Annotated in this window: 110 protein-coding genes, 1 pseudogene and 2 riboswitches (2 of these 113 running past the window's edge); of the genes and pseudogenes, 57 read left to right on the top strand and 54 right to left on the bottom strand. The window is 69.5% G+C overall.

The genetic code is table 11. The features are described 5' to 3' along the window. The 4 genes from ACH34W_RS05930 to ACH34W_RS05915 all read right to left on the bottom strand — a co-directional run. Window positions 1–466, bottom strand: partial view of a ferredoxin gene (locus ACH34W_RS05930; RefSeq protein ID WP_395959676.1) — the 5' end (the start) only. It extends 1046 nt beyond the left edge of the window; 466 of the gene's 1512 nt are visible here — the first part of the coding sequence; the start codon lies at window positions 464–466; its stop codon lies off the left edge, out of view. Beyond that, window positions 463–1254, bottom strand: coding sequence for a hypothetical protein (locus ACH34W_RS05925; protein WP_395959675.1), 792 nt, complete (start codon window positions 1252–1254; stop codon window positions 463–465). The genes ACH34W_RS05930 and ACH34W_RS05925 overlap by 4 nt, the downstream gene beginning before the upstream one ends. Continuing rightward, the gene (locus tag ACH34W_RS05920; protein ID WP_395959674.1) at window positions 1235–2800 is read right to left on the bottom strand and encodes a hypothetical protein; all 1566 of its coding nucleotides are present in this window, start codon (window positions 2798–2800) and stop codon (window positions 1235–1237) included. Before ACH34W_RS05920 ends, ACH34W_RS05925 begins: the two co-directional genes overlap by 20 nt. 2040 nt (window positions 2801–4840) lie before the next feature. Continuing rightward, complete coding sequence (locus ACH34W_RS05915) at window positions 4841–5449, bottom strand: TetR/AcrR family transcriptional regulator (RefSeq protein WP_395959673.1); 609 nt, start codon at window positions 5447–5449, stop codon at window positions 4841–4843. Window positions 5450–5523: 74 nt separating this feature from the next. Between ACH34W_RS05915 and ACH34W_RS05910 the strand changes: the two genes are divergently transcribed. Continuing rightward, window positions 5524–6702, top strand: a complete 1179-nt coding sequence (locus ACH34W_RS05910) for an MFS transporter (protein ID WP_395959672.1) — start codon at window positions 5524–5526, stop codon at window positions 6700–6702. A 53-nt stretch (window positions 6703–6755) separates the two neighbouring features. Here ACH34W_RS05910 and ACH34W_RS05905 read toward each other — a convergent pair whose 3' ends face one another. Then, window positions 6756–8336 carry a penicillin-binding transpeptidase domain-containing protein gene (locus ACH34W_RS05905; protein WP_395959671.1) on the bottom strand — a complete coding sequence of 527 codons (1581 nt, stop codon included), beginning with the start codon at window positions 8334–8336 and terminating at the stop codon, window positions 6756–6758. 638 nt (window positions 8337–8974) lie between these two features. On the opposite strand from ACH34W_RS05905, the gene ACH34W_RS05900 reads away from it, so the two are divergent. Next, window positions 8975–9322 (top strand): hypothetical protein, encoded by a 348-nt coding sequence (locus ACH34W_RS05900; protein WP_395959670.1) that lies wholly within the window; start codon window positions 8975–8977, stop codon window positions 9320–9322. A gap of 182 nt (window positions 9323–9504) precedes the next feature. Next, window positions 9505–10317: an esterase/lipase family protein gene (locus ACH34W_RS05895; protein ID WP_395959669.1), complete on the top strand. Its 813-nt coding sequence runs from the start codon at window positions 9505–9507 to the stop codon at window positions 10315–10317. Window positions 10318–10323: 6 nt separating this feature from the next. Here ACH34W_RS05895 and ACH34W_RS05890 read toward each other — a convergent pair whose 3' ends face one another. From ACH34W_RS05890 to ACH34W_RS05870, 5 genes are all read right to left on the bottom strand, one after another. Continuing rightward, window positions 10324–11445: a glycosyltransferase family 4 protein gene (locus tag ACH34W_RS05890; protein WP_395959668.1), complete on the bottom strand. Its 1122-nt coding sequence runs from the start codon at window positions 11443–11445 to the stop codon at window positions 10324–10326. 232 nt (window positions 11446–11677) lie between these two features. After that, entirely contained in the window at window positions 11678–13369 is a 1692-nt protein-coding gene (locus ACH34W_RS05885; RefSeq protein ID WP_395959667.1) for a cytochrome bc complex cytochrome b subunit, read from the bottom strand. Beyond that, a complete protein-coding gene (locus tag ACH34W_RS05880) occupies window positions 13366–14469 on the bottom strand; it encodes a Rieske 2Fe-2S domain-containing protein (RefSeq protein ID WP_395959666.1) in 1104 nt (367 codons plus the stop codon). Before ACH34W_RS05880 ends, ACH34W_RS05885 begins: the two co-directional genes overlap by 4 nt. Further along, window positions 14466–15380 carry a c-type cytochrome gene (locus tag ACH34W_RS05875; RefSeq protein WP_395959665.1) on the bottom strand — a complete coding sequence of 305 codons (915 nt, stop codon included), beginning with the start codon at window positions 15378–15380 and terminating at the stop codon, window positions 14466–14468. Before ACH34W_RS05875 ends, ACH34W_RS05880 begins: the two co-directional genes overlap by 4 nt. A 44-nt stretch (window positions 15381–15424) precedes the next feature. Next, the gene (locus ACH34W_RS05870) at window positions 15425–16084 is read right to left on the bottom strand and encodes a heme-copper oxidase subunit III (protein WP_395959664.1); all 660 of its coding nucleotides are present in this window, start codon (window positions 16082–16084) and stop codon (window positions 15425–15427) included. A gap of 213 nt (window positions 16085–16297) precedes the next feature. Here ACH34W_RS05870 and ACH34W_RS05865 point away from each other — a divergent pair, with 213 nt between their 5' ends. Next, window positions 16298–16720 carry a hypothetical protein gene (locus ACH34W_RS05865; RefSeq protein WP_395959663.1) on the top strand — a complete coding sequence of 141 codons (423 nt, stop codon included), beginning with the start codon at window positions 16298–16300 and terminating at the stop codon, window positions 16718–16720. A gap of 80 nt (window positions 16721–16800) precedes the next feature. After that, a complete protein-coding gene (gene trpD, locus ACH34W_RS05860) occupies window positions 16801–17847 on the top strand; it encodes an anthranilate phosphoribosyltransferase (protein ID WP_395959662.1) in 1047 nt (348 codons plus the stop codon). Window positions 17848–18110: 263 nt separating this feature from the next. Here trpD and ACH34W_RS05855 read toward each other — a convergent pair whose 3' ends face one another. Both ACH34W_RS05855 and ACH34W_RS05850 read right to left on the bottom strand, forming a co-directional pair. After that, window positions 18111–18833 (bottom strand): protein-L-isoaspartate O-methyltransferase, encoded by a 723-nt coding sequence (locus tag ACH34W_RS05855; RefSeq protein WP_395959661.1) that lies wholly within the window; start codon window positions 18831–18833, stop codon window positions 18111–18113. 307 nt (window positions 18834–19140) lie between these two features. Then, window positions 19141–19566, bottom strand: coding sequence for an ATP-binding protein (locus ACH34W_RS05850; RefSeq protein WP_395959660.1), 426 nt, complete (start codon window positions 19564–19566; stop codon window positions 19141–19143). A gap of 146 nt (window positions 19567–19712) precedes the next feature. Between ACH34W_RS05850 and ACH34W_RS05845 the strand changes: the two genes are divergently transcribed. Continuing rightward, window positions 19713–20480, top strand: coding sequence for a helix-turn-helix domain-containing protein (locus ACH34W_RS05845; RefSeq protein WP_395959659.1), 768 nt, complete (start codon window positions 19713–19715; stop codon window positions 20478–20480). An 80-nt stretch (window positions 20481–20560) separates the two neighbouring features. Beyond that, complete coding sequence (locus ACH34W_RS05840) at window positions 20561–20749, top strand: DUF397 domain-containing protein (protein WP_395959658.1); 189 nt, start codon at window positions 20561–20563, stop codon at window positions 20747–20749. A 196-nt stretch (window positions 20750–20945) separates the two neighbouring features. Here the strand turns inward: ACH34W_RS05840 and ACH34W_RS05835 are convergent, their stop codons facing one another. From ACH34W_RS05835 to ACH34W_RS05825, 3 genes are all read right to left on the bottom strand, one after another. Then, window positions 20946–21305, bottom strand: coding sequence for a hypothetical protein (locus ACH34W_RS05835; RefSeq protein ID WP_395959657.1), 360 nt, complete (start codon window positions 21303–21305; stop codon window positions 20946–20948). An 86-nt stretch (window positions 21306–21391) separates the two neighbouring features. Next, complete coding sequence (locus ACH34W_RS05830) at window positions 21392–21604, bottom strand: DUF397 domain-containing protein (RefSeq protein WP_395959656.1); 213 nt, start codon at window positions 21602–21604, stop codon at window positions 21392–21394. Window positions 21605–21923: 319 nt separating this feature from the next. Beyond that, window positions 21924–22274, bottom strand: a complete 351-nt coding sequence (locus ACH34W_RS05825; RefSeq protein WP_395959655.1) for a hypothetical protein — start codon at window positions 22272–22274, stop codon at window positions 21924–21926. A gap of 86 nt (window positions 22275–22360) precedes the next feature. Between ACH34W_RS05825 and ACH34W_RS05820 the strand changes: the two genes are divergently transcribed. Both ACH34W_RS05820 and ACH34W_RS05815 read left to right on the top strand, forming a co-directional pair. Then, window positions 22361–23305 (top strand): helix-turn-helix domain-containing protein, encoded by a 945-nt coding sequence (locus ACH34W_RS05820; protein WP_395959654.1) that lies wholly within the window; start codon window positions 22361–22363, stop codon window positions 23303–23305. Window positions 23306–23359: 54 nt separating this feature from the next. After that, complete coding sequence (locus tag ACH34W_RS05815; protein WP_395959653.1) at window positions 23360–24106, top strand: DUF6879 family protein; 747 nt, start codon at window positions 23360–23362, stop codon at window positions 24104–24106. Window positions 24107–24510: 404 nt separating this feature from the next. On the opposite strand, the gene ACH34W_RS05810 is transcribed toward ACH34W_RS05815, so the two are convergent. After that, the gene (locus ACH34W_RS05810; RefSeq protein WP_395959652.1) at window positions 24511–25068 is read right to left on the bottom strand and encodes a TetR/AcrR family transcriptional regulator; all 558 of its coding nucleotides are present in this window, start codon (window positions 25066–25068) and stop codon (window positions 24511–24513) included. Between the two features lie 87 nt (window positions 25069–25155). Between ACH34W_RS05810 and ACH34W_RS05805 the strand changes: the two genes are divergently transcribed. From ACH34W_RS05805 to ACH34W_RS05765, 9 genes and pseudogenes are all read left to right on the top strand, one after another. Continuing rightward, complete coding sequence (locus ACH34W_RS05805; protein WP_395959651.1) at window positions 25156–25977, top strand: SDR family NAD(P)-dependent oxidoreductase; 822 nt, start codon at window positions 25156–25158, stop codon at window positions 25975–25977. 288 nt (window positions 25978–26265) lie between these two features. After that, window positions 26266–26676, top strand: a complete 411-nt coding sequence (locus tag ACH34W_RS05800) for a DUF6924 domain-containing protein (protein WP_395959650.1) — start codon at window positions 26266–26268, stop codon at window positions 26674–26676. A 316-nt stretch (window positions 26677–26992) separates the two neighbouring features. Next, window positions 26993–27303: pseudogene (locus ACH34W_RS05795) on the top strand (winged helix-turn-helix domain-containing protein); the annotation flags it as partial. Window positions 27304–27528: 225 nt separating this feature from the next. Beyond that, window positions 27529–27738 carry a DUF6879 family protein gene (locus ACH34W_RS05790; protein WP_395959649.1) on the top strand — a complete coding sequence of 70 codons (210 nt, stop codon included), beginning with the start codon at window positions 27529–27531 and terminating at the stop codon, window positions 27736–27738. A 2-nt stretch (window positions 27739–27740) separates the two neighbouring features. After that, window positions 27741–28070, top strand: coding sequence for a helix-turn-helix domain-containing protein (locus ACH34W_RS05785; protein WP_395959648.1), 330 nt, complete (start codon window positions 27741–27743; stop codon window positions 28068–28070). A gap of 354 nt (window positions 28071–28424) precedes the next feature. Beyond that, complete coding sequence (locus tag ACH34W_RS05780; RefSeq protein WP_395959647.1) at window positions 28425–29768, top strand: cation:proton antiporter; 1344 nt, start codon at window positions 28425–28427, stop codon at window positions 29766–29768. Window positions 29769–29790: 22 nt separating this feature from the next. Then, window positions 29791–29970 (top strand): hypothetical protein, encoded by a 180-nt coding sequence (locus ACH34W_RS05775; protein WP_395959646.1) that lies wholly within the window; start codon window positions 29791–29793, stop codon window positions 29968–29970. A gap of 82 nt (window positions 29971–30052) precedes the next feature. Beyond that, on the top strand, window positions 30053–31111 hold the full coding sequence (gene pyk, locus ACH34W_RS05770; protein WP_395959645.1) for a pyruvate kinase: 1059 nt from the start codon (window positions 30053–30055) through the stop codon (window positions 31109–31111). Window positions 31112–31160: 49 nt separating this feature from the next. Further along, complete coding sequence (locus tag ACH34W_RS05765) at window positions 31161–31961, top strand: metallophosphoesterase (protein ID WP_395959644.1); 801 nt, start codon at window positions 31161–31163, stop codon at window positions 31959–31961. Between the two features lie 393 nt (window positions 31962–32354). On the opposite strand, the gene ACH34W_RS05760 is transcribed toward ACH34W_RS05765, so the two are convergent. Beyond that, a complete protein-coding gene (locus tag ACH34W_RS05760; protein WP_395959643.1) occupies window positions 32355–32933 on the bottom strand; it encodes a PepSY domain-containing protein in 579 nt (192 codons plus the stop codon). 487 nt (window positions 32934–33420) lie between these two features. On the opposite strand from ACH34W_RS05760, the gene ACH34W_RS05755 reads away from it, so the two are divergent. Beyond that, window positions 33421–34134 (top strand): histidine phosphatase family protein, encoded by a 714-nt coding sequence (locus ACH34W_RS05755; RefSeq protein ID WP_395959642.1) that lies wholly within the window; start codon window positions 33421–33423, stop codon window positions 34132–34134. Further along, a complete protein-coding gene (locus ACH34W_RS05750; protein ID WP_395959641.1) occupies window positions 34131–34313 on the top strand; it encodes a hypothetical protein in 183 nt (60 codons plus the stop codon). Before ACH34W_RS05755 ends, ACH34W_RS05750 begins: the two co-directional genes overlap by 4 nt. Before the next feature lie 180 nt (window positions 34314–34493). Here ACH34W_RS05750 and ACH34W_RS05745 read toward each other — a convergent pair whose 3' ends face one another. From ACH34W_RS05745 to ACH34W_RS05735, 3 genes are read right to left on the bottom strand one after another with little or no spacing between them, the layout of a single operon-like run. Continuing rightward, window positions 34494–34781 (bottom strand): Lrp/AsnC family transcriptional regulator, encoded by a 288-nt coding sequence (locus ACH34W_RS05745; protein ID WP_395959640.1) that lies wholly within the window; start codon window positions 34779–34781, stop codon window positions 34494–34496. A gap of 30 nt (window positions 34782–34811) precedes the next feature. Beyond that, window positions 34812–35561, bottom strand: a complete 750-nt coding sequence (locus ACH34W_RS05740; protein WP_395959639.1) for a rhomboid family intramembrane serine protease — start codon at window positions 35559–35561, stop codon at window positions 34812–34814. 39 nt (window positions 35562–35600) lie between these two features. Continuing rightward, the gene (locus ACH34W_RS05735; RefSeq protein ID WP_395959638.1) at window positions 35601–37391 is read right to left on the bottom strand and encodes a DEDD exonuclease domain-containing protein; all 1791 of its coding nucleotides are present in this window, start codon (window positions 37389–37391) and stop codon (window positions 35601–35603) included. A gap of 400 nt (window positions 37392–37791) precedes the next feature. On the opposite strand from ACH34W_RS05735, the gene ACH34W_RS05730 reads away from it, so the two are divergent. The 7 genes from ACH34W_RS05730 (at window position 37792) to ACH34W_RS05700 (ending at window position 45741) form a co-directional block, all read left to right on the top strand. Continuing rightward, entirely contained in the window at window positions 37792–39057 is a 1266-nt protein-coding gene (locus tag ACH34W_RS05730) for an NYN domain-containing protein (RefSeq protein ID WP_395959637.1), read from the top strand. A 174-nt stretch (window positions 39058–39231) separates the two neighbouring features. Continuing rightward, window positions 39232–39438 (top strand): hypothetical protein, encoded by a 207-nt coding sequence (locus ACH34W_RS05725; RefSeq protein ID WP_395959636.1) that lies wholly within the window; start codon window positions 39232–39234, stop codon window positions 39436–39438. A 125-nt stretch (window positions 39439–39563) separates the two neighbouring features. Further along, on the top strand, window positions 39564–40571 hold the full coding sequence (locus tag ACH34W_RS05720) for an NlpC/P60 family protein (protein ID WP_395959635.1): 1008 nt from the start codon (window positions 39564–39566) through the stop codon (window positions 40569–40571). A 493-nt stretch (window positions 40572–41064) separates the two neighbouring features. Next, a riboswitch (cyclic di-AMP (ydaO/yuaA leader) is annotated at window positions 41065–41261 on the top strand. Then, entirely contained in the window at window positions 41260–41820 is a 561-nt protein-coding gene (locus ACH34W_RS05715) for a C40 family peptidase (RefSeq protein ID WP_395959634.1), read from the top strand. (Overlaps the previous riboswitch by 2 nt.) A 137-nt stretch (window positions 41821–41957) precedes the next feature. Beyond that, a riboswitch (cyclic di-AMP (ydaO/yuaA leader) is annotated at window positions 41958–42095 on the top strand. A 14-nt stretch (window positions 42096–42109) separates the two neighbouring features. Next, entirely contained in the window at window positions 42110–42910 is an 801-nt protein-coding gene (locus ACH34W_RS05710; RefSeq protein WP_395959633.1) for a CHAP domain-containing protein, read from the top strand. Between the two features lie 45 nt (window positions 42911–42955). Beyond that, window positions 42956–44383 carry a hypothetical protein gene (locus ACH34W_RS05705; protein ID WP_395959632.1) on the top strand — a complete coding sequence of 476 codons (1428 nt, stop codon included), beginning with the start codon at window positions 42956–42958 and terminating at the stop codon, window positions 44381–44383. Beyond that, a complete protein-coding gene (locus ACH34W_RS05700; protein WP_395959631.1) occupies window positions 44380–45741 on the top strand; it encodes a M48 family metallopeptidase in 1362 nt (453 codons plus the stop codon). The genes ACH34W_RS05705 and ACH34W_RS05700 overlap by 4 nt, the downstream gene beginning before the upstream one ends. Here the strand turns inward: ACH34W_RS05700 and ACH34W_RS05695 are convergent. The 4 genes from ACH34W_RS05695 to coxB form a co-directional block, all read right to left on the bottom strand. Continuing rightward, window positions 45728–47113 carry an Ig-like domain-containing protein gene (locus ACH34W_RS05695; RefSeq protein ID WP_395959630.1) on the bottom strand — a complete coding sequence of 462 codons (1386 nt, stop codon included), beginning with the start codon at window positions 47111–47113 and terminating at the stop codon, window positions 45728–45730. The two genes, ACH34W_RS05700 and ACH34W_RS05695, sit on opposite strands and share 14 nt — an antisense overlap. 101 nt (window positions 47114–47214) lie before the next feature. Further along, window positions 47215–47625 carry a cytochrome c oxidase subunit 4 gene (locus tag ACH34W_RS05690; protein ID WP_395959629.1) on the bottom strand — a complete coding sequence of 137 codons (411 nt, stop codon included), beginning with the start codon at window positions 47623–47625 and terminating at the stop codon, window positions 47215–47217. A gap of 3 nt (window positions 47626–47628) precedes the next feature. Further along, complete coding sequence (gene ctaD / locus ACH34W_RS05685) at window positions 47629–49251, bottom strand: cytochrome c oxidase subunit I (protein WP_395960052.1); 1623 nt, start codon at window positions 49249–49251, stop codon at window positions 47629–47631. Window positions 49252–49325: 74 nt separating this feature from the next. Continuing rightward, the gene (gene coxB / locus ACH34W_RS05680) at window positions 49326–50120 is read right to left on the bottom strand and encodes a cytochrome c oxidase subunit II (RefSeq protein WP_395959628.1); all 795 of its coding nucleotides are present in this window, start codon (window positions 50118–50120) and stop codon (window positions 49326–49328) included. A gap of 194 nt (window positions 50121–50314) precedes the next feature. On the opposite strand from coxB, the gene ACH34W_RS05675 reads away from it, so the two are divergent. Then, window positions 50315–51454, top strand: a complete 1140-nt coding sequence (locus ACH34W_RS05675; protein ID WP_395960051.1) for a cysteine desulfurase family protein — start codon at window positions 50315–50317, stop codon at window positions 51452–51454. A 49-nt stretch (window positions 51455–51503) separates the two neighbouring features. Then, the gene (locus ACH34W_RS05670) at window positions 51504–51821 is read left to right on the top strand and encodes a sulfurtransferase TusA family protein (RefSeq protein WP_395959627.1); all 318 of its coding nucleotides are present in this window, start codon (window positions 51504–51506) and stop codon (window positions 51819–51821) included. 84 nt (window positions 51822–51905) lie between these two features. On the opposite strand, the gene ACH34W_RS05665 is transcribed toward ACH34W_RS05670, so the two are convergent. Continuing rightward, a complete protein-coding gene (locus tag ACH34W_RS05665; protein ID WP_395959626.1) occupies window positions 51906–52892 on the bottom strand; it encodes a carbohydrate kinase family protein in 987 nt (328 codons plus the stop codon). Window positions 52893–53199: 307 nt separating this feature from the next. Further along, window positions 53200–53565 carry a HesB/IscA family protein gene (locus ACH34W_RS05660; protein WP_395959625.1) on the bottom strand — a complete coding sequence of 122 codons (366 nt, stop codon included), beginning with the start codon at window positions 53563–53565 and terminating at the stop codon, window positions 53200–53202. Between the two features lie 270 nt (window positions 53566–53835). Here ACH34W_RS05660 and nadA point away from each other — a divergent pair, with 270 nt between their 5' ends. Beyond that, the gene (gene nadA / locus ACH34W_RS05655) at window positions 53836–54990 is read left to right on the top strand and encodes a quinolinate synthase NadA (RefSeq protein ID WP_395959624.1); all 1155 of its coding nucleotides are present in this window, start codon (window positions 53836–53838) and stop codon (window positions 54988–54990) included. A gap of 136 nt (window positions 54991–55126) precedes the next feature. Here the strand turns inward: nadA and ACH34W_RS05650 are convergent, their stop codons facing one another. The 6 genes from ACH34W_RS05650 to ACH34W_RS05625 all read right to left on the bottom strand — a co-directional run bounded on the left by ACH34W_RS05650 (window position 55127) and on the right by ACH34W_RS05625 (window position 59241). After that, window positions 55127–55606 (bottom strand): SIMPL domain-containing protein, encoded by a 480-nt coding sequence (locus tag ACH34W_RS05650; RefSeq protein WP_395959623.1) that lies wholly within the window; start codon window positions 55604–55606, stop codon window positions 55127–55129. 107 nt (window positions 55607–55713) lie between these two features. Continuing rightward, window positions 55714–56490 carry a maleylpyruvate isomerase family mycothiol-dependent enzyme gene (locus ACH34W_RS05645; protein WP_395959622.1) on the bottom strand — a complete coding sequence of 259 codons (777 nt, stop codon included), beginning with the start codon at window positions 56488–56490 and terminating at the stop codon, window positions 55714–55716. 79 nt (window positions 56491–56569) lie between these two features. Continuing rightward, window positions 56570–57151 (bottom strand): hypothetical protein, encoded by a 582-nt coding sequence (locus tag ACH34W_RS05640; RefSeq protein ID WP_395959621.1) that lies wholly within the window; start codon window positions 57149–57151, stop codon window positions 56570–56572. A gap of 2 nt (window positions 57152–57153) precedes the next feature. After that, window positions 57154–58065 (bottom strand): M48 family metalloprotease, encoded by a 912-nt coding sequence (locus ACH34W_RS05635; RefSeq protein WP_395959620.1) that lies wholly within the window; start codon window positions 58063–58065, stop codon window positions 57154–57156. A gap of 85 nt (window positions 58066–58150) precedes the next feature. Further along, a complete protein-coding gene (locus ACH34W_RS05630) occupies window positions 58151–58429 on the bottom strand; it encodes a hypothetical protein (protein WP_151566296.1) in 279 nt (92 codons plus the stop codon). Beyond that, window positions 58426–59241, bottom strand: a complete 816-nt coding sequence (locus ACH34W_RS05625) for a PspA/IM30 family protein (protein WP_395959619.1) — start codon at window positions 59239–59241, stop codon at window positions 58426–58428. Before ACH34W_RS05625 ends, ACH34W_RS05630 begins: the two co-directional genes overlap by 4 nt. A gap of 134 nt (window positions 59242–59375) precedes the next feature. On the opposite strand from ACH34W_RS05625, the gene ACH34W_RS05620 reads away from it, so the two are divergent. Both ACH34W_RS05620 and ACH34W_RS05615 read left to right on the top strand, forming a co-directional pair. Beyond that, window positions 59376–59945: a DUF3043 domain-containing protein gene (locus ACH34W_RS05620; protein WP_395959618.1), complete on the top strand. Its 570-nt coding sequence runs from the start codon at window positions 59376–59378 to the stop codon at window positions 59943–59945. Between the two features lie 33 nt (window positions 59946–59978). After that, entirely contained in the window at window positions 59979–60980 is a 1002-nt protein-coding gene (locus tag ACH34W_RS05615) for an aldo/keto reductase family protein (protein ID WP_395959617.1), read from the top strand. A gap of 48 nt (window positions 60981–61028) precedes the next feature. On the opposite strand, the gene ACH34W_RS05610 is transcribed toward ACH34W_RS05615, so the two are convergent. Then, the gene (locus ACH34W_RS05610; RefSeq protein WP_395959616.1) at window positions 61029–61229 is read right to left on the bottom strand and encodes a hypothetical protein; all 201 of its coding nucleotides are present in this window, start codon (window positions 61227–61229) and stop codon (window positions 61029–61031) included. A 99-nt stretch (window positions 61230–61328) separates the two neighbouring features. Between ACH34W_RS05610 and ACH34W_RS05605 the strand changes: the two genes are divergently transcribed. Next, complete coding sequence (locus ACH34W_RS05605) at window positions 61329–62273, top strand: bifunctional adenosylcobinamide kinase/adenosylcobinamide-phosphate guanylyltransferase (protein ID WP_395959615.1); 945 nt, start codon at window positions 61329–61331, stop codon at window positions 62271–62273. A 10-nt stretch (window positions 62274–62283) separates the two neighbouring features. Next, the gene (gene cobS, locus ACH34W_RS05600; RefSeq protein WP_395959614.1) at window positions 62284–63030 is read left to right on the top strand and encodes an adenosylcobinamide-GDP ribazoletransferase; all 747 of its coding nucleotides are present in this window, start codon (window positions 62284–62286) and stop codon (window positions 63028–63030) included. A gap of 49 nt (window positions 63031–63079) precedes the next feature. On the opposite strand, the gene ACH34W_RS05595 is transcribed toward cobS, so the two are convergent. From ACH34W_RS05595 to ACH34W_RS05570, 6 genes are all read right to left on the bottom strand, one after another. After that, window positions 63080–65770, bottom strand: a complete 2691-nt coding sequence (locus tag ACH34W_RS05595; protein WP_395959613.1) for a fumarate reductase/succinate dehydrogenase flavoprotein subunit — start codon at window positions 65768–65770, stop codon at window positions 63080–63082. After that, window positions 65770–66495: an ABC transporter ATP-binding protein gene (locus ACH34W_RS05590; RefSeq protein ID WP_395959612.1), complete on the bottom strand. Its 726-nt coding sequence runs from the start codon at window positions 66493–66495 to the stop codon at window positions 65770–65772. Before ACH34W_RS05590 ends, ACH34W_RS05595 begins: the two co-directional genes overlap by 1 nt. Then, on the bottom strand, window positions 66492–67256 hold the full coding sequence (locus tag ACH34W_RS05585; protein ID WP_395959611.1) for an ABC transporter permease: 765 nt from the start codon (window positions 67254–67256) through the stop codon (window positions 66492–66494). Before ACH34W_RS05585 ends, ACH34W_RS05590 begins: the two co-directional genes overlap by 4 nt. Further along, the gene (locus ACH34W_RS05580; protein WP_395959610.1) at window positions 67253–68638 is read right to left on the bottom strand and encodes an ABC transporter substrate-binding protein; all 1386 of its coding nucleotides are present in this window, start codon (window positions 68636–68638) and stop codon (window positions 67253–67255) included. Before ACH34W_RS05580 ends, ACH34W_RS05585 begins: the two co-directional genes overlap by 4 nt. A gap of 19 nt (window positions 68639–68657) precedes the next feature. Beyond that, window positions 68658–68885: a ferredoxin family protein gene (locus tag ACH34W_RS05575; RefSeq protein ID WP_392592649.1), complete on the bottom strand. Its 228-nt coding sequence runs from the start codon at window positions 68883–68885 to the stop codon at window positions 68658–68660. An 84-nt stretch (window positions 68886–68969) separates the two neighbouring features. Then, complete coding sequence (locus ACH34W_RS05570; protein ID WP_395959609.1) at window positions 68970–69782, bottom strand: GntR family transcriptional regulator; 813 nt, start codon at window positions 69780–69782, stop codon at window positions 68970–68972. A gap of 210 nt (window positions 69783–69992) precedes the next feature. On the opposite strand from ACH34W_RS05570, the gene ACH34W_RS05565 reads away from it, so the two are divergent. The 6 genes from ACH34W_RS05565 to lipB all read left to right on the top strand — a co-directional run bounded on the left by ACH34W_RS05565 (window position 69993) and on the right by lipB (window position 77094). After that, a complete protein-coding gene (locus ACH34W_RS05565; RefSeq protein WP_395960050.1) occupies window positions 69993–71522 on the top strand; it encodes a leucyl aminopeptidase in 1530 nt (509 codons plus the stop codon). A gap of 143 nt (window positions 71523–71665) precedes the next feature. Further along, a complete protein-coding gene (lpdA, locus tag ACH34W_RS05560; protein ID WP_395959608.1) occupies window positions 71666–73057 on the top strand; it encodes a dihydrolipoyl dehydrogenase in 1392 nt (463 codons plus the stop codon). A 37-nt stretch (window positions 73058–73094) separates the two neighbouring features. Next, window positions 73095–74579, top strand: a complete 1485-nt coding sequence (sucB, locus tag ACH34W_RS05555; protein WP_395959607.1) for a 2-oxoglutarate dehydrogenase, E2 component, dihydrolipoamide succinyltransferase — start codon at window positions 73095–73097, stop codon at window positions 74577–74579. 76 nt (window positions 74580–74655) lie between these two features. Next, window positions 74656–75543, top strand: coding sequence for a TIGR01777 family oxidoreductase (locus tag ACH34W_RS05550; protein WP_395959606.1), 888 nt, complete (start codon window positions 74656–74658; stop codon window positions 75541–75543). Between the two features lie 94 nt (window positions 75544–75637). Beyond that, entirely contained in the window at window positions 75638–76372 is a 735-nt protein-coding gene (locus ACH34W_RS05545; protein ID WP_395959605.1) for a Type 1 glutamine amidotransferase-like domain-containing protein, read from the top strand. A gap of 17 nt (window positions 76373–76389) precedes the next feature. Further along, on the top strand, window positions 76390–77094 hold the full coding sequence (lipB, locus tag ACH34W_RS05540) for a lipoyl(octanoyl) transferase LipB (RefSeq protein ID WP_395959604.1): 705 nt from the start codon (window positions 76390–76392) through the stop codon (window positions 77092–77094). 149 nt (window positions 77095–77243) lie between these two features. Here lipB and ACH34W_RS05535 read toward each other — a convergent pair whose 3' ends face one another. Together ACH34W_RS05535 and ACH34W_RS05530 are read right to left on the bottom strand one after the other, a co-directional pair. After that, window positions 77244–77753 carry a YfbM family protein gene (locus tag ACH34W_RS05535; RefSeq protein ID WP_395959603.1) on the bottom strand — a complete coding sequence of 170 codons (510 nt, stop codon included), beginning with the start codon at window positions 77751–77753 and terminating at the stop codon, window positions 77244–77246. A 121-nt stretch (window positions 77754–77874) separates the two neighbouring features. Continuing rightward, on the bottom strand, window positions 77875–78198 hold the full coding sequence (locus ACH34W_RS05530) for a YbjQ family protein (protein ID WP_395959602.1): 324 nt from the start codon (window positions 78196–78198) through the stop codon (window positions 77875–77877). A gap of 70 nt (window positions 78199–78268) precedes the next feature. Between ACH34W_RS05530 and lipA the strand changes: the two genes are divergently transcribed. Both lipA and ACH34W_RS05520 read left to right on the top strand, forming a co-directional pair. Beyond that, window positions 78269–79198, top strand: coding sequence for a lipoyl synthase (gene lipA, locus ACH34W_RS05525; RefSeq protein WP_395959601.1), 930 nt, complete (start codon window positions 78269–78271; stop codon window positions 79196–79198). A 97-nt stretch (window positions 79199–79295) separates the two neighbouring features. After that, window positions 79296–79991 carry a DUF4191 domain-containing protein gene (locus ACH34W_RS05520; RefSeq protein WP_395959600.1) on the top strand — a complete coding sequence of 232 codons (696 nt, stop codon included), beginning with the start codon at window positions 79296–79298 and terminating at the stop codon, window positions 79989–79991. A gap of 92 nt (window positions 79992–80083) precedes the next feature. Here the strand turns inward: ACH34W_RS05520 and ACH34W_RS05515 are convergent, their stop codons facing one another. Then, window positions 80084–80548, bottom strand: coding sequence for an RDD family protein (locus ACH34W_RS05515; protein ID WP_395959599.1), 465 nt, complete (start codon window positions 80546–80548; stop codon window positions 80084–80086). A gap of 176 nt (window positions 80549–80724) precedes the next feature. On the opposite strand from ACH34W_RS05515, the gene glnA (ACH34W_RS05510) reads away from it, so the two are divergent. From glnA (ACH34W_RS05510) to ACH34W_RS05500, 3 genes are all read left to right on the top strand, one after another. Next, window positions 80725–82149 (top strand): type I glutamate--ammonia ligase, encoded by a 1425-nt coding sequence (glnA, locus tag ACH34W_RS05510; protein WP_395959598.1) that lies wholly within the window; start codon window positions 80725–80727, stop codon window positions 82147–82149. A 131-nt stretch (window positions 82150–82280) separates the two neighbouring features. Further along, window positions 82281–84455 carry a DEAD/DEAH box helicase gene (locus tag ACH34W_RS05505; RefSeq protein ID WP_395959597.1) on the top strand — a complete coding sequence of 725 codons (2175 nt, stop codon included), beginning with the start codon at window positions 82281–82283 and terminating at the stop codon, window positions 84453–84455. A gap of 75 nt (window positions 84456–84530) precedes the next feature. Beyond that, a complete protein-coding gene (locus ACH34W_RS05500; protein ID WP_395959596.1) occupies window positions 84531–84932 on the top strand; it encodes an OsmC family protein in 402 nt (133 codons plus the stop codon). A gap of 21 nt (window positions 84933–84953) precedes the next feature. On the opposite strand, the gene ACH34W_RS05495 is transcribed toward ACH34W_RS05500, so the two are convergent. Next, the gene (locus ACH34W_RS05495) at window positions 84954–86351 is read right to left on the bottom strand and encodes an alpha/beta hydrolase (RefSeq protein WP_395959595.1); all 1398 of its coding nucleotides are present in this window, start codon (window positions 86349–86351) and stop codon (window positions 84954–84956) included. 240 nt (window positions 86352–86591) lie between these two features. Here ACH34W_RS05495 and ACH34W_RS05490 point away from each other — a divergent pair, with 240 nt between their 5' ends. Together ACH34W_RS05490 and ACH34W_RS05485 are read left to right on the top strand one after the other, a co-directional pair. Beyond that, window positions 86592–87506 carry a phosphatase PAP2 family protein gene (locus ACH34W_RS05490; RefSeq protein ID WP_395959594.1) on the top strand — a complete coding sequence of 305 codons (915 nt, stop codon included), beginning with the start codon at window positions 86592–86594 and terminating at the stop codon, window positions 87504–87506. Window positions 87507–87519: 13 nt separating this feature from the next. After that, entirely contained in the window at window positions 87520–88308 is a 789-nt protein-coding gene (locus tag ACH34W_RS05485) for a phosphatase PAP2 family protein (RefSeq protein ID WP_395959593.1), read from the top strand. Window positions 88309–88315: 7 nt separating this feature from the next. On the opposite strand, the gene ACH34W_RS05480 is transcribed toward ACH34W_RS05485, so the two are convergent. Next, entirely contained in the window at window positions 88316–91513 is a 3198-nt protein-coding gene (locus ACH34W_RS05480) for a bifunctional [glutamine synthetase] adenylyltransferase/[glutamine synthetase]-adenylyl-L-tyrosine phosphorylase (protein WP_395959592.1), read from the bottom strand. A gap of 244 nt (window positions 91514–91757) precedes the next feature. On the opposite strand from ACH34W_RS05480, the gene ACH34W_RS05475 reads away from it, so the two are divergent. Continuing rightward, a complete protein-coding gene (locus tag ACH34W_RS05475; RefSeq protein ID WP_395959591.1) occupies window positions 91758–93221 on the top strand; it encodes an FG-GAP-like repeat-containing protein in 1464 nt (487 codons plus the stop codon). Between the two features lie 96 nt (window positions 93222–93317). Here the strand turns inward: ACH34W_RS05475 and glnA (ACH34W_RS05470) are convergent, their stop codons facing one another. Beyond that, window positions 93318–94679, bottom strand: a complete 1362-nt coding sequence (gene glnA, locus ACH34W_RS05470) for a type I glutamate--ammonia ligase (protein ID WP_395959590.1) — start codon at window positions 94677–94679, stop codon at window positions 93318–93320. A 323-nt stretch (window positions 94680–95002) separates the two neighbouring features. On the opposite strand from glnA (ACH34W_RS05470), the gene ACH34W_RS05465 reads away from it, so the two are divergent. Beyond that, window positions 95003–96061: a terpene synthase family protein gene (locus ACH34W_RS05465; protein WP_395959589.1), complete on the top strand. Its 1059-nt coding sequence runs from the start codon at window positions 95003–95005 to the stop codon at window positions 96059–96061. A gap of 30 nt (window positions 96062–96091) precedes the next feature. Here the strand turns inward: ACH34W_RS05465 and ACH34W_RS05460 are convergent, their stop codons facing one another. Then, a complete protein-coding gene (locus ACH34W_RS05460) occupies window positions 96092–97096 on the bottom strand; it encodes a DUF5937 family protein (RefSeq protein ID WP_395959588.1) in 1005 nt (334 codons plus the stop codon). Between the two features lie 55 nt (window positions 97097–97151). Here ACH34W_RS05460 and ACH34W_RS05455 point away from each other — a divergent pair, with 55 nt between their 5' ends. Next, window positions 97152–98414, top strand: coding sequence for an MDR family MFS transporter (locus tag ACH34W_RS05455; RefSeq protein WP_395959587.1), 1263 nt, complete (start codon window positions 97152–97154; stop codon window positions 98412–98414). A 78-nt stretch (window positions 98415–98492) separates the two neighbouring features. Next, window positions 98493–100286 (top strand): NAD+ synthase, encoded by a 1794-nt coding sequence (locus ACH34W_RS05450; protein WP_395959586.1) that lies wholly within the window; start codon window positions 98493–98495, stop codon window positions 100284–100286. On the opposite strand, the gene ACH34W_RS05445 is transcribed toward ACH34W_RS05450, so the two are convergent. From ACH34W_RS05445 to ACH34W_RS05430, 4 genes are all read right to left on the bottom strand, one after another. After that, window positions 100275–101567 carry a HEAT repeat domain-containing protein gene (locus tag ACH34W_RS05445; RefSeq protein WP_395959585.1) on the bottom strand — a complete coding sequence of 431 codons (1293 nt, stop codon included), beginning with the start codon at window positions 101565–101567 and terminating at the stop codon, window positions 100275–100277. The genes ACH34W_RS05450 and ACH34W_RS05445 overlap by 12 nt on opposite strands. 3 nt (window positions 101568–101570) lie before the next feature. Next, on the bottom strand, window positions 101571–103688 hold the full coding sequence (locus tag ACH34W_RS05440) for a SpoIIE family protein phosphatase (protein ID WP_395959584.1): 2118 nt from the start codon (window positions 103686–103688) through the stop codon (window positions 101571–101573). Between the two features lie 166 nt (window positions 103689–103854). Beyond that, on the bottom strand, window positions 103855–104463 hold the full coding sequence (locus ACH34W_RS05435; RefSeq protein WP_395959583.1) for a TetR/AcrR family transcriptional regulator: 609 nt from the start codon (window positions 104461–104463) through the stop codon (window positions 103855–103857). Between the two features lie 24 nt (window positions 104464–104487). Continuing rightward, window positions 104488–106065, bottom strand: a complete 1578-nt coding sequence (locus ACH34W_RS05430; protein ID WP_395959582.1) for an MFS transporter — start codon at window positions 106063–106065, stop codon at window positions 104488–104490. 200 nt (window positions 106066–106265) lie between these two features. On the opposite strand from ACH34W_RS05430, the gene panB reads away from it, so the two are divergent. After that, window positions 106266–107117, top strand: a complete 852-nt coding sequence (panB, locus tag ACH34W_RS05425) for a 3-methyl-2-oxobutanoate hydroxymethyltransferase (RefSeq protein ID WP_395959581.1) — start codon at window positions 106266–106268, stop codon at window positions 107115–107117. An 81-nt stretch (window positions 107118–107198) separates the two neighbouring features. Here panB and ACH34W_RS05420 read toward each other — a convergent pair whose 3' ends face one another. From ACH34W_RS05420 to npdG, 3 genes are all read right to left on the bottom strand, one after another. After that, window positions 107199–107936 carry a hypothetical protein gene (locus tag ACH34W_RS05420; protein ID WP_395959580.1) on the bottom strand — a complete coding sequence of 246 codons (738 nt, stop codon included), beginning with the start codon at window positions 107934–107936 and terminating at the stop codon, window positions 107199–107201. A 1-nt stretch (window position 107937) separates the two neighbouring features. Continuing rightward, window positions 107938–108294: a hypothetical protein gene (locus ACH34W_RS05415; RefSeq protein WP_395959579.1), complete on the bottom strand. Its 357-nt coding sequence runs from the start codon at window positions 108292–108294 to the stop codon at window positions 107938–107940. An 89-nt stretch (window positions 108295–108383) separates the two neighbouring features. Further along, window positions 108384–109076, bottom strand: coding sequence for an NADPH-dependent F420 reductase (gene npdG / locus ACH34W_RS05410; protein ID WP_395959578.1), 693 nt, complete (start codon window positions 109074–109076; stop codon window positions 108384–108386). 66 nt (window positions 109077–109142) lie between these two features. Here npdG and ACH34W_RS05405 point away from each other — a divergent pair, with 66 nt between their 5' ends. Continuing rightward, the gene (locus tag ACH34W_RS05405; RefSeq protein WP_395959577.1) at window positions 109143–109760 is read left to right on the top strand and encodes a hypothetical protein; all 618 of its coding nucleotides are present in this window, start codon (window positions 109143–109145) and stop codon (window positions 109758–109760) included. A 35-nt stretch (window positions 109761–109795) separates the two neighbouring features. After that, a complete protein-coding gene (locus ACH34W_RS05400) occupies window positions 109796–110701 on the top strand; it encodes a cyclase family protein (RefSeq protein WP_395959576.1) in 906 nt (301 codons plus the stop codon). Between the two features lie 16 nt (window positions 110702–110717). On the opposite strand, the gene ACH34W_RS05395 is transcribed toward ACH34W_RS05400, so the two are convergent. Beyond that, window positions 110718–110912, bottom strand: coding sequence for a hypothetical protein (locus ACH34W_RS05395; RefSeq protein WP_395959575.1), 195 nt, complete (start codon window positions 110910–110912; stop codon window positions 110718–110720). Between the two features lie 68 nt (window positions 110913–110980). Here ACH34W_RS05395 and map point away from each other — a divergent pair, with 68 nt between their 5' ends. The 3 genes in view from map to ACH34W_RS05380 are tightly spaced (at most 53 nt apart) and all read left to right on the top strand, a layout consistent with a single transcriptional unit that may run on beyond the window. Next, window positions 110981–111832 (top strand): type I methionyl aminopeptidase, encoded by an 852-nt coding sequence (map, locus tag ACH34W_RS05390; RefSeq protein ID WP_395959574.1) that lies wholly within the window; start codon window positions 110981–110983, stop codon window positions 111830–111832. Window positions 111833–111875: 43 nt separating this feature from the next. Continuing rightward, window positions 111876–112562: a ComEA family DNA-binding protein gene (locus ACH34W_RS05385; RefSeq protein WP_395959573.1), complete on the top strand. Its 687-nt coding sequence runs from the start codon at window positions 111876–111878 to the stop codon at window positions 112560–112562. A 53-nt stretch (window positions 112563–112615) separates the two neighbouring features. Further along, window positions 112616–112950 carry the 5' end (the start) of a DNA polymerase ligase N-terminal domain-containing protein gene (locus ACH34W_RS05380; RefSeq protein WP_395959572.1) on the top strand. The gene runs 700 nt beyond the window's last position, so 335 of the gene's 1035 nt are visible here — the first part of the coding sequence; it begins with the start codon at window positions 112616–112618; the stop codon falls past the right edge of the window.

Below are 112950 nucleotides of genomic sequence, written 5' to 3'. Positions count from 1 at the left end.
GGACCGACCGGGCCGCCTCGTCGTCCTCGACCGCCACGACGATCCGCTGCGTGCCGAGGGCGGTGGCGGCGATGACCGCGCCGTCCAGCACGAGGTGCGGGGCGCGGGTGAGCAGGACCTTGTCCTTGGAACTGCCCGGCTCGCCCTCCGCCCCGTTCACCACCACGACCGCGTCCTCGTGCGACCGCCGCCGGTCCGCCGCCTCACCCGGCAGGAGCTCGGACGCGCCCTCAGGGGAGGTGATCTGCGCGGCGACGGCCATCAGCTTGCGCGCGAACGGGAAGCCCGCTCCGCCGCGGCCGCGCATGTCCACCTGCTCGGCCAGCTTGACCAGGTCGTCGAGCACGGGCGCGTACAGCTTGCCGTGCACGGCCAGGTGCCGGTCGAGGTCGAGCCGTTCGAACCTGTCGAAGCCCAGCGTCAGCCGGGGCCCGCCGATGTTGCTGACGGTGACGGTCGAGCTCATCCAAGCACCTCGGTCTCACGTTCTCCGGACGCGGCGCGCGCGGCGCGCGCTGCGGGTGCCGACGCGGACGCGGGCGCGGCGGCCGACCGGCTGGGTCCCCGCTCGCGGATCGGCTGTGCCAGTGGCGCACCCGCGGTGTCGCCGACGTACCGCACGGTCCGCGGCCGGATCCCGACGATCATCCGGGTGGTCAGCCCGAGCGCCACGGCGCCCGCGCAGAGCAGGTAGCTGAGCGTCACCCAGTTCGCTGCCGGACGGCCCGCGGTCAGCCCGTGCCAGATGGCGACCGGCCAGCTGAGGTAGGCGACCGCGTGCATCGACCGCCACACCCACGGCTTGGAGCCGAACGCGAAGCGGCGGCGCATGAGCCCCGTCACGACGATCAAGATCATCAGATCGAAGGCGACCGTGCCGATCCCGATCGGGCCGGCGGTGGGGATGAAGATCTGGGACGGCGCGGCGAGCCCGCTCAGCACCTTCACCATGATGTGCGCGATCAGGAAGGTCACCGCCAGCAAGGAGGCGGCACGATGCATACCCTGCGCCCAGACGCGGTGCTGGATGCGCAGGATGAGGCGGTCGGTGGCCATCAGCCCGGTGACGACCGACGTGGTCATCGCAAGCAGGGCGAGGACTCCCGCGTAGAACGAGAGGAAGCGCTGCACGTCGCCTGCCACCGCGGCACCGGCCGGGGTCGCCGCGCCGATCAGGACCGCGATCGACGCGACCACCACGATGCGAAGCGCCCAGCTCGGCAGCAGCGGATCATCACTGCTCTTGGTCTGCACTCTTCGAACCCTTCTTCTGCGTACCACCGGCCGGCGGAGTGCCGGGCCGGGCGCCGGGCGGCTCTTCAGCCGTGCCCGGCGGCTCCGTCGGCGGTACCGGCCCGAAATTGGCCATCAGCCCGCCGGGGAGCACCTGGAGAAGACCTCGTTCTGCGAATCCGAGGAGGGGACGGGCCCGCTCCCGGAAGAGCCAGCCCCCGATCTGCGCTCCGTCCAGCGGCACGTTCTCACTCGCGCCGCGGAGCGCGAACTGCACCTGGTCGCGGGGCGCCGGGGTACCGCCGCACGGCAGGTCGCCGCCGATCCGGCCGAGCGGGTCGCCCTGCTTGACCACGCTGCCGTCCCGGAGCTGCACGACGTCGCGCATGCGGTAGTAGGCGCTGGCGAGGCCGCTCGGATGGATCACCATCACGAAGCCGCGGCTCCCCTCCGCGCAGAACCGGTACAGCCGCCCGTCACCGGCGGCCGCCACCTGGCCGTCGCCACCCTGGAAGGCCAGGGTGGACAGCGGCCGCGCACCGGCCGCTTCGCCCGTGCTGAGCGTCCAGACCCCGCCGACCCGCCAGGGCAACATCAGGCCGTCGCCGACGCGCGTGCCGTTGGTGGCGGGGGCGGCCCGCCCGGCCGTGGTGGCGCTGTGCCTGCCGAGCAAGCGCGCCTCGCTGACCGACATCATCGCGGGCGGCATCCGGCCGACGAGCCCGGCGAACGCGGCGGTGCCCGACAGCGCGGGCTGCCATCGGCCCGCCGTCCAGCGCGCCGCGAACAGCGCGACGTGCGGCATCGACGGCTTACCTGCGGGCACGGGCACCGCCGCGGTGCCGAAGGCCCAGGTCCGGTCACGGCTCAACCGGCTGACCACGACCACCGGTGGCTTGTCCGCGGCGACCCCGTACTCCTGCAGCGCCGCCGCACCGCGCTGAGCCGCCGTGAGGTCGCGGACCTGTGAGGTCAGCACCTGGAGGTCGGGCACCGCTGCTCCGGTCCCTCCTCCGCCGCCGCCACCGCTCTGCTGGGGCGGCGCCTGCCTCTGCGGGTTCCGGTTCGGAAGTGCCGCCTTGGAGCTCGGCCTGTCCAGGCGACGCTCGGCCCCGGCCGGACCGGACGCCCCGATCGGCCCGCCTTCGAGCACGCTCCGTTCGACGACCGCCAGCAGCGCGAGACCGGTAACGATCGAGAACACGATGGCCCCCGCGTTCATCCGGTCCGCCCCGAACGACCGGCGCGCCGGCCCCGCCGGGCGCTTGGGACGCCCGACCGGCTCCCGTCCCGGCCGCCGCCCGGACGAACCCGCCCGGCGCGGCCGCCGCTCGGGCTCGGACTCTCCCCATCCCGCGTCCTCGAGCGCCGCCCACCGCTCGGACTCGGTCGCCGGCCGCCGCCGGGGCTCGGGCGAAGCATCCCGCCCGCGCTCGGAGGCACTCCGCCGTCCACGCTCGGGAGTGGCGCGCCGCCCACGTTCGGGAGCGCGCCGCCGCTCATGCTCAGGTGCGGTGGACCGTCCAGACTCGGATGCCGCCCAAGGCTCGGCCTCAGGTGCATCCAATTCCTCAGTCACAGGTGCGGTGGGCCGCTCAGTCTCAGGCAGGACAGGCCGCCCAGACCCGGACGCCGCCCGCTGTCCGGCCTCAGGCGCTCTCCACCCCGCGGCCGTGATGGGCCGCTCAGGCTCAGGCATGGCGGGCCGCCCGGGCGCAGACGCCGCCTGACGTCCAGCATCAGTCGCCCCCCAGCCCTCGGGCCGAGGCGTGGCGGTTTGCCCAGCCTCGCGTGCCGCAGACCATCCAGCCCCGGGCACCTGTCGCTGACCGCGCTCAGGCACCCGCCGCTGTGAGGGGGCAGGTGCGGGCGCAGGCGCAGGTGCGGGGGCCGGCATAGGCGCGGGGGCTGACATAGGCGGGGGAGCTGGTGCGGGGGCCGGCGTAGGTGTGGGCGCAGGTGCCCCCCATCCCTCAGCCCCAGACGCAGCAGGCCGCCCGCGCTCAGGCGCCACCGGGCGTCCAGGCTCAGGCGCCCGCCGCTGCCCAGGCGCAGCCATTCCTCGCGGCACAGACTCGGACGCTGCCCACCCCTGGGGCTGTGCAGCGGGCTGTGCCTCGGGCGGCGACTGCCGCCCGGGCTCGGGTGCAGCCGGGCCCCCGCGTTGTCCGGTTGGCGCCCACCGCTCGGGCCGACGTGTGGCGGACCATCCAGCCCCGGGCACCTGTCGCTGACCGCGCTCAGGCACCCGCCGCTGTGCAGGCGCAGGCGCCCCCAAGCCCTCGGACTCAGGTGTGGCGGGCCGCCCGGACCCGGGTGTGGCCTGGCGACCAGGCGCCGGCGTCCGGCGTCCGGACTCAGGAGCGCCCCGCCGCCCGGCATCAGGGGCCTGGCGACGTCCGGAATCAGTGGCCGGGCGTCGCCCGCGCTCGGGCGGCCTGCGCCCAGGCTCGGCAGTCCCACGCTGCTCGGATCTGGACGCAGCCTGTGGTCCCGGGCCGGGTGCCTGGCGCCCGGTCTCCGGCCCCGTCCGCTGCCCGGTCTCGGGCGCAGGCGGGCGTCCGGACTCCGGCGTCCGGCGTCCGGACTCGGGCGCGCCCCGCACTCCAGAAGCAGGGGCCGGGCGACGTCCACTCTCAGGTGGCCTGCGTTCAGACTCACCCGCACCCCACCGCTCGGTCTGGGGTGCGGGTGGCAGCGCAGAGTCCGGCACCGCCCACTGCTCAGTCTCGGGCGCGGGCCGGCGTCCACGCTCGGGCATCCGGCGTCCGGACTCAGGTGTTGCGCCCCGGTGTCCGGCATCAGCGGCCGGGCGACGCCCGCGCTCGGGCGGCCTGCGCCCGGGCTCGGACGTGCCCCGCCGCTCGGACTCGGATGTGACCGGCCGCCTGGACTCGGGTGCCGCTCGGCGTCCCCGCTCGGGTTTGGCGGGCTCGGGTGCCGCTCGGCGTCCCCGCTCGGGTTTGGCGGGCTCGGGCGCCGATCGGCGTCCTCGCTCGGACGCGCCGCGGCGGGAGTCGGACGTGGCGCGGCGGCGAGATGCCGCCCGCCGTCCGGGTTGCGGTGCCGACTGCCGGTCCATCTCCGGCATCGCCCGCCGCCAGGTCGGCGACATCGCCTGCTCGCCCGCCTCCGCAGGCGATGGCGTGGCCTGTGGCGGCGTGGGCGCAGGCGGCAGCTCAGGCTGCCGCTCGAGCCGCTGCCGTGATGGCTCCGCCTGCTTACGCCGACGGGACCGCTCGTCCCTCGACGTCCGCTGCCGTTGCCGCGGCTGCCACTCCAGGTCGGGACGCTCCCATGGCAGGGGGCGATCCCAGTTGTCGCGTCGCACCATGCCCTCTCCTGTCGAGGAGGCGGAGGTACGGCGAACGACGGCTTGATTCCTTCCGTACGCTCGGGTCCGCTCAAACCCGGGCGTACGTGCTTCCTGAGACGCCGTGGACACTACCGCTAGAGCCCGCTCTGCTCCAAGTAGTGCCCGTGGGCGGTTTACCCGCCCTGGCTTCCCCGGAGCATACGCCCCAGGGACCACTTTGATGAGAGATGGCGCCAAAAAAGCCGCCGGGAAACCCCGAAATCAGGGTCCCCTCTGTCATCGAAGTGCAGGTCACCGCATCTGGTGCAGGTCTTTCGAATCGGTGTCCCGAAGAGCAGTACGTGCGAACGCCATGACATGTTCACGCATCGCCTCGACTGAGGCGGGATCGTCCATCCTGCCGCCGACGAGGAGCTCGGCGAGCTGGGGCATGACCATCGGCATCATGGCCAGGCCCTTGAGGGTCATCAGGGTGCGGCCGACCTCGGGTGAGGGCTCCTGGCCCATGCGCGCGGCGAGCGATGCCACCGCCTTGCGGCAGCGCTCAGCCCGCCACTGTTGCTGCGGTAGGGCTCCCGGCCTGGAGTGCAGGCCCTCCCAGGTGAGCAGCCGCAGCAGCTCGGGATGGTCCTGGTAGTAGTCGAAGAGGTGCCCGACGTACTCGACGGGGTCCTCGCCGGGTTGCGGCGTGATCGCCGCGAACTCGTCCAGGGCGACCTGGATCACCGCGTCGAAGAGCTTCTCCTTGTTGCCGAAGTAGCCGTAAATGCGTTCCTTGTTGACGCCGGCCCGCTGGGCGATGCGGTCGACGCGCGCACCGGCCACGCCGTGCTCGGCGAACTCCTCGCGCGCGGCGGCGAGCAGCGCGTCCTTGGTGGTCAGGCTGTCCTTCTTCGGCATGGCCCACAGCATAGCCGGAACGCTACCAACTAGTTGGTTGACATCCAACCAGTTGGTTGGCTACGTTCCTCCGCATGACCACCGCCATGCGCACCACCACCGGACCGACCCCGGCCGACGCCTCCGAGTACGCGCCGTTCGCCCGCACGCTCGTGGTGTTCTCGATCACCGCGCTGCTGGCCACCGGCCAGCTCTACGGGCTGATCCCGCTGGTGAACGCGATCGCGGACGACTGGCACACCTCCCCCACCACGGTGACCTGGCTGATGACCGTCTACGGGCTCGGCTACGGGGCGGGCTTCCTGCTCTTCGGGCCGCTGTCGGACCGCTACGGGCGCCGCCGCGTGATCGTCACCGGTGTCGCCGCCACCGCGGTCGCCACGGTCCTCGTCGCCGCCGCGCCCGGTCTGGGAGCAGCGGTGGCGCTCCGGATCGTGCAGGGCATGACCATGGGCGCCTTCCCGCCGGTCGCGATGGCCTACGTGGGCGAACGCATCGAACCCCGGCGCCGGCTGGTCACGGTGACCGCGATGACGACCGGATTCCTGGGCGCCGCCGTCATCGGCCAGCTAGCCGCCCAGTGGCTGGCCGGATTCGGATGGCGGGTGTTCTTCCTTGCCGGGGCCGCCGCGTTCGCGGTCGCGGCCGTCGCCCTGCGCTGGGCGATGCTCCCCGACGCACCCGCATCCGGCACCTCGCCTCTCGACGCCTACCGGGTCATGCCGTCGCTACTGCGCTCACCCGACCTGCGCCTGTTGTACGCGGCGGTGCCCACGGTGCTCACCGCGTTCGTCGCGATCTACACGGGGCTCCAGCTCACCGGCACCACCGGCCTGCTGGGGTTGCGCGCCAGCGCGCTCCCCGTCATCCTCGCCATCCCGTTCCTCACGCCAACCCTGGCGCGGATCCCCGGGCCGCGCCGCGCCGCCGTCGCCCTGGCGGGGGCCGCCGCGGGCACCGGGTTCATCGGCCTGCTGACACCCGGCACCGTGGGTCTCGCGCTGCTGCTCATGGTGGTCACCGCCGGGATCGCGGTCGCCGCGCCCAGCCTGGTCGACACCATCGGCTCCCGGGGCGGGGAGGCGCGCGGCCCGGCGATCTCGCTGTTCACCGCGCTGCTGTTCGCCGGGGCGAGCCTCGGTCCGCAGGTCGCCGGGCTCTTCGCGGGTCACGGCATCGCCCCGCTCGCCTTCGTCCTGGCCGTCATGCTCGCCGTGGGCGCCGCCCTGACGGTCGCCGCCAGCCGCTCCTGACGGTCGCTGCCAGCCGTTCCCGACGTTCAGCGGACCTCGCCGAGGAACGAGGCTCAGCGGGCTTGGCGGGCTCGGCGGAGGAACGCCGCAGCGACGGGCACGGCGACCTTGGGCCCGGAGCCGCCGCCCTGCACGAACACCGAAAAGGCCAGGTCCCCGCGGTAGCCGATGAACCAGGCGTGGGACGGCTCCCCCGACCCGACCTCGGCGGTGCCGGTCTTGCCACCCATACCGGGCGGCAGGCGGGCACCGGCGGCGGTCCCCCCGGTCACGACCGCGCGCATCATGGCCCGGAGCGCAGCCGCGTCCGGCACCGCGTGCGACGGCCGGATCGGATCGCCGGCCCTGCGGATGAGCCGGGCCTCCACCATCCGCGGCGAACGCCACGTACCGTCCGCGACCGCCCCGGCGACGACCGCCATCATCAGGGGACTCGCCTGCACCCGCCCTTGCCCGATGGCGGCCTCGGCCAGTTCGGCACCGCCGTCCGGCTCGGGAAAGCTCCCCCGGGACGCGGGCACCCCAGGCGTGATGGGCTCACCGAAGCCGAGGTCGCGCGCACTCGCTGCCAGCTTGTCCGCCTTCAGCCGTTCGACTGCCAGGCGCGCGAACGCGGTGTTGCAGGACTGGGCGAACGCGTCGCGCAGCGAGGCCTGGCCCACCGGCTTCCCGTCGTGGTTGCGGATCGTGCGCTGTGCGGTGACCACCGTGGCGGGGCAGTCGGCCTTGCCCTCCGCGCTCATGCCGTCGCCCAGCAGGGCCGCCGCGGTCACCACCTTGAACGTGGAACCGGGCGCGTAGAGGCCGAGGAACGCGCCGCGGCCCCCCAAGCCGTCGGCCACGGCAAGGACCTCACCGGTGGACGGGCGCAGCGCCACGATCGCGGCCTCGCCCGGGGCGTCCTGGACGGCCCTCTCGGCGGCCGCCTGCACCCGCCGGTCCACCGTGGTGCGGATCTTCCGGCCCTTACCGCCGCCGAACAGCTTGACCCGCTGCACCGGACCGCCGCCGTCCTGCAACTCGATGGCCCAGGGCGTCGGGTCGTCCTCGTCCTCGCCCGCGTCCGGCTCCTCCTCGCCGGTGGCGAGCCGTGCGGCGAGCTCGCCGACGTACGGCTCCAGCGAACCGCCCTCGGGCAGCGCCCTGCCGTCGCGGTCGGTCAGGGTGAGCGCCGGCACCTCGATCTGGCGTATCCGCCATGACCCCATGCCCTTCAAGCCGGGGTAGAGCGTGGCGGGCGACCACAGCACCCGCCATCTGCCATCGACCTTGCCCAGCCGCAGCACGGACCGGAACGACCAGGTGCCGTGCCCGGACAACTCCCGGCTCACCATGAAGTCCAGCTGCGCGTGATCCGGCCCGGTGCGGGTCAGCCGACCTGGCCGCAGGTCGATCGACGTCACCAGGAGCCCGCGGGACAGTGACCGGTGCTGAGAGGCGAAGTTCGCCGGAGCGTTCGCGACCAGCTTCTCCATCCGCGTGAACGAACCTGTGCCCCATGCCGCGAGGTAGTCGGCCGCGACCTTCTCCGGACCGGGCCCACCGCGCCGTGGGACCACCCGCGCCGCCCCGACTCCGGTGGCGAGCACCAGGGCGATCATCCCGGCCAGCACCACGAGGCCACGTGAACGCATCGACGTCCTTCCCCTCAACGACCCGCCACGATCGTTACAGCAATTCCTGGCAATGAGAAGCATCCTGATGCCCATGTTTCGGGTGAGTTGTCATGCTTAGCGCCGTCTCAGTCATGCCTTAAGCGCGCCCTAATAGTGGAGACATGGGGCTTTTGGCGGCATAACTTCGGGAGTGTCATCCGGTCGACGACATGACGGAGGAGGTGCCCCGATGAGCAGAGAACAGACTGGGGCGGCCCACCCTTCTCCGGGGAGTCGCGACCGCATGCCGGGGTCGTGCCCGGCATTCCCGTCCACGCATCCGCGATCCCGCGGGACCGGCATTCCTGCACGGCGCGCCTACCTCCAGGTTCTCCCCCTAAAAAAGGGCGCCCAGCCGGCTCGTATGGATCACACCCCGACCTCGACAGGGGAATCGCGTGGAACTGGTCTCCGGGAATCCCGGCACGACCCCAACCGAACGCCGCCCAGCGGAGCTGCTCCGTTGAAAGGGCGGTCGAGCGGGGGCTAGGGGAAGACGTGAGGTGAGCGCTCCCGCCGGCGGCGCGGTGGCGGGGGCGCTCACCTCACATACTCCTCAGGGCCGGTTGAGTATCCGTACTCATGTCGACGACCCCGCAACGCGAGATCGTCATCTCATGAGCATCTCGCCCCGCTTGGAGTCCCGTGACCTCGGGACGCTCGGCCGCGCCGCCGGCATCGGAGCCCTGATCGGACTCGCCGCGGTCGCCCCCGTCCTGGTGACGGCCGTCGGCCCCCAGGTCCTGGCGGCCCTCCGCCCCGGCGGGCTCATCGGCCCGCACCTGCTGACCGGCCTCCGGCCCGGCGGAACGCTCACCGGCCTGCGTGCCGGCACCGGAGCCCTCACCGGGCTCAAGCCCCTCTCGATGCCCATCCCGGTGGGCCCGGCCGACCGCGTCCGCGTCACACTCCTCAAGGCTTCCTTGCGACGGCGCCTCGACGCCCTCCGAACGACCCGGACGTGACCGCGAGGTGACAATCTGGCACCGGCGCGGAAAATCCGCCGCCGAAGCCGGTCATTCCCTCCGTATGATCTTCCTGGCCCGGACCGCCGATCCGGCGGGGGACGGCGAGAGACCGCGCCAGGGGAGCTCTCATCGTGCGTCGTCGCTTCAGGCATGTCCTCGTGCCCGGAATCGTTCTGGCCATGACCACCGCACCGGGAACACCAGCCCACGCCCAGGCCTCATTCGCGAAGGCCGCGCCCATCAACCGGCCGGTCTACCTGATCCATGGCGTCCAGTGGGACGGCGGCACGGACTGCGAGGCGTCATGGCAGAACGCCAAGGCCGCCCTCCGCCGTGAGGGGTTCCGCGGGCCGCTGATCACCTGGGGCTACTACCGGGGCGACCGGCGCTGCTCGGTCATCTACCGGGGCGACGTCGACACCGGGATCACCGAGCTCGGCCGCCGGCTCGCCTGGGAGATCTACCGCCGCCATTCCCGGCACGGGCGACCGGTCGGACTCCTCGGCCACTCCATGGGCGGTCTCATCGCGGCCGCCGCCCTGGTGGGCGTGCACAAGCACGGCGGCCGGTCCCGGGACTGGCCGCCGTACCTGCGGGTCACGGACGTCGTCACACTCAGCACACCGTTCCAGAGCGTCGCCTGCGTGGCCGATCGGCTGCAGTGCCACGACCTGCGAGGCGGGAGCCCGTTCATGCGCTGGCTGGCGTCCTGCCAGAACGCTCAGGGCCGCGGCGGAACGGACTGGACGCTCGTCGGCGCGTACGACGACAACCGCGTGGTCCCCCGCTCGGCCCTGGGCACCAAGGCGCGACACAAAATCGTCTACCTGCGCGGGCAGCGCGTCACCCATCCCAACGTGCACTACATCGCCAAGGGCTCGCGCTGGAAGTTCCGCTACTCCCACCACTGGGGCAAGCAGGTGCGCCAGACGGCCAAGGGCGCTGCTCCGCTCCGGGTGGCGGCTCTGGCGCTTCGCTCCAAAGCCCAGTAGGCCCGGTCAGCCACCGAGCATGGCGTCAAGGCGGGCGGACTGGATCTTCCAGCGCCACTCGCGTTCGATCCAGGCGCGGCCCTGGTCGCCCATCTTGCGGGCCCTCTCCGGGTCCAGCAGGAGGTCGATCAGGGCCTCCGCGACCGCACGGACCGACCGTCCGGGGACGACCACGCCCGTCTCACCGTTCAGCACGGCGTCGGGCGCGCCGCCGGAGTCGCCCGCCACGACGGGCAGACCGGTGGCGGACGCCTCCAGGTAGACGATCCCCAGGCCCTCGACATCGAGCCCATGGTTGCGCGTCCGGCACGGCATCGCGAACACGTCGCCCGCGTCGTAGTAAGCGGGCAGCTCTTCCCAGGGCACGCTGCCAGTGAAGATCACCGAAGTGCCGCTGGGCGCAGCCAGCTTCTCCAACTCCGTCCGGTACGGGCCGCCGCCGACCAGCAGCAAGGCGGCGTCCGGGACCGCCTTCCGGACGTGCGACCACGCGTGGAGCAGCGCGTCCTGCCCCTTTCGTGGAACGAGCCGCGACACGCACACGACCACCGGCCGGCCCGTCAGCCCGAGCCGCGCCCGTACCTCCGCACCACCCGAGCCCCGGAAGTAGACCGTCTCGTCCACGCCCGGCGCCAGGCGCGCCATCCGTGCCGCCGCAGCCGGACTGAGGGCCCGCGCCATCCGGGACCGGGTGTACTCCCCCAGGTACGTCAGCACGTCCACGCCGTCACCGATCCGGCGCAGCAGGCTCCGCGCCATGGGCAGCGACGCCCACCCGGCCTCGTGCCCGTGGGTGATGCCGACAAGCCGCTCCGCCCCGTACCGCCGCAGCCCGGACGCCAGCAGCCCGAGCGGCGCGGACGCCCCGAAGAGCACCGAGTCACACCCCTCGGACCGGATGATCTCCCCCGCCCGGCGCAGCACGCGCGGCTCGGGCAGCATCAGCGACGTCGGGTGGCGGACCACCGGATACGGCTGCCCCGCGTCGAACTCGGCCGCGCCCTTCCAGGCCGGCGCGTAGACCACGACCGAGCCCGGCGGGCGCCGCAGCACCAGCCCCTGGACGAACGTCTGGATGCCACCCGGGCGCGGCGGGAAGTCGTTGGTCACGACGAGCGTCTTCGTCATCTCAATCCCAGCATCCCATGTCCCCTGACCGCGCCCCGCGCCGCGCCGCGCATTCCCGCACCCCGCGCCGCCCACGCCGCAAATCGCATCCGGCAACCCGCGCCGCGCACTCCGCATCCCGCGCCGCCCACGCCGCAAATAGCACCCCGCGCCCTGCAACCCGCACAACATAAGCAAGACCCGCCCCGGTGTCGGTGGCGGGTCTTGCTGTGGTGTGCCAGTGGTGCCGGGCCTAGCGGCTCAGCTCCTTGGGGCTCTTGCCCTCTTCGAGCTCGTGGCCGTCATGGCCGTCGCCGTGCTCATGCTCCTCGACCGGGATGTCATCGAAGGTCCAGGCGCGCTGGAGCCGCGACCGGAGCACTCCCAGCGGGCCCTTGGTCCCCGGGGCGGGAATGCCGTTGGCGTCCGTCGCCGGCGCCTCGGGCCTGGCGTTCTCCTTGGAGAGGATCGTGGTCCGCTCCTCCTCGCGCGCCGGCTCGTGCCGCTCGCTGAACCTGCCGTCCGGCGAGGCGACGATGATGCCGCTCTCCACGCCGTGGCCGATCGTGTTGGCGTCCGAGCGCTGCAGCCCCAGGCAGATGCGCTTGGTGATGATGTACGCCAGGATCGGGCCGAGGATGACCGTGACCCGGAAGAACCAGGTCGTCGCGAACAGCGAGATGTGGAACCTTTCGGCGATCACGTCGTTCGCGCCGGCCAGCCACAGCAGCCCGTAGAAGGCCACCGCCGCCATGCCCACCCCGGTGCGGACCGGGGCGTTGCGCGGCCGGTCGTTCACGTGGTGGCTGCGGTTGTCGCCGGTCACCCAGCGTTCGAGGAACGGCCAGACCGCGGCACCGGTGAAGATGATGCCGAGCGGCCCCAGCGCCGGGATCAGCACGTTCAGGCTGAGCGTGTGGCCCCAGGCGGTGAACTCCCAGTTGGGCATGATGCGCAGCGAACCTTCGAGGACGCCCATGTACCAGTCGGGCTGCGAGCCCGACGAGATCGCGCCCGGGTCGTACGGCCCGAACTGCCAGATCGGGTTGATCTGGGCGAACGCGCCGAGCAGCGCACACACCCCGAAGGTGAACAGGAAGTAGGCGCCCGTCTTGGCCATGAAGACCGGGTAGAACGGGTAGCCGTACACCTGCTCCTCGGTCTGGTTCTTGACCGGCATCGAGGTGTGCTTCTGGTGCCACATGATCATCATGTGCGCGGTGATCAGGGCCAGGAAGATGCCCGGGATCAGCAGGATGTGCAGCGTGAACAGTCGCGGGATCAGCTCGCCGTTCATGCCCTCGGGGAACTCTCCCCCGAACAGGAACATGTACCCGTACGTGCCGACCAGCGGGAGCGACTCGAGCACGCCCTGGGTGATCCGCAGACCCGTGCCGGACAGCAGGTCGTCCGGCAGCGAGTAGCCGAACAGGCCTTCCAGCATGCCCAGCGTGAACATCACGATGCCGATGAGCCAGTTGATCTCGCGCGGCTTGCGGTAGGCGCCGGTGAAGAACACCCGCAGCATGTGCGCCATGATCGACGCCATGAAGAGGATCGCGGCCCAGTGGTGGATCTGCCGCATGAGCAGTCCACCGCGGACGTCGAAGGTGATGTGCAGCGTCGAGGCGTAGGCCTGGGACATCTTCACGCCGCGCAACGGCTCGTACGAACCCTCGTACACCGTCTCGTGCATGCTCGGCTGGAACCACAGCGTGAGGAACGTTCCGGTCAGCAGCAGGATGATGAACGAGTACAGCGCGATCTCGCCCAGCATGAACGACCAGTGGTCCGGAAAGACCTTCTTCACGTTCCGCTTGAAGAAGCTGGTGGAACCAAGGCGCTCGTCGAGGAAGGTCAGCGGGCCGTCCACTGCCTTCGGTGCGGTCGCTTTCGGGGCGGTTGCCTTCGCGGCGTTCGCCTTCGGGGCGGTTGCCTCGCTCATCCACGCTCCCAGAAGCTCGGGCCGATCGGTTCGGGGAAGTCGGCGGTGGCCACGAGGTAGCCGTCCTCCACGGCGAGCGGCAACTGCGGCAGCGCCCGGGCCGCCGGCCCGAAGACGACCTTGGCCGCGTCGGTCGCGTCGAAGGTCGACTGGTGGCACGGGCACAGGATGTGGTGCGTGGTCTGCTCGTACAGGGCCGCCGGGCAGCCGACGTGCGTGCAGATCTTGGAGTACGCGACGATCCCGTTGACGTGCCAGTTCTCCCGGCCCTTGGCCGGCTTGAACTGGTCGGAGGGCACGTTGATGAGGATGGTCACCGACTTGGCGATCTCGTTGAGCGCGTGGTGGCTCTCCTCCACGCCCTCCGGCAGCACCGTGATCATGCCGCCCGGGCTGGAGAAGTCGCTCACCTTCAGCGGCTTGTTGGTGCCGTCGACGACCAGCCGGACACCCTTCTTGCCCTCGGCCTGCGCCTTCTTGACGGCCTCGCCCCAGAAGGTGTGGCGCAGCCGCTTCTCCGGCAGCGGGCCGAGGTCGCGCAGCAGAATCAGCGGGACCAGGCCCAGCGGCGCCGCGGCCAGCAGCAGCGTGCGGCGCAGCAGTGGCCGCTTGGTGATGCCGCTGTCCTCGGCGCCCTCCAGGAACTCCTGGGTGAACGCCTCGCGGGTCTCCGGGGGCGACACCATCTCGTGCCGTTCCTGGATGATCGGGGCGCTGGTCATCAGGCGCCGCACCCAGATCGTCACACCGATGGCCATCGCCAGGAACGACAGCGCCATCGTGCCGCCGAGCCAGAAGTTGGACTCCCGAGCGCGGAAGATGCCGTGCATGCCGCCGTCGCGGCCGCTCCAGCCGATGTAGTAGGCGATGAACGCCACGCTGCCGGCGAAGGCGAGCAGGAAGAACAGCGCGACGATCCGCTCGGCGCGCTTGGCCGCGTCCTCGTCCAGCTGCGCCCCCGCACCGGCGGGCGCGGGAGCCTCGTCGACGGCCAGTAGCTGCTTCTCCGCCGCCGGTGACGGGGTGCCGACCACGCGGTCGTGCGTGCGGCGCTCCTCCTGCGGTTCCGGCGTGCCGCCGGGTCCCTTGTTGTCGCTCATGACTTCTTCAGCTTCTTCGGCTTCTTGGCGGTGATCCACATGGCTGCCAGCACCAGCAGGCCCATTCCGATCAGCCAGCCGGCCAGGCCCTCCGACACCGGGCCGATGCGGCCCAGGCCGTTGCCGCCGGGGTTCGGCTCCTCACGCGACTGGACGATGTAGGCGATGATCGCCTGCTTGTCCTTCTCGGTGAGGGTGGTGTCGTTGAAGACCGGCATCGCCTGCGGGCCGGTCAGCATGGCCTCGTAGATCTGAGTGGGGGTGACGTCGCTCTTGCTGAGCGGCGGGGCGTACTTGCCACCGGTGAGCGCGCCGCCCTGACCGGTGAAGTTGTGGCACTGGGCGCAGTTGGTGCGGAAGAGCTTGCCGCCGAGCGCGGCGTCGCCCTTCTGCGGGTCGCCGACCTGCTCCTTGGTCGGCACGGCCGGGCCGCCGCCCATGGACGCGACGTACGCACGCAGGTCGGCCAGGTTCTTCTCGGCCTGGGCCTTCTGCTTCTCGGCCTGCGCCCGCTTCTCCGGGTCGTGGTAGTCGGTCTTGATCTCGGTGTTGAACTCGGGGATCGGCTCCTTGCGCGGCATCTGGGCGCCAGGGTTCATCGCGGGCATGCGGCCCGTGGCGACCTGGAAGTCGACCGATGCGGCGCCCACGCCCAGCAGGCTCGGTGCCAGCGAGTTGCCCTTGGCGTCCTTGGTACCCTCGCCGTTCCGACCGTGGCAGCTCCCACAGTTCTTGTTGAACAGCTGCTGACCGTTCTTCAGATCCGCGGCGGCCTGCGTGTTGTTCGCCGCCTCGGCACGGTCAGTCTGCGGCGAGAATCCGGCGTAGATGCCGGCGATCGCCGCCAGGGCCGCCAGCACGACGGCGTAGCCCGCCCAGGGGCGCCGTCGCCATGCGGTGATCCTTTTCACGGATATCCCCGTTCGGGTCATGTCGTCGGTGGAGGTCAAGCTGGTCAGAGGTCGAGCAGGTAGATCGTCGCGAACAGCCCGATCCACACCACGTCGACGAAGTGCCAGTAGTACGAAACGACGATCGCGCTCGTCGCCTGCTCATGGGTCCAGCGCTTCGCGGCGTACGTGCGTCCCAGCACGAAGAGGAACGCGATCAGGCCGCCCGTCACGTGGAGGCCGTGGAAGCCGGTGGTCAGGTAGAAGACCGAGCCGTACGCCGAGGACGACAGCGTGAGGCCGTCGTGGGTGACCAGCTGGTAGTACTCGTAGGCCTGACCGGCGACGAAGTACGTGCCCATGAGGAGCGAGAGCACGTACCACTCGCGCAGACCCCAGCGCCGGAAGTTCAGCAGGCCGCCGTCGCGGCCGACCTTGCCCGCCTCGGCCTTGAACACGCCCATCTGGCACGTCACGGAGGACAGCACCAGGATGGTGGTGTTGAAGGCGGACAGCGGCAGGTCGAGCTCGGCGCCGGGCCACGCCTCCTGCCCCTGCTGACCGATGGTCACGGAGCGGATCGTGAAGTACATCGCGAACAACGCCGCGAAGAACATGAGCTCAGACGACAACCAAACGATCGTCCCCACGCTGACCAGATTGGGCCGATTGGCCCGAGCGTGGGGTGTTGTCTCTATCGCGGATGCTGTTGCCACGGGCAGCATTATTACGTCACCCGACCCAACACTGACGCATGACCCCCCTTCTGGAGTTCCCAAGCCCGTCTCAGCGGCCCGCTGCAGACCCTCAAGGAACGCCCGAAAAGCCCGCGTGACAAGGGCTTAAGGTGGATCCGACGGCGTTCTCCCGATCAAGAGGCCGCGCGACCGGGCCCGGCGCCTCGTGCGCGGAGGGGTGAACCGGTAGCCTTCTCTGCCATGAGCACCACCCCGGAGACTCCGATGAAGGTTCTCGTCTACAGTGACGACGCGAACACTCGCAGCCAGATCCGGCTGGCCCTCGGCCGCCGGCCGGCCGCCGACCTGCCGCTGATCGAGTACGTCGAGGTCGCGACCCAGCCCGCCGTGGTGGCGCGGCTCGACGAGGGCGACATCGACGTCGCGATCGTGGACGGGGAGGCGCAGCCCGCGGGCGGGCTCGGGGTCTGCCGCCAGGCCAAGGACGAGGTGTACGACTGCCCGCCGATGCTCGCCATCATCGCCCGGCGCGACGACGGCTGGCTGGCGACCTGGTCACGCGCCGACGCCGTGCTCAGCCTGCCGCTCGACCCGATGGCCCTGGCCAACTCCGTCGCCGACCTCATGCGCCGGCGCGCCGAGAACCGCCTCCCGGCACTTTAGAACCACAACACACCGGGTCTGGCGGGGCCCCGTCAGGGGACCGGGCGTCCCCGCGCACCGACCCGATATCTGGGGGAAGCATGGACGCGCGTACGACCTGGCCGGCACTGCTCAACGCCCTGCTCGACGGCGAGTCGCTGTCGAGCAGCGAGACCGCCTGGGCCATGAACCAGATCATGGCCGGGGAGGCCACCGACGCGCAGATCGCGGGCTTCGCCGTGGCCATGCGCGCCAAGGGCGAGACCGTCGCCGAGGTCTCCGGCCTGGCCGACGGCATGTACGCCAACGCCACCCCGATCGAGGTCCCCGGCCAGATCGCGGACCTGGTCGGCACCGGCGGCGACCGCGCCCACACGGTCAACATCTCCACCATGGCCGCCGTGGTCGCGGCCGCGGCGGGCGTGAAGGTCGTCAAGCACGGCAACCGCGCCGCGTCCTCCTCCTGCGGCGCCGCCGACCTGCTGGAGGGCCTCGGTGTGGCGATCGACCTGCCCCCCGAGCGCACCGCCCAGGTGGCCGAAGAGGTGGGCATCACCTTCTGCTTCGCCCCCCTCTTCCACCCGGCCCTCCGCTACGCCGCCAAGACCCGCCGCGAACTGGGAACGCCCACGGTCTTCAACTTCCTAGGTCCCCTGACCAACCCCGCCCGCCCCAAGGCCCAAGCCGTGGGCGTCTTCCACCCCCGCATGGCAGGCATCGTCGCGGGCGTCTTCGCCGAGCGCGGCTGCTCGTCCCTGGTCTTCCGCGGCGACGACGGCCTCGACGAGCTCACCACCACGGGCACCTCCACGGTCTGGGCAGTCCGCGAAGGCACGTCGACCGAAACGACGTTCAACCCCGCCGACCTGGGCATCCCTCCAGCCAAGCCGGAGGATCTGCGCGGCGCCGACGCCGCGTTCAACGGCCGAGTCGCACGCGAGACCTTCGCCGGGACGCCCGGCGCGGTCCGCGATATGGTCCGCCTCAACGCCGCCGCCCTGATCGTGGCCGCCGAGGGCACCCCGCCCGCCGCCCAGCTCACCGAGGCCCTCCGCACCGGCTTCGAACGCGCCGGCGAGGCAATCGACTCCGGCGCCTCCGCCGCCCTCCTCGACCGCTGGATTCAGGTCTCCCAAAGCTTCAAATAAGCCACCACGCCACCAGCTGCGCCAAGCACGGCCCTCACTAACGCTCGCCCTGGTGAGAGCATCGCCCTCGCTCCGCTCGGACAGCCTTATCGGGGCTCCCGCCCCGAGCCCCAAGCTGGGGCAAGCCCCAGACCCCACCCCTTCAGTGGTTCAGCCCCTCCAGCCGATCCCGGCGGCTCCAGCCCCATAGCCGGAAGGGAGACGCTCGGTTGGTCAGGTAAGTGCGTCTCCCGGAACTTCCGCAGCGACGGTCAGTTTGCCGTTCAGCGGTCGATCGGACTGTCCGGCGAGTCAAGCCAGATCACCTGACCGGTTGGAGTCACTGTGATGCCATAGCGTGTGCAGTCTGGCCTTCCTGCCTTGATCCAGCGTTCCTCGGTCTCCTGGAGAACCGCTTGCGGCAGACCCTGGCCGCGCAGGGGCATGAACCATGCCGGGGCTGTGAACCGCCCCTCAGCAGTGGCGTCCGCGTTGACCTTAAGGATGGCGAGTGGCCCGTCCGGGCGAAAAGTGGCCGCCCACGGAACCACGATCAGCCCTCCCGCTTTCGTCTGCTTGACCCAAGCATGGGGAAGAGTGTGCGCCGCCGCGGTGGCGATCACGCGATCGAATGGTCCGTGCGCGGGTGCCCCGACTTCCCCGTTTCCGGTGATCACGACCACATCAGAATGCCCAGCCGCCCGCAGTGAGTCACGGGCGTGGTCTGCCGCCTCCCGGTCAATTTCGACCGACACCACCTCGGCGCCCAGTGCCGCCATGCAGGCGGCGTTGTAGCCGGTACCGGTGCCGATCTCCAGCACGCGCATACCGGCGCTGAGCTCCAGAGCGTCGATCATCTCGGCCATGATCGACGGAGCGGATGAGGACGACACCGGCCACATGCCGTCCTTGATCTGCGTGGCGATCGCGTCGTCCGATGCCACCAACCGCTCCCACTCTCGCGGATCTTCTTCGCGTGATAGCGACACGAACCGGCCGTCGCGCACCACCCAGACGGTCTCGGGGATGAAGAGCCGCCGATCGACAGGCGGAAGCCCGTGGAACGTGCTCACGCTGTCCCAGTCCCGTTACATGAGCCGCAGGTGACCTTCTGTTCCTTGTTGTCGAGGTTGACCTTCACCCACCCCTTTCCACCGCATGCCCCACACGAGTCCTTCTTGTCATGTTTGCCCATGCCGCCATCTCCTTCTAATGTGCTTGCGGAATCTACGAAAGAATGATGAGCGCGAGACACCTCCACACAGGTGCGTCCTACGTGACGCCAGGCCGAGGGGGCCCGCGTTGTTCTGCCCGTCAGATCACTGTGGGCTTTGTCCGCAGCACGACCCGGATGAGTTTCCCGCCCTCAGCGAGGCTCTCGACCGTCCAGTCGTCCACCAACTGATCCACGATGAAGATCCCGCGCCCGTCCGTTGAGGCCAGGTCGGCGCTCTTCATGACGACCGGTTCCGGGGACTGATCCCACACCTCGATGACCGGACACCCGCTGTCACCCAGATAGCAGCGGAAGACGATGAGCTGATCGTCGTTCGACACCTTCACGGCATTTGTGATCAATTCCGACACGACCAGCCGCACGATGTAGTCGTCGCCGAGATCCCAGTAGGACCACGCGAACGCCCCGATGTCACGAGCTTCCTTGATCGCGGTATTCACCGGCTTCAACACCGCGGTGAAAACGATCGGATCCTCGCTGGCATCCTGCGAATCCGTGATCACCTTTGACCCACCTTCGCGTTTTCGGCTATGACTCCACACTGGTCCAGCGACAGGGACGGCCATACGCCATTCGGAGGACGTCTGGGACGTTTTCTCGATACCTTTTGAATGTGTCCGTACTGTCCTAGGCTCAGAGTGGAGCAACGATGCCGAACGACGCACTCCGGCGGGCCATGGACGACGCGCAGCTCACGCAGGCACAGTTGGCCGAACGGTGCGGTGTGGACGCCAAGACCGTCAACCGGTGGATCACCAATGACGGGCGCCTGCCACACCCCAGGCACCGATGGGCAGCGGCGGAGGCGCTGGGAGTTGATGAGTCCATGTTGTGGCCGGACGGAATCCGCCGAAATCTCAAGACCGGGCCTGACCGCGAGATAGTCGCGACATATCCGTACAGGTCAGCCTGTCCGAAGTCGGTATGGCGAAACCTGATCACGAATGCCTCCGAAGAGCTCACCTTCGCCGGCTTCACCAGCTACTTCCTTTGGCTCGAACTCTCCAACCTTCGCGCCGTTCTCCGCCGCAAGGCAGCGCAAGGGTGCCACGTCCGCTTCCTGATCGGTGACCCGGAAAGTGAGACCACGCACCGGCGCGAGCAGGTCGAGGGCGTTCCCCTCACCGTTGGCACCCGCATCCGGATCACGCTCGCCGAACTGAGCAAGCTCGACGGTGTCCCGAATCTCGACGTGAGGTTCGGGGACGATCACATTGCCATGAGCGTGTTCCGCTTCGACGACGACATGCTCGTCACTCCCCATCTGGCGCGGCTCGTCGGCCACGACTCTCCGATGCTTCACCTTCATCGATGTCAGGACGACGGGCTGTTCGACAGGTTCAGTTTCCATCTCTCTGAGTTGTGGGAGATGGGGCGGCCCGTAGACCTCGCCGCCTACTCCAATCCGCCCGAGTGACCACCGAGACCTCGGCTATATCGGTGCGAGCGCACTATCGAGAACTACTCACAGGACCCATAGAACAAGCACCGGTTCGAATGATCAACTGGCGCCAATCCGGCCAGAGCGACACAACGCGAGGCGCAGATTGTGTCGAGTCGACTCGTCTCGCCTCAGCCGTTGGAATGCGAGACAGCAAGCCCCCCGTAGCGGCGCGCCTCAGCCTTTCAGCTCAGACCATCGCTGATCTCATCGCCCGCCTGAAGCGGGACGAACTCAACCCGTAGGGGTCGTAGGTCGTAGTGATGTCGGCGTGGCCGAGCATGCTCATGACGGCCTTGGCGTCCGGACCGCCCACGATGAGTTCGCAGGCGTAGGTGTGGCGAGGGGGTGGAACTTGATCGAGCCGTGCACGCTGGCAGTGTGGCCGGTGGCCTTCACGAAGCCCCCGCAGCTTAGAGCGACGGACGCCGGTTCGTGACTTCAGCGCACGACAATGACGGCCAGGGCCACGTACTTGCTGCCCAATAGGGGGAAACCCCAGGACAGGTCGTTGCCGCTCCGTAGGTCGGCCAGCGCAGAGCCGAACCGGTCATCTCGGCTGATGCCCGTGGCCTGCGAGCAAGCCATCTTCGAAGCGTGTTGGTCAAAGACCTCTTCCAGCCAGTCCACGGCCTTCTCGGGTGTGCTGGCTTTCCGCTGCAACATGCTCTGCGGCTTCTTCAGCCAGTCGCGAGTCATAACCGGTGGCGTGGCCATGCTCAGGTCACCGCACAGCGAGTCGCGCTTGGGGCCTTGGGCTGTGGCGGTGTCCCCATGCCAGAGGTAGCAGCAGAAGGCCATTAAGAAGCATCCTTCGAGAAGCACAGGCCCCGCCTTGCTATCTCCAAGGCGGGGCCTGGTGGTAGTTGGCTGATGTGCGGGGATGTCTAGGCCGCGATAGTGGCCAGGGCCGGGGAGTCTGCGGGCAGATCGAACTCGCCTGCTTTCGCTCCTGCGATGAAGTCGCGCCACTCGAAGTGATCGAACTTGGAGACGTTGCCTTCCTCGTCGGTGACGACGACCGCGTCCCGGACAATCGCGACGTTCACGCAACCACACGTCTCCTGCTGTCCGTCGCATCTGCTGGATTTGATGAACACATGGCCTCCTCGGGCTGTCGGGTGTTGGAAGCTGTTGGGTGTTGGAATCGGCCGACCCCGCGGCTAGAGGTGGCCAACCGGAATCATGGAGTGGAGTCCAAAACTCCGCGTCATCGCTCGACGGCCTGTGAAGGTAGCTGTTGTGGCCCCGGTGCCGGGCCCTCGATGACCTCGACCATCGGGACGGCGTTCGTCCCTCGTGGCGGAGACGTCGCCTGGTGAGGGTTGCAGGCCACCGTTCCGCCAATGTGTTCCCACCAGCCGGGACCGTAAGTGATGGGCTTCCGGCAGTGACGGCAGATCTGCGTCTCAGCCATGGTTAGACCGTCAAGGCCCTCATACCCATGACGCTCGCCACAGAGTGGGCAACTTGCTGAACGGCTCTTACGTGTCCGATGCGCTGGGGCCGCTGCCTGTCCCAGCGCCAGACGAACCACCAACCGGTCACGGCGTCGAAGTCGCACCCGATTTCCTCACGCGCGTCTGACTCGTACCTGGTGACCATGAGGCGAGTCGGCAAGCCGTCGGCCGGACTGAGTCGTTCGGCTCTCAACGCCGGCCAGACGCGGGCAATCTCGCCACCCAACTCGTCCAGGAAGACGACCCGTCGGCTATCCGGCGTCTGCTCGTTTGGCCTGGTCTCTCGGTGTTTGAGTCCGTCGAAGGTCATAGCCACAACGTTGGCTCACCTCGAACGCTGCGGGCCAGAGATTTCACTACCTTTCACACCCAGGGATGGGAGGATGACAGGCACGGGTGTCAATCATCGTGAAACGCTCCTACCTGCAAGAACCTCATGCGCCAGGATCAGCACCGATGCCGTCGTCACATTCGCCCTCATCCAGTGCGCAAGCCGCGCGTCAGCGTCTGGGGGAAAGTCTGCGCCAAATGCGGCAGGAGGCGCGGATCTCAGGTGTACGTTTCGCTGAACTCGCTGGTTGGCGCTCTTCTGCACAAGTCAGCATGGTCGAGCGCGGGCAACGTGGCATCACTCCAGATCACGTACGGCTGTGGTGCAGAATCTGCGCCAAACCTGATCACGTGCTGGCCGAACTGCTTGCCGAGCAACGCGCCGTTGCCGGGATGTGGCAGACCCACCAGGAGAGTAACCGGGCAGGGCTCAAGGGCCGCCAGGAGAAGCTCCGAGACAAGTACTGGACGGTTCGCCTGCACCGCGTCTACCAAACCAAGTACGTCCCCGGCCTACTCCAGACGCGCGGCCTGATGACCCATTACCTGACCACGGCCCGCCTTGAGCAGCATCTCGACCTCGACGATGTGGCCGACGCCGTAGAGGCGCGGCTAGACCGGCAACGCTGCCTGAACCGGCCGGACGCCCGATGGCTGTTCCTACTGGAGGAGGACGTGCTGTGGTATCGGCCAGCAGAACCGGAGATACACGAGAAGCAACTCCGCTTCCTGCTGGAGATCATGAGGCGCCCCACGGTTTCGCTGGGGGTCATCCCGCGCGACATCGACCGGCACGGCGTCAATCCCGAGGAGTCGTTCACCATGTCGGAGCTTCCCGGTCGCTCGGTGGTGGTCACAGTCGAACTGGTCTCCGGCACTCTGACCCTGACGCAGCCCTACGAAACCCGCATGTATGCCGAAGCCTGGGAGCGGTTGTTCGGGTTGGCTGTCCACGGGGACAGGGCGCGGGCGCTGATACGCGCCCCGTTGGCGGTGCTTGGGGAGTCTTGAGGAGAGGTACTAACCGAGTGAGGGTCATACCGTTCCCGGCTGCTGGAGGCTCCAATGCGTGAGATCGACTTCATCGGCTCCGACCCTGGCTCGGAGGACGAGCGCTGTCCGGCAGTGGCCCGCGATCCCAACACTGGCGACTTCTACCAGCAGGGACGTCTCGTGACCGACCCAGAGGTCTTGAAGGCTCTGGGGAAGCATGTGGCGCTCGCTCCTGACGAAGCCGTGATCTGGCAGCCCGCACGCATGGCGGAGCAACTCGCAGAGGCGGCGGCAGGCACCTATGAGAAGGGACGCCAGGGACACGGCATCCCGACCTTCGCGGAGCTCCTGGCCAACACCAAGCAGTCGGCCGTCCATCTGGAGATGCGGGACTTCTACCAGCCGTCTCCAGGCTATGAGGAATGGAAGGCTGGAGGGTCAGGCCGTACGGACCGGTCGAAGTGGGTTGCCCAAGTGGAGGAAGCTGTGGGGCGTGGCGTAAAGATGCGCCGTGCCCGCATCATCAGCGAGCCTGCGTCGGATTATGTGCGCTGGCTCCACTCGGTCACGGACGTGAACATCAAGGCGGGGGAAGAGGTCCGTTGGCTCCCTCGGCGCCAGGCGTGGGACCTGATGCTTCCCGGTGCGGACTTCTGGATGTTCGATCAACGCTTGGTGCGGTTCCATTTCGACGCAGGCGACGGAACGATGCTGGAGGAGTACGAGTTCGTGTCGGACCCTCGCCGGGTCGCTCAAGTCGTTGCAGCGTTTGAGATGGTCTGGGAGCGAGCCGTACCGCACGCCGAATACACGGTGTGAGATTGTCCGTCTGCGTAGGTAACAGCAGTCCCCGGGTACACCAGCCTCGCTGGCCTTGCGGAGGGGTTGGGCCACTGAAGGGGCCCAACCCTCCGCAAGGCCACTAAGGCTTCGTCAGGCGACGTCGATTGGCATCACGCCGAGCACCAGGTCGTTCAGGGCTCCTGGCATGCGGCCGAAGGTGGCGACCCAGGTCTCCAACATCAGGGGGAGGCCGGGACGACAGACCGGAGCCGATCGTCTCGAAGCCATCCGCACCTGGCGAAGGGCAAAGGCCTGGCGGTCAACGACTCGGGCCCACTCCCTCCTGCCATCCTCGCCCAGGACGACGCCGCTCACTAGATGTTGCTGAATCGGACGTCGGTGACGGCAATGATGAGGGATTGGCGCGTTGATCGCGGGTATCAGGCAGCCAACGCGCGCAGTGCGAGTTCGACCTGATGCTCGATCGTGCCCGGCGCCGGCGCGGAGATGAGTTGGACGATCCGGATGAGGCCGAGCAACTGGTAGGCGATGTCGTCTGCGGTTACGTCCGGGGCGAGGGTGCGGTCGGTGGCGGATCGCTCGATGGCTTCGCGGCCGACGGTTCTCAGATGGGCAAGGCACCGGTCGAGATCCGCGTCGGAGGGGGGTCCGCCTGCGAGTAGGTCGATCATGGCCTTGTTGGCGGTGAGTTGAGCCAGCGTCTTGGTGAAGAGCTCTCGGAGTCCGTCGATCGCTGACGCCCCGTCAGGAAGATGGGCGACGGCGAGGTCGGCGAGGTCGGACCCGGTGATGGCCTGCACGAGGTCTTCCCTGGTGGGGAAGTGTCGGTAGAGCGTGCCGATGCCGACTCCGGCCGCTGCCGCGACCGCACGCATGTCGACGGATAGGCCGTGGTGTCGGAACGCCTCTTCTGCGGCGTTCAGGATCCGTTCCTTGTTCGCCACGGCGTCGCGTCGCTGCTTGCGCTCTTCCGTCATGTCCTCAGCATAACGATGCGGAACATGTGTTCCGCATCGGTGCTACGCTTTTCCGGAACATGTGTTCCGGAATGATGGAGGTGTGTCGTGAGGACGATCGTGATCACGGGAGGCACGGACGGGATGGGCGCCGCCCTGGCGCGCCACTACCTCGCAGCAGGAGACCGGGTGGTGGTGATCGGACGTAGCCGCGCCAAGTTCGAGGCGCTGGTTGCGGCCGCGGCGAGCCAGTCCCCTTCGGCGCCATCCAGGGCCGAGTTCATCGCGGCTGACCTCTCCCTCATTGAGGACAGTCGCCGCGTGGTCAACCAGCTGAAGGAGAGCCACGAACGCATCGACGCGCTGGTACTCGCGGCGTCGTTCATCCGGCAGCGCCGACACAGCACCCCCGAAGGGCACGAGGCGTCCTGGTCGCTGTTCTTCCTCAGCAAGTACCTGTTCGTCACGCAACTTGCCGACCTTCTGCGCGACGGCGACAGGCCGGTCATCGTGAACACCGCCGTCCCGGGCGCCCGCCCGGATGCCATCGCGTTCGACGACCTGGAGATGGTCGACGGGTTCACCTTCAAACGATCGAACGCTCAGCAGCGTCGAGCAAACGAACTGCTCGGAATCCTCGCCACTGACCAGAACTCGGATCTCAGCTACGTCACCTGGGGACCCGCCCGGCTAGTTCGCTCCAGCTTCGCCGGCGAAGTGGGGACAGGCATGAAGGTCGCTGCCGCCGTTCTGGGGCCATTGCTGGGCCAACGTCCCGAAGATGCGATCCAGCCGATCATCAACATCATCGACACCCCGACCCCGGGTCGAGCCGCCTACCGCGGCGCCAAGACGCGCCCACTCACCGTCGGCGCCCACGACGAGAAGGACGCTGCACGCCTCGCTTCTGCCGTCGAGGACATCCTCTGATGCCGCACCGGAATGCCCCGCTCCCCCGACTTCCCCGTTTCCGGTAATCACGACCACGTCAGAATGCCCAGCCGTCCGCAGTGAGTCATGGGCGTGGGCTGCCGCCTCCAGGTCGATTTCGACCGACACCACCTCGGCGCTCCTTAAGCAGCGGACGGATCAGCACGCCACGCTGTTGGTGCGCCCGGAAACGCGAGCCAGCCATAGCCGCACCGTGTCTACTCGCCGGCTCCGAGGGGCTGGCAGAAGGGCGTGAGCATGTCGGGATCGCCTGGAAGGATCCCGTCCATGACGCTGCCTCAGCCAAATGATCTGACGTCTCTCGTTCTGCGCACCGACTTCGGCGATGACTCGGAATGGCAGGCGTTGCAAGCAGTGATTGACAGCTATGGTCACGGCGACGCGACCTACGTCGGTGATCTCGCGTATGCAGGTGCGACCGTTCAGGCTCTCGTGGAAGCCAATGCGGCCGCGCAGGAGGATGAGAAGCTGGCTTTCCTCTTCCTTGCTGACTCGGTCACCATGACCGATCCTGAGACCCCGTTGCTGGCGGTCGACCTGTTCGACGAGCCCGGCAGGACGTTCCGGGTGCCTCCCCGGTGGTATGCCGAGATTTCGGCGAACTTGTGCATCGCCAACATGGATTTCGCCGACTACGCCGACGCATCGGGCACGTTCAGCGGCTTCAATGACATGTGAACCACCTGCATGAGGCAAATGGATACGTGTGCCAGGACCGGCTTATGGTCCGGAACGTAGCGCCGGAGGAACGCCCCTTCCGCCGAAGTTTCGCCTCCGGTGGGAAAGACAGCACTCCGGTCGAAATCATCTATTTGCGAGTGGCCATTCTCCGATGCCCTTTCTTCGGGGTTTCTCTTCACTCGTGAGGTGAGGGCGGCGGAAAACGGCCACCCAGGACCCTAGGGCCCTATAGCGCCATCGCCGGCGCCTCAAATGCCAGGCTGCAGGCCGAGTTGGAAGCTGGGCCCGCGGCGCGTGCTGGGACGATCAGTGTTGGACGTTGGTGCGGACCGCCGAGCTGATTGATGAGCGGTTCGGCGTCGAATACACCCTGGCCGGGTAGGCGCCCTGCTGCACCGGATCTGGTGGAGCGTGCAGGTCCTGCCCCGGCGCGCGGCTGAGCGCGACGAGGAAGCCATCTTGCTGTGGAAGGACCAGCAGTGGCCGGTGATAAAAGAACGGCGGCGGACCTTTGAGCCTGGCTCTGCTTCGAGACGAGACGGGCCAGAGCCTGAGGCCGCCCACGAGCCGCACGTGGGGCCTCTGGCCAGGCTCTCCTATAAGGTCACCCACCACGTCCGGTAAGTGCCGAACAAGCGCTCCCGGCAGGGGTCGACAGATGCCCAACAAGACATCGTGTCAGTTTGGGGCCGGGTCAGACCCCGCCGGGAACACCCAACCCCATTCTCACTGTTTGGGGCAGAGCCAGGCTCCCGCCCCAGGCGAGGAACCAGGGTTTCCGGCCTAGTGTCGTCTAGATCATTCTTCCGGAGTATGGCCAGGTAGAGCAGGGTTTCCGGTTCTGGGCAGTTGGAGGGTCTTGACGCGGCTGATCTGTGCCTCACCGGCGCGGACTTTTGGGTGATTGACGGGGCCGTCGTCTACTGGAACCACTTCTCCGGCGACAGCATCCTCACCGAGGTCGAAAAAGACGACCGGGAGGCATCGGCCAAGCTCGCGCGTTCAGCCTTTGAGGCCGCTTGGGCAAGGGGTATCGATCATTCCGAGTTCAGGCCCTGACGGTGGCCCGCTCTCCGACACCGGCAGTTCGGGAGGCGCGGCACGCCATTGCGGTGCGCCTGCGCGATATCCGCCGGGATGCGAACCTCAGCGGGACGGCCCTGGCACGGGCCGCGAATTGGGATCGCACGAAGGTCTACAAGATAGAGGCGACCACAACCGCGCCGTCTGAGCTGGACATCCGCACTTGGTGCGCTGTTTGTGACGCTGAGGAACAGATTCCTGATCTGATCGCGATGGCCCGCGCTGTCGAAACGATGTACGTCGAATGGCGACCGACACCGAGACATCAGCGCGTAACGGCGTCGGGTGTTCCTGTCCGTCCTGGATGAGGAGGTTCGAGAGCACGGCGGTATGTCCTGCAGGGTTGTCAGGCGGGCCGTGCGCCGGTTCTGCACGTCATCGATTCCCGCTGGTACTCGACATCACTCCCGTACGGGCAGGAAGTGGCTCACTGTGCAGAGATGTTCATCTAACGCTCATATTATTGCAAAGAAAAATTAAACTCCGTATCGTGAGCATTAGGTAACAGACAGTCCGCAACGGCAACCGGACAGCCTTCCTGGTCATCGCACTAGCGGGGTGGGGCTGGTGCCAGAGGAGGAGACCTAGAGCGAAGCACCGGGCACGACCTGGGCGCCCGGCTGACGATCTTCATATCGATCCGGCAGCACGCAGGAGGTTATGTGTCTGCAGAGACTCTGGGTTCGTTGGCGTTGGCGCTGCTGCTGCTGATCGCTGGCGCCAACCTGTTCGGACAGCTGGCCGCGATGCTGCGCCAGCCGAGGGTCGTGGGGGAGATCCTGGCCGGCATCCTGCTTGGCCCGTCGTTGTTTGAACTGATGGCGCCCGGTATCGCTGCGCAGGTCTTCGGGGACGGCGACAAGAGCCCATCCGCCGTGGTCCTCGGCTTCTTCTACCATCTCGGGCTGCTGCTGCTCATGTTCGTGTCCGGCGCGAGCGTGCGAAACGTGCTGGGCAAGGAGAATCGGAAGCCCACCGCCTGGATCCTGAGTCTGGGCACGCCGCTGCCGTTCTTCCTCGCGCTGGCCGTCGCCCCGTTGCTGCCCCTGGAGGCGTTCATGGGAGACGCCGGCAGCAAGCCCGCCGTGATCCTGGTGTTCGCCATCGCAGCGGCGGTCACCTCGATCCCCGTCATCACCAAGATCTTCTACGATCTGGGCATCCTGCACACCCGGTTCGCCAGCCTCATGCTGGGCGCCGCCGTGCTGGAGGACATCGTGCTGTGGGGTGTGCTCGCGCTGGCCACCGCGATCGCCACGGCCACCGTCGCTGCCGCTGGAGGCGCGCTGGCCGAAACGGTGTCCGTACACGTGGTCGCCAACGGTCTGTACGTGCTGCTCGCAATGACCGTGCTGCCACTGGTGTTGCGGCGGCTCAGCCGCGCCCGCTGGAACATCATCGCCACGCACACGCCGATAGCCTGGATCATGATTGTCCTCCTCGGCTACGTCAGCGTGGCCGCAGTGTTCGACGTCACGCTGGCCTTCGCCGCCTTCCTCGCCGGATTCGGGATCGTCGGCGGCATGAAGAGCACCGAACACCAGCGCTTCCAAGTCCCGCTGGACTCGATCAGCCACGTCTCCGGGGCGGTGTTCATCCCGATCTACTTCGCCATCGTCGGCTACCGGCTCGACTTCACCAAGGGCTTCTCGCCGCTCATGCTGATCGGCTTCCTGCTCGGCTCCTCAGTGGTGGTCCTGCTCTCGGTCGGCCTGGCGGCCCGGTTGGCCGGATTCCGGCGCCTGGACATCATCAACCTGGCCGTGACGTGCAATGCCCGGGGTGGACCCGGCATCGTGCTGGCCAGCGTCGCGTTCGACGCCGCCATCATCAACGCCCCCTTCTTCACCACGCTGGTCCTCACCGCCGTGCTGACCTCCCAGGCCTGCGGCGTCTGGCTGGCCTTCGTGCTGCGCAGAGGATGGCCGCTTCTGTCCAGTGAGGGCCCCGTGGAGCAACACAAGCCCGCGACAGCCATGGCGGGCGAACTGAACCGGGCTGCGTAGTGACCCGGACTGCCTGTGCTGCATGGCGCTGGGCATCTACCCGATCTTCGGGGCGCTGCCGGCGGGCATCGCCATGGCCGCCCCGGCGTCCGCCGAGTCGCCTGGGCCCGGCCTGCTACCCGGCCACAGGTTCCTGTCATCGGAAGGGATCCGCCGCAGGTGGCGGCCCATCAAGCCGGTGGGGTGCCGCAACCACGTGTAGTAGTCCGCGGCGCAGGGCCGTGATCGGAAGCAGAAGCAGCTACAGGCGAGAACCGAAAGATCTTCATCGAGGAGGAAACCGAGTGAGCCGTACCCACATCGTCGCCACCATCGGACCTGCGACAAACTCCGCAGAGATGCTGATCTCGTTGACCCGGGCGGGCATGAGCGTTGTGCGGCTCAATGCCTCACACAACACCCTGACCTGGCACCGGGACACGATCGCACTGGTCAAACGGGTGCTCCCCGCGACCCCGATCCTTCTGGACGTGCCAGGCCGGAAGATCCGCACCGCCGACCTCTGCCATGAGCCGGTGTTCGGTGTCGGTGAGGTGATCATCCTGACAACCGAGGAAGGTCACGATGGTCAGCGCAAGGTGACGATCGGCTCCCGGCGACTGCACCAGGACGTCTCGCCCGGTGCCACGCTGTTGGCCGATGACGGCAAGTTGCGGTTCACCGTCGTCGAGGTCACCGGCTGCGACCTGCACTGCCGGGCCGAGGTGGCCGGTCGGCTCCGCAGCAGAAAAGGCATCAACGTTCCAGGGGTGGAACTCGGCGGGGAACTGGTCGGTGACCGCGATCGGGACATGCTGGCCTTCGCCCGTGACAACGGTGTTGACTTGGTCGGGATCAGCTTCATCGAGTCGGCCCGGCATGTCAGGCTGGTCCGGCGGGAACTGCCCGGCGGACGGCCCGGCATCGTGGCCAAGGTCGAGACACCGGGCGCCGTGCTGAACCTGGAGGAGATCATCGACAGTTCGGACGCGATCATGATTGACCGCGGTGATCTGTCTGCCGAAACGGACGCCACGCAGATCGGCGTGCTGCAGAAGCAGATTCTGTCTCGAGCCGCCGGATTCACCCAGCCGGTCATCGTGGCGACAGAGATGCTCGACACAATGATCGAGCGGCCCTGTCCCACCAAGGCCGAGATCACCGACATCACCAACGCCGTCCTTGACGGCGCGGCCGCTGTCATGCTCTCCGGTGAGACCGCGATCGGCGCTCATCCCGTCGCGTCGGTGACCACGATGAAGCAGATCGCATCGGTGGCGGAGCAGTATTCGGGGAGGGCGGACATCTCACGCGGCCAGAGCGTTCTCGCCCCCCGGCCTGCCGACGACCGGATGGCAGGCTGACGGTGACGACAGAGCACACCCGGCCGTCTCCGGCACCATCGCGGGCCAGATGATGCGGATCGCCGTCTTCAGCGACCTGCACCTGGAGGACAACCAGTGGTCACCTCCCGCACTGGACACCGCCGTTGACGCCGTGGTCCTGGCCGGAGACATCGCCCCAGGCCTCGACGGCGTGCAATGGGCCGAACGCAACTTCTCATCGCCGGTCATCTACGTGCCCGGCAACCACGAGTACTACGGATGGGACGCGGAACAACTCACGACGCGCTTCGCCGAGTCACAGTCCAAGACCGTGACCGTACTCGATCGCTCCTGCCTGGAAGTCGGGGAAGGCGAGCACAGCGTCCGCTTCCTGGGGTGCACCCTGTGGACGGATTTCCGCGCAGCCGAGGCGCATGGCACCACACAGACTCAGGCGATGCAAGAGGTCGCACGGAAGATGCACGATGTCGACCAGATCATGCTGGGTGGCCGCCCCCTTACTTCCAGCGATGTGGCGGCGTGGCATGCACGCGACCTGGACTGGCTCGGCCGTCGCCTCAGCGAACCGTTCACTGGCACGACGGTAGTCGTAACGCACCACGCTCCCAGTCCGACCTCGCGCCATCCCGCCTACCCACCTGACGCGATCCTGGCGTACTTCCTCAGCGATCTGCGTGATCTGATCCGAACGCACGCGCCGGACCTGTGGATCCACGGGCACACCCACCATTGCGTCGACCACGTCCTTGGCCGAACCCGCATCCTGAGCAACCAACTGGGCCGGCCAAAGCGAACCAGCGCACAAAAGGACGCCTATCTCGCCGACGCTCGGCCCTTCAACCCAGGACTGGTGATCGAAGTCGGCTGACCTGGGCTCCCTGCTCGCTACGGCCTTCCGGCCAGCGAGCAGAGGCGACCAGATGCGGAAGGGGCGTGGAACCATGACGCCCCAAGTCAAGACCGCCGAAGGTGAACCACCCCAGCTGAGATGCCCTTCCGCCCCCATCAGCAGCCGATGCGGGGCGAAGGCTCCGTAACGACCCTGACAAGTCCCCAGCGTTCCCACCGGTGAGTCCAAAGAGGGGACAGCGAGGATGCACCCCTGAGATGTCGGCGGGGAGGACTACGGCGACGAGTGAATCGTCGGCACGGAGGTGGACGATCCCGGCGTGGAGGTAGACGATCCCGGCGTGGAGGTAGACGATCCCGGCGTGGAGGTAGACGATCCCGGCGGCGACGCCGCCCCCGCCGTGTGGGGAGATCACCTGTGGGCGGTGGCCTTGCCGGTGGTGGCGTCCACCCGTAGCTCGCGCTTTCGGCCGTTGCCGGTGGTGATGTCGACCTCCCAGACGTACCTCGTCTGGCGGTATTCGAAGTCCACGGAGACCGCGGTGCCCGGAACGGCCTGCACGGCGGCCCGTACGGCCTGGCGCGCGGTGATCTTCGCCGATCGCAGCGCCTTGGCGTAATCCCTGGGCCTCGATCCGCCGGCGCGGCGGTCGCCCTTGTCCGAGGCGTCGATCTCGTTGGAAAGCACGCGGCCGTTGCCGGCGTCGATGTGCAGTTCCCGCCAGGTGCCGCCGACGGCCAGGACGTCGGCCTCCCAGATCAGGGTCCGGCCGTTGTGGTGCAGTCCCAGATCCGCGATGTGGCCGGGCACCGCCGCCAGCGCGGCGTCGGCGGCCCGTTCGATGTTGAGACGTGCGGTGGCCGGTTGGACGCGGCCGTCGTCCCCAGCGGCGAATTCGGTGGCGGTGGCCCCGGCCAGCACTCCCACCGCGACCGCGATCACCAGGTATGGCCCACATCTCGACAGCGCGTTCTTGGCGGCGAACTTCATGCTTTTCCCTCTCGATTGGGCCAGCGTTCCCCGAAAGGCGGGTGGGCACGAGGCGCAGCCAAGGGCTTTCACGTGACACTGGCGTGCCTTGCCGATCTTGTACCGCCCGGCCGGGGTCCGCGTGGCTGGCGCACCGACCACACGTCATTACACTGCGTGACGAGACTATCACCGATTGCAACGAATGGGCGATATGCGCCTACTGATCGTCGAAGACGAGAAGCGGCTGGCCAGGTCATTGACGCAGAGCTTGGTCGCCGAGGGCTTCGCGGTGCCCTGCTCGACATCATGCTGCCCGGCATGAACGGCTATCGGGCCTGCTCGGCATTGCGCTCCGGCCGCGTGGCCCACATCGATTACTCACCGTTAAAATCTATTTACAGTACGTAGCATAGGGTGGCGTTCCGTGACATCGTGCCGGTGCCAGCAGGTATCGGCCCGGCCCTCGTGGTTGAGGGGTATGCAATCGGCAGGAAAGGCTGCGCTGGTGGGTCCTTCTTTGATCATGGCGGTACGGCACGGCGAGAGCGCCGTCAACGCCGCCTACACCGAGGCCAGTCGCACCAACGCCGCGGTCGCGTTTCCCGGAGGGAACGCCGACGTGCCGCTGACCGAGCTCGGCCGCGCCCAGGCCGCCGCCGTGGGCCGCTGGCTGGGCGGCCTGCCGGCGCAGCGGCGTCCGCAGGTGGTCTGGTGCTCGCCGTACCAGCGGACCATGGAGACCTGGCGGATCGCTGGCGAACAGATCGGGCGGATGGGCGAGCCAGTGCCCGAGACCCGGATGGACCAGCGGCTCATCGACCGGGTCATGGGCGAGCTGGAACTGATGAACCCCCAGGCCATCGGCGAGCGGTTCCCCGAGGAGGCGCGGCGGTGCAAGGAGGTCGGGGAGCACGCCTACCGTCCACCCGGCGGCGAGTCGTTCGGTGATGTGGCGGCTCGGCTGCGGGCCCTTGCGTCCGACCTGAACGGCGACGCGGACGCGTCCCGTGTGCTGATCGTTGCCCACAATGCCGTCGTGACCGTCCTGCGCCACGTCCTCGAGGCCGACGACGACACCGACATGACCGGCATCGCCGCCTTCGGCCCGGTCGCCAACGCCTCCGTCAGCACTTGGGAGCGCCGCCGGCAACGGCTCACCCTCGCCGAGTTCAGCGCGATCGGCCATTTGCGTCACGGAAAGGCGGTCCCCACCTGGTGAGGTCTCAGTGGCCGCTGCCCCCAGGGATGCCACCCGACCTGTGGACCGTCGAAGCCACCACCAAGCACGTCGAAGTCACCACCAAGCAATGGGACACCGACGGGCGACCTCCGCTGGACGCCCACACCATCACGATCGACCACAACGGCACTCACATCCACACACCACCTGTGCCTTGAGGGAGCCAGCGCCCACTGGCCCCGCTGCCGATCACCTGACGGAGGGGTGAACCACTGAAGGGGTGGGGGTCTGGGGGCTTGCCCCCAGCTTGGGGTTCGGGGCGGGAGCCCCGATGGGGCTGTCCGAGCGGAGCGAGTGCGATGCCCTTAACTGGTGGCTACGGGCGGGGCCTGGCGCTTTCAGTCGGCGTCGGGGAGGCCTAGGGAGAAGGCGGCTTCGAGGTCGTGCTTGGAGTAGGTCTCGAAGGCGATGTGGGTCTCGGTTTCGAGGATGCCCGGGACCTTGTTGAGGCGGCCGGGGATCACGTCGTTGAACTCCTCGTGCCGGTGGACGCGGATCATCGCGATCAGGTCGTACTTGCCGGTGATGGAGTAGACCTCGCTGACGCCGTCCAGCGCGGCGATCGTCTCGGCGACCTCGCGGATGCGGGCGACATCGGTCTTGACCAGCACGATCGCGGTATGCACTGACTCCTCCTCGAGTGGCTCGTCCCGAGCCTATCCCCTGGACAGGGCCGCGATGCGGCGGGCAGGACCGGCCCGGCGGGCCAGGACCGCGAACGCCACTCCGGCTACGAAGCCGTAGATGTGCGCCACGTACGCGACGTTGCTCTCCTTGTCGCCGAGGGAGAGCCACTGCAGGACGAACCAGTAGCCGAGGACCACCCAGACCGGCAGCCGGATCACGATGATCGGCGGCACGAAGCTCACGACGCGGCCACGCGGGTTGAGGATCAGGTAGGCGCCCAGCACCCCGGCGATCGCGCCGGAGGCGCCGATGAGGGGCACGCCCGAGTCGGGTGAGGTGTAGGCGAACCCGTAGACGGCGACCAACCCGAAGAACAGGTAGCTGAGCAGATAGCGAAGGCGCCCGAGTCTGTCTTCGACGCCCATGCCGATGACGAACAGCGCCACCAGGTTGCCCAGCAGGTGCAGCCAGTTGGAGTGCAGGAACATCGAGGTGAACGCGGAGATCCAGGGGATCTTGTCGAAGGTCGCCTCCCCGCATTCGCGCACGATCTGGGGCGGAAGGGGCTGCTGCTCGCCGGTCGTGAGCTCCTTGGGGATGGCACCGTGCTCCAGCGTGAACTCGACGGCGTTGCACTCGCGGACCTGGTTGTCGCCGTACCAGGTGGCGAAGTTGGCCATGGGGGTCATCAGGAAGACCACCACGTTGGCCGCCACCAGCAGATACGTCACCCAGGGCACGCGCCGTGCGGGCTGGCTGTCGTAGAGAGGTAGAGCCACGCCAATCCTCGCTGGTTGCCCGGGTTTCCGCTGTTCCGTTCACCTTAGTGGGCGTCCGCCGCCTCGATCCGCCGACTCTGTGCCGGTGTAGGCGTTGTCGATCCACTGGCGCAGGCCCTCGGCGCCGTAGGCGGGACAGCTCCACTCACCGTCCACCTCCGCCAGCCGCGCGCCGGGTGTGTCGAGCCAGCGCAGCACGCACTCCATCTCCTCGGCGGTGGCGCTCCCCGACGGGCCCGGCCCGGGGAAGACCGTCTCGGCGGTCGCGACGAGCGCGTCGAGGTAGGGCCGCGGATGGGCGCGGGGCGGGATCGTCCCGGCGGCGACGAGGCGGCCGTAGCGGACCACCGCCAGTTCCCAGCCTCCGTCGAAGGACGGGCGGGCCGCCACAAGCTGGGCAATGCGAGCCAGCGCGGTCAGCCGCTGGCCGCGCGCTGCCGCCCGGATGAACGCGGCGAGCCGGTCGCGCTGGGCGGCGGCCTCCTCGTACCGCAGCTCCACCGTGAGCCGGTCGATGCGCACCTGCGCGGCCGCCACCACCGGCCGCACGTCGCCCTGCATGATCGAACGGGCCGAGTCGGCGTGCACCGCGTAGGCCGTGGCGGGCTCGCGGCCCTCGCACGGCGCACCGCACCGGCCGATCTCCCCGAGCAGGCAGGTGCGGGCGGCGCCGCGTTCGATGAGGCGGAGCGTCAGCCGCTGGGTGCACTGCCGCAGCGGTACGGCCTCGTGCAGTGCGGCCTGGGCCTCCTCTGCCTGCCGCCGGGATGACAGCGGGCCCAGATAGACGGCGCCGTCGTCCTTGCATTCCCGGACGATCGACAACCTGGGGAACGGCTCGACGGTGAGCTTGAGCCACATTGCCCGCTCGGGGAACTTCGACCGCCGGTTGTAGCGCGGTTTGTGCTCGGCGATCAGGCGCAGCTCGCGAACCTCGGCCTCCAGGCCGGTGGCGCACACGATGGTGCGGACCCTTTCGGCGAGGCCGACCATCTCACGCACCCGGTGCCGGGTCTCAGAGCCGGTGAAGTAGCTGCGCACCCGCGCCCGCAGATCGCCGCTCTTGCCCACGTAAAGCACCTCGCCCCGCTCGTCCTCGAACAGGTAGACACCCGGGGCGCTGGGCACGCCGTCGGCGAGGTAACGCTTCCGGCGCTGCTCGGGCGTGGGCGCCTTGGCGAAGGACTTGAGCTCCTCCAGCGAGGTGACGTTGAACGAGCCGAGCCGTTCGATCAGGCCGTGCAGCACGTCGACGGTGGCGCGGGCGTCGGCCAGTGCGCGGTGGATCGGCTCGGTGGCAGAACGGAAGAAGCGGGCCAGCGTGCCCAGCTTGCAGTTGGGCACCTCGTCCTTGGTGAGCACCCGGCGCGCCAGATCGACGGTGTCGATGACGGTGAACGCCGGCCACGCGTAGCCCTGCGCGGCGCAGGCCGCCTTGAGGAACCCGGTGTCGAACGAGGCGTTGTGCGCGACGAGCACGCACCCGCGGGCGAACTCCAGGAACGCCGGCAGCACCTGCTCCATCCTGGGCGCCGCGTAGACCATCTGCTGGGTGATGCCGGTGAGCGCGGTGATGAACGGCGGGATCTCGCCACCGGGGTCGACCAGCGTGCCGAAGTCGCCGAGCTCCACTCCCCCGCGCACCTTGACGGCCCCGATCTCGGTGATCGCCGACTCGGCCGGGGAGCCGCCGGTCGTCTCCAGGTCGACGACCACGAAGGTGACGTCGGCGAGGGGGGTACCGAGATCGTCCAGGGTGCCCTGAACGCCCTGGGCGCCGGGGCCACCGGGGCCTGGGGCGCGGCTGGCGGGGCGGGCCGGGTGGGTCATGACCGCGACCGTAGAGGGCGCCACCGACAGTTCACCGACCGCTAGGGTTGGAACACGGGCCGGGGGCGACCCGTCAGCTGGGGGCTGCAGCAAGGCGTCAAGCGCAGCTTGTCCGATGCAAGGGCGGGGGCTGCAGCGAGGCGTCAAGCGTCAGCTTGTCCGTTGACAGGGCGGATGGGTGGGGGCTGTGGGATGGCGTCAAGCGCCAGCTTGTCCGTTGAAAGGGCGGATGGGCGGGGGCTGCGGGATGGCATTTGTGCTGGTTAAGGTGCCTTACACCCGGAAATACTAGGCGAACGGCGTCGAAACGGGCACTGGGAGGAGCGGGATCATCGACAGCGGCCCCGGAGCGGAAGCCGAACGCCTGGCCCGTCCTCTTCCCGAGGCGGTCCGCCAAGGCGTGGTGGAGGCCGCCGCCGAGCTGATCGGCACCCTGCCCGCCACCGACGTCCCGCTGCCGTTGCGGCGGTTCGCCCAGTTTGAGCGCCGCAAGCGCGCCAAGCTCGCCGGGCAGCACATCGCCGCACTGCTGGAGAAGGACGCCGACTTCCGGCTCCGGGTGGCCGAGCACCTGCGGGAGGCAGAGCCCGAGCTGGTGGCCGCCGTCGAAGACGGCCAGGTGCCGCCAGCGGCCGATCCGGTGCGGGTCGCGACGGTCGGCTATCTGCTGCGGCCGACCGGCTGGACGGAGCTGGCCGAGGCCGCCCGCGCCGAGCTGGAACGCTCCGCGAGCGCGTCCGAGGGCGAGGCGGCGGAACGTAAGATCGCCGCCCTCCGGGAGGAGCTCGCGGCCGCCCGCGCGTCACGTTCGGCCGAAGTGGAAAAGCTCCGCGGCGAGCTGCGCGAAAGCAAGGCCGAAGTGGCCGAGCTGCGCCGCAAGGTGCACGACGCTCGCCAGAAGGCCAAGGCCGCCGAGGCACGCGCCACTGAGCTGGCCGCCGAGACCGCCCGCGAGCTGAGCACCGCCCGCGAGACCACCGCCGCGGCCGAGAAGGAGGTGCGCAAGCTGCGCGCCCGCCTCGAACAGGCTGAGACCGCCGCCGAGCACGCCCGCCGCGCCGCCCGCGAGGGCCGCAACGTGGAGGACGTCCGGCTGCGGATGTTGCTGGACACGCTCGTGGACGCCGCGCAGGGCGTCCGGCGGGAGCTGGCCCTGCCCACCATGATCGAACGTCCGGCCGACGCCGTCACCGGGGTCCAGCCGGACAAGCTCGTCCACCGCAACCTGCCTGGCCGGGCACTCTCCGACGACGATCCGCAGCTGCTCGACCGGCTGCTGACGCTGCCCCAGGTCCACCTGGTCGTGGACGGCTACAACGTCACCAAGACGGGCTACGGCGAGCTGCCACTCGCCGACCAGCGCAGCCGCCTGCTGTCCGGTCTGGGCGGGCTGGCCGCGCAGACCCGCGCCGAGGTCACGTGCGTCTTCGACGGGGCCGAGCTGGACGCACCGGTGGCGATCGCGGCGCCGCGCGGCGTCCGGGTCCTGTTCAGCCGTCCGGGACAGACCGCCGACGAGCTCATCGCCGAGCTGGTCCGGGCCGAGCCCTCCGGCCGCGCGGTGGTCGTGGTCTCCTCCGACCGCGAGGTGGCCGACGCCGCCCGCCGGGCAGGAGCCCGCCCGGCTGTGTCTACTTTGCTCCTTCGTCGCCTTTCACGGCCTTGACTTCCTCGCCTTGCGGCTCGGAAGTCAAACCGCGAAAGCGGCAAGGGCGACATCGCTTCACGACCCGTCAGCGCGCTTGCGTGCGGGGTTGAAGCTCGCGGTCACGGTTCTGTCACACCCTCCGCGTACCTTCCGTCACAACCGAGGTACGACAACCGAGGTACGGAGGACGACATGCTGATCGAGTGCGACGGCTGCCAGGTGCGCGGCACGGGCTGCGGCGACTGCGTGATCACCACTTTGCTGGCAGCGCCGGCCCAGCCCGGTGCCGGGGACATGGTGGACCTCGACGTGGACGAACGGCGCGCCCTGCAGGTGCTTGCCGATCTTGACATGGTGCCGCCGCTGCGGCTGGCACCGGGTCGCGAGCGCGCGTCGTGACCGAGCAGTCACGGGACGCTGTAAATGCCGAACGAGCTTGACGAATACTGACGATTCGGTTGTGACTGGTGTGACCCCTCGCTAATGTCTCCCGCGAATAGTGGACGAGAGGGGCAATTCCGACCGTGGCCAGTGATCGCAGCTCCCGCCGGCTGATGGCGACCGCATGCCTCGCCGTGACGACCTCCATGGCGCTGCCCGTGGCTCTGCCCACGTCGACGGCGCACGCCGAACCCAAGCCGACCGCCAGCCAGGTTCAGAAGAAGGTGAACAAGCTCAACGAGCAGGTCGAGCAGCTGGTCGAGAAGTACAACCAGGTCGGCGAGGACCTCAAGCGCGCCAAGAAGAAGATGCAGGCGACGCAGAAGGCCAGCCGGGACGAAGAGCTCGCCTTCGCGACGCTCCGCGAGAAGGTCGCGCAGATGGCGGCCACCGCGTACAAGAACGGTGAGACCGGCGACGTCGCGGGCTTCATCGGCGCCGGTGACCCCCAGGCCGTCCTCGACCAGTCGGCGGTCTTCACCCACCTGTCGCGCAACCGCAACTCCGAGCTGGGCCAGTTCCTGGCGGCCGCGCAGCGGGTGCGCCGCGAGAAGGCCCAGGCCCAGAACGCCTACGACGAGGTCGCCGCCAAGGCCAAGGACCTGAAGAAGCAGAAGGCCACGGTCGAAAAGTCGATCAAGGAGCAGCAGAAGCTGCTGAGGAAGCTCGGCATCAAGCCCGACAGGCCCGGCAGCGGTGGCGGTGGCGGCGGCGGCGGCAGCTACAAGGGCCCGGCGAGCGGCTCGGCCCGCGTGGCGTTGAACTTCGCGTACAGCAAGCTCGGCACGCCCTACCTGTACGGCGGCACCGGCCCGCGCTATGACTGCTCCGGCCTGACCATGAGGGCCTGGGAGGCCGCCGGGGTCAACATCACCCGTACCACCAACACTCAGTACGCGGCCACCAAGCGGGTCGCGAAGAGCGACCTGCAGCCCGGCGATCTGGTGTTCTTCAGCGGCCTCGGCCACATGGGAATGTACGTCGGCGGCGGCAAGATGATCCACTCTCCGCGCACCGGTAAGAGCGTCGAGGTCGTGCCCATCACGTCCGGCTACTATGCGTCGAACTACTACGGCGCCGGGCGGCCCTGACGGACCCTAACGGGCTCCCAAAGGGCCCCGTGAGACACGGCACATCGCGAACGGACCAGGTCTGACCTGGTCCGTTCTCTTTTGCGGGGGATTTGCTTTCGCGTGACCTTTTGATACTTTGTGGCGACTCGCGGCGCCCACCAGGCGTCGCATCGCCCCTGACGCCCTCGGGCGTCACGGGAGGCGGGCGCCCTCCAGGTGCCGCCTCCTCGCGCGGCACCCTCCAGGTGCCGCCGCCGGTGCGACGCCCTCCACGCGCCGCACCAGGTCTCCACGGAGACCGGCCGGCCCAACCGCACAGTGCGCACGCTCAGCAAGCTCGAACGAGCATGGCGTGCATGGCGCCAGCGAGCGCGTCACGGCGGTTCGACCATCGGGCACCGGCCATCGAGCGAACGCCCATCTGAGGCCGCTCATCCAAACAAATCAGCGCCGCGCTTTCGCACACGGGACACAGGGTCCCGCTGTACGGGCCTCATCACGCCCAAGGATCGCCGCGGCAGCGCCGAGTCCGCCATCGCGCGGAGCCGGGGACCCATATGCCGGCGGCACGGCCCTTCGCAGGGCATGCCTCCGACCGGGGTGAATCGGCGCGCCCACCCTTCGATCTTCTCGAACGGGGCGCACCGTAGGGCAACTTCCACGCCCGAACCCGTCAGCTAACCCGGTAGGCGTCTGGAAGAAGGAGATGCCCCTGTCCAGCAACGCTTTCAGCACGACCCGTCGCGTCCGCGTCGCCGGTGGCCTCGCGATCGCCACTGCGGTCGTCACTCCCCTCGTGGCGGCAGGCCCTGCCCCTTCTGCTGAGGCGGCCACCAAGGCCGTTCCCGTGGCCAAGGTCGTCAAGCAGGCCAAGCAGAAGTCGTGGGCTGCCCGCCAGAAGACGGCGCAGAAGGCCCTCAAGGCCGCCCACAAGAAGAAGGGCAAGCCGTACCGCTACGGTGCGGCAGGCCCGAACGCCTTTGACTGTTCCGGTCTGGTCCAGTGGTCCTACCGGAAGGCGGGCGTCAAACTGCCGCGCGTCACGACCGCCCAGTACCGCGCCGTGAAGAACAAGGTGTCCTGGAAGAAGCTTGCTCCGGGTGACCTCGTCTTCTTCCACGGCAAGGGCCACGTGGGCATCGTGAGCAAACGCAAGGGGAGCAAGGTGTGGATGATCCACGCCCCTAACTCCGGCAGTCATGTGAAGGTCGTCAGGCTCAACAGCTACCGCAAGAAGACCTTCTCTGGCGCCGTCCGTCCCTACTGATCCAGAACCCGACTGAACCAGAACCACCCCCTAGCGGGCGCGGCCGTCCTTTCCCCCCGGGCGGCCGCGTCCGTCCCTCCCCCTTCCCTCCCTCCCCCTTCCCCTCCCTTCCCTCACACCGAATCTCAGGCCGTCCTCGACGGCCACCGCCGAGTCCATACACACGGAGCCGGGGAACCACTTTCCCCCGGGGTGAATCGGCCTGCCTGCAGGCCGTAGGGCAGCTTCCACGCCCGAACCCGTCAGCTAACCCGGTAGGCGGCATGGAAGCCCAAGGAGAGCCCCACTCGTGGCAGGCAAGCACCGCAAACCCAGCCCGCTGGTCATCAGCCTGCGGACCACCGGCGGCCTCGTCGCCGGCGCGGCCGTCATCGGCGCGGTCGCAGTCACCGCCCAAGCCGCCATAGGCGCGGCCCCCGCCGGAACCGTAACGGCCAAGCCGCCGGTCGCCGGCGCGGCAGCCGAACTGGCGGTCAAGGCCAAGGCCAAGGCCCCCGGCTCGCACAATGTGCCGAAGAAGCTCTCCGGCGACGCGAGCAAGGCGCGCACCACCCCCAAGACCACCGCCGCCGCGAAGGCCCCCGTCAAAGCCGCGCCGAAGACGCCCACCGCCGTCGAGGCCATCAAGCTGGCGACGTCCCAGGTCGGCATCGCTGAGAACAGCAGCGGCGAGACCAAGTTCCAGGACTGGTACATGAGCACCACCCGCGCCAAGGAGACACTGGCGCGCGACGGCGGTGACCTGGAGGGCTACAACGACGCCGCGTGGTGCGACATGTTCGTCTCCTGGATCGGCGAGCAGCTCGCCTTCGGCCACGGTATGGGCAGCGACGCCTGGACGGTCGAGCACGCCAAGTGGTTCCAGAGCCGGAACCGATGGGGCAGCAAACCCCAGCCGGGCGCCATCGTCTTCTTCAGCTGGGGCGGCTCCAAGAACATCGACGACATCGAGCATGTCGGCATGGTGATCAAGGACAACGGCGATGGAACGATCCAGACAGTGGAGGGCAACACCTCGAACGCGGTCAAGACCCAGAACCGTCCGGCCAGCCAGATCGTGGGCTACGGCTACCCCGACTACGCGAAATGACCCGTCTGGCGCGGGCCGCGGCGGCGGCTCAATAGGATCGGCCGCATGGAGGACCAGCGCTCCGGGCCGCCCGACGAGCAGCGCTCCGGCCCGCCCGGCGAGCGGCGCTCCGGCCCGCCCGGCGAGCGGCCTAGCCCGCCACCGGACGAGGAGCCCGGCCCGGCGGACGAGCGCTCCGGCCTGCCGGACGAGCAATCCGGGCCGCCGGACGAGGAGAGCGGCGGGCTCGGCGGCTTGCCACGCCGCCGGGCCGTCGCGCTGATCGGCCTCGGTGCGGCCGCCTGCGCGCTGGTGGCCGGGGTCGGGCTGGCCACGACCGGCGAGGACGCGACCCCTCGGCAGGCCACCGCGACGGCCCCGGTCGCGGGCGTTCCCGACGCCCGCGCCGTCGAGACGGTCCTCGCCAACCGCGCCGCCGCCGTCCGCGAGCACGACCGTGCGCGGTTCCTCGCCACCGTCGCCTCGGCTCCGGCGGCCTACCAGGAGGCGCAGGCCAAGGTCTTCGACAACCTCGCCAGGCTGCCGCTGGAGTCCTGGCGTGAACGGTACGAGGCGATCGAGCCTGCGGGCCTCTCCGGCGCACCGGCCGTCCGCGTCAGCCTCCAATACAAGCTGCGCAGTTTCGATCGCGGCGCGGTGGCACGCACTCGCTACCTCACGTTCGCCGCCCGATCCGGCACCTGGGTGATCATCGGCGATGCCGCGGGCCGTGGGCTGCGCGACGATGTCGAGATCTGGGACGGCGGCCCGATGACCGTCCGGCGTGGCCGCAGCGGGCTGGTCATCGGCGACGCTCCCGGCCTTGACGGGATAGCCCGGCGCCTCGACGCGGCCGTGTCCGTCGTGACCGGCGTGGTCGGCTCCGATTGGCCCAGGCGCGCGGTGGTGCTCGTACCGGCCGATCCCGCCATGGCGGCGGCCCTGGTCGGCGACGCCCAGAATCTCAAGGAGATCGCGGCGCTGGCCACGGTTGCTCCCTCGGCGTCCGGCGGGCGTGGCGAAGACCGCGTCATCGTCTCGCCGGGCACGTTCGGCCGCCTGAACGACCTCGGCCGGAACGTCGTCCTCACCCACGAGCTGACCCACGTGGCCACCGGTGGCGCCAGGGACGGCCGTACTCCGCTCTGGCTCATCGAGGGCTTCGCCGACTATGTCGGCTACCGCAAGGCCAAGGTGAGCGTACGGTCGGCGGCCCGCGAGCTGAGCCGGGAGGTCTCTGCGGGCCGCGTGCCCGCCGCTCTCCCCGGCCGCGCGGCGTTCGAGGGCACCTCGCCGCGCCTCTCCCAGGCGTACCAGGAGGCATGGCTGGCCTGCCGGATGATCGCGGACCGGTACGGTGAACGGGAGCTCGTCCGGTTCTACCGCTCCGCCGGGCGCCGGTCCGAAACGGCCGCCCTGCACGAGGTGCTGGGCGTCACCCCCGCTCGCTTCACCGCCATGTGGCGTGAATACCTGCGCGAGGAGCTGCGTTGACCGAGTTGGAAGAACGGGCGGACGGCCAGGCCGACCCGGACGGCACAGACACCGCAGGCGGCATGCGGCGGCCGAGGATCGCCGCCGCGATCGCCGCCGCTGTGCTCTTCGCGGCCGTCGGGGTGATCCTGGTGGTGACCACGCCGTGGCATCCGATCCCCGAACACGTGCCGGGCGGCCCGGTCGCCGCCGATCCCGCCCTGGACTTCACCCCGGCCGAGATCGCCCGTTCGCGCGCCTTCGACTCCGCGCTGACCCCGCCCGCGTACGCCCGGCTGGTCATCGGCCTGGCCCTGGTCGTGGTCCTCGGCTTCACGCCACTGGGCTCCCGGCTCATCGGCTGGGCGACCGCGCGTGTCCGCCGGTGGCCGCTCCGGGTGATCGGGGCCGCCCTCGTCCTCACCACCGTTCTCCGGCTGGCCGGGCTGCCGTTCGCCATCTGGAGCGAATCGGTCCTGCGCCGGTACGGCCTGTCCACCCAGAGCTGGCCGGAGTGGCTGGTGGACCAGGCGAAGTCGCTCGGCGTCACGTGGGCGATCTGGTCGATCGCGCTCCTGCTGCTCTACTGGCTGCTGCGGCGCTTCCCGCGCTACTGGTGGACGGGAGCGGCGGCGGGCGCGTTCGCCCTCGTGATCGCGGTGTCGTTCATCTACCCGATCGTGGTCGAGCCGGTCTTCAACAAGTTCCACTCGCTGCCCGCGGGGCAGCTCCGGACCGACCTGCTGGCCATGGCCGAACGGGACGGCGTGCCGGTGGAGGACGTGCTCGTCGCGGACGCGTCCCGTCGTACCACCGCGCTCAACGCCTATGTGTCCGGCTTCGGCTCTACCCGGCGCATCGTCGTGTACGACACGCTCCTGAAGTCCCCGCCCAAGCGCATCGAGTCGATCGTGGCGCACGAGCTGGGCCACGCCAAGCGCAATGACGTCCTCCACGGGACCCTGATCGGCGCCCTGGGCGTCGCGGGGGCCGTGTGCCTCCTCCAGCTCCTGCTGACCTCCCCCGCCCTGCGGCGCCGCGCCCAGGCGGGGCAGAGCCTGGCCGATCCCCGTTCCGTGGCGTTGCTCCTGGCTGCCATCACCGTGGCGACCCAGGTGGGCGGCCCCGTTCAGAACCTCATCAGCCGCCACATCGAGGCCCGGGCCGACGCGCACGCCCTCGACGTGACCCGCGACCCCGAGACGTTCGTGACGATGCAGCACGAGCTGTCCGTCCGCAACATCTCCGAGCTCGAACCGGACGCCCTCGAACACGTGCTGTGGTTCAGCCATCCCGCGACGCCTGAACGCATCGCCATGGCACGCGACTGGGCCCGCCAGAACCACGCGCCCGAGCCTCCCCCGCTCACCCGCCGCTAGCGTCCGTCGGCTTCGGGGCGGGCGTGGTGTCCGTCGGCTTCGGTGCGGGCGTGGTGTCCGTCGGCTTGGGTGCGGGCGCCGGTGGGACCGCCTGGGCAGGCGGAGCAGACGCAGCCGGCGGAGCCGGGGTCGCGCCCTGGGGGCCGACGAGGAGGGACTGCTTGAGGGCGCTGCCCTTCACCCAGTCCTCCCAGCCGAGCTGCCAGAAACCCCAGCCGTTCTCGGGCTCCAGCTCCCGCGCGGAGCCTGTGATCTCCAGCGGATCGCCCCGGTAGACCAGGTCGTAGAACCAGGAGGCGTTGCTCGGGCTGATGTTGACGCAGCCATGGCTGACGTTGCTGTTGCCCTGGGAGCCGACCGACCAGGGCGCGCTGTGCACGTACTCGCCACTGTCGGAGATGCGCACGGCCGAGTAGACCGTCTGGCGGTAGTAGCCGGGGCAGCCCGGCCCGCAGCCGACCGTGGAGGAGTCCATGATGACCGGGCTCCCCTTGTCCATGGTCAGGTGGTCGCCGTTGGTCGTGATGTACTTCGTGATGCCGCCCCTCCCCATGCTGACCGGGATGGTGCGCTTGAGCTTGTCGTTCACCTTGACCCACATCTGGTGCGAGTTCTCGCTCGCCTTGATGATGTGCTCGTCACCGATGCTGAAGTCGATGTTCTGGTTGTCGGTGCCGTACACGCCGCCGGCGAAGCGAACCCCGCTGAGGTGAGCGCGGAAGCTGACCTTGGTGTGCCGTGGCCAGTACTTCCTGGTCCGGAACACCACCCGCTGGTCGTTGAACCAGTGCCAGGCCCCCTCGACGGGCTTGGACGAGCGGATCTCCAGCGCCCGTTCCACGGCGGCCCGGTCGCCGACCTCCTTGTCGAAGTTCAGGATGACCGGCATCCCGACCCCGACCGTCTCCTTGGCCGAGGGCGCCTCGACCGTGGTCTCCACCGATCTCTTCACCTTGGCGGTGGTGAACCGGCTCGTCACGGTCTGGGTCTTGCCGTCACGGCCGAGCGCGGTGGCGGTGACGCTGTACTTGGTGGCGGGGTCGAGCGTCCAGCGCGACTGCCATCTGGTCCTGTCGGTGTTGAGGCCGCCCTCGACCTGTTCTCCCTTGGTGGTGACGGTGACGTTCTCGATGGTCCCGTTCTGCGCCTGCACCGCGATGGAGCTGTCCGGGCGCAGCGAGCCCGTGCCGTCTCCCGGCGTGAGCGAGAGCTTGACGGCGTCCCTGCCGTCGGTCAGGCCGCCGTCCGAGCACCCGGCGACCCCGGCCGCCATCGTCATTCCGATCACTGCGGCGGTGGCACGGCGTCCGCGCCGCGCCGATACTGAGACGCCGACCTGCACCGTTGAACCCCCGGTCGTCACTCTATGCATGGCTACGTGTCCGCACGGTGGCGTGCGGAACGCGGACCATTATGAAGGGGCCGGTGTCCGCCTGCACGCGGACACCGGCCCCTCTGGGGATCCTTTGCCAATCAGTGAGAGAAGTGACCCCGGTAGTACTCGAAGACCAGACCGACCGAGGTCATGATCGTCGCCGCGGCGCCCAGGATCACCAGCCACCAGCCGAAGACCACGCCGAGCGCGACCATCGCGGCGGACAGCGCCAGGAACAGCGGCCACCAGCTGTGCGGGCTGAAGAAACCCAGCTCGCCTGCGGCGTCGGCGATGTCACCCTCGGGGTCGTCCTCGTACAGGGGACCGCCGTTGGCGCTCTCCAGCCGCCGGACCGTGAAGTGGATGTAGAACCCGATCAGGCCGGCCAGGCCGACGGCCAGGGCCATCGCCGTGGTGCCGGTCCAGTCCTTGGACCAGAGCCAGTAGACGACATCGGTGGCGAGGAAGAACACCGCACATCCGTAGAACATGAACGCCTGAACGCGCATCGGCTACTCCCCCTTCAGGACGCCGCCGGACCCGGTGCCCGTGCCGGCCGCCGCGGTGAGCTCGCCCTCGGCACCCACGTGCGGGTGATGCAGGTCGAACGCCGGCCGCTCGGAACGGATCTTCGGGATCGAGTTGAAGTTGTGCCGGGGGGGCGGGCAGGTGGTCGCCCATTCGAGCGACGCGCCGTAGCCCCACGGGTCGTCCACGTCGACCTTCTTGCCCTTCTTCGCCGTGATGTAGACGTTGTAGAGGAAGGGCAGCAACGAGACGCCGAGGATGAACGAGAAGATCGTCGAGACCTGGTTCATCCCGGTGAACTCCTTGGCGTAGTCGGAGTACCGGCGCGGCATGCCCGCCGCACCCAGCCAGTGCTGGATGAGGAACGTGCCGTGGAAGCCGATGAAGAGCAGCCAGAAGTGCACCTTGCCGAGCGTGTCGTTCAGCATCTTGCCGGTGAACTTGGGCCACCAGAAGTAGAAGCCGGCGAACATCGCGAACACCACGGTGCCGAACACCACGTAGTGGAAGTGCGCCACCACGAAGTAGGAGTCCGACAGCTGGAAGTCCATCGGCGGCGAAGCCAGGATGACACCAGTCAGGCCGCCGAAGAGGAAGGTCACCAGGAAGCCGAGCGACCACAACATCGGCGACTCGAAGGTCAGTTGCCCTCGCCAGATCGTCCCGACCCAGTTGAAGAACTTCACCCCCGTGGGCACCGCGATCAGGAAGGTCATGAACGAGAAGAACGGCAGCAGCACCTGGCCGGTCACGAACATGTGGTGCGCCCACACGGTGATGGACAGGCCCGCGATGGTGATCGTCGCGAACACCAGGCTGACGTAACCGAAGATCGGCTTGCGGCTGAACACCGGGAGGATCTCGGTCACGATGCCGAAGAAGGGCAACGCGATGATGTAGACCTCCGGATGCCCGAAGAACCAGAAGAGGTGTTGCCACAACAACGCGCCGCCGTGCGCGGCGTCGAAGACGTGGGCGCCGAGCTTGCGGTCGGCCTCCAGGGCGAGCAGCGCGGCGGCCAGGACCGGGAACGCCAGCAGGACCAGGATCGAGGTCAGCAGGATGTTCCAGGTGAAGATCGGCATCCGGAACATCGTCATGCCCGGCGCGCGCATGCACAGGATCGTGGTGATGAAGTTGACGGCGCCCATGATGGTGCCGAAGCCCGACATCGCCAGGCCCATCACCCACATGTCGCCGCCGACGCCCGGCGAGCGCACCGCGTCCGACAGCGGCGCGTAGGCGAACCAGCCGAAGCTGGCGGCGCCGCCCGGGGTGAGGAAGCCCGCCAGCACGATCAGACTGCCGAACAGGAACAGCCAGTAGGCCAGCATGTTCATGCGGGGGAACGCCACGTCCGGCGCGCCGATCTGCAGCGGCATGATGACGTTGGCGAAGCCGGCGAACAGCGGCGTCGCGAACATCAGAAGCATGATCGTGCCGTGCATGGTGAACAGCTGGTTGAACTGCTCGTTGCTCACGACCTGCAGACCCGGCTTGTACAGCTCGGCCCGCATGAGCAGCGCCATCACGCCGCCGATCATGAACATCACGAACGACGTGATCAGGTAGAGATAGCCGATCACCTTGTGGTCGGTGGACGACATCCAGGAGGCGATCAGGCGCCCCTTGCTCGTCCGCGACACGGCGATCGGCGCGCTCGGTGCGTGACCGACCGTCGTCACTGGGCACCCCCCGCTGCCTTGGCCTTGGAATCGGCGATGAACTTGGCGTACTCCGCGGGCGTCACGACCTTGAGCTGGAAGAGCATCCGGCTGTGGTCGACACCGCAGAGCTCGGCGCAGCGGCCCTCATAGGTACCGGTCTTACGCGCGGTGAACTCGAACTCGTTGGTGTAGCCCGGCATGACGTCCTTCTTGTAGAGGAGCGCCGGCACCCAGAACGAGTGGATGACGTCGTTGGCGTGCAACCGCACGCGGACCGTCTGGTCAGCCGGGATCGTCATCACCGGTTTGGCCCCCGCAGGGGGGTTGGGCGCGACCGGAGTGCCGACCACGGAGGCGACCGTCTGCTCCTTGCCGGCGGCGTCCTTCTCCTTGTAGTCGAACTGCCAGCTCCACTGGAAGCCGGTGACGTCGATGGTGACCGCCGGGTTGTCGGTGGTCTTCTCGACGTAGTTCTCGTCGCGCGCGGTGAAGTAGAAGAGCACCGCGATGATGACGAACGGGACCGCCGTATAGAGGATCTCGATCGGCATGTTGTAGCGCACCTGCGGAGGCAGGTCGTCGGAGCGCTTGCGGTGGAACAGCACCGCCCAGATGATCAGTCCCCAGACGACGGCGCCCACGGCGAACGCCGCGATCCAGGAGCCCTGCCAGAGCGTGAGCATGCGCTCGGCCTGGTCACTGATCGGCTCGGGCATGCCCAGGCGGGACACCTCACCGCTGCAGGCGGTGGCGGTCATCGCCAGCAGGCCCAGCGCGGCGGCGCTCCTCAATGCACGGCGACCGCGCACAGGCGTACGCCGCTCCCTAGAGCGGGTCGGACTCACGGAATGCCTTCCCCACGGATGAGAGCCCAGGGAACTCCCGGGCAGAGAGATCAGTTGTTACATGGTTGGGGGACACATTAGCGCGCGGGTCGCCCACACCCTCTGTTGGGTGCCCGGTTAAGGTTTCTTGTGTGGCTGACTCGCAGGGGGTTTCCTCGATGACCGCGTACTTCGACGCCGCATCGACCGAGCCCTTGCATCCCGCGGGCCGCGCCGCTCTCCTCACGGCCCTGGAGACGGGATGGGCCGATCCGGCGCGCCTGTACGGCGTCGCGCGCGGCACCCGGCTGCTCCTCGACCAGGCGCGTGGACGTGTCGCCAAGGTGCTGGGAGTACGGCCCGACGAAGTGTCGTTCACCACGTCCGGCACCCAGGCCGTGCACCTGGGGATGCTCGGCGCGCTGCATGCGCGGCGGCGGGTCGGCCGCCATCTGATCGTCAGCGCTGTGGAGCACTCCAGCGTGCTGCACGCCGCCGGGATGCACGAACGCGACGGCGGCAAGGTGACCACGGTCCCGGTGGACCGGGAGGGCCGGGTGGACGCGGCCGCGTTCGCCGCCGCGCTGCGCCCGGACACCGCGCTGGCCTGTCTCCAGTCGGCCAACCATGAGGTGGGCACGGTGCAGCCGGTCGCGGAGATCGCCGAGCTCTGCCGCGCCGCGCGGGTGCCCCTGTTCGTGGACGCCGCCCAGTCGGCCGGGCGGATGGACGTGCCGTCCGGCTGGTCGCTGCTCGCGGCCAGCGCCCACAAGTGGGGTGGCCCGGCGGGCGTCGGCGTGCTGGTCATCCGCAAGAACACCCGCTGGCGGTCGCCGCTGCCCAGCGACGAGCGCGAGGGACGCCGGATCCCCGGATTCGAGAACGTGCCGGGCGCGGTGGCGGCGGCCGCCGCGCTGGAGGCCTACCGGGCCGAGATGGCGGCCGACGGGCCGCGGCTGTCGGCGCTGGTCGACCAGATCCGCGCCGGGGTGCCACGCATGATCACCGATGTCCAGGTGGTCGGCCACCCGGTCGAACGGCTGCCGCATCTGGTGACGTTCTCGTGCCTGTACGTGGAGGGGGAGGCAATTCTCACCGAATTGGACAGGCTGGGATTCGCGGTTTCCTCGGGAAGTTCCTGTACGGCGGATACGCTGCGTCCCAGTCACGTCCTCGAGGCAATGGGAGTGATTACCCATGGCAACGTCCGGGTATCGCTGCCGCGTGGGGCAAAAGCGACCGACGTCGACCGCTTCATCGCCGTTCTCCCCGAGGCGGTCACCCGGCTCCGCAGAACAGCCGGAGTGACCACACCATGATCTCCACGACCATCTCCCACACCCCGACGACAGGGAGGCGGGTGCGCCCATGAGGTTCCGAAGCCGCGCCAAGACCGGCTCGCGGGACGGTGCCGACGGCGCCGCCCAGCCACCCGTGCCGGGCCCGACCGAGCCACCGCCGACCCTGGTTATCGACGCGCTGGGCCGCAAGTGCCCGATCCCGATCATCATGCTGGCCGAGCGCCTCCGCGAGGTGCCGGTCGGCGACGTCATCGCGGTGCTCGCCGACGACGTGGCCGCCCGCACCGACATCCCCGCGTGGTGCCGGATGAAGTCCCAGGACTTCGTCCAGGAGGAGACCCTCCCCCACGGCGGCTGGGGCTTCCACATCCGTCGGACGTACTAGTCGTACTAAAGGACACGAAACCGCACTAAGAGAAACGAAACGTCAAAGGGCCGCCGGATGAAAATCCGGCGGCCCTTCGCGGTGTCAGGGGTTGGGGGTTTCGAGGTGGGGAGCAATCTCGGCCGCGGCCGTGTCGCCGTAGGCCTCGGTGAAGCGCTCCAGGAAGCGGGCCTTGGACAGGTGGTACTCCTGCGGCCCGGCGACCTCGAGGACGTGCGCGGCGATGAGGTTGCCGACCTGTGCCGCGCGCTCCAGCGACAGTCCCCAGGCGGTCGCGGTCAGGAAGCCGGCGCGGAAGGCGTCGCCGCCGCCGGTCGGGTCGACCACGGCGTCCACGCGGACGGCGGGGACGTGCAGGCCTTCCTCGCCCTTGCGGTCGATCACCACGCCCTTGGCTCCGAGGGTGGTGATGCGGACCCCGGTGCGGTCGAGGATCTCGGCGTCGCTCCAGCCGGTCTTCTCCTCGGAGAGGGCCTTCTCGTACTCGTTGGTGAACAGGTAGGCGGCGCCGTCGATGAGGCGGCGGATCTCGGCGCCGTCCATCCGGGCGAGCTGCTGGGAGGGGTCGGCGGCGAACGGGATGTTCCGGGTGCGGCACTCGTCGGTGTGCCGCAGCATCGCCTCGGGGTCGTTCGGGCTGATCAGCACCAGGTCGAGCCCGCCGACCCGGTCGGCGATCGGCTGCAGCTCGATCAGGCGGGCCTCGCTCATCGCGCCGGCGTAGAACGTGGCGATCTGGTTCTGGTCCTGGTCGGTGGTGCACAGGAACCGGGCGGTGTGGTGCAGCTCGGACACGTGCACCGAGCCGGTGTCGACGCGGTGCCGCTCCAGCCACGACCGGTAGTCGGCGAAGTCGTCGCCCACCGACCCGACGAGGATGGACTCCTTGCCCAGGCACCCCATGGCGAAGCAGATGTTGGGGGCGACGCCACCGCGCCGGATGTCGAGCTGGTCGACCAGGAAGGACAGCGAGACCGTGTCGAGCTGGTCGGGGCGCAGGCTGTCGGTGAACCTGCCCGGGAAGGTCATCAGATGGTCGGTCGCGATGGAGCCAGTCACGGCGATGCGCACGGCGGGTCGCTCTCCTCGTTGGTGTCGTCCGGCTATTTGTCCGGCTTCTCTACAACCCAGGTGGGGAAATTGCGGGGACTCAGCCTACTTGCCATCGCAGCGCCGGACCTACCCGGCGCGTGCCCTCTACCGCTCTAGGGGAACACGAACGAAGCGGCCCGGACAAGGATCATCCAGGCCGCTTCGAGGCCGCTTCGAGAAGCACGTGCGGAACCGGCGCACTCGGCCGGCCCGTTCGGGCTTTAGGGCGTGTCTCAAAGTCGGCGCAGCAGGGCAGCTGGCTTTGAGACGCGCCCTTGGGCGTGTCCTAGTTGAAGGAGTCGCCGCAGGCGCAGGAGCCGGAGGCGTTCGGGTTGTCGATCGTGAAGCCCTGCTTTTCGATCGAGTCGACGAAGTCGATCGTGGCGCCGGTGAGGTAGGGGGCGCTCATCCGGTCGACGCGCACGCTCAGCCCGTCGAAGTCCTGGATCTGGTCGCCGTCCATCTCGCGCTCGTCGAAGAAGAGCTGGTAGATCAGGCCCGAGCAGCCGCCTGGCTGCACGGCGACACGCAGCGCAAGGTCGTCGCGGCCCTCCTGCTCGAGCAGGCCCTTGGCCTTCTCGGCGGCGGCGTCGGTGAGGACGACGCCCTGCTGCGTGGTCTCCTGCGTGCTGGTCTCGCCTGAAACCGTCATGTGTTCAGCTCCCGGGTCTCGCTACGCCGCTCAGGCGGCGAACTGTCGCATGTCCACGAGGGCGTTGCCGCCTTCTTCCACAGGACAACGTACCTCGCTCCTTGACCATTCCTCGTATCGCCAGTGTTTCACCTCGGATGGCCGTCACGCCGGATGTGGGTGCGTTCTATGTCACAGCGACGACCCGGGGAGGGGCACTTGTCCGCTATGTGTGCGAGTATTAGTCGTCAAAGCGACGATAAGCCCCCCATCTCGGGGAGGGAGACTCCAGTGACCACCCCAGTGCGTGATCTTCCTTTGCTCTTCCTCGGTACCGGGTCCGACCCGGCCAGCGAACGCGGCGTCGACTGTCCCGGCGAGCTTCCCGCAGCCTCCGACCCCGGTCTCGTGGAGCGCGCCCGGGCGGCCAAGGCGGCCCTCGGCGACCAGGTGTTCGTCCTGGGGCACCACTACCAGCGGGACGAGGTCATCCAGTTCGCGGACGTGACCGGCGACTCGTTCAAGCTCGCCCAGCAGGCCGCGGGCCGTCCGGACGCCCCGTACATCGTGTTCTGCGGTGTGCATTTCATGGCCGAGTCGGCCGACATCCTCACCGCCGGGCACCAGCAGGTCGTGCTGCCCGACCTGGCGGCGGGCTGCTCGATGGCCGACATGGCGACCTTCGATCAGGTGGAGGAGTGCTGGGAGTCCCTGGAGGACGCCGGGATCGCCGATGACGTGGTCCCCGTCACGTACATGAACTCCTCGGCCGACATCAAGGCCTTCGTCGGCCGCCACGGCGGCGTCGTGTGCACCTCCTCCAACGCCAAGCGCGCGCTGGACTGGGCGTACTCGAAGGGCTCCAAGGTGCTGTTCCTGCCCGACCAGCACTTGGGCCGCAACACCGGCGTGCTGGAGATGGGCTTCTCCCTGGACGACTGTGTCCTCTACAACCCGCACCGCCCCGACGGCGGGCTCACCCACCAGCAGATGCGCGACGCCAAGATGCTCCTCTGGCGCGGCCACTGCTCGGTCCACGGCCGGTTCAGCAAAGAGTCGGTGGACGACGTGCGAGCCCGCGTTCCCGGCGTGAACGTCCTCGTCCACCCCGAGTGCCGCCATGAGGTGGTCCTGAGCGCCGACCAGATCGGCTCCACCGAGTACATCATCAAGACCATCGAGGCCGCGCCGGCCGGCTCGGCCTGGGCCGTGGGGACCGAACTCAACCTGGTCAAGCGCCTGGCCGGTGCCCATCCGGACAAGAACATCATGTTCCTGGACAAGACGGTCTGCTACTGCTCGACCATGAACCGGATCGACCTGCCGCACCTGGTCTGGTCGCTGGAGGCGCTGGCGCGCGGCGAGGTCGTCAACCGGATCGAAGTGGACGCCGAAACCGCCCACTACGCCCGCGTCGCCCTCGACCAGATGCTCGCCCTCCCCTAGGGCGCGTCTCTCGTCCTGGTCGCCAAAGGGGCGTCTCATGTCCTGGTCGCCAAGGGCGCGTCTCACGCCTGACGGTCAGGTGCGTTCGCCGGATGAAGGCCCGGCTGCCCCATCCGGCGAACGATGCCCGTCCTGGCTACGGCGACCAGTCCTGTTTGCCGACCGTCACGATCTCCACCTGCACGTCCTCATTCGCCGCCCTGATCGCCCTCTGCGTCGCACGAGCGCGGTCGAGGCCACGGACGGTCACCTTGACGCGGCCGGTGCCCCGATAGCCGACGACACGGCGCGGCTCTCCCGGCCCGTACTCCGGATGGACGGATATCTGGGTGCCCCACATGTCCCTGGCGGCCACCCCGGAATCGGCCATCGTCTTCTTCAGCTGGGCGGTCGCGCTGGTGACCGCCTGGTAGGCGTCCATCACCCGGTCCCGCCGTACCTCTACGGTTGCCAACACGTAGACGATGTCCGGCGCCGTCGGCGCCCCGCGTTCGACGGCGGCCTCCATCCGGTCTTCCCGGTCCAGGGCCGCCGCTCCGGCGACCGGCGACCCCGCCTGCAGGGCCGCGGTGAGTACGAGCGCCGCCGTGACCGGCACCACCAGTCGTCTGATCATCCTTGCTCCCCCGATCGGTGCACGGCGCCATTCGATCATTGTGGGCGGGCGACGGCGGGGAGCTGCGGATCAAGGTCCGGTCATGACCCGTGCGAACAACTGCAAGGTCAGATGGCGGTGTGCTCGACCCAGCGGATCAGAAGGGCCTCGTCGCCGGAGATCGCCAGGCGCGGGTCGCCGAGTTTCCGGCGGCCCCACAGGAACAGGTAGAGGTCGGAAGCGGCGGCGGCCACCGAGACGTCGGCCTCGCCCTCGGCTCCGGTCTCGCCGGTCTCGTCGGTGAAGCCCTCGGGGGTCAGACTGAACGTCCACCGGCCCCCGGTATCGGTGGCGCCGAAGGCCAGCGTCTCGCCGTTCCCCGCCAATTCCCTGAGCTTGGGGGCGAAGACGGCGACGTACGGCAGGTTCCCCACCAGCTCGTCGACGCCGTCGTCCGCCACCTCGGGCTCGATCACCGGCTCCCGGCCGAGGGCGAACTCGGCGTCGCAGCGGTGCACGGCGGTCTCCTGCACCATCCGCCGCGACCAGAACCGCACGCGCTGGTCGGCACCCCAGGCCCACACGGGCGTGTCCGGATCGGCCGAGCGCAGCACCCGCAGCAGTTCCGCCCCGGCCTCGGCGAACCAAGGCAGGTGGTCGGCGTGCTCCTCGGGGAACTTCACGCCGAGGTCACGCAGGCCGAGGCGGCGCTCGGACCTGGCCGCCACCATGCCCGCCGCCCACCGGTGCACGCCGCCGATGTGCCGGATCAGCGCGGCCACGTCCCAGCCCGGGCACGTCGGCACCGGCGCGCCGAGATCAGCCTGACGGGCGGCGGCGGTGAGCCGCGAGATCTCCAACTCGACCGCGTCGCAATACCGGTCGTGGGTCCAGGGCGTGCCCACAGATCCTCCCTCGCTCCAGGCTTCAGGCAGGCTTGGCAAGATCGAGCCTGTCACACCCGGCGAGGACCGGCCAGGAGCGTCAGATCGCGGGGGCGTCCCACAGCGGGAACCACCTGGCACGGTCCCGCTCGAACGGCAGGTCGGCCCCGACGGCCTCGCTCGCCTGGTCCTCCAGGGCGTCGTCACGGCCACCGCCCGCCGCCGGTGCGAACGGGTAGAACGTTCCGCTGACGTGCGTGTAGACGAGGGCGAGACGGCGTCCGTCGGGCCGGGCGAAACCGGTCAGCGAGCACAGCAGGTACGGCCCGAAGCCCCCGTCCTCGAACGCCGCGTTGACGACGTGCAGGTCGTTCACGACACGTTCCAGCGCCCCCTGCGGATGCCGCGTCAGCACCCAGCCGCAGCCGTACGCGTCGGTGCTGTACTCGGCGGTGGCGTCGGGCTCGGTCGCGACCAGGCGCCGGAGCTCCCGCTGGACCTGGGCGAACGCGTCGAAGACCCCGCCGTCGACCGTGCGGAAGCACACCGAGCCCAACCCCGAGGGGACGAAGCCGGTCATGGCCTCCAGCGCGGCGGCGGCCGGCACCAGGCCGAAGATCCGGTCCAGGTCCGGGTCGGCGGGCCTCGCGCGGCCGAGCAGGACATCTCCGAACGACGGCATGGTCACCTTCTTCCGCTCGCGAGCCGCTGGGAGACCTCGGTGAGCCGGCGGACCCGTACTTCCACCCGGGGATGGGTCGACACCAGGTCGGCGACCGCGCGCCCCGTCGCCCGCGCGGGCACGGTGAGGAGGCCGTTCAGCGGGCGCAGTTCCCGGAGCTCGCCCGCGGGCGCAGACTCGATCTCGGCGCAGATCTTGGTCAGGGCGGCGGACGAGGCAGCCGGCCGGCCGGTCAGCAGGGCACCGGTACGGTCGGCGCACAACTCGCGCTGCCGCGAGATCGCCAGGTTCAGCAGCAGGCTCACCGGGAAGAGCAGCGCGGCCAGCGGCACCATGGGCAGCAGGACCACGCCGGCGAGCCGGGCGGCCGGGCGGCCCTCGCCCAGCAGCAGCCCGCTCACGGTCGTGATGATCAGTCCGCCGCAGAACGCGGGGAACCCGGCGATCGTGGCCACCACCACGTCGCGGTGCGCGAGATGCGCCATCTCGTGGGCCAGCACGCTTTCGAGCTCGGCCATGTCGAGCCGTTCACGCAGGCCGGTGGTGACGCAGACCACCCCGCGATCCCGGCGGCAGCCGGCGGCGAAGGCGTTGGGGATGTCGGTATCGGCGATGGCAACGCGTGGCTTGGGAAGCCCCGACGACATGCACAGGCGCTCGACCAGCCCATGCAACTCGGGCTCCTCGGCCGCGGAGACCTCCCGCGCGTCCATCGTCCACAGCGCGACATGGTCGGCGTAGCGGAACTGGGCCGTGAGCAGGACGGCGACGGCGGCGACCGCCACCAGGCCCCAGAGCGTCGAGATCTGGAAGAAGGGCATCACCAGCAGGCCGTACAGGACCGCCAGCAACACCATGGTCAGCGCCATCCGCGCGGTGAGGCGTCGCTCGCGTGAATAGCGCGCAGGCACCATCGTTCCCCCTGCTCTCCAGGTACGGAACGAAAGTAAGGCGCGCTCGGGGGAGATTAAGTGCCGTGTGACACAAAAACGCCGTGGCTCAGTCCGGGATGAGGCCCTCGTCCCCCAGCATCGCCTTGACCTCGTCCATCGTGGCGTCGGACGGCGGCAGGATCAGCTCGGACGGCTCCAGGTCGTCATCCGGGAGCGGCTTGCCGATCTTGCGGGCCTGGTCCAGCAGCGCGTGCAGCGCGGTGCGGAAGGCGGTCTCGTCCCCCGACTCGATCGCCTGCTCGACCTTCTCGTCGAGCTCGTTCAGCCCGGCCAGGTCGCCCGGCGCCACGTCGACCTGCCCCTCCCCCATGATCCGGACGATCACTGGTGGCCTCCAGGCTGCTGTGGCCACTGCTGGCCCTGCGGAGCCTGCTGGGGGGTGTCCTGCTGCTGCGGCGCGGCGGTGGGCGTGCCCTGGTTGAGCTCCTTGGGCGCGGGACCCTGGCCCAGCTCCGCCTTCAGGCGTTCGAGCTCCACGTCGACGCCGGGACCGGAGCCCATGCGGTCGAGCTCGGCCTGGATGTCGTCCTTGGGACCGGAGAAGTCCTCCAGGGCGCCGGAGGCCAGCAGCTCGTCGATCGCCCCGGCCCGGGCCTTCATGGTTTCGGTCTTCTCCTCGGCGCGCTGGATCGCCAGGCCGACGTCGCCCATCTCCTCGGAGATGCCGCTGAAGGCCTCGTTGATCTTGGTCTGCGCCTCGGCCGCCGTGTAGGTGGCCTTGATCGTCTCCTTGCGGGTACGGAAGGAGTCGACCTTGGCCTGCAGCCGCTGCGAGGCGAGCGTGAGCTTCTCCTCCTCGCCCTGGAGTTGGTGGTACTGCGCGCGCAGATCGCTCAGCTGGCTGTCCAGCCCGGAACGGCGGGTCAGCGCCTCGCGCGCCAGATCCTCGCGGCCCACCTGGAGCGCCTTCTTGCCCTGGTCGGTCAGCTTGTTCTGCTGGCCCTCAAGCTGGTTGATCTGCAACTCGAGACGCTTGCGCGAGGTTGCGACGTCGGCAACGCCCCGACGAACCTTCTGCAGCATCTCCAGCTGACGCTGGTAGGAGTAGTCGAGGGTCTCCCGAGGATCTTCCATGCGGTCCAGGGCCCTGTTGGCCTTGGACTTGAAGATCATCGACATTCGCTTCATCACGCTCATCGCGCGGCGCCAGTCCCTTCGTGTGCTGTAGCTCAGTCACAAACTGGGCTCTATAACCACTGCTGGGGTTCATATCACCCTACGCGTTAACGCGCGAGGCAGCCACGATGTTCGCAGCCGGTAGGCTGATCTCTGTGTTCCGACGTCGTACCCAGGAAGCCCCCTCAGATCCTCCTCAGGTAGTAAAGCCAGGAGGCAAGGGGCGCCCCACTCCCAAGCGCGCGGAGGCCCAGAAGGCCCGCCGCCAGCCGATCACGGCACCCTCCAACCGCAAAGAGGCCTACAAGAGGGTCCGCGAAAAGCAGGCCGAGCAACGGGTCAAGGCCCGCGAAGGCATGGCCAAGGGTGACGAGAAGTACCTTCTGAAGCGCGACAAGGGCCGGGTCCGCCGGCTCGCCCGCGACTATGTCGACGGGCGCCGCACGATCGGCTCGTACCTCATGTACGGCATGTTCGCGATCGTGGCGCTCAGCCTGCTGCCGATCGCGGCGGCCAAGCTGCTGGTGCTGTTCGCGCCCCCGGTCCTGCTCGCCGCGGTCTTCATCGAGGGCCTGCTCATCAGCCGCCGGATCAAGAAGCTGGCGGCCGAGCAGTATCCCGACGAAGAGACCAAGGGCGTCGGGCTGTACGCGGCGATGCGCGCCATGCAGATCCGCCGCCTCCGGGTGCCCGCTCCTCAGGTCAAGCCCGGTCAGAAGGTGTGAACCACTCCTATCTCCGCCGTTAGGGTCGGGGGCATGGAGTTTCGACGACTGGGCCGTAGCGGCCTGAAGATCAGCGAAATCGCGTACGGCAACTGGCTCACCCACGGTTCGCAGGTCGAGGAGGACGCGGCGTTCGCCTGCGTCCAGGCGGCGCTCGACGAGGGCATCACGACCTTCGACACCGCCGACGTCTACGCCGGGACCCGCGCGGAGGACGTGCTCGGCCGCGCGCTCAAGGGCCAGCGCCGGGAGGGCCTGGAGATCTTCACGAAGGTCTACTGGCCGACCGGTCCCGGGGTGAACGACCGCGGCCTGTCGCGCAAGCACATCTTCGAATCGATCCACGGCTCGCTACGCCGGCTGCAGACCGACTACGTCGACCTCTACCAGGCGCACCGCTTCGACTACGAGACTCCGCTGGAGGAGACGCTCAAGACGTTCGAGGACGTCGTCCGGCAGGGCAAGGCGCTGTACATCGGTGTCTCGGAGTGGCGGGCCGAGGAGATCGCCCGGGCGCTGGAGATCGCCGGCCAGATGGGCTTCGACCGGATCGTGTCGAACCAGCCGCAGTACTCGATGTTGTGGCGGGTGATCGAGAGCGAGGTCGTCCCGCTCTGCGAGAAGGAGGGCATCGGCCAGATCGTCTGGTCGCCGATCGCGCAGGGTGTGCTGAGCGGCAAGTACAAGCCGGGCCAGCCGCTGCCCGCTGGTACGCGCGCCACCGACGAGAAGGGCGGCGCCGACATGGTCCGGCGCTACCTGAACGACGACACGCTGACGCGCGTCCAGAACCTGCAGCCCATCGCCGACGAGCTCGGGCTCACCATGGCGCAGCTCGCCATCACCTGGGTGTTGCAGAACCCGAACGTCTCGGCCGCGATCGTGGGCGCCTCCCGGCCCGAGCAGGTGCGCGACAACGTGAAGGCCGCCGGGGTGAAGCTGGACGCCGAGGTGCTCACGCGCATCGACGACGTGCTCGGCCCGATCGTGGAACGCGACCCGGCGCGCACGGTCAGCCCCCCGCAGCGTCCGTGACGCTCGGCGTCTCCTTTGCCGTGCGGGCGTGCACGGCAAAGGAGACGCTCACTGCGCTTCGTGCAGGCTCATCGGCCCGTACACGACCCTCTCGTCGTCCAGAAGCGTGACCTGGTCGACCTTGTCCTCACGCAGAGCACGCCAGTTTTCGCCCAGCCAGGTCTCCGCGTCGGCCTGGGTGGAGAACGTCTCCTCCGACATGCCGACCGAGCGCCCGTCGGCCTTTTCCAATCGCCAGCTCCACGCCATCGCGCTTGTCCTCCCTCGTTGCCGCGAGAGTAGCCTCTCGATCAGCGACCCGCGTCGTTACCAGGGCGGCGCGCACCTGGCCCGTAGAGTTTTCGATCAATGAACATCGATCTTCAGGGGACCGCCGGCCGGGACGGCTGGCCACTGCCCGACTGCCGCTGTGCCTCCTGTGCCCGCCTGCGCACCGCCGGGATCAGCCATGAGCCCACCCGGATCCTCATCGACGGTGTGCCGCTCGAGAAGTGCTCGCGCTGGAAGGTGCCCGGCGGGTACGACGTGCGGTCCGCCTCCGGGCGGCGGATCCTGGTGGCGGGCGGGCCCGGCGAACGGCCGGAACCGGTCGCCGAGACGGTGTACGACGCGGCCCTGCTGGACCTGGTGGGCTGTCCCGATCATCTCGGCCGGCTGCGGCACGCCGGGGCGGTCACCGCCGCGACCGAGATCATCACGGTGTACGTCGACCATCGCATCTCGTCACCGGAGGAGCTGGAGCGCCGCCAGGGCTTCTGGATGACACAGCGGGAAGGGCCGCACCGCACCCTGCTGCTCGGCGGCTCCCGGTCCGGCAAGTCGGCCGAGGCGGAGATGAGGTTGATCGGCCATCCGTACGTGACGTACGTGGCGACCGCGGTGCGCGGCGACGACCCCGAATGGGCGGCCCGGATCGAGGCGCACCAGCGCCGCCGCCCCGCCTGGTGGAAGACGGTCGAGGCGACGCGCGACCTGGCGCACCTGCTGGCCTCGACCTCCGGCGCGGTCCTGGTGGACGGCATCGGCACCTGGGTGGCCGCCATCATGAGCGAGACCGGCGCCTGGGAGGACCCGGCCCGGGTGACCCCCTGTCTCGATGAGCTGATCTCTGCCTGGCGCGCCACGACGGCCCGCGTCGTGGCGGTGAGCGACGAGGTCGGGCTCTCGCTGGTCCCCACGACGCGGGCGGGGCGGGCGTTCCGCGACGTCCTCGGGGACCTCAACCAGCGGCTGGCCGCCGAGTCCGAGGAGACGGCCCTCGTCGTGGCCGGGCGTGTGACCGGGTTGCCGTGAACGGGCCGCTGTGAACGGGCTGCGTCTGGCCGTCTCGCTGTTGACCGCCGTCCCGGTACGGGCGCCGCGCGTCGACCGGGACACCGGGGGCCAGGCGATGATGCTCGCTCCGGTCGTCGGACTCGTCGTCGGCGGCGCCGCGGCACTGGTTCTCGTTCTGGGCGAATGGCTGGGCCTGGCACGGTTCCTCCAGGCGGTGCTGGCGGTCGCGGTCATGGCAGTGATGACCCGGGCGTTCCATCTGGACGGCCTGGCCGACCTCGCGGACGGCCTCGGCAGCGGCCGTCCGGCGCAGGACGCACTGGCGATCATGAAGCGCTCGGACATCGGTCCCTTCGGCGTGGTGACGCTGCTCCTCACGCTGCTGCTCCAGGTGGCGGCGCTGGCTTCAGCCCCGTACGCGCCCGTCGCCGTGCTGATCGCCGCCGTGACCGGCCGCCTGGCACTGCCCTGGGCGTGCCGCACCGGCGTCCCCTCCGCCCGCCCGGATGGTCTGGGCGCCCTGGTCTCCAGCACCATCACCACGCGCACCGCCCTGGCCGTCACCGGAGTCTGCCTCCTTGCCGCGTCCGGCGCGGGCCTGGCCATTGGGCGCCCCCTGTACGCGGTCGCCGCAGTCCTCGCAGGTGTGGGGGCGTCGCTCCTGCTTCTCCGGCACGCCACCCGCCGCCTGGGCGGAGTGACGGGAGACGTCTTCGGAGCCCTGGTCGAGACCGCCACCACGGCAGCTTTGATCGTCCTCGCCCTTCACCTCTGACGCGCGAGCACCCCGTGGAGGTGCCGGCTGGTCGCCCGTGGTGGAGGTGTCAGCCGGTCAGGGCACGGCGGGCGTAGGCACGAACATCGGCGTCGGTGTCGTCCTGGGCGGCGGCCAGGGCGTCGGCGACTTCGGGAATGGCCGCCCATCGCCCCAGACTCATGACGGCGGCCTTGCGGACGTCCAGGTGCGGGTCGTCGAGGGCCTTGATCAGCGCACCCGTGGCCGTCTCCGGTTCCGCTCCGGCCAGGCCCCGGGCCGCGCCCGTCCGGACCTGCCAGGCCGGGTCGTGCAGGGCGGCCACGGCGATCTGGGCGAGGGACCGCGGGGTGCCGATCCCGGCGAGGGCTTCGAGGCCCGCGGCGCGGACGAGGTCGTCGGGATCGCGGAGGAGCGCCCCGAGGGGTCCGGCGGAGGTCCGCGCCCCGATCGTGCCAAGGCCGTGGGCCGCGGCGATCCGGACCTCGCGGTTGGCGTCGGCGGCGGCCTGCGCCACCCCGGCCTCGTCGTCTAGGGAGACCAGGCCGCGCACCGCCTGGAGGCGTACGCGGTGGTCCCCGTCCGACAGGGCCCCGGCGAAGAGGGTGCCGTCACCGAGACGGAGAGCGCGGAGGACGTCGAGCGTCACGGCTCGTACGACCGCGTCCTGGTTGGCGAGAACGGGAAGCAAGGCGTCGCGTACGTCCGCGGTGGCGGGAAGGATCTCGACCAGTTCACGCAACGCGGTCGCGGCGGCATGCCGGACCGAACCGTGCTCGTCCGTGAGCGCCTGAGCGAGCGCGATCGTGACACCGGCGGGCACGACCTCGGTGAGGGTGGCCACGGCTGCTCGCCGCACCTTGGGATCGGGGTCCGCCAGGTAGGGAGCGAGTCGTTCCAAGGGCGGCTCGGTCTCGGCGAGTTCGTGCAGTTCGAGGATGCGGGGCGAACGACCGATGGGACGTGCCTCGGCGGGGGCGGCGGCCACCCTGCCGGCGCCCGCCGAGGGGCCGGACCGGGCGGCGAGGAGGACGGGCTCCGGGTCGCGCTCCGGGACGGTGATCCCCTCGACCGGGACGAGGTACGGCGCGACCGGGCGCTTGAGGAACTCCATCGCCCCGTCCGGGCGGCGGCGAAGGTTGAGGTGGAAGAACCAGGCGGCGTCGTCGCGCTCGGGCAGGTCCGCCCGGTCGTGGTAGAGCCCCCAGCGGCTCTCGGTCCGGGTCAGCGACGACCGCGCCGCCATCTCGGCGCAGTCCCGGATGAAGGTCACCTCGGCGCAGCGCATGAGCTCGTGCGGCGTGCGCGCGCCCATCGCCGCGATCTCGGTCTCCATCCGGGTGAACGTCTCGACGGCGATGTCCAGCCGGGTCGCGGTCTTGGGCGGCGCGACGTAGTCGTTCACGAAGCGCCGCAGCTTGTACTCGACCTGCGGCTGCGGCGGGCCGTCGGGGTTGCGCAGCGGGCGGTAGATCAGCTCGTGCGCGGCGGCGATCTGGTCCTCGTCGAGCGGGCCGCGCTCTGTCTGGCCGACGGTGTGCGCGGCGGCGTCCTCCCCGGCGAGGTCGCCGAAGACGAACGCGCCGATCATGTAGTTGTGCGGCACGCAGGCCAGATCGCCCGCCGCGTACAGGCCAGGCACGGTCGTCCGGGCGTTCTCGTCCACCCACACCCCGGAGGCGGAGTGGCCGCCGCACAATCCGATCTCGGAGATGTGCATCTCGACGTCGTGCGTGCGGTAGTCGTGGCCTCGGCCCGCGTGGAACGTGCCGCGGGTCGGGCGTTCGGTGGTGTGCAGGATCCCCTCGAGCGTCGTCAGCGTTTCGTCCTGAAGGTGGCTGAGCTTGAGGTAGATCGGCCCGCGGGCGGAGTCGATCTCCCGCTTGACCTCGGCCATCATCTGCCCGGACCAGTAGTCGCAGTCCACGAACCGGTCGCCCTGCGCGTTGACCTGGTAGCCGCCGAACGGGTTGGCGACGTAGGCGCAGGCCGGGCCGTTGTAGTCCTTGATCAGCGGGTTGATCTGGAAGCACTCGATCCCGCTCAGCTCGGCTCCGGCGTGGTAGGCCATCGCGTAGCCGTCCCCCGCGTTGGTGGGGTTCTCGTACGTGCCGTACAGGTACCCGCTGGCGGGCAAGCCGAGCCGCCCGCAGGCGCCGGTGGCCAGGATGACCGCGCTGGCCGACACCGTCACGAACTCCCCGCTACGGGTGTCGAAGCCGACGGCGCCCACGGCCCGGCCGCCCGAGGTGAGGACCCGCACCGGCATGACGCGATTCTCGATCTGGACCTTCTCGCGGATGGAACGTTGCCGCAGCACCCGGTAGAGGACCTTCTTGACGTCCTTGCCCTCGGGCATCGGCAGCACGTACGAGCCTGACCGATGCACCCGGCGGACCGCGTACTCGCCGTGCTCGTCCTTCTCGAACTTCACGCCGTAGCGTTCGAGCCGCTTCACCATGGCGAACCCGCGGGTGGCCGTCTGGTGGACCGTTCGCTGGTCGACGATGCCGTCGTTGGCCCGCGTGATCTCGGCGACGTACGCCTCGGGGGTCGCCTTGCCGGGGATGACCGCGTTGTTGACGCCGTCCATGCCCATGGCGAGCGCGCCGGAGTGCCGGACGTGCGCCTTCTCCAGCAGCAGCACCGACGCGCCCTTCTCGGCGGCCGTGATGGCGGCCATCGTCCCGGCGGTGCCGCCGCCGATGACCAGCACGTCGCAGCTCAGCTCGCGCCGCCCGGTCAGGGAGGGGATCTCCATCAGGCCGCTTCCTCCTTCAGGATCGCGACGCCGAGCTCGGCGAGGATCAGGTCACGCAGGCCGGGGCTTTCGTCACGCTGGAACCCAGCGGCGGCGCCGTCGGGGCCGAGCACCACGATCCGGTCGCCGAGCAGCAGCGCCTCGTCCACGTCGTGGGTGACGAAGACGACGGTGGCCGGGGCGTCGGCGAGCACGTCGGCGAGGAGCCGCTGCATGGTGGCCCGGGTCTGGGCGTCCAGCGCGCCGAACGGCTCGTCCATGAGGATCACCCGGGGTTCGGCGGCGAAGGTGCGGGCGAGCTGGACCCGTTGCCGCATGCCGCCCGAAAGCTCGCGCGGCAGCCGGTCTTCCTTCCCGCTCAGCCCGACCCGTTCCAGCCAGCTCAGTGCCTCCACACGGCGGCGGGCCCGCGGGACGCCGCGCACCGCGAGCGGGAGTTCGACGTTGCGGCGGGCGCTGCGCCACGGGAGCAGCGCGTCGTCCTGGAAGACCAGCGCCCGGTCACGGGACGGCCCGGTGATCGGGGTGTCGCCGGCCTGGACGCGTCCTGCCTGGACCTTGAGCAGCCCGGCGAACGCGCGGAGCAGGGTGGACTTGCCGCAGCCGGACGGCCCGACGATGACCAGGACCTCCCCCGCCTCCACGTGAAGGTCGAGGCCGGTGACGACCGGCGTGCCGTCGTAGGCGAGCGTGACCCCGCTCGCGTGCAGGGACAGTGCGCTCATTTCTGCTCCCTCGGCAGCCAGCGGGTGGCGCGGTGCCCGGCCAGCTCGACCGCGCCGGAGGTCAGCCAGCCGAGCAGCCCGATGGTGATCATCCCGACCAGCACGCCGGGATAGTCGACGATCGTGTACGCCTGCCAGGTGCGGTAGCCGACCCCGAAGTCGCCCGAGATCATCTCGGCGGAGATGACGCAGATCCACGCGACGCCCATGCCGACCGACAGGCCCCCGAAGACGCCGGGGAGGACGCCGGGCAGCACCACGGTCGCCAGCACGCGCGCCCGGCTCCCGCCCAGCGTGCGCACCGCGTCCTCCCACACCAGCGGAAGCGCCCTCACGGCGTGCCGCGTGCTCACCAGGATCGGGAAGAACGCGGCGACGAACGTGATGAAGACGATCCCCTGCTCGTTCGCCGGGAAGAGCAGGATCGCCACCGGCACGAGCGCGATCGCCGGAATCGGCCTGACCACCTCGAACAGCGGCTGCAGCACGTTCCCCGCCCAGCGGGACCGGGCCACGGCGATCCCGAGCGCGATGCCGAAGACCGCCGCCAGCGCGAATCCGGTGAGGATGCGGACGAGGCTCTGCGCGACGTCCTCGTAGAACTGGGGGTGCTGGATCTGCCGCTGGAGCTCGCGGGCCACGTCCAGCGGGCCCGGGAACCGGTCGAAGCGCACCCACAGCCGCACGTCCGCGGCGGTGAGCAGGTGCCAGGCGAGCAGGGCGGCGGCGAGCGACGCCAGCCTGGTCAGTTTCGCCGTCATGCGCGTTTCACCGCGTCCTGGTAGCTGACGATCTTGCTGCCCGGGTGGCCCGCCAGGTACCTGCGCGCGACCTCGTCGGTGGCGAACGCCTGGAAGCGCTCGGCGCCGACGGCCTCCGGGTCCTCGACCCACACGTCCTTGTCGGCGAACCAGCGCGTGCCGGTGGTGCCATCGGCGACGTAAACGGCCTTGATCCGTCTGCCCTGCTGCTGCGCGTCCCGTACGCCGCGCAGCAGGGCGACCGGGTCGGCGAACTTCCGGGTCGTCGCCTCCCCTGCGAACCAGATCTCGCCCCCGTCCGGGGTGGCCGTCTTGGCGACGTCAGCGTCGTAGGAGGAGCCGTAGGCCTGGCGGATGTAGGTGTCGTTGATGAACGGCTTGAGGTCGAGGGGCGTCTGGAGCACGCCGATCGACTTCAGGAACGGCACATCGTGGGCGAGCACGTCCTGGAGCTGCTTCTTGAGCGTCACGTCGAACGTGGAGACGCCGCCCGAGCCGTTGTAAAGGTAGACGGCCTCGACGGGAAGCCCGGTGGTCGACGCGACCGACTCGGAGGCCTTGACCGGATTGTCGTTGAGGTAGCGGGTCGCGTCGATCTGCGCCTTCAGGAACTCCTGGAGGATCTTGGGCCTGTCACCGGCGAACTTCTTGCGGACGACAACGCCGTGGAACGTGGGCACGTCCAAGTCGCCGCCGTCGTAGAGCAGGCGGGCCCGGCCCTGTGCGACGAGAACGCCCGGCCACGCCACGAACTGCGAGAGCCCGGCGACCTTGCCCGACTCCAGCGCGGTGGCGCCCACCGACGGCTGCTGGTTCTCGACCTTGACGTCCTTCGCGCCGTCGAACCCGTACTTCTTCGCGGCCTGCACGAACGTGCCATGGCCCGCCGAGCCGACGCTCGTGGAAACCGTCGTGCCCTTGAGGTCGCGCAGCGTCGCGGCCTTGGAGTCCTTGGCCACCACGACGCCGTTAAGCGCGCCCTTCAGGTTGTAGCCGGTGACCGAGACCAGTTCGGTATGCGCGTCCCCGCCCTGGGCCTGGGCGCGCGAGCCGTTGATCAGCAGCGGGTAGTCGCCCATCGAGCCGATGTCGATCTTCCCGGCGAGCATCTGGGCGGTGATCGGCGCACCGGTGTCGTAGTCCTGCCAGACCACGGAGTACTTCTTCCCCTCGGCCCCGCCCAGCTCGTTCAGCCGCTTCTCGAAGTAGCCGAGGGAGCGCAGCAGGGTACCCGCGGTGACGGTGTTGATGGTCTTGGACTGGTAGCCGACGACGACCCGTACCGAGCCGCCTTCGCTGGAGGCGTTCCCGGCGACGGTGCAGCCGGCCAGCAGGGACAGGACGGGCAGGCCTGCGACGGCCACCGCGATCTTGCGGTTCATGAGCGTGTCCTTCGAGGGTTCAGCGGAGGAGGTACGGCATGTTCACGGTCACGGCGCCGGTGGGACAGCGGTCGGCGCAGGGGCCGCAGTACCAGCACTCGTCCACGTGCATGTAGGCCTTGCCGGTCTCCGGGTGAACGGCGAGGGCGTCCAGGGGGCAGACATCGACGCAGAGGGTGCAGCCGTCGATGCAGAGGGCCTCGTCGACGGTGACGGGGACGTCGGCGCGGTTCTCGGCCAGGGACATCGCGATGCTCCAAGGGCTGGACGGGCTCGGTGGCAGGACGGGCTCGGTGGCAGGGCGGGTTCGGTGGCAGGGCGGGTTCGCGGGTCAGAAGGGCTCGGTGGGCTGGACGGTCCCAGGGGACTCGCCCCGGCGGAGGGTGCCGCTCATGGTGATGCGGTCGCCGCGGAAGCGGATGAACTCGAGATCGACGGGACGGCCGTCGGCGAGGTGGGTCAGGCGTTCGACCATGAGCAGGGCGGCCCCACGCGGGGCTTGGAGCATCGCGGCGGAGTGCGGGTCGGCGTTGACCGCCTCCACGGTGAGCTCGCCGAGCCCGAGCGGCTGGCCCGAGATGCGTTCCAGCAGGACGAAGATGTCGGTGTGCGTCAGGTCCTCGGCGAGCAGCTGCTCGCCGAGGTCCCGCGCGACATAGGTGAGGTCGAGCGAGAGCGGGAGCCCGTTGAGCCGGCGCAGCCGCTCGATGTAGACCACCGGCTCCCCCGCGGGCAGCCGCAGCCGGGTAGCGATCTCCCGTGGCGGCGTGATCAGGCCGGTCGTGCGCACCTCGTTGGTGACCTCGCCGTGCTCGCGCAGTGTCTCGGCCAGGCCGAGCAGGCGTTCCAGACCGTGCGGGTACTTCTCGGTGGCCACCGTCGTGCCGACGCCGGGACAGCGTTCGATCAGACCCTCCGCCCGGAGCAGGTCGAGTGCGTCCCGGACGGCGTTGCGAGAGGTGGCGAAGTCGCGGACCAGTTCCGCCTCGGTGGGCAGGACGCCCGACCGGAAGTTGCCGTGCAGCACCTGCCGGCGCAGCACGTCCGCGATCTGCCGGGCCCGGTCCGCCCGCAGCCGCCGGGCGTCGGTGAGGGTCAGCGCCCGCGCCTGCGCTCCACCGTTCATGGAGTCTCTGCTGGTCACGGGCAAGAACCTACTAAAACGGTCGGAATAGTGGAATAGTTCGGGGGCTACGCCACCCCGAACGCCCCGAGAATGCCTCCGACCTGCGGAAAGGCGCCGAGCCACGACCATTACGCCACCCGCGCCGGGGACGGCATGTCCGTTCCCGGCACGCCGAGCGGATCGGAGACGGTGCGGGGAGGAACGATTCAGGGGACGAGCGGGAAGGCAATGCTTGATCCAAAAGGGCGAAACCGGTCACCAGGAGGACTAACATCGGACTACGTGACGAGCATCAGCCTTGACAGCGCAACCAACGCCGCCCTGGACGCCGACGCGATCGTGATCGGCGTCGTCCCCGCCGACGCCGGCCCACAGCCGGCTGCGGGCGCCGAGGAGGTCGACCGGGCGCTGGACGGGCGGCTCGCGAGCGCGCTGGCGGCGATGGGCGCGACCGGCAAGGCCGGTGAGGTCACCAAGCTCCCGACGCTCGGCGCCGTGACCGCGTCCGTGATCGTCGCGGTCGGGCTCGGTGATGAGCACGGCACCGAAGAGCTGCGGCGGGCCGCCGGTGCCGCCCTCCGTGCTCTGGCGGGCACCACCAAGGTCGCCGTTGCACTCCCTGCGGCTTCAGCCGAGGAGACGAGCGAAGTCGCCCTCGGCGCGCTGCTCGGCAACTACGACTTCGGTGCCTACCGCACCGGCGAGCAGAAGAACCCCGTCGAGCAGATCACGGTCGTGGGCGAGCGCGGCGTCGAGGGCGGCATCGAGCGCGCCCGCACGCTCGCCGACGCGGTGACGCTGGTGCGCGACCTCGTCAACACCCCGCCGTCCGACCTCAACCCCGAGGTCTTCGCCGAGACCGCCGAGCGGATCGCGGGCGAGTCCGGCCTGGACGTGGAGGTGCTCGACGAGAAGGCGCTCGTCGAGGGCGGCTACGGCGGCATCGCGGGCGTCGGCCAGGGTTCGGTCAACCCGCCGCGGCTCGTCCGCCTCGCCTACCGCCACCCCGAGGCCACCAAGACCCTCGCCCTGGTCGGCAAGGGCATCACCTTCGACTCCGGCGGCCTGTCCCTCAAGCCCTCCGAGGCCATGGACTGGATGAAGTCCGACATGGGCGGCGCCGCCGCGGTGCTCGGCGCGCTCCAGGCCCTCGCGACGCTCCGCCCCAAGGTCAACGTGGTCGGCTACCTGGCGCTGGCGGAGAACATGCCAAGCGGCACGGCGCAGCGTCCGTCCGACGTGATCCGCATCTACGGCGGCAAGACCGTCGAGGTCCTCAACACCGACGCCGAAGGCCGCCTGGTCCTGGCCGACGCGCTCATGCGTTCCGGCGAAGACTCCCCCGACCTGATCGTGGACGTCGCCACCCTGACCGGCGCCCAGCTCGTCGCGCTGGGCACGCGCACCACCGGAGTCATGGCCAACGACGACGGCGTCCGTGAGAAGGTGGTCGCGGCGGCCGAGCGCGCCGGGGAGCCCTCCTGGGGCATGCCGCTGCCGGCCGAGCTGCGCAAGGGGCTCGACTCCTCGGTGGCCGACATCGCCAACATCAGCGGCGAACGCTGGGGCGGCATGCTGGTCGCGGGCGTCTTCCTCAAGGAGTTCGTCCCGGACGGCGTTCGCTGGGCGCACCTGGACATCGCGGGCCCCTCCTTCAACAAGGGCGAGCCCTATGGGTACACCCCCAAGGGCGGGACCGGTGCCGCTACGCGTACTTTGGTGGAAATCGCCGAAGACCTCGCGGCCGGAAACCTGTGAGTTCCCGGTCAGACCAGAATTGAATAGATTTCCTCACGGCTACGGGGCCGCCCGCCTGAGGTGCGCCCCGTACCGCCGTGAGGGTCGGCCCGGCACGCTCGGGACCGGCGAGCCAGACTGAGTACCGGAAGAGGGAGCGTCCAGTGGCCAACAGCGGCCCCTTCGACATCGTCGTCCTAGGTGGTGGCAGCGGCGGATATGCGTGTGCACTCCGAGCTGCCGAGCTCGGGAAGTCCGTGGCGCTCATCGAACGAGACAAGCTGGGCGGGACGTGCCTCAACCGGGGCTGCATCCCGACCAAGGCCCTGCTGCACGCGGCGGAGGTGGCCGACCAGACGCGCGAGGCCGCGACGTTCGGCATCAAGGCCAGCTTCGAGGGCATCGACGTCGCGGGCGTCAACGCGTACAAGGACAAGATCGTCTCGACCACGGTCAAGGGCCTGGCCGGCCTGATCAAGTCCAAGGGCATCACGGTCGTCGAGGGCGACGGCAGGCTCACCGGGCCGGCCACCGTCGAGGTGACCGGCTCCGGCGGCGAGAGCACCACGCTGGAGGGGCGGCACATCGTGCTGGCCACCGGTTCGGTGCCGAAGTCGCTGCCCGGCCTGGACATCGACGGAGAGCGGGTGATCTCCAGCGATCACGCCCTGGTGCTGGAGCACGTGCCGGCCTCGGTCGTCGTCCTCGGCGGCGGCGTCATCGGCGTCGAGTTCGCCAGCGTGTGGCGCTCGTTCGGCGCGGAGGTCACCATCGTCGAGGCGCTGCCGCACCTGCTGCCGCTGGAGGAGGAGTCCAGCTCCAAGCGGCTGGAGCGGGCGTTCCGCAAGCGCGGCATCAAGTACGAGCTGGGCGTGAAGTTCCAGGGCGTCAAGCCGACCCCGGGCGGCGTCTCGGTGACGCTGGACAACGGCAAGACGATCGACGCCGAGCTGCTGCTCGTCGCGGTCGGCCGCGGTCCGGTCTCCGAGGGCATCGGGCTGGAGGAGGTCGGCGTCCAGACCGAGCGCGGCTTCGTCAAGGTCGACGAGTTCTGCCAGACCAGTGTCTCCACGATCTCGGCTGTCGGCGACCTGATCCCGACCCCGCAGCTGGCCCACGTGGGATTCGCCGAGGGCATCCTCGTCGCCGAGCGCCTGGGCGGGCTCAACCCGCCGGCGATCGACTACGACGGCGTGCCGCGCATCACCTACTCCGACCCCGAGGTCGCCGCGGTGGGGATCACCACCAAGGTCGCCGCGGAGCGCGGTTACGAGATCAAACAGGTCACCTACGACCTCGCCGGGAACCCCAAGAGCAAGATCCTCGGGACCCAGGGCGAGGTCAAGGTGATCGCGGCCGTGGACGGCCCCGTCCTCGGCATCCACATGGTCGGTGCGCGTGTTGGCGAGCTCATCACGGAGGGGCAGCTGATCTACAACTGGGAGGCCCTCCCCGCGGAGGTCGCCCAGTTGATCCATCCCCACCCGACCCAATCCGAAGCGGTCGGCGAAGCACATCTCGCTCTCGCCGGCAAGCCATTGCACGTGCACGGCTGAACGCCCGCACAGGAAATTCGAAGGAGTCGCGAGAGCCATGCCGGTCTCCGTCACAATGCCCCAGCTCGGCGAGAGCGTCACCGAGGGCACCGTCACCCGCTGGCTGAAGAAGGAGGGTGAGCACGTCGAGACGGACGAGCCGCTCCTGGAGGTGTCGACCGACAAGGTCGACACCGAGATCCCTTCGCCTGCGTCGGGCATCCTGACCAGCATCACCGTCGCCGAAGACGAGACCGTCGAGGTCGGCGCCGAGCTGGCGGTCATCGGGGACGAGGGCGACGCCCCCGCTCCGGCGGCCGAGCCCCAGGAGGAATCCGCGCCGCAGCAGCAGGCCGAGCCGCAGCAGGCCGCCCCGGCCCAGCAGCAGGCGCCCGCCCAGCAGGGCCCGCCGCCCGCCGCGTGGCCGCCGCCCGCCCAGGCCCCGCAGGCCCCGCCTGCGCCGCCGCAGCCCGCCCAGCCGCCCGCGCAGCCGCCGGCCCAGCAGCAGCCCACGCCGCCGCAGCCGGCCCCTGTCGCTGAGGCGCCCTCAGGTGACGGCCCGTACGTGACGCCGCTGGTCCGCAAGCTCGCCGCCGAGCACAACGTCGACCTCACCAAGGTCAACGGCACCGGCGTCGGCGGCCGCATCCGCAAGCAGGACGTGCTGGAGGCCGCCCGCGCCGCCCAGGCCGCCGCACAAGCGGCGCAGGCCCCGGCGCCGCAGGCTCCGGCCGCCCCGGCGCAGGCCCCCGCCGCGCCCGCTCAGGCACGCGCCGCCGCACCGGCTCCGGCCACCCCGACGGCCGAGGCCGCCGCGCTGCGCGGCAAGACCGAGAAGATGTCGCGCATCCGGCAGACCATCGCCCGCCGCATGGTCGAGTCGCTGCAGGTCTCCGCGCAGCTCACCACCGTGGTCGAGGTGGACATCACCAAGATCGCCCGCCTGCGTGACCGCGCCAAGGCCGACTTCCAGGCCCGCGAGGGCGTCAAGCTGTCGTTCCTGCCGTTCTTCGCGCTGGCGACGATCGAGGCCCTCAAGTCCCACCCCAAGGTCAACGCCGTCATCAACAGCGAGACCAACGAGGTCACCTACCACGACGTCGAAAACCTCGGCATGGCGGTCGACGTCCCCGAGCGCGGCCTGATGGTCCCGGTCATCCACAACGCCGGCCAGCTCAACCTGGGCGGCCTGGCCCAGCGGATCGCCGACGTGGCCGAGCGCACCCGCACCAACAAGGTCAGCCCCGACGAGCTGGCCGGCGGCACGTTCACGCTGACCAACACCGGCAGCCGCGGCGCGCTGTTCGACACCCCGATCCTCAACCAGCCGCAGGTCGGCATGCTCGGCACCGGCGCCGTCGTCAAGCGCCCCGCCGTCATCGACGACCCCGACCTGGGCGAGGTCATCGCCGTCCGGTCCATGGTCTACCTGGCCCTGACCTACGACCACCGCCTCATCGACGGCGCCGACGCCGCCCGCTTCCTGGGCACCATCAAGCACCGCCTCGAAGAGGGCAACTTCGAGGCAGAGCTCGGTCTGTAGGCTTCGCCGCCAAACAAGCCCAAGACCCCGCCGTTCCTGCGGGACCGGCGGGGTCTCGGCGTTCTAGGGTGGCGGCATGAAGGTCGCCATCACTGGGTCAAGCGGTCTCATCGGCGGCGCGCTGGTCAAGGATCTGCGCGGGGACGGGCACGAGGTCCTGCGGCTCGTACGGCGTGAGCCCGCGAAGCCGGACGAGGGGCGATGGGATCCGCAGGGAACGGTCGACACCAGGGCCTTGGAGGGCTGCGACGCGGTCGTGCACCTCGCCGGCGCGGGAATCGCCGACCGGCCCTGGACAGACTCGTACAAGCAGAAGATCCGGGACAGCCGTGTGCGCGGCACACAGGTGCTGGCCGAGGCGATCGCAGGGCTGGGCGGCAAACCGAGGGTGCTGGTGTCCGGATCGGCCATCGGGTACTACGGCGACACCGGCGGCCGGGAGGTCGACGAGGAGGCGCCGATGGGCAGCGGTTTCCTGGCCGAGCTGGTCCGGGACTGGGAGGCCGCCGCCAGCCCCGCGGCCGACGCGGGCGTACGGGTCGTGCACGCGCGGACGGGGATCGTCCTGGCGCGGGAGGGCGGCACGCTCGGCAAGACCTTGCCGCTCTTCAAGCTCGGGCTTGGCGGGAAGCTGGGCGACGGGCGGCAGTGGGTCAGCTGGATCTCGATCACCGACCACCTCGCCGCGCTACGCCACCTGATCGACCACGACCTGGCCGGGCCGGTCAACCTGACCGCACCCAAGCCCGTGACGAACGCGACGTACACACAAGCCGTCGGGCAGGCCCTGGGGCGACCGACAGCGCTCACCGTGCCCAAGTTCGCGCTGAGACTGGCGCTCCGCGAGCTGGCGGACGAGGGCCCGCTGATCAGCCAGCGCGTGCTGCCGCGGCGGTTGGAGGCGTCCGGCTTCACTTTTGCCCACTCGGACGTCGATTCGGCCGTCAGTGCGGCCATCAGGTGAACAAGCACCCCAAGAAACAACAAAGTCACGCTGGATTCCAGCCGGTAGCCGTACGGTGACTATCAGACGTGAGCTCCAATCCGGAGGCGAGACCATGAGCACCGAAGGGCAGCCGCACATCGTCGCGATCGGCGGGGGGAGCTTCCTGCCGGACGGCCGGTACGGCGCGACGCCCAGCCCCCTGCTGCGCTACGCCCTCGATCTGACCGGGCAGGACCGGCCCCGGATCTGCTTTCTGACCACGGCCCTGGGCGACGGCGCCGAACACATCGCCAAGGGCTACGCCGCGTTGTCCCAGCTGGACGCGGAGGTCAGCCACGTGGCGTTCTTCCCGATGCCCAACGTGCAGGACATCCGGTCCCACCTGCTGAGCCAGGACCTGGTGTACGTGTTCGGCGGCAGCGTGGCCAACCTCCTGGCCGTGTGGCGGCTGCACGGAGTGGACGAGATCATGCGCGAGGCGTGGAACGAGGGCGTGGTGCTCTCCGGCCAGAGCGCCGGGGCGCTGTGCTGGCACGTCGGCGGCAACACCGACTCGTTCGGGCCCCAGCTGCGGCCGCTGACCGACGGCCTGGGCCTCCTGCCGTACTCCTGCGGCGTGCACTACGACAGCGACGGCCAGCGCCGCCCCCTGCTCCAGCAGCTGGTCGGCGAGGGCACCCTGCCGGGCGGGTACGCCGCGGACGAGACGGTGGCCCTCCATTACGTGGGGACCGAGTTCGTCCAGGCCGTCTCGTACACCAAAGACGCCGGCGCGTACCGCATCGAGCCGGACGGCGGCGCCGCCAAGGAGAGCAGGATCGACCCGAGGCTTCTCGCCGCGATGTGAGGCATAAGCTGAACGACGTGAGCGAACTGGACGTACGCGACGATGTACGCGAGCTGGTCTTCGTCCACGTGGGCTTCGGCACCGCCGCGGTCCCGTACGAGAAGGCCTGGGACCTGCAACGACGCACCCAGGAACGGCGGATCGACGACGAGATCACCGACACCGTCCTGCTGCTGGAGCACGAGCCCGTCTACACCGCGGGCAAGCGCACCGGCGCCCTGGACAGGCCGATCGGGGACCCGGGCGCACCGGTGATCGAAGTCGACCGCGGCGGGAAGATCACCTGGCACGGCCCAGGGCAGCTCACCGGATATCCGATCGTGAAGCTGCCCGACCCGCGCGGCGGCGTCGCGTTCGTCCGCCTGCTCGAGCACATGATGATGGCCGTCTGCGCGGAGTTCGGCCTGGAGACGAAGTTCGTCGAAGACCGCAGTGGCCTCTGGGTGCCCGGCACCCCCGACCGCAAGCTGGGCTCGATCGGCCTCCGCGTCCGGCGCGGCGTGACGATGCACGGCTTCCAGCTCAACTGCGACTGCGACATGTCATGGTTCGACCGGATCATCCCGTGCGGCATCAGCGACGCCGGCTCAACGTCCCTCTCCAAGGAACTGGGCCGCCGGGTCACCGTCGCCGAGGTCACCCCCCTGGTAGAACGCCACCTGACCGACGTGCTGGGCGCCACCGCCCCCCTCCACCGCACCACCGCCCAACTAGACGTCTGACCCCAACCGGCGCCAGTTTCGTTGACCCCACAGGCGCCAGGTTCGTTCAGCCTCTGGGTGAACGACGGCGCGGCGGGCGAGGCTGGGGCCAGACAGCACAAAACACCGGCCCGGGTCATGACTTCGGGGCCGGTTGGTGCTCCAGCGGGTCAGGAGTGGGTCATGACCTTGAAGACGGCCTGACCGTCGGCTGCCGCCTTGGCGAAGAACCCGGTGAGGTTCTCGTAGGCGGGCTTGAGCACGCGGTCACGGGTCTTGGCGTCCAGGGCGGCGGCGTCCTGCACCTCGGCGGCGGCCATCGCGGCCGGGTCGTACCGTTCCGCGATCGCACCGAACGGGGTGTCCGCCAGATGGTCCGCGGCGGGCTTGACCCGGTCCGGAGCCAGGAAGATCACGTCGATGCCGAGCTCGGCCGCGCCGTCCTCGGTCAGCAGCCGCCCGCCGCACACGACGTCGGACTCCGGCTGGCGCCCGTCCCACGGATCTCCCGTGATCAGGTAGTGCAGCGCCTGCCAGTGGCCGCCGAGATCGAGTACCTGTTCGGCGGGCTGGCGGCGCCGCCAGTCGGGCGTGCCGAAGACGAGTCGGGCGACCCGGCCCGGGTCCGGCTCCCCCTCCATCGTCGGCGGCACCCTGAGGTACGACATTGCCAGGCCCACGGTGGTTCCTCCTGCGTATGACATGACGACAGGGAGTCACCTTAGAGAGATCAAATGCTACCGAGGGTGGAAACGCGGGAATCGGCCTATGTCCGGCCGTGTGATCTTCCTAATTCTTGCCTCAGACCCGCTTACGGATCTTCACCGCGGTGCCGTACGCGCACATTTCCTGCCCCATGCCGCCGAGGTCGTTGGCGTCGAAGCGCATCGCCAGGATCGCGTCCGCACCGAGGTCCCGGGCGGCCTCGGTCAGGCGGTTCTGCGCCTCGACCCGGGCCTGCTCAAGCATCTTGGTCATGCCCTTGAGCTCACCGCCGAACGCCGACTTGAGCCCGGCGCCGACCTGCGAGCCGACATGGCGGCTGCGCACGGTCAGCCCGAAGACCTCGCCCACCACCTCGGTGATCTCGTACCCCGGCAGATCGTTCATCGTGCTGATCAACATGGTCGCCCCCTGGGCGATCTCTACCCGCCCTGATGTGCCGAGAAGCCAGGCCGGCACGTAATCTGTGGGGGTGACGACGGTGACCCCTGAGGGGCGCAAGCTCCTGCGCATTGAAGCCCGCAACGCCGAGACCCCCATCGAGCGCAAGCCCGACTGGATCAAAACCCGGCTGAAGATGGGGCCGCAATACCGGGAGCTCACCAAGCTGGTGAAGTCCGAGGGTCTGCACACCGTCTGCCAGGAGGCGGGCTGCCCCAACATCTACGAGTGCTGGGAAGACCGCGAGGCCACGTTCCTCATCGGCGGCGACCAGTGCACCCGCCGCTGCGACTTCTGCCAGATCGACACCGGCAAGCCCGCCGAGTTCGACCGGGACGAGCCGCGCCGCGTCGCCGAGTCCGTCGTCCAGATGGGCCTCAAGTACGCCACGGTCACCGGCGTCGCCCGCGACGACCTGGAGGACGGCGGTGCCTGGCTGTACGCCGAGACCGTACGCCAGATCCACGCGGCGATCCCCGGCTGCGGCGTCGAGCTGCTGATCCCCGACTTCAACGCCGAGCCCGACCTGCTCGCCGAGGTCTTCGGCTCCCGCCCCGAGGTCCTCGCCCACAATGTCGAGACCGTGCCGCGGATCTTCAAGCGGATCCGCCCGGGCTTCCGCTACGAACGTTCCCTCGACGTCATCACCCAGGCACGCGCCGCCGGCCTGGTCACCAAGTCCAACCTCATCCTCGGCATGGGCGAGACCCGCGAGGAGGTCTCCGAGGCCCTGCGCGACCTCCACAAGGCCGGCACCGAGCTGGTGACGATCACCCAGTACCTCCGCCCCAGCCCCCGCCACCACCCGGTGGAACGCTGGGTCAAGCCCGAGGAGTTCGTCGAGCTCTCCGCCGAGGCCGAGGAGATCGGCTTCGCCGGAGTCATGTCCGGCCCGCTGGTCCGCTCCAGCTACCGCGCCGGCCGTCTCTACCAGCAGGCGATCGCGGCGCGCGGTATTTAACGGCCTGTGCGGACCGGCCGCCCGAGGCTCAGGTAGCGCGTTCGCGTGCGGGGCTGGGGTGTCTGTCCAGGGGTGGGACACGACTATCCTTGGGGCCATGTCGAAAAACGCCACGGACGGGGCCCAGGAGCGTCCGGGCCGCCTCAAGCAGATCCGCATGGTCGCCCAGGTGCTCCGCCAGGCGGACCCGAAGGCCCTCCCGATCGTCTTCGCGGCCGCGATCGGCACCCTGGTCCTGGTCATCCTCGTCGGATGGCTCATCGGCCAGCTGTGGTTCTTCATCCCCCTCGGGCTTCTGGCCGCGGTCGCCGTCGGCATGATCATCTTCGGCCAGATGGCCCAGCGCGCCCAGTACAAGGTGATCGCCGGCCAGCCCGGCGCCGCCGCCGCGATCCTGAAGAACATGCGCGGCGGCTGGACGGTCACCGAGGCCGTGAGCGGCAACCGCAACCTCGACATGGTCCACCGCGCGGTGGGCCGGGCCGGCGTGGTCCTGGTGTCCGAGGGCCCGGGCAACCGCGTGGGCCCGCTCCTCGGCGCCGAGAAGAAGCGCATCTCCCGCGCCGCCCAGCAGGTCCCCATCTATGACATCCAGGTGGGCGACGACGAGGGTCAGATTCCGGTCGGCAAGCTCCAACGCCACCTGATGAAGCTCCCGCGCAACCTCACCAAGGCTCAGGTCTCCGAGCTGAACGACCGCCTCCAGGCTCTTCCCCGCTCCATGCAGATGCCCAAGGGCCCCATGCCCAAGGGTTCGCGCATGCCCAAGGGCCCCAAGCCCAAGATGCGCTGAGCACCACTGACAAGCACCAACAAGGAGGAGCGGCCCGCCAAGGCACGCTCCTCCTTCACGTATAAGCCTTCACGTGTAAGCCCGCGAGCCCGTCAGGTGTTGATGACGATGGTGTTGGAGGCGCGGTCGTGCATGCCTCGGTAGTCGCGGTCCCAGATCATGGCGGGGATGATCAGGACGAGCAGGAAGGTGCGCGCGAGAGACCAGCCGAGGCCGACGGGCTTGCCGTCGAGGCGGATCACGCGGATGCCGGTGAGGCGCTTGCCGATGGTCATGCCCAGGGTGGCGGTGAGCAGCCAGGCCTGAAGGGCGAAGATCCCGGTGTTGGCCAGGGAGCGGGTGCCCGGGGACCAGTCGAGGACGTTGGCGAGGAAGGCCCCGATGAGGGCGGCGACCAGGAGATCGATCAGCAGGGCGACGATCCGGCGGCCGTAACCGGCGACGGCTCCGCTGCCCTCTTTGGGAAGACCGAGGCGTTCGCCCGGATAGCCGAGATCAGCACCCGCCGCGCGGGCACCGCCCAGCCAGGTCTGCGTCCAACGGGTGCCCTTGCTCATGGCCCATACGCTATCCGGTTCCGTGAAGAACTCGGATTTGGGGCGTGGCATGTGCCCCGCCGGGCAGTGACCTGCTCCACAATGTGATGCGTAACACAGGCGAAACATATGGGACACGGCCGGGAAACCGCCCGCCCATAGCCTTCCGTAAGCCAAAAGCGCCCCAAGGAGGCTGGATGTTCAGCAGCGCCGATGAGGTCCTGAGCTTCATCAGGAACGAAGGTGTGCGATTCGTCGACTGTCGGTTCGTGGACCTCCCCGGGAAGATGCAGCACTTCACGTTCCCCGTGGAGAGCTTCGGCGAGAGCGTCTTCACCGAGGGGCTCATGTTCGACGGCTCGTCGGTCCGCGGGTTCCAGGAGATCCACGAGTCGGACATGCTCCTGCTCCCGGACCCGAGCACGGCGGTGGTCGACCCCTTCCGTCAGCACAAGACGCTGAACCTCAACTTCTTCGTGCACGACCCGCTGACCGGGGAGCCCTACAGCCGGGACCCGCGCAACGTCGCCAAGAAGGCCCAGGACTACCTGCGCGGCACCAACATCGCCGACACGTGCTACTTCGGCCCCGAGGCCGAGTTCTACATCTTCGACGACGTGCGGTTCGAGACCAAGGAGAACGCGGGCTACTACTACCTCGACTCGGTCGAGGGCGCCTGGAACACCGGGCGTGAGGAGCCGGGCGGCAACCTCGGCGCCAAGCCCCCGTACAAGGGCGGCTACTTCCCCGTTCCGCCGATGGACCACTACACCGACCTGCGGTCGGAGATGGTCGCGCAGCTGCTGGACTCCGGCATCCATGTGGAGATGCAGCACCACGAGGTCGGCACCGCCGGCCAGGCTGAGATCGACTTCCGCTTCGACACGCTGCTGAAGACGGCCGACAACCTGCTGCTCTACAAGTACATCGTCAAGAACGTAGCGCGCGCCGCAGGCAAGACCGTGACGTTCATGCCGAAGCCCATCTTCGGCGACAACGGCTCGGGCATGCACTGCCACCAGTCGCTGTGGAAGGACGGCTCCCCCCTCTTCTACGACGAGGTGGGCTACGCGGGCCTCTCCGACAACGCGCGCTACTACATCGGCGGCCTGCTCAAGCACGCGCCGTCGCTGCTGGCGTTCACCAACCCGACCGTGAACTCCTATCACCGCCTGGTCCCCGGCTTCGAGGCCCCGGTCAACCTGGTCTACTCCCAGCGCAACCGTTCGGCGTGCATCCGCATCCCGATCACGGGCTCCAACCCCAAGGCCAAGCGGGTCGAGTTCCGCGTGCCCGACCCGTCCTGCAACCCCTACCTCGCCTTCTCGGCGATGCTGATGGCGGGCCTGGACGGCATCAAGAACAAGATCGAGCCCGCCGAGCCGGTGGACAAGGACCTCTACGAGCTTCCGCCCGAGGAGGCCCGCGCGATCCCGACGGTGCCCGGCTCGCTGGAGGCGGTCCTCGCCGCACTCGAGGCCGACCACGACTACCTCCTCGAAGGCGGCGTCTTCACGCCCGACCTCATCGAGACGTGGATCGCCATGAAGCGCGAGTTCGAGATCGACCCGATCCGCCTCCGCCCCCACCCGCACGAGTTCGAGCTCTACTACGACATCTAGACCGCCGGAGTGGCTCACTGGAACGCCCCGTCTTGTGACGGGGCGTTCTGGCGTTCTGGCGTTCTCGGGAGTGCGGGCGGGGTGTCGTACCTCGATGGCATCATGTGCTCGGGACGGAGGTGGCGGGCAGGATGGCGCAGGAGGTGCTCAGGGGGCGGTCGCCCGCGGAGTCCAAGGAGCTTCTGCGGAACGCGTACGACCTGCGCGACGCGGCACGGGTCCTGGTCGAGGACCATCGGCGGGCCAGGGCGGCGGTGCAGGAGGCGCTGGGGCCGTTGCGGCGGCGGGCGGCGCGGGAGCAGCTGGCCTCGATGCCGGTGGCGCGGCTCAAGGACGTGACCAGCGGCCGGTTGCAGTTGCCCGCCTTGGAACGGGCCGAGATCGAGACGGTGCTCCAGGTCCTCGACACCACGGCGTACGAGCTGCAGTGCCTGCCCGGCATCGGGCCGCAGACGGCCAACCAGATACAGGCTGCGGCGCATCAGATTGCCGAGGCGGCCGAGCGTGTCGCCACCATCCGCATCGGCCTTGACCGGAGTGATGCCGACATCACCGCGCTGGTGGTGGCGCTGCACCTGCTGGTGAACGCGGGCAGGAATGTGCCCCGGGCGAGCGAGGCGGCGGTCGAGCTGGACGAGCGGCTGTCGCCATTGGTGGCGATGGCGAGGCCGGCGGTGAGCTGGTGGCGCCGGTTGTTCTCAAGCAGGGAACGGCGCGAGGAGGCGATGGGGGCACTGGCCGAGCTCACCCAGGTGGTGCGGGAAGAGCACGCCCGTGGCACACCCGAGTTCCTGGCGCAGGCGTCGGTGGATTTGCTGCGGCCGCGGGTGTCAGCGGATGAGGCGTGGATCGACTTCGAGCTGCGCGCGTCCGATTACTACGCCCTGCTCGCCGAGCTGGCGGCTCTTGATCCGGAACGCGACCCGGGCGAAGGTTTCCTGCCCGACGACATCACGAAACGTGTCAAGGCGCAGCCGCTGGACGAGACGCATCTGCGCGTCTCGCTCCGCGGTTACCAGTCGTTCGGTGCCCGTTTCGCGTTGGCCCAGCGGCGTGTGGTGCTGGGTGACGAGATGGGGCTTGGTAAGACCGTGCAGGCCATCGCGGCGCTTGCCCATCTGGCCGCGGAAGGGGCGACACATTTCTTGGTCGCGTGCCCGGCCAGCGTGCTCATCAACTGGCTGCGTGAGATCGACGCGCGCAGCGCCCTGAAAGCGCATCCGGTGCATGGTTCCGATCGCGCCGGCGCTCTCGATGACTGGATACGCGAGGGCGGCATCGCGGTGACCACGCTGGACGTTCTGCACACCTTGGACGTCCCGCACACCGTCACCATCGGCATGGTCGTTGTGGACGAGGCGCATTTCGTCAAGAACCCCGCGACCCGCCGTTCCCGGGCTGTGGGCGCTTGGTGCGCGCGTTCCGAACGGGTGCTCTTCCTCACCGGGACTCCGATGGAAAACCGCGTTGAGGAGTTCCGCAACCTGGTCGCCCATCTGCAGCCCGTCCTCGTCCCCGACATCCGGCGGAGCGACGCGGCGATGGGTCCGCGCGCGTTCCGCGCCGCCGTGGCCCCGGCCTACCTGCGCCGCAACCAGCTCGACGTCCTCGTGGAGCTGCCCGAGGTGGTGCACGTCGACGAATGGGAACAATTCAGTCATGCCGACGCCGCGGCCTACCGCCGGGCGGTCGCCTCCGGCAACTTCATGGCCATGCGGAACGCGGCGTACGCGGTCCCCCGCAAGTCGGCCAAGCTCAAGCGTGTGGTCGAGCTGGTCGAGGAGGCCGCCGCCAACGAGCTGAAGGTCGTCGTCTTCTCGTTCTTCCGCGACGTGCTCTCCAGCGTCGGGGCCGCCCTCGGCGAACGCGCGCACGGCCCCATCTCCGGTTCCGTCCCGCCCGCCGGCCGCCAGGCGATGGTCGACGCGTTCACCGCCGACCCGGGCCACGCCGTCCTGCTGAGCCAGATCCAGGCGGGCGGCACCGGCCTCAACCTTCAGGCCGCCTCCGTCGTCATCATCTGCGAGCCTCAGGTCAAACCCACCCTGGAGAGCCAGGCCGTGGCGCGCGCCCACCGGATGGGCCAGGTCCGTCCCGTTCAGGTGCACCGCATCCTCTCGACGGACAGCGTCGACCAGCGCATGCTCGACCTGCTGCAGGGCAAGAACGCCCTGTTCGACGCCTACGCCCGCCGCAGCGACATCGCCGAAGCCTCACCCGACGCCGTCGACATCTCCGAGCAGGCCCTCGCCCGCCAGATCGTCGAAGAAGAACAACTCCGCCTCGAAACGCCCCGCACCGCCTGACGCCGCCCCCGGGGAAGATCCAGGGGGGCCGCCGTGTTTCGATGGGGCGTCATTGGAACGATCGAAGGGGAGCTCATGGCCACGGTGAAGGTGGAGCGGACCGAAGACGGCTACCAGGCCACCAACGACCGCGGAGCGCGCGTCGCGATCAGCGACTCCAGCGACATCGAGGGCGCGTTCACTCCGGTCGAGCTGCTGCTGGCGGCGCTGGGCGGCTGCGAGATCGTGACCGTGGAACCGCTCACGGCCCAGCGCGGCCACCGGATGGTCAAGCTCGCCGCGACCGTCTCCGCCGACAAGGTCGCCACCAGCAAGCTCGGCACGATCACCATCAACTACGAGGTGGAGCTCCCCGAGGGCGACGACAAGGCCGCGGAAGTCCTGGCCAAGGTCGCCAAGCGCGTCCACAACAGCTACTGCACGGTCGGCAACGCCCTCAAGGAGCAGATGAAGGTCGAGCAGGTCATCTCCACCTGACGCCCCGCCTGTGTGCTAGCGCTACGGGCAGGTCTTCTTGGTGGGCCGCTTGCCGCCCAGTAGGTAGGCGTCCACTGTGCGTCGGATGCAGCGGTCTCCAGTGTCGTAGGCGCCGTGGCCCTCACCCTTAAGGGTGACCAGGGTCGCGGAGCGGCCTAGCTCTTTGGTCAAGCGGGGCGCCCAGGCGTATGGCGTGGCGGGGTCACCGGTGTTCCCCACGACCATGATGGGTGCCGCGCCTGGGGCGCTGACCTCCTTGCCCGCGTTATCGCCTTTCACCGGCCAGCCGGTGCATTGCAGCAGGCCCCAGGCCATCGTCGGTCCGAAGGTGGGCGACGCTTTGCGATAGCGGGGCAGCGTCTCTCGCACGTCTGCCCAGGTGTAGCGGTCGGTCGTGTCGGCGCAGCTGATGGCGGTGTTGGCTGCTGCAAGGTTGTTGTAGTGGCCTGTCTTGTCGCGGCCCGTCTGCAGGTCTGCCAGGTTTAGCAGGATGTCGCCCTTGCCCTGTCGCGCTTCTGTGAGGCCTTGCGTGAGAATCGGCCAGAGCTCTTTGGAGTAGAGGGCGGTAAGAACGCCAATGGTTCCCAGGCTCTGGGTGAGTTTGCGGTCGCTACTGGTCGGGAGCGGTTTGGCGTCAAGGCGCGTCAGGAGTTTCTGAACGGACGCCACGACATCCTTGCCCAACGGACATGGCGTTGCGCAGGCGGCCCCGTAGTTGCCCAGCGCCCGTTGGAAAGCCGCAGCCTGCTGGAGGCCGCGGTTCTTTGTGCTCACCTTGGGATCGACGGCGCCGTCGAGGACGGCTCGTCCTACCTGCTTGGGGAACTGGTGGGCGTAGTTGCCGCCCAGCTCCGTCCCGTACGAGATCCCGAAGTAGTGCAGCCGCTTGTCCCCCAGCGCCTTCCGGATCATGTCCAGGTCCCGGGCAGCGTTGACGGTGCCCACGTGCGGCAGGAGCTTGCCGGAGCGCGCTATGCAGCCCTCCTCGTACGAGAGGGACATCCTGCGGAGGGCCTTTTCCTCGGCGGCGTTGTCCGGCGAGCCGTCCATCGCCATGAACCGGTCCATCTGCGTGTCGTCTACGCATGTCACAGGGGCGCTCTTGCCCACGCCGCGTGGGTCGAAGCTGACGAGGTCGTAGCGTGTGTTGAGGTTCTTATAGCCAGGCGCGGCCCGGGTGAAGATGTCCACGCCAGAGCCACCGGGCCCGCCGAAGTTGAACACCAGGGAGCCGATGCGGCGGGTCGGCTGCGTCGCTTTCGCCCTGATCAGCTCAAGTTCGATTGTCCCGCCGCCGGGTTTTGCGTAGTCGAGCGGTACCTTGACCGTGGCGCACTCGAACTTCTGGCAGGGCCGCCAGGAGAGCGCCGGGTTCTTCTGCGAGTCACCGCCGCAGGCCACCAGACCGAAAGCGGCCACAAGGACGACGCTAACCGCCCCTGTGTCGGGTATTGAGACCCTCCATACCATTCGTCCCCTCCGTTCTCTCACGGGGGGCGGTGCTGACCTACCCACGTCCTCCTATGCTGACTCCTGATCAAGAGCCACCCTCCCCCAAAGGTCCGGAGGGGACATCAGGGTCGTACTACTCAAGGCTGAGATGAAGACCATTCGTCGCGGTGATCTCAAATAGGTGGCCGCACCGCAAAGATAGGGAGCATGGCCCAAATCGCCCCACCCGCTCCTCGTGGCCAGACCGAACAGGCCCGCCCCGCCCCCGCGCGGCGGGCCGTCAGCGTGCCGGAGGTCAAGCGGATCTCCGTGCCGCCGGTATGGCGTGAGCTGCTGCTGATCGCGCTCTTCTATGCCGGTTATACGTTGACGCGCATGGTTCTGGTTCAGGACGGGACGGGACCTGCATTCGCGAACGCGGATCAGATCCTGGCCACCGAGCGGTTCCTGGGGATCGACGTCGAGCTCGGTCTCAACCAGATGTTGCTGCAGGTGCCGTGGCTGGCCCGTACCGCCAACATCTTCTACGCCACCGCCCATTTCGCGGTGACGCTGGCGATCGTGGTGTGGCTGTACCGCCGCAGACCGCAGGACTACCGCTGGGCGCGCACGGGGATCATGATCGCCACGGGCGTGGCGTTGCTCGGCTTCTGGCTCTACCCGCTGGCGCCGCCGCGGTTCCTGCACTCCGAGGGGTTCGTCGACCCGGTCACCGCACTGCACTCGCTGGGCCTGTACGCGAGTGACGCCTCCGGGACCCTCACCAACCAGTACGCGGCGATGCCCTCGATGCACGCGGGCTGGGCGATGTGGTGCGGCTTCCTGCTGGTCCGGCTGGCCGCGCGGCGCTGGGCCAAGGTGCTCGGCGCGATCTATCCGGCCACCACGGTCTTCGTGATCCTCTCCACCGCGAACCACTACATCCTGGACGCGGTGGCCGGGATCGCACTGATCGGCGGAGCGATGGGCCTGTCATGGTTCCTTTATCACCGGTGTCCGGAACCGGTTCTGGTCTTGCGGGACCGTACGACATCACTGCTGGTACAGCGGTTGCGGGCACGGCCGAGACCCGTCACGGCCGATTCCGGCGCGGTCCGGGGTGCGCAGAAAACCAGCATTTGAGATCCTTGACTGCATGGCCAGGCTGGCCGGTGAACCGAGCATCGACCGTCACCCCGTGGTGGCGGTCCGGCCGCGGCTGCGGACCGAACTGCTGCTCCTGCTGATCTGCTACGGCGCGTACGAGATCGTCCGCAACCTCGTTCCGACCGACCACGCGATGGCCGCGCACCGCGCCTACCTGATCCTCGATCTCGAATACGCCGCGAATCTGGACGTCGAGTACTCCCTCAACCGGCTCTTCGCCGACCACACCTGGGTCGCGGTCCCGGCCAACTACTTCTACGCGACGATGCACTTCGTCGTGACGATCGGCGTGATGGTGTGGCTGTACGTGTGGCATCCGGGCCGCTATCCGCTGTACCGGTCCCTGCTCTTCGCGACCACGCTCGTCGGGCTCGCCGGATTCTGGTTGTTCCCGCTGGCCCCGCCGCGCATGTTGCCCGGCTTCACCGACACGGTGATCAGCTTCGGTACGTGGGGCATCTACGACTCCGGGCCGACCGCCTCGGTGTCCAACCAGTACGCCGCCATGCCCTCGATGCACGTCGCCTGGGCGCTCTGGTCCACCGTCGCGATCATCACCGTCGCCCGGCGGCGCTGGGTCGTGGCGCTCGCGGTGGTCTACCCCGCGCTGACCGTGCTGATCATCATGGGTACGGCCAACCACTACCTTCTCGACGCCGTCGGCGGCGCCGTGGCCCTCGTCCTCGGCTACGCCCTCGCGCGCGGTGCGTTCCGGGCCACACGCTCGCCCTCCTGTCCCGCGGTCACCCCCTCGTCCAGCCGGGGGTCATTCAACTAGCCGGTGATCATTCTGCGCCGTAGAACACCCGGTCCACCACGGCCCGGGCCCGGCGGGCGTGGCGGCGGTAGTCCTCGATGAGGTCACCGGTGCCGGGGTAGCCGAGGACGCGGGTCACGGCGCTGCGTTCGCGGTGGTGGTCGGTCGGGAGGAGGTCGGAGGCCCGGCCGCGCACCAGCATGATCACGCCGCGGATCCGGGTCGCCAGCTGCCAGGCCTCGCACAGCACCCGGGCGTCGTCCCGGTCGAGCAGGCCGGCCTCGACGGCGGCGTCCAGGGTGGCGAGGGTACGGGTCGTGCGCAGCGCGGGGACGTCGTGGGCGTGGCGGAGCTGGAGCAGCTGGGCGACCCATTCCACGTCCGACAGCCCGCCGGGCCCGAGCTTGATGTGCTGGCGCCGGTCGACCCCCCGGGGCAGGCGTTCGGACTCCATCCGGGCCTTCAGCCGCCGGATCTCCCGGACGGTGTCGTCGCCGATGCCGCCCTCCGGCCACCGCACGGGATCGATGAGGGCCCGGAAACGTTCGCACAGGTCGCGGTCGCCGATGATCGGGTCTGCGCGGAGCAGCGCCTGGCTCTCCCAGGACGCGGACCAGCGGGCGTAGTACGCGGCGTACGAGGCGAGCGTGCGGACCAGCGGGCCCTGCCGCCCCTCGGGCCGCAGGTTCGGGTCGATCTCCAGCGCCGGGTCGGGGGCGGGCAGCGCCAAGAGCCTGCGGAGTTCCTCGGCGACCGCGTGGGCGGCGCGGCTGGCGCCGCGCTCGTCGGCGCCGGGCAGCGGATCGTGGACGAACATCACGTCGGCGTCGCTGCCGTAACCGAGTTCGTGGCCGCCGAAGCGGCCCATCGCCACGACCGCCATCCGCGTCGGCAGCGGCTCCCGCCGCTCGATCTCGATCTTGTTGATGGCGGCCTGCAGCGCGGCCTCGACCGTGACGGTCGCGATGTCGGTGAGCGCCTCCCCGACCGTACGGACGTCGGCGAAACCGAGCAGGTCGGCGACCGCCACCCGGAACAGCTCGCGGCGGCGCAGCCCCCGCACCACCGCGACCGCGGCCTCGCTGTTGTTGACCGGATCGCCCTCGACTCTGCCCTTACTGGGATCGCCTTCGGCTCTGCGCTTACTCAGGTCGCCTTCGGCTCTGCGCTTACTCAGGTCGCCTTCGGCTCTGCGCTTACTCAGGTCGCCTTCGGCTCTGCGGCGCACGGCGGCCATCGCCTCCACGCGCAGCGTCTCGTACCGCCGCGGCGCGAGGTCGGCCTCGCTGCCGAGCATCGCGACCGCCTCCGGCGCACGCAGCAGCAGGTCGGTGGCGTAACGGCTGGACGCGAGAACGCGTGCCATCCGTTCGGCGACCGTCACCTCGTCGCGCAGCAGCCGCAGGTACCACGGCGTCGTGCCGAGCGCGTCGCTCACCTGCCGGAACCCGAGCAGCCCGGCGTCGGGATCGGGGGCGTCGGCGAACCACCCGAGCATCACCGGCAACAACGTCCGCTGGATGGACGCGCGCCGCGACACCCCCGAGGTGAGGGCCTCGATGTGCCGGAGCGCGCCCGCCGGATCGTTGAAGCCGAGCGCCTCCAGCCGTACCCGGGCGGCCTCGGGCGTGAGCCGGGACTCCTCGCCCGGCAGCCGGGCGACCGCCAGCAGCAGCGGACGGTAGAACAACTTCTCATGGATGCGGCGCACCTCGCGGGCATGCCGGCGCCACAGCGCGGTGAACTCCCCCACCGGATCGGTGCGCAGGCCCAGCGCACGGCCCAGCCGGCGCAGGTCGATCGGGTCGTCGGGCACCAGGTGGGTACGGCGCAGCCGGTGGAGCTGGATGAGGTGCTCGACGCGGCGCAGGAACCGGTAGGCCGAGGTCAGTGCCGCCGCATCGTCGCGGCCGACGTAACCGCCATGTGACAGTGCTTCCAGCGCCTCCAGTGTCCCGGCACCGCGCAGTGTGGCGTCCGCGCGCCCGTGGACGAGCTGCAGCAGCTGTACGGCGAACTCGACGTCGCGCAGGCCGCCGGGACCGAGCTTCAACTGGCGTGCGGCGTCCTGCCCGCGCTCGGTCAGGTGAGCCTCGACGCGCCGCCGCATCGCCTGGACGTCCGCGACGAAGTTCTCACCTCCCGTGGCATGTGTCTCGCCCCCGCGGCCACGCCCCACCGCCCCCCAGACGATCGGCGTGATCGTCTCCATGTAGCGCCGGCCGAGCTCGGTGTCGCCCGCGACGGGCCGTGCCTTGAGCAGCGCCTGGAACTCCCAGGTCTTGGCCCAGCGCTCGTAGTACGCCCGGTGGCTGGCGACCGTCCGTACCAGTGGGCCCGCCTTCCCCTCCGGGCGCAGCGCCGCGTCGACCTCCCACAGGGCGCCTTCCTCGGTGCTGGCCGAGCACGCGCGCATCAGGGCCGACGCCAGCCGTGTGGCGGTACGCAGGCCCGACTCCTCCGGGTGGCCCTCACGCGCCTCCGCCACGAAGATCACATCGACGTCGCTGACGTAGTTGAGCTCCCGGCCGCCGCACTTGCCCATGCCGATGACCGCCAGCCGGCACGCCGCGCACTCGGGCACCGCAGCCCGCGCCACCGCCAGCCCCGCCTCCAGCGCGGCGGCCGCGAGATCGGCGAGCTCGGCCGACACCTGGCCGACATCGGCCGCGCCGATGAGGTCGCGGCCGGCCAGCTGGAGCAGATGCCGCCGGTACGCGGCGCGCAACGCCACCAGTGTCTCGGCGCCCGAGCCGCCGGCGACGGGTTCCGGACCGGCCGGGTCGGCGCCGACCGCGCGCAACAGGTCCGCCCGAACCGCCGCGGGCGAAGCGGGTTGGAGCGCTCCATCTCCCCGCAGCACACGCCAGTCCGCAGGATGGCGGGCAAGATGATCACCCAGGGCGGCACTCACCCCGAGCACAGTGAAAAGCCGTTCCCGGGTCGCCGAGTCCTTGTGCAGGACGGCCCGCAGGTCGGCCCCGCCAGCTCCGTCGGCTCCATCGGCGCCGTCACCCCCGACCGCGGCGAGCAGGCGCAGAATCCCTGTCAGCGCGAGATCGGGATCCGCGGTGGCACCGAGCGCGTCCAGCCGGCCGTCACCGAGCACGCCGTCCGGATCCTCCTCGATCAGCCGCCGCTCCGCGAGACCCGCGTCGGTGAAGCCGAGCCTGGCCAGGCGACCGGCCAGCGAAGGACGACGATCAGGAGTCCACAGCTGCTGCACGACTCCACCGTAATCGGACGACCCCGCCACGGACGAGGAAGGCCGTACCCGGAAGATCTCGATTACGTCTACCCCGCCCGCCCGGGACCGCACCATCACATCCTGACATCGACGTGAACCTCGAACGATCTTGAGGCGTCTCTTCTTCAAACACCCATCACCACCAAGGCCGCTGTAATCCCGCCCAAACCTGAACGATCCGGCACGATCCGGCACGATCCGCTGCCGTGGAACGAGGAGATACGTGAAGAAGAGTTCCCTGACCGCCCTCAGCGCGGCGGCGGCGACCACGGTGGCGTTCACCACTGTGGTCGCTGTGGTGACAGCGGAGGGCAAGGCGTTGGACGCCGCGCTGGCGGCCTCGAACGCCAAGCCACGCAAGCCTGCCAAGCCGTCCGACTTCAACGGGGACGGGCGGCGTGACCTCGTGGCCGCGAGCCCGGAGGGATGGGTGAAGGGACGCCCGCAGGCGGGGTTCGTCACGGTGGTCTATGGCGGGCCCAAGGGGCTGAACACCAAGGCGCGGCAGACGATCGACCAGGACAGCCCAGGCATTCCGGGGTCGCCCCAGGAGAGCGGTGCGTTCGGCGAGTCGGTCGGCTCGGCCGACTTCGACGGGGACGGGTACGCCGACCTGGCGGTGGGCGGGCCGTGGAAGCAGGGCGTGGTCATCGTGTACGGCGGGCCGCGCGGGCTCACCGGGCGCACCGTGCACCTGCCCATCAGCACGAACGAGGCCGGTACGAAGATCACGATCGGGGACTTCAACGGCAACCGGGTCCCGGATCTGGTGTTCAAGGGCGGCCGCGGCGTCGCCGAGTACTGGACCTTCAGCGACATCCGAGGGCGTGCCGTGCCGGGCGTCCGGAACCGGGTGCCCGCCGACGAGGGCATGACGTTCAACTACCCGACCGCGGCCGACTACAACGGCGACGGTTATTCCGACCTGGTCGTGCAGGTCGTGGGGAGCATCGACGGCGGGCCGTCACCGCAGTTCCTCCAACTGCGGCTCGGGTCGAAGAAGGGGCTCGGCCCGGCGCGGCAGATCAACCGGCCGACCGGCGACGTGGCGGCCACCGGCGACATCAACGGCGACGGACGGGCCGACCTCGTCACCCGTGGCTACACCACCGACGAGCCCCGCCAGGAGGGGGCGATCATGGTCTACCTCGGCACCCGTACCGGTCTCGGCGCACCGAAGACGATCACTCAGGACACCCGGGGCGTGCCGGGCAGCGGTGAGAAGGGCGACGAGTTCGGGTACCGGATCGCGGTCGGCGACGTCAACGGCGACCGCAAGGCCGATGTCGCGATCGGCGCCCCGTACGAGAACGTCGGCAAGGCGGCCGACGCGGGCACCGTCACGGTGCTCTACGGCGCCAAGGGCGGGCTCACCACCAAGGGCGCACAGCTGTTCGGCCAGGACAGCAAGGGCGTGCCGGGCGGTGCTGAAAAGGGCGACACGTTCGGCCTCGGACTGTCCCTCGCCGACCTCAACGGTGACGGCCGCGCCGAGCTCACGGTCGGCACCCCGCACGAGAACGGGTACAAGCTCGCGGGCACATCGCAGTACGTCTGGCCGGGTCGCCTGTACGTCTTCACCGGCACCCGCGCAGGCCTGACCGTCAAAGGCGTCAAGAATTTCGGCCCCGCTGACATCGGCATCAACCGGCACAACGCGCTGCTCGCCGACCCGCTGCTTCCTTGACCTGCTACTTCCCTGACCTGCTGCCCTGACCCGCTACTTCCCTAAGGCCAACGGCCTCGGCCCGGACGCGCGCCCCGGGTCGGGGCCGTTACGCCGCTACAGGACGGCGATGAGGCGCTGGCGTTCGTAGGCGGTCACCTGGCGGCGGTAGTCCTCCCACTCCTGGCGCTTGTTGCGCAGGAAGAAGTCGAAGACGTGCTCGCCGAGCACGTCTGCCATCAGCTCGCTGCGCTCCATGGTGCGGATGGCCTCGTCCAGGCTCTGCGGCAGGGGCTCGATGCCGAGCGCGCGGCGTTCGGCTGCCGTCAGGGCCCAGACGTCGTCCTCGGCACCCTGCGGCAGCTCGTAGCCTTCCTCGATGCCCTTGAGCCCGGCGCCCAGGATCGCCGCGAACGCCAGGTAGGGGTTGGCGGCGGTGTCCAGCGACCGGAACTCGATCCTGGTGGCGTGGCCCTTCTGCGGCTTGTACATCGGGACGCGGACCAGCGCGGACCGGTTGTTGTGGCCCCAGCAGATGTACGACGGCGCCTCGCCGCCCGCGCCCGCCGTGGAGCCGACACTCCCCCACAGCCGCTTGTACGAGTTGACCCACTGGTTGCACACCGCGGTGATCTCGGCGGAGTGCCGGAGCACACCGGCGATGAACGCGCGGCCGACCTTGGAGAGCTGGAACTCCGAGCCCGGCTCGTAGAAGGCGTTGCGGTCACCCTCGAAGAGCGACATGTGAGTGTGCATGCCCGAGCCCGGATGGTCGGTGAAGGGCTTGGGCATGAACGAGGCGAACACGCCCTGCTCCAGCGCCACCTCCTTCATGACCAGCCGGAACGTCATGATGTTGTCGGCGGTGGTGAGCGCGTCGGCGTACCGCAGGTCGATCTCCTGCTGGCCGGGGGCACCCTCGTGGTGGCTGAACTCCACCGAGATCCCCATGGCCTCAAGCATCATGATCGCGTTGCGCCGGAAGTCGTGCGCGGCGCTGTGCGGGGTGTGGTCGAAGTAGCCGCCCGAGTCGACCGGGACCGGCTCGCGCCCGTCCTCCGGCCGGTCCTTGAGCAGGAAGAACTCCACCTCAGGATGCGTGTAGAAGGTGAACCCGAGATCGGCCGCCCGGGCCAGCGCCCGCTTGAGCACGTAGCGCGGGTCGGCGAAGCTCGGTGTGCCGTCGGGCATGAGGATGTCGCAGAAGATCCGGGCCACCCCGGGGCCCTCGGACCGCCACGGCAACACCTGGAACGTGGACGGGTCCGGCTTGGCGATCATGTCCGCCTCGTAGACCCGGGCGAAGCCCTCGATCGCCGACCCGTCGAAGCCGATTCCCTCGGCGAAGGCACCTTCGAGCTCGGCTGGCGCGACCGCGACGGACTTCAGAAAGCCGAGCACGTCGGTGAACCACAGCCGGATGAAGCGGATGTCGCGCTCCTCCAGCGTGCGGAGCACGAACTCCTGCTGACGGTCCAAAGCCCTCTCCCTACCGATCGCCGTGCCGACGTCCTGCGTATGCCCGATTTCCTGCGTATGCCCTCACCGGACGCCGTCACACAGAGTTTCCGCAGGTGTCGACAGGTCCAGCTTCTTCGCAGTATGCCCCGGCGCTGTTTCGAAGACGTTACAAGCCCAAGATCACGTCGCCGCCCAGGGACGAAGCCGTACATACCGTCACCCCGAACTCTGCCATACGACCTGCGCAACCTCACAGCAGCCACCCTCATGGTGACGCATGACCGTGGTTTCCCCAATATTTGACGTGGCGATCTCCAGGAGCGCGCGGGGCGATCATTAGCGTGGGGCGCGTCGTGGACGCCTTCCTGCTGCTCTCGCTGACCGACCAGGTCGCCGCCCTGGCCGCTCCCTCGGTCATGCATCCCCATGCCTGGCCGCTGGGTGAACGGGTGGGGGCGTGGGCCCGCAACCGGGGCCTGGTGCTGGGTGATCCGGACACCTCGCCGCTGGGCCGGGGGCGGTTCGAACGGCTGGCGGCACGGATCTTCCCGACCTGCGAACTGGATCGGGTGGAGCTCTTCGCCCGCTGGCTGACCTGGGCTTTCGCGCTGGACGACACGTTCGACGACACCCCTGCGGGTGCCAGCGCCACCGCCGTGCACGGGCTGTACGAGGACCTCCTGAAGGCGATACGCCGTGGCCACGCCAGGCCCGGGGCCCGGCCGCTGGAGGCCACGGTCGTGGACCTGTGGCAGTCCACCGCCGCCGGCATGACCCGCGACTGGCGCCGCCGGTTCCTGCTGCACATGGAGGAGCATCGGAACGGGTGCGCGGACGAGGCGGTCGGCCGGCGGGTGGGCGGGATCCCCACGCAGGCCGCCTATCCGGCGCTCCGGCGGCGGGCCGCCGCGCCGTTCCTGTACGACCTGATCGAGCCGGTGCTGGGCGTGGAACTGCCGCCCCTCCTGCTCGCCACCCCGTTGTGGAAGACCTTGATCGATGGCACCGCCGACGTGCTGGCGTGGTGCAACGACGTCGCCTCGTACACCAAGGAGGCGGCGCACGGCGACGTGCACAACCAGATCGCGGTGCTGAAGGCCGCCCGCGGTTTCGAGCCGGCGCAGGCAGCCGGATGGATTCTGGACCGCATCGTCCACCGCGTGCTGGACGTGCAGACGGCCGCGCAGACGATGGGCGACTCGCTCGGCGTGCTGCGGCTCCCTCAGGAGGAACGCGGCGCAGCGGCCCAGGTCGTCCGTACCCTCCTGGACGCGCCCCGGGCTTACCTGGACTGGCTCGCCGAGTCGGGTCGTTACAGCCAGTCCGGCGGTACGGGCCGCGCCGCGCTGGTGCCCGGCCAGCAGAGACCGCGCCTCGACGCCTTCGCCTCACTGCGCTGACGGAGATTCACTGCGCTACTGGCTGGAGCTTCACTGCGCTGACGGAGACTCCGCCAAGGCGTCTCCAGCCCTGGTACGCGTGTAGAGGACGCGGCGGCCGAGACGGTGCCCGGTGACCAGCCCGCAGGCCCGCAGGACGCCGAGATGCTGGCTGACCGCGCCCGGCGTCACGTTCAGGCGCCGGGAGAGCTCGGTGGTCGAGGCCGGGGAGACGAGCGCGATGAGCAGTGCGGCGCGGCGCCGTCCGATCAGGGCGGCGAGGGCGTCCGGCGGCGCGGCGGGACTCGACTCCCAGAGGGTCGCCACGCCGTACGGCGGGTAGCTGAGCATGGGCTGGTACGGCGGCACCATCACCGAGACCTGCGGCCAGACGAAGACGCTGGGCACCAGCAGCAGCCCGCGCCCGGCCAGCTCACCCCGGTAGTCCCACCAGCGGTCGACGAAGAGCGTGTCCCCGTGCCAGCGGACGGCGGGGTCGAGGTCGGCGAAGACACCCTCCGCCCCGTTCGCCGCCAAGGCCCGCGTCCGCCGCAGGACGTCGCCTTCCAGCAGGTCCCGGATCCCCTCCCAGTACGGGTCGACGGCGGCGGTCCAGAACCGTTCGAGCTGGTCGCACAGCGCCTCCAGGGATCGCGCAGGCTCGGCCGCCATCGCCGGCAACGCCGCCCCGGCCGCGTTCTTCCGTTGGGTGTTGCCGTGTTTGGCGCTTCCCCATCCCGTCAAGCGGAGTTCGTTGGCGACGACCTCGGGCGGCGTGGCTCGGACGATCTCCAGCTCGGCCCCGAAGTCGGGCAGCGGCGTCTCCGGCGGCGGGGTGAGGAAGTCCGGAATGTAGCCGGTCGGCGGGACCACGTTCCGCAGGAGTTCGATGTCGAGCCCGCGCAACCTCGGCCGTACGGCGTGCACCCACGGCAGGTGCAGGGCGCGCCGGGACGGGTCCGCGAGCACCCGCAGGCCGTGCACCAGCTCCCAGAGCGGCGAGAACGCGAAACGCACCCGCGCCACGTCGTCGATGCGGAAGACGAACTCGATCATTTAGCTCACGCTAAATGATTTTGATGATCATCACACCGGCCGGACCATCGATCACGTGACCGCCCTAGACGAGCCCCCCGCCCCTGTCACCGTGTCGTCCGCCCCCGGCAGGCTGCCGCCGTTCCTGCACGACCGGATCGGCGGTTTCCCCCGTACGTTCTGGATCCTGTGGTCGGGCACCCTGCTCAACCGGCTCGGCACGATGGTCGAGCCGTTCCTGGGGCTCTATCTGACCACCACACGCGGGCTGTCGCTGGGCCAGGCGGGCCTGGTGATGGCCGTGCTCGGCGCCGGGTCGATCGTCAGCCAGCTCGTCGGGGGCTTCCTCACCGACCGGATCGGCCGCAAGGCCACGCTCACTCTCGGGACCGTCCTCACGGGCCTGGCGATGCTCGCGCTCGGCTACGCCCAGGGCATCGTGTCGATCGTCGCGGCGGTGCTCGTCCTCGGGCTGGTCCTGGACCTCTACCGGCCCGCGTCGCAGGCGATGGTCGCCGACATCATCTCCCCCGCCGAACGGCCCCGCGCGTTCGCGCTGCTCTTCTGGGCGATCAACCTCGGCTGGGCGGTCGCCACCGTCCTCGGCGGCACGCTGGCCCAGCATGGTTTCCTGTGGTTGTTCTGGATCGACGCGATCACCTGCGCCGGCTTCGGCCTCCTGGTGTGGCGGGCGGTGCCCGACTCGCGGCCCAAGCGTGCCAAGGCCGGACGCGACGAAGGGGGCTTCCTCGACGTACTGCGCGACCGCGTCATGGTCATGTACGTGCTGATCGGGATCGCCTACACGTTCGTGCTCCTCCAGGGCATGACCACCATGGCCCTGGCCATGAAGGAGGACGGCCTCGGGCCGCAGGCGTACGGGATCGCGGTCGCCGCCAACGGGGTCATCATCATCACCGTGCAGCCGCTGGTGGCCGCGTGGCTGAGCCGCCGCGACCACAGCCGGGTTCTGGCCACCGGAGTCGCGATCGTCGGCATCGGCTACGGGCTGACCGCGTTCGCGTCCTCGTTGTGGAGCTATGTCGGCACGGTCCTGGTCTGGACGCTCGGCGAGATCATCGCCGCGTCGGTGATCCAGGCGGTCGTCGCCGACCTCGCCCCGGCCCACCTGCGCGGGCGGTACAGCGGCCTGTACGGGATGGCATGGTCGGGCGGGTTCCTGCTGGCCCCGCTCGGCGGCACCCAGCTACTCGGGATCGGCGCGCCCGCGTTGTGGCTGACCTGCCTCGGGCTCGGCCTCGCGGCAGCCACGGCCCTGCTCGGCCTCGGTCCCGCGATCCGCCGGCGTCGCGAGCAGGCCCTGCTCGCCGGCACGTAGGCGCACCGGGGGTTCTTTTCGTCACATTGACGAGATTTTCCTCGGAATCGGGATCGGCGGCGGCTTAGGCTGGTGGACGTGGCACAGCTCCGGATCGCGCTCGCGCAGGTGAACTCGACGGTCGGCGACCTCGACGGCAACGCCGACCTCATCGTGGAATGGACCCGGCGCGCCGCCGACGCGGGCGCGCACCTGGTCGCCTTCCCCGAGATGATGCTGACCGGCTACCCGGTGGAGGACCTCGCGCTGCGCAAGTCCTTCGTCGAGGGTTCGCTCCGCGTCTTGGAGCGCACGGCCCGCCGCCTGGCCGACGAGGGGCTCGGGAACGTTCCAGTCGTCACCGGCCACCTCGACCGCCGTACGGTCAGCCTGGTCCGGACGGGGCAGCCCGCCGGATCGCCGCTCGACGCCGCCGCATGGCTGCACGGCGGCGAGGTGCTGGTCCGGTCGGCCAAGCACCACCTGCCCAACTACGGGGTCTTCGACGAATACCGCATCTTCGTGCGCGGCGACCGGCTTCCCGTGGTCCGCCTGCACGGCGTGGACGTCGCGACCGTGGTGTGCGAGGACCTCTGGCAGGACGGCGGCCCGGTCAGCGTCACCGAGACCGCCGGCGCCGGGCTGCTGCTGGCGATCAACGCCTCCCCGTACGAGCGCGACAAGGACGACGTCCGCCTCGAACTGTGCGCCCAGCGTGCCCGGGAGGCCGGCTGCGCGCTGGCCTACGTCAACATGGTCGGCGGCCAGGACGAGCTGGTCTTCGACGGCGACTCCGTCATCGTCGGCGCCGACGGCACCCTGCTGGCGCGCGCGCCGCAGTTCACCGAGCACCTCCTGATGGCCGATCTGGCACTGCCCGCCGCCGACCCCGCGCTGGGGCCCGGCAAGGTTCCGGTGGACGCGCTGGATGGCACCACGATCACGATCGACCGCCATGTCCTCTCCCCCACCCCGCTGCCCGCGTACCCCGTGGAGCCGCAGTCGGTGTCCGAGCCTCTCGACGACCTCGGGGAGGTGTACGCGGCGCTGGTCCTCGGCACCCGCGACTACGTCCGCAAGAACGGCTTCCGCTCGGTCATCCTCGGCCTGTCCGGCGGCATCGACTCGGCCCTGGTCGCCACCATCGCCGCCGACGCCATCGGCCCCGACAACGTGCACGTGGTGCTGCTGCCCAGCCGCTACTCCTCCGAGGGCTCGGTCACCGACGCCGAAGACCTGGTCAAGCGGCAGGGGCTGCACTCGCGCGTGGTGCCGATCGCCGGCATGGTCGAGGCGTTCGAAGAGCAGCTCGACCTCACCGGCCTCGCCGACGAGAACCTCCAGGCCCGCATCCGCGCCAACGTCTGGATGGGCCTGTCGAACGAGTACGGCCACCTCGTCCTCACCGGCGGCAACAAAAGCGAGCTGGCCACCGGCTACTCGACCCTCTACGGCGACTCCGCGGGCGGCTTCGGTCCCATCAAGGACCTGACCAAGACGATGGTGTGGGCGCTGGCCCGCTGGCGCAACGCGCAGGCCGGCTCCGACCTGGTGTTCCTCCACCCGTTCGGGGAAGAGCCGATTCCCGAGGTCATCATCCAGAAGGAGCCGTCGGCCGAGCTCCGCCCCGGCCAGATGGACCGTGACTCGCTGCCGCCGTACGACGTCCTCGACCCGCTGCTGGTCGACTACGTCGAGCGCGACATGGGCCGCGACGCCCTCGTGGCGGCGGGCCACGACCCCGCCCTGGTCGAACGCGTCATCCGCCTGGTCGACCTGGCCGAGTACAAGCGCCGCCAATACCCGCCGGGCCCCAAGATCACCGCGAAGAACTTCGGCCGCGACCGCCGGGTCCCCATCACCAACCGCTGGCGCGAACCCTCAGCCGACTAGCTCCAGCGCCCGCCCGGTGACAAGGATTCCCTGTTCGAGCGGGTAGAAGTCAGGCGAGATCCGCCCGGCGCATCGTTCCTGTTCGGCGAGGTAGAGCGCGTGGATGCGCCGCAGTTGTGGGACCAGGGGCGCGGCGGCGCTCCCCCAGCCCGCGACCTCCCTGAGCATGTCGCTCTCGTAGACGCGCAGACCGCCGCGCACCTGGACCCCGCCGCCCTCCAGGAAGACGACGGTGATCGGAGGGACGTCCTCCAGCCGTCGCAGCACTGCGGGCACAAGCGCGTCGGCATGCGCCCCCATGTGCTCCAGTGCGCTGCTGATCCACAGTGGGAGCCGCTCTTCGCCGAGCAGGCGCAACAATGCTGGGACGGCTCGTTCATCACCCGCCTTCGCCAGCGCGATCAGAGCGTGATCGCCCGCTTTCGGGTCATCCAGCACGGCGGCCAGATCGTCCATGGCGGGACGGCTGATCTCGCCCGGTACGTAGGCCAAGGCGCGAGCCGCATCCGCGCGCGCACGTTCGTCAGGGTCGTGCAGGGATCGCGCCAGCAACGGAACGAGCGCGGCGGCGTCTTTGGGCTGCCGTGCCCGAATGAGCACCTGTCCGGCGCGTGAACTGACGGCCGGAGTCATCTGCGGATGTCTCTCCGCGATACTCAGCAGGACGTATGCCATATCGCGCGGCCTGTCGTGGAGCGCCGCCTGCACGGTGCCGAGCCCGGTGTCCCAACCCCCGCCCCAGTACGCCTCCAGCGCGGCATCGCCGGGCTCGATCGTCTCAATGAGCGCGTCGAGCACCGCCGCGGGCGGCCACGCCTTGGCCGGGCGCATGTGCTCGCACCAGCCGAGCGCGGCGGCGAAGCGCACCACCGGATCGTTCTCCGCCCCGAGCAGTCCGGCGAACCACGGCTCGGCGGGCGCCGACGCGTGCGGCCCGAGCCGCGCGGCGGCCATGATGAGGCCGAACCGGGCCGGGGCGTCGTCCTCGTTCTCCAGCCGCGCCTTGATCACTTGCAGGGCCTCGTCCGCCTCGGTCCAGAACCATTCCAGGACGTGGGAGACCATGCGCCGGATCTCGAGGTCGGGATGATCCAGCCGGGCTGACAGCTCGGTGAGCTCCACGTTCCAGGCCGCCGGCACCAGGTCGGACCATTCCGGATGCTCGCGGACCGCGAGGCCGAGGGCGGCGACCAGCCCGCGCATACCGCGGCCGCTCGACTCTCCGGGCTCGTCGAAATTGTCGAACTCGCGCAGGAAGGCGAGCAAGGGGTGCGCCGTCACCGGCTACTCGCGGTGGTGGTTCTCACCGGGCCAGGTGGGGACGGGCTCGGAGGGGTCGGGGTCGACGCCCGGGACGATCTGCTCGCACCACACGACCTTGCCGGCGGCGGTGCGGCGGGTGCCCCAGCGGTGGGCGAGCTGGCTGACGACGAGCAGGCCGCGGCCGTTCTCCTCGTCGTCGGTGGCGTGCCGCAGGCGCGGCAGGGCGGCGGAGCGGTCCAAAACCTCACAGACCACCGTGCGCTCCAGCAGGAGCCGCAGCTCGATCGGGCCGCCGGGGGCGTAACGCAGCGCGTTGGTGACGAGCTCGGAGGCGAGCAGCTCGGTCGTGTAGGACAGATCGCCGAGCTCCCACTCGTCCAGCTTGCTGCGGACCAGGCCGCGGGCACGCCGGACGGCGGCGGGATCGGCGGGCAGGGTCCAGGTGGCGCAGCGGTCCTCGGGGAGGCGGCTCAGCCGCGCGATCAGCACCGCGATGTCGTCCCGGTGATGGTCGGCGTAGACGCCGTCGAGGGTCGCCTTGGCCAGGTCTTCCATCGGCAGGCTGGTGCTGTCGGGGCCGAAGACGCCCTGCAGCCGGGCGAGGCCGTCGTCGATGTCGGTGCCGCGGTTTTCGACCAGGCCGTCGGTGTAGATGACGAAGAGGCTGCCGTCCTCGACCTTGAACTCGCGGCTCTCGATCGTGGCGCCGCCGGAGACGCCCAGCGGCGGGGCGGGCGGGACCTCCAGGAAGTCGTTCAAGCCCCCCGGGGCGACGAGGAGCGGTGGGAGGTGCCCGGCGGAGGCGACCTCGATGGTGCCGGTGGTGGCGTCGTACACCGCGTACACGCAGGTGGCGAAATGCGGCTCCTGCTCGCCCAGCTCGATCATCAGCTCGTGCATGATGTGCAGCGCGTCGGCGGGCGGCAGTTCGAGGTTGGCGAGCGTGTGCAGCGCCGTGCGCAGGCGGCCCATCGTGACGGCGGCACGCACACCGTGCCCGGCGACGTCGCCGACGATGAGCGCGACACGGGCACCGGGCAGCGCGATCGACTCGTACCAGTCGCCGCCGACCTCGACCAGTTTGCTGCCGGGAAGGTAGCGGTGCCGGACCTCCACCGAGGACGGCGCGGACAGCCGGTTGGGCAGCAGGCTGCGCTGCAGCGTGAGCGCGGTCGCGCGCTCACGGCTGAACAGCCGGGCGTTGTCGATGACGATGGCGGCGCGGGAGGCGAACTCCATGCCGATCTCGACGTCGTACGCGTCGAACTTGCGGAATCCCGGCACCCGGGTGCAGGCGATGAAGCCGAGCAGCGTGTCGCGGGCTATCAGGGGCAGCAGGACCATCGAGACACCGGTGAGGAGCAGGCCCACCGGGCCGCGGCGCCACTTGTCGGCGATGTCTCCCGCAAGCTGGACGTCAACGTGCGGCAGGTGCACCGGCCGGGCGGTGTCCAGCACCTCGCGGTAGGGCGTGCCTTCGGGGTAGATGAGCACTTCACCGACGGGGAAGGTCGCGGTCCACGCGGGGTTGCCGTCGTCGGAGGTCACCGCGATGCGCCGCAGCACCGCCGAACCGGACTCGCTGTGCACCTCGTCGGCGGCGACCAGGCTCTCCAGGATCAGCACCGACGCGGTCGTGCAGAAGTGCGGGACGATGACGTCGACCAGGCCCTTGGCGACCTGGTCGAGGTCGAGGGAGGCGCCGAACCTCGCCAGCGGGTCGTCCATGAGGGCGCGCCGCATCAAGGCCGGATCCTGGTAGCGCTCGCTGACCGGGAGCGCCACGCGGACGAACAACAGCCCCGCCGGCGAGCCGGGCGCCCCGCCGCCGACGAGCGGCTGCGCGGTCACCACCGACTCGGTCGTGCTGCCGTCGCCACGCCGGACGCTCAGCACGGCACGGCGTTCCTGGCCCGCAATGATCGCCTCGAGCAGACCTTCGAGATCGCTCTTGGAGCCGTCGTCGACGAGCTCGGCTGCGGGTCGCCCGATCAGATCTGCGGGCGGACGCCCGAGCACGGCCTCGGCGTTCGGCCCGCACTGGACGATGCCCTGGGCACCGTCGATGCCGAGCACGAGCGTCCGCGACGCCGAGTCTGTGGCGGCCACATCGCCCTGCGGCGCAATCACGGATCTCACCTGAGGCGCTCCCGAAGCCGGTGTCCTACCACTCCCCAGCCGCCAGTATGGAGCATTACGGGCCATGGAGGGGAGAAGATCACGCTTACCTCGTCGAAATCGGTACCGTCCTGCCGTCCTCTTTCGGTCTCGCCGCTATAGGAGGAGCCGGCGGCGCGGGCCGGAGTCAGGCTCCGGGGCCCGCGATCCCCACCAGGAGGGTCGCCACGACCGCCTCGGGAAATCCCTCAGGCAGCTCGTCCATCGGCGTCTTGAGGCTGAGCGATCCGACCAGCATCGCGAGCGCGACATCGATGTCCAGGTCGGCGCGCAGCTCGCCGGTGTCGATGCCGCGCCGCAGGACCGTGCGGATGACGTCGCGGCGCGGCTCGATCACGTCCTGCCGGTAGCGGGCGTACAGCTCGGGGTGCTTCTCCGCGCCGCCGACCACGTTCCAGAAGCACTTGGCGTGCTTGCGGTGCCGTTCGGTGTGCATCGCGGCGGCGAGTACCAGCAGGTCCTCGCGCACCGAGTCGCCGGGCGGCGTGGGCAGCGTGCCCTTCACCGACGCCAGCGCGTCCACGATCAGCGCTTCCTTGTTGGACCAGCGCCGGTAGATCGTGGTCTTGCCGACGCCGGCCCGGGCGGCCACCGCCTCGATGGAGACGCCGGCCACGCCGGACTCCGCGGCGAGCAGATCGAGCGTCGCCTCGATGATCGCCTTCTCGGCGCGCTCGCTGCGCGGCCGCCCGGGTGACCTTCCGGCCCCCGGGCGCTGCTGCGTGGTCTCAGTCATCCCACATCCCGCTGCCTCATGGCTTCATACTCCGGCGGTCTCCCGCTCCTGGGGCTCGATGTCCCCAGTCTGCCCTGTCTCAGGGGTGATCGCGGCGCTACGGCCGGGCATCCACTTCAGCACGACCATCGCGCCGATGAAGGCGATCACGGCTGCGGCGATGGAGGCGACATGCATACCGTGCATGAACGCGTGGTTGGCCGAGTCGATGAGTCCCTGGCCGGCCGGGCCCATTCCGGCACCGACGTGGTTGGCGCCCTCGACGGACTCGGTCGCGACCTCGCGCGCCTCCGGCGGCAGTGCCGCCAGGCGGTCGGAGAGGTCCTGGCGGTAGACCGAGGCGACGACCGAGCCGAGCACGGCGACGCCGAGGGCCACCGCGACCTGGCGGGCGGTGTTGTTGATGGCCGATCCGGCGCCGGCCTTCTCCTTCGGCAGCGCCGACATGACCGACTCGGTCGCGGGCGGCATCACGTTGGCCATGCCCGCGCCCTGCACGAAGAAGATCACGCCCAGTACCCACAGCGGGCTGGTCTCGTCCACGAACTGGTAGCCGGCCAGGGCCGCCGCGACCATGAGGAGGCCGGCGGTGCAGACCGCCCTGGCGCCGAACCTGCGCACCATCGTCGAGCTGCGCGGCGAGAAGATCAGCTGGGCCGCCGCGAACGGCAGCACCATCATGCCCGCGTGCAGCGGGCTCAGGCCGCGCACCGACTGCATGTAGAAGTTGGTGAAGAAGAACACGCCGGCCGCGGCGAAGAAGCACAGCGCGATGGACGCGACGGCAGCGGACAAGCGCGGGTCACGGAAGAGCCGCACGTCGAACGCCGGGTGCTCGGTACGGGCCTCGTGCCAGACGAAGAGCCCCAGCACGGCCAGCCCGAGCACGATCGGGCCGAGCACGGGCGGCGCGAGCCAGTCACCGCGTTCGCCGCCCTGGATGATGCCGTACGAGACGGCCACCAGGCCGATGATCGACAGCAGCACGCCCGCGGGGTCGAGCCCGCCGGGCAGCGGGTTGCGCGACTCGGGCACGAGGAACGTCATCAGAAGCAAGCCGATCACCACGACCGGCACGTTGATGAGGAACACCGAGCCCCACCAGAAGTGGGCGAGCAGCAGGCCGCCGGTGACCGGGCCGATGGCCACGGCCAGGCCGACCGCGCCGGCCCAGATGCCGATCGCGCGGCCGCGCTCGTGCGGCTCGAAGACATTGGTGATGATCGAGAGTGTCTGGGGCATGATCGCGGCACCGCCGAGGCCCATCAGGGCGCGGGCCCAGATCAGCTGCTCGGGGGTCTGCGCGTACGCCGACACCAGCGAGGCGATGGCGAAGACCACCATGCCGCCCATGAGGACGCGCTTGCGGCCGAGCCGGTCGCCGACCACACCGAACGTGAACAGCAGGCCCGCAAAGACCAGCGTGTAGGAGTTGATCGACCACTCGAGCTGGCTCTGCGTCGCCCCCAGCCCCTGGTTGGGGTCGGCGATGGTCTTGAGCGCCACGTTGAGGATCGTGTTGTCGAGCACGACGACGAGCAGGCTGAACGTCAGCACGCCCAGGATCGCCCAGCGTCGGCGCTGGATGGTTTCTTGATCCACTGCACTCCCTCGGGCCTTCGGGAAGACCCAACGATACGGATGCGTTGCGTATTTCAACGTACTCCCGCGCTCACCGATACGCAACCGTATCGTTTCGATATTATCTGGGAATTCGGGAGGGTTTCGGAATCGTTGGGAGAGTGGGATCATCGGTTCCGTCCGGGTACGCCACAGTGGCGCCTCGAGACTGGAGGTTCAGCGTGTCTACTTCTTCAGCTCCCGCTGCTCAGCCGACCGCCCTTTATGGCGGCAAGAGCAACCGCCGGGTCACCGTACGCGACATCGCCGCCGCCAAGGAGCGGCACGAGAAGTGGCCGATGCTCACCGCGTACGACGCCCTCACCGCACGCGTCTTCGACGAGGCCGGGATCCCGGTGCTGCTCGTGGGCGACTCCGCCGCGATGGTGGTGTACGGCTACGACTCGACGATCCCCGTCACCGTGGACGACCTGATCCCGCTGACCGCCGCCGTGGTCCGCGGCTCCAAGCGCGCCATGGTCGTCGCCGACCTGCCGTTCGGCTCGTACCAGACCGGCGTCGCCGAGGGCCTGGCCACCGCCACCCGTTTCCTCAAGGAGACCGGCGCGCACGCCGTCAAGCTCGAAGGCGGCCGCCGCGTCCTCCCCCAGGCCGAGGCCATGGTCGCCGCCGGCATCCCGGTGATGGGCCACCTCGGTCTCACCCCGCAGTCGGTCAACGTCTTCGGCGGTTACCGCGTGCAGGGCCGGGGCCAGGCGGGCGACGAACTCATGTCCGACGCCAAGGCGCTCGAAGCCGCCGGCGCGTTCGCCATCGTGCTCGAATGCGTCCCCGAGGACCTGGCCGCCAGGGTCACCGCCTCGCTGTCGATCCCGACCATCGGCATCGGCGCGGGCGACAACACCGACGCGCAGGTGCTGGTCTGGCAGGACATGGCCGGGCTCACCCCGCACACCGCCAAGTTCGTCAAGAAGTACGCCGACCTGCAGACCGTCCTCGGTGACGCTGCCCGGCAGTACGCGGACGAGGTCGTGGGCGGCGCCTTCCCCACGTCCGAACACGCCTACCACTGACGAACACGTAGCGGACAAAGACGCAGCGAAAAGAACGGCCGGGGCACTCCCCGGCCGTTCTCGCGTTGGCTGCTTTCTCGTTCAGTCCGGGTTCGAACGGACCGGATCGCGCTGTGGCTCGCCGTCCGCAAGCTCGCGCCGCGGCCCAGGGATACGTGCTCCGTCGCCGGGGGCGGCGTCGACCTCGATCTCCGATCGGAGCGTGCTGACGGCGGCCTGCAGAACGTCGGGCCCGGCGACATTGATCAGCAGCAGCCCGAGGTTGAGGGCCTTCTGCCGGTCGGTCATCTCGTCGGTGCCGCCCAGCGCGTCCACGGCGGTGCGCAGCGCGGCCTGATCCTCGGCCGAGACGTTCATGAGCAGCCCGAGGCAGTACGTGGGCAGCGCGAGCCGGGCCTTGGCGAACGAGATGTCCTTCATGATGTCACCGGCCTCGTTCGCACGGGCCTTGGCCTGCATGCGGTCCACGCCGCGGTCGGCGGCGGCCAGCAGCGCGCTGAGCAGTGTGCTCGGCCCGACGGCGACGTCCTCCTCGCCGACCCGGACGGTGAACACCGCGCTACGGAAGATCATCATCGAGCCGAGGCTGGCGGCGATCACCTGTGCGGCCCCCGCCATCTCGGGCGACGGCACGCCGAGCTTCCAGTCGAACGTGTGGAGCAACAACAGCGAGCCCGCGCCGGCCGCGCCGTTGATCATGACGTACGCCCAGGTGCTCGGGACCCGGACGAGCTTGCCGGGGTGATCCCGGTAGCGGCTGATGAGCTCCGCGACCCCGACGAGACAGCTCAGGGCGATCGTGACGAGGTACCCGGCCATCTCAGACGGGCCCGCTGCCGCCCGTTCGGCGGACGACCTCGTCGACCTCGCGTTCGACCGCGACCAGGCCGCGGTCCCGCAGCGCCTCGACGGCCTCGGCGACCTCCAGCAACCCCAGTCCGGTGCCGTGATGGATCTCTTCCAGCGTCTGCGGCGCGTTGACGGCGTCGAGCTGGCTCAGCACACGGCGACAGCCGTCGGGGAGGTCGGCCGCGTCACCGCTGCCCGGCGCGTGGCCCGGCTCCGGGGCAGGCTGGGCCGCCGGAACGTGCCGGTCGGCCGGGGCGGGGCCACCGCCACCTCGCGCCGAGGTGGTCAGGAACGTGCTCCACGGATCGGCCGAGCGCTTCTGCCTCATTGTCACCTGCCCTGTTGGCTCAGATGATACGACGCGCGAAGGCCGGGCGGCGTTCCGGTCAGCCATCCGTCACCTCCGTACGGCATGGGTCACACGTCGGTGATGCGGAGCCCGGCGTGCGCCTTGTAGCGCCGGTTGATGGAGATGAGGTTGGCGGTGAAGGCCTCGATCTGGTGCGCGTTGCGCAACCGGCCGCCGTAGACGCCGCGCATCCCCGGGATGCGGCCCGCGAGGGCCTGAACCAGGTCGGTCGCCTCCCGGTCGTCGCCGAGTACGAGCACGTCCAGCTCCATCTCGTCGACCTCGGGGCCGAGCAGCAGCTTCGCGGACACATGGTGGAACGCGGCGACGACCCGGCTGTCGGCGAGCACAGCCTCGGCCTGCTGGGCGGCGCTGCCCTCCTCGACCGGCAGGGGGTACGCGCCCTTCTTGTCGAAGCCCAGCGGGTTCACGCAGTCCACGACGATCTTTCCTGCCAGTTCGGCGCGCAACGACTCCAGCGTGGCCTTGTGCCCGTCCCACGGCACCGCGACGATCACGACGTCGGCCTCGCTCGCGGCCACGGCGTTCTCCGCGCCTCGCACGGGCAACCCCTCGCCCAGTGCCTCGGCCGCCTGCTGCGCGCGCTCCGCCTTGCGCGAGCCGATGATCACCTGGTGCCCGGCGAGCGCGAACCGGCGCGCCAGGCCGCCGCCCTGGTCGCCGGTGCCACCGAGGATGCCGATCGTCAGACCGCTCGCGTCCGGCAGGTCGTAGGGGGTCTTCGTCTGCTGCTCCGTCATGGTCACGAGTCTGCCAGGTGAGCCCGAACGCCATTCACCCGACCTCCGGCCTCCCTGTGCGGCACGATGGAGCGCGTGGACGCCGAGCAGGTGACGTTGTTGCGAGAGGTGCTGGCCGCCACCGGCTGGCTGGAGCGCACCGGCGAGTTCGGCCGGGCGCTGCGGGTCAGCGTGCGCACGCCGGGCGGGCTGCTGCTGGTGGGCACGCCCGCCGAGGACCCCTGGCATCTGGCTGCGCACCTCGACGACGAGAGCCGCCTCGGGGCGATGCCCGAGCTGTCTCCCACGCTGGTGCGCTGGTCGCCGCCGCCGGACGCCCCGCCGCACCTGCGGATCGGGCTGGAACGCCTTGAACGTGCGCAGCGCGGCGAGACGCTCTTCGTGGTCGCGGAGGAGGAGGCGCCCGTCCCGTTGCTGGAACGGGTCGACGACGCGCGCCGGACCGGCGCGGTCATCCTGGCGATGGAGGGCGGGGATCGCGAGCTCCAGGGCCTGGCACACGAGGCGCTCACGGTGTCGCCCGAGGAGTCGCTCATCTCCTTCGACGGCGCCCAGCACCTGGTGAGCGCGGCGGCCGGCCAGGAGGCGTCAGAGGCCCGGCCGAGACCCGGGTTGCGGGACCGGCTGGCCCGTGTGCTCGACAGGATCAGCGGTACGGTCGCCGACGAGTCGCACCTGCGCTGAGGTCACCCCCCGGTCGGCCAGGCAGAATGTGCCGCATGAGCGAAGCAACCGAATTCCGCGTGCAGTTCGACGCCGACGTGACGTTCCGCAACGGCGGCGGCCTGCAGGCTCAGGAGTTCCGGCTCGACCTGCCCGGCGACACGATCTCGGATGCCGACCTGGCGGCGCTGTTCGTCCGGCATCTGGGCCTGCTCATGGTCGACAAGGTCGCGATCAGCAACAAAACCGTGCTGGCGGAGCCCCACAAGGGGTCGCGCGGAGTGGCTGCCGGCCGCCCAGTCGAGCGGCGTGTCGTCGACCTCTCGCACGTCCTGCGGGACGGGAGCATCACGGTGCCGGGGCTGCCCGGTCCGGAGATCGGCGACCACCTGAGCAGGGAGAAGTCGGCTGCGCGCTACGCGCCCGGCACCAGCTTCCAATTCGACCGGATCTCGATGGTCTCCGGCACCGGCACGTATGTGGACAGCCCCAATCACCGTTTCGCCGACGGGGTGGACGTGGCAGGGCTGCCATTGGCGCAGCTGGCCGACCTCGACGGGCTTGTGGTGCGCGTCACCGAGGGCGGCCCGATCGACACGGCCGTGCTCGCCCCGTACGACGTGCACGGGCGGGCTGTGATCATCCACACGGGCTGGGACCGGCACTGGGGCACTCCGGCCTATGGCTCCGGCGAGCACCCGTACGTCACCGCGGACGCCGCCGCCTGGCTCGCCGGCCATGGCGCCGCGCTGGTCGGCATCGACACGGTGAACATCGACACCACCGCCGATCCCGCACGTCCCGCGCACACCACGCTGCTGGCCGCAGGGATTCCGATCGTCGAGCATCTGACCGGGCTCGACCGGTTGCCGCCCGACGGCTTCCGGTTCCATGCCGTGCCGCCCGCGATCGAGGGGATGTCCTCGTTCACCGTGCGCGCCTACGCTGTGATCGGCGCCTGACCGCCTAGTCGTCGCCCTAGTCGTCGCCGTCGAAGGTCGCGTCCTGCTTGCGCCAGGCCTCGTTGCGCTCGCGGGCGGTGGCCAGGGCGTTGGCAGCGTCTGACTGACTCTGGTACGGCCCCATGCGGTCCTTGTTAGGACAGCCCGCGCCGTGCTCGACCTTCATGTGCTTAAGGCAGAACCACCAGTCACCATCGTTGTCCTTACTCATCTCAAATCCTCCGATCTTGGCCCTGCCCCAGATTCGTGCCCGGATCCTGCTGACTACACTCCAGGTATATGACGACCCAACTGCTCCGGCCCGGCCGCGTGTCGCCCATGCGCAAGGTTCCCGCCCATATCGCGCGGCCAGAGTACGTCGGCAAGAAGCGTCCCAGGACGGGCGAGCCGGACGTCAAGTCCCCCGAGATCATCGAGAAGATGCGGGTGGCCGGCCGGATCGCCGCGCAGGCGCTGGAGGAGGTCGGCCGGCATGTGCGCCCCGGCGTCACCACCGACGAGCTGGACGTCATCGGCCACGAGTTCCTGCTGGAGCACGACGCCTACCCGTCCACGCTCGGCTACCGCGGCTTCCCCAAGTCGCTGTGCACCTCGATCAACGAGGTGATCTGCCATGGCATCCCCGACGACACGGTGCTGAGTGACGGCGACATCGTCAACATCGACATCACGGCGTTCATCGACGGCGTGCACGGCGACACCGACGCCACGTTCCTCTGCGGCGACGTCGACGAGGAGTCGCGGCTGCTGGTCGAGCGCACCCGCGAGGCCACGATGCGCGCCATCAAGGCGGTCGCGCCGGGCCGCGCGCTCAACGTGATCGGCCGCGTGATCGAGTCGTACGCCAGGCGGTTCGGGTACGGGGTGGTGCGCGACTTCACCGGCCACGGCATCGGCACCACGTTCCACTCCGGGCTGGTCGTACCGCACTTCGACGACCCGAGCGCGACCACGATGATGCAGCCGGGGATGACGTTCACCATCGAGCCGATGCTCACGCTCGGCACCCATGACTACGACATGTGGGACGACGGCTGGACGGTCGTCACCAAGGACCGCAAGCGCACCGCGCAGTTCGAGCACACGCTCCTGGTGACCGAGAACGGCCACGAGATCCTGACGCTTCCCTGACCTTCACAACAAAATCACCCATACCGGCTCGGGAGATCGCTCGATGAACGCCCCAGCGCCGTACGAACCACGGGTCCCCTCGGACAGCATGCCGCCCGGTCGAGCGGCATTGAGCGTGACCTGGGCGGCGCTGCCGTTCCTCACCCTCGGCTACGCCACTCCCTTCACCTTCGCCGCGGCGGCGCTCTGGCGGCGCAGTGCGCACCTCCTGGTGGCGTCCGCGGCCTACATCTCGGTGTTCGGGCTGCTGCTCGTGCTCCTGCCCGACATCGAGCAGGACGGCACCCGGCGCATCATCGGCATCCTCACGTTCCTCCTGGCCGTCGTCGGCTGCGGGCACGCCTTCCTGATCCGCCGCCGGGTGTTCGACCCCGACGGCCTCTCCGGCGTCGACAACGAGGCGGTCATCGAACGGGTGCGGCGGCAGCGGCTGCTGCGGGACAAGGCGCGCAAGCTGGCCGCCGACGACCCGGGCCTGGCCCGCGAGCTGCGCATCGGCCGTCCCGACCTGCCGCGCGAGTACAACGACGGCGGCCTGGTCGACGTCAACCATGCACCGGCGGAGGCGCTGACCCTGCTGCCGGGCGTCACGCCGGAGCTCGCCGTGCGGATCGAACGGGTGCGTGCCGAGACCGGCGGGTTCCTGTCCGCTGAGGAGCTGTCGGCGGTGGCGGGCCTGCCGCCGGCGCTCACGGCCGGGGTCGCCGACTACGCTGTCTTCATCCACTGACCTTCTGGCAACGATTTTTTATCGTCCGGGTGATTCCAGGGTAAGAAGCCTGCGTGGCCGCGAAGAAGAAGGGCAAGGACGCAGACACCGACCACCGTGATCCGCTCGCCGAGTATCGGGACAAGCGCGACGCGGGCAAGACACCCGAGCCGGTCCCGACGGGCGACGACGCGCTACCCCGGGGCGACGACGACACGTTCGTGATCCAGGAGCACCACGCACGCAGCCTGCACTGGGATCTCCGGTTGGAACGAGATGGCGTGCTCGTCTCGTGGGCGGTGCCCAAGGGCATCCCGCCGAGCCCGAAGGTGAACCACCTCGCCGTGCACACCGAGGACCACCCGCTCGAGTACGCCACGTTCGAGGGCGAGATCCCGCAGGGCGAGTA

The sequence above is a fragment of the Actinomadura sp. 6N118 genome (assembly GCF_044326415.1).
Classification (GTDB): Bacteria; Actinomycetota; Actinomycetes; order Streptosporangiales; family Streptosporangiaceae; genus Spirillospora.
This window is presented reverse-complemented; position numbering and strand designations above follow the sequence as displayed.

Coding starts and splice junctions, on each gene's coding strand:
- ACH34W_RS05900 (WP_395959670.1), top strand. CDS start 8,975: ATGAGCATCTCGCCCCGCTTGGAGTCCCGTGACCTCGGGACGCTCGGC.
- sucB (WP_395959607.1), top strand. CDS start 73,095: ATGCCGGTCTCCGTCACAATGCCCCAGCTCGGCGAGAGCGTCACCGAG.
- ACH34W_RS05725 (WP_395959636.1), top strand. CDS start 39,232: ATGCTGATCGAGTGCGACGGCTGCCAGGTGCGCGGCACGGGCTGCGGC.
- ACH34W_RS05530 (WP_395959602.1), bottom strand. CDS start 78,198: ATGTTGATCAGCACGATGAACGATCTGCCGGGGTACGAGATCACCGAG.
- map (WP_395959574.1), top strand. CDS start 110,981: ATGACGACCCAACTGCTCCGGCCCGGCCGCGTGTCGCCCATGCGCAAG.
- ACH34W_RS05760 (WP_395959643.1), bottom strand. CDS start 32,933: ATGAAGTTCGCCGCCAAGAACGCGCTGTCGAGATGTGGGCCATACCTG.
- ACH34W_RS05605 (WP_395959615.1), top strand. CDS start 61,329: ATGAACATCGATCTTCAGGGGACCGCCGGCCGGGACGGCTGGCCACTG.
- ACH34W_RS05895 (WP_395959669.1), top strand. CDS start 9,505: ATGACCACCGCACCGGGAACACCAGCCCACGCCCAGGCCTCATTCGCG.
- npdG (WP_395959578.1), bottom strand. CDS start 109,076: ATGACGGAGCAGCAGACGAAGACCCCCTACGACCTGCCGGACGCGAGC.
- ACH34W_RS05615 (WP_395959617.1), top strand. CDS start 59,979: ATGGAGTTTCGACGACTGGGCCGTAGCGGCCTGAAGATCAGCGAAATC.
- ACH34W_RS05890 (WP_395959668.1), bottom strand. CDS start 11,445: ATGACGAAGACGCTCGTCGTGACCAACGACTTCCCGCCGCGCCCGGGT.
- ACH34W_RS05520 (WP_395959600.1), top strand. CDS start 79,296: ATGTCGAAAAACGCCACGGACGGGGCCCAGGAGCGTCCGGGCCGCCTC.
- ACH34W_RS05870 (WP_395959664.1), bottom strand. CDS start 16,084: ATGCTGCCCGTGGCAACAGCATCCGCGATAGAGACAACACCCCACGCT.
- ACH34W_RS05460 (WP_395959588.1), bottom strand. CDS start 97,096: ATGATCGAGTTCGTCTTCCGCATCGACGACGTGGCGCGGGTGCGTTTC.
- ACH34W_RS05625 (WP_395959619.1), bottom strand. CDS start 59,241: ATGAGCGTGATGAAGCGAATGTCGATGATCTTCAAGTCCAAGGCCAAC.
- ACH34W_RS05635 (WP_395959620.1), bottom strand. CDS start 58,065: ATGGTGCCTGCGCGCTATTCACGCGAGCGACGCCTCACCGCGCGGATG.
- ACH34W_RS05545 (WP_395959605.1), top strand. CDS start 75,638: ATGAGCACCGAAGGGCAGCCGCACATCGTCGCGATCGGCGGGGGGAGC.
- ACH34W_RS05385 (WP_395959573.1), top strand. CDS start 111,876: ATGAACGCCCCAGCGCCGTACGAACCACGGGTCCCCTCGGACAGCATG.
- ACH34W_RS05885 (WP_395959667.1), bottom strand. CDS start 13,369: ATGAGCGAGGCAACCGCCCCGAAGGCGAACGCCGCGAAGGCAACCGCC.
- ACH34W_RS05845 (WP_395959659.1), top strand. CDS start 19,713: ATGCCGAACGACGCACTCCGGCGGGCCATGGACGACGCGCAGCTCACG.
- ctaD (WP_395960052.1), bottom strand. CDS start 49,251: ATGTCGTCCACCGACCACAAGGTGATCGGCTATCTCTACCTGATCACG.
- trpD (WP_395959662.1), top strand. CDS start 16,801: ATGGACGCGCGTACGACCTGGCCGGCACTGCTCAACGCCCTGCTCGAC.
- ACH34W_RS05575 (WP_392592649.1), bottom strand. CDS start 68,885: ATGTCCCTGGCCGAGAACCGCGCCGACGTCCCCGTCACCGTCGACGAG.
- ACH34W_RS05400 (WP_395959576.1), top strand. CDS start 109,796: ATGAGCGAAGCAACCGAATTCCGCGTGCAGTTCGACGCCGACGTGACG.
- ACH34W_RS05800 (WP_395959650.1), top strand. CDS start 26,266: ATGACGCTGCCTCAGCCAAATGATCTGACGTCTCTCGTTCTGCGCACC.
- ACH34W_RS05905 (WP_395959671.1), bottom strand. CDS start 8,336: ATGCGTTCACGTGGCCTCGTGGTGCTGGCCGGGATGATCGCCCTGGTG.
- ACH34W_RS05590 (WP_395959612.1), bottom strand. CDS start 66,495: ATGAGCGCACTGTCCCTGCACGCGAGCGGGGTCACGCTCGCCTACGAC.
- ACH34W_RS05660 (WP_395959625.1), bottom strand. CDS start 53,565: ATGACGGTTTCAGGCGAGACCAGCACGCAGGAGACCACGCAGCAGGGC.
- ACH34W_RS05610 (WP_395959616.1), bottom strand. CDS start 61,229: ATGGCGTGGAGCTGGCGATTGGAAAAGGCCGACGGGCGCTCGGTCGGC.
- ACH34W_RS05675 (WP_395960051.1), top strand. CDS start 50,315: ATGACCGCGTACTTCGACGCCGCATCGACCGAGCCCTTGCATCCCGCG.
- ACH34W_RS05490 (WP_395959594.1), top strand. CDS start 86,592: ATGGCCCAAATCGCCCCACCCGCTCCTCGTGGCCAGACCGAACAGGCC.
- ACH34W_RS05775 (WP_395959646.1), top strand. CDS start 29,791: ATGGCGCTGGGCATCTACCCGATCTTCGGGGCGCTGCCGGCGGGCATC.
- ACH34W_RS05580 (WP_395959610.1), bottom strand. CDS start 68,638: ATGAACCGCAAGATCGCGGTGGCCGTCGCAGGCCTGCCCGTCCTGTCC.
- ACH34W_RS05910 (WP_395959672.1), top strand. CDS start 5,524: ATGACCACCGCCATGCGCACCACCACCGGACCGACCCCGGCCGACGCC.
- ACH34W_RS05405 (WP_395959577.1), top strand. CDS start 109,143: ATGGAGCGCGTGGACGCCGAGCAGGTGACGTTGTTGCGAGAGGTGCTG.
- ACH34W_RS05640 (WP_395959621.1), bottom strand. CDS start 57,151: ATGCCGTCGTTCGGAGATGTCCTGCTCGGCCGCGCGAGGCCCGCCGAC.
- ACH34W_RS05765 (WP_395959644.1), top strand. CDS start 31,161: ATGATGCGGATCGCCGTCTTCAGCGACCTGCACCTGGAGGACAACCAG.
- ACH34W_RS05585 (WP_395959611.1), bottom strand. CDS start 67,256: ATGACGGCGAAACTGACCAGGCTGGCGTCGCTCGCCGCCGCCCTGCTC.
- ACH34W_RS05695 (WP_395959630.1), bottom strand. CDS start 47,113: ATGCATAGAGTGACGACCGGGGGTTCAACGGTGCAGGTCGGCGTCTCA.
- ACH34W_RS05650 (WP_395959623.1), bottom strand. CDS start 55,606: ATGATCAGACGACTGGTGGTGCCGGTCACGGCGGCGCTCGTACTCACC.
- ACH34W_RS05415 (WP_395959579.1), bottom strand. CDS start 108,294: ATGAGGCAGAAGCGCTCGGCCGATCCGTGGAGCACGTTCCTGACCACC.
- ACH34W_RS05715 (WP_395959634.1), top strand. CDS start 41,260: ATGCCCCTGTCCAGCAACGCTTTCAGCACGACCCGTCGCGTCCGCGTC.
- ACH34W_RS05880 (WP_395959666.1), bottom strand. CDS start 14,469: ATGAGCGACAACAAGGGACCCGGCGGCACGCCGGAACCGCAGGAGGAG.
- ACH34W_RS05815 (WP_395959653.1), top strand. CDS start 23,360: ATGCGTGAGATCGACTTCATCGGCTCCGACCCTGGCTCGGAGGACGAG.
- ACH34W_RS05435 (WP_395959583.1), bottom strand. CDS start 104,463: ATGACTGAGACCACGCAGCAGCGCCCGGGGGCCGGAAGGTCACCCGGG.
- ACH34W_RS05915 (WP_395959673.1), bottom strand. CDS start 5,449: ATGCCGAAGAAGGACAGCCTGACCACCAAGGACGCGCTGCTCGCCGCC.
- ACH34W_RS05420 (WP_395959580.1), bottom strand. CDS start 107,936: ATGGCCGGGTACCTCGTCACGATCGCCCTGAGCTGTCTCGTCGGGGTC.
- ACH34W_RS05565 (WP_395960050.1), top strand. CDS start 69,993: ATGCTTGATCCAAAAGGGCGAAACCGGTCACCAGGAGGACTAACATCG.
- ACH34W_RS05595 (WP_395959613.1), bottom strand. CDS start 65,770: ATGGAGATCCCCTCCCTGACCGGGCGGCGCGAGCTGAGCTGCGACGTG.
- ACH34W_RS05485 (WP_395959593.1), top strand. CDS start 87,520: ATGGCCAGGCTGGCCGGTGAACCGAGCATCGACCGTCACCCCGTGGTG.
- glnA (WP_395959598.1), top strand. CDS start 80,725: ATGTTCAGCAGCGCCGATGAGGTCCTGAGCTTCATCAGGAACGAAGGT.
- ACH34W_RS05500 (WP_395959596.1), top strand. CDS start 84,531: ATGGCCACGGTGAAGGTGGAGCGGACCGAAGACGGCTACCAGGCCACC.
- ACH34W_RS05705 (WP_395959632.1), top strand. CDS start 42,956: ATGGAGGACCAGCGCTCCGGGCCGCCCGACGAGCAGCGCTCCGGCCCG.
- ACH34W_RS05835 (WP_395959657.1), bottom strand. CDS start 21,305: ATGGCCTTCTGCTGCTACCTCTGGCATGGGGACACCGCCACAGCCCAA.
- ACH34W_RS05810 (WP_395959652.1), bottom strand. CDS start 25,068: ATGACGGAAGAGCGCAAGCAGCGACGCGACGCCGTGGCGAACAAGGAA.
- ACH34W_RS05550 (WP_395959606.1), top strand. CDS start 74,656: ATGAAGGTCGCCATCACTGGGTCAAGCGGTCTCATCGGCGGCGCGCTG.
- ACH34W_RS05670 (WP_395959627.1), top strand. CDS start 51,504: ATGAGGTTCCGAAGCCGCGCCAAGACCGGCTCGCGGGACGGTGCCGAC.
- ACH34W_RS05865 (WP_395959663.1), top strand. CDS start 16,298: ATGAGCACCACCCCGGAGACTCCGATGAAGGTTCTCGTCTACAGTGAC.
- ACH34W_RS05840 (WP_395959658.1), top strand. CDS start 20,561: ATGATCAACTGGCGCCAATCCGGCCAGAGCGACACAACGCGAGGCGCA.
- ACH34W_RS05515 (WP_395959599.1), bottom strand. CDS start 80,548: ATGAGCAAGGGCACCCGTTGGACGCAGACCTGGCTGGGCGGTGCCCGC.
- ACH34W_RS05735 (WP_395959638.1), bottom strand. CDS start 37,391: ATGACCCACCCGGCCCGCCCCGCCAGCCGCGCCCCAGGCCCCGGTGGC.
- ACH34W_RS05505 (WP_395959597.1), top strand. CDS start 82,281: ATGGCGCAGGAGGTGCTCAGGGGGCGGTCGCCCGCGGAGTCCAAGGAG.
- ACH34W_RS05690 (WP_395959629.1), bottom strand. CDS start 47,625: ATGCGCGTTCAGGCGTTCATGTTCTACGGATGTGCGGTGTTCTTCCTC.
- ACH34W_RS05395 (WP_395959575.1), bottom strand. CDS start 110,912: ATGAGTAAGGACAACGATGGTGACTGGTGGTTCTGCCTTAAGCACATG.
- ACH34W_RS05825 (WP_395959655.1), bottom strand. CDS start 22,274: ATGACCTTCGACGGACTCAAACACCGAGAGACCAGGCCAAACGAGCAG.